This window comes from Terriglobales bacterium, assembly GCA_035651995.1.
Classification (GTDB): domain Bacteria; phylum Acidobacteriota; class Terriglobia; order Terriglobales; family Acidobacteriaceae; genus DASRER01.
Genome location: DASRER010000039.1, coordinates 1 through 115,343, shown reverse-complemented (window position 1 = coordinate 115,343; position 115,343 = coordinate 1). Strand labels below are relative to the sequence as shown.

Here is a 115,343-nt window from a genome sequence, read left to right as displayed (position 1 = left end):
ACAAGACGTTCGACGTGGCCACCTTCGCCGAGCTGAACGAGCCGCCCACGTACTTTAAGAAGGAAGTGAAGCAGTCGTCGGAGATGAGCTACACCGAGCTCGAGCAGTACATCCACGACCTGCAGCAGAGCGGCTTCGACGTGGTGCGACTGCGGGTGCAGCTCCACAAAAAGCTGGCGTTTCCGCTGATCACGCTCGTCATGGCGTTGCTGGCGGTTCCCTTCTCGTTATCCGCCGGGCGGCGCGGCGCCTTGACGGGCGTGGCGACCGCGATCGGCATCGCGGTGGTGTACTGGGTGACGTCAGGGTTGTTCGAGGCGATGGGTAACGTGAACCAGTTGCCGCCGGCGCTGGCGGCCTGGTCGCCCGACATTCTGTTCGCGCTGGGCGGAGGCTACCTGACATTGAAGGTGCCGACATAGGAAGACGTTTCGCGCTTCGAGTTTCACGTAAAGTCGAAGGCGAGAGCAAAACACAAAGGGCACGCAGGCCACGAAGGCGCATCGGCAACCGCAAACAGACTCGAATCCCGCCAATTGCTAAAATCATCCAAAGTTCAGAACCGGCGACTGACAACCGGCAACTGACAACTGATCCGATGTTCAAGAGCCTGAAGCCACTCGCGCCTTACTTCCGCAAATACATCTGGGGATACGTTCTGGGCGGCGTGTCGGTGCTGCTGATGAACGGGATATGGATCCTGTTTCCGCAGGTCATCCGGCGGGCGGTGGACGACCTGACGTCGGGCATCACGCAGCAGAAGATCGTCACCTATTCCCTGCTGCTGATCGCGCTGGCGGCGGCGAAGGGCATCTTCCAGTTCCTGACGCGGTGGGTTGTGATCGGCATCTCGCGCGAGGTGGAGTTCGACCTGCGCAACGACCTGTTCCGGCGCCTGGAGCAATTGTCTTATTCGTTTTATCAGCGCACGCGCACCGGCGACATCATGGCGCGCGCGACCAACGACCTGAACGCCGTCCGCATGCTGCTCGGCCCGGCGATCATGTACACCGCCAACACCATTGTGTTCACCGTGGGCGCGCTCGTGTTCATGGTGGCGATCAGCCCCAAGCTCACGCTCTACGCCTTCCTGCCGCTGCCGATCGCCAGCATCGTGATCCAGTACTTCGGCACGCAGATTCACCAGCGCTTCGAGCGCATCCAGGCGATGTTCAGCGAAATCTCGGCGCATACGCAGGAGAACTTCAGCGGCGTGCGCGTGATTCGCGCCTACGCGCAGGAGGCGCCCGAGATCGCCAGGTTCGAGGCGGCGAACGACGAGTACATTCAGCGCAGCCTGCCGCTGGCCCGGCTGATGGGCATGCTGTGGCCGACGCTCGAACTGCTTCTGGGCACTGCGATGGTGGTGGTGCTGTGGATGGGCGGGCGCGAAGTGCTGCTTGGGCACATCACGCCAGGCAAGTTCGTGGCGTACATGGTGTACATGGTGCAGCTCACCTGGCCGGTGATCGCGCTGGGTTGGGTGATCAATATTTTCCAGCGCGGCACGGCGTCACTGGGACGCATTGACCAGATCATGCGCGAGCAGCCGGAGGTGACCGATGCGCCCGGGGCGCAGGAGCTGCCGATCGAAGGCCGGATCGAGTTCCGCAACCTGAGTTTCGCCTACAGCGGCGCACCGCAGGTGAACGCGGCCGGCAACGGCAACGCGAAAACGTCGGGGCCGGTGGAGGTGTTGCACGACGTCAATTTGGCGATCCCGGCGGGGACAAGCCTGGCCATTGTGGGACCCACGGGCTCTGGAAAATCTACGCTGGTGAATCTGATTCCGCGTGTATACGACGCACCGCCTGGAAGCGTGCTGATCGACGGCAGGCCGATCACGGACTACAAACTGGAGACGTTGCGACGGAACATTGGATTTGTGCCGCAGGAGACGTTCCTGTTCAGCGACACGGTGCGCGACAACATCGCATTCGGCGCGGCGGAGGCCAGCGACGACGAGGTGCGGCGCGCCGCCGAGGGCGCCAGCATTGCGTCTGACATCGAGGGCTTTCCCGAGCAGTACAAGACGATGGTGGGCGAGCGCGGTATCACCCTGAGCGGCGGCCAGAAGCAGCGGACGGCGATTGCGCGCGCTCTCATCCGCAACCCGCGAATTCTCGTCCTCGATGACGCGCTTTCCAGCGTGGATACCTACACGGAAGAGAAAATCCTGAACCACTTGCGCGAGATCATGCGAGGGCGGACGACCATCTTCATCTCGCACCGCGTCTCGACCGTGCGCAACGCCGACCAGATCGCCGTGCTGCACGGCGGCCGCATCGTGGAGTTGGGCACGCACGAGCAGCTCATCGCCCGCAACGGCTACTACACCGACCTGTACAACAAGCAGCTGCTCGAAGAAGAGCTGGCGGAAGTTTAGCAATCAGCGCTCAGCAGTCAGCATTCAGCCCTTGTATGCTCGTGGTGTTGCTTGCGAGCCCTTGAGCACGAATACGCAGGGGCTGAATGCTGAGTGCTGACTGCTGAGTGCTCCCATGCGCCGCTCCGTCACGCCCGAACTGCTCGATAGCGACGCCGGTACGCCCGCCGAAGTGGCCGCGTCGCTGGCCGATCTGCGCTGGATCAACAAATACTTTGGCGGGACGCGAACGATGCGACGGCTGGTGGAGCGCGTGGCGCGGGCGACGGGCGCGCGCTCGCTCAGCATGCTCGACGTGGCTTCCGGGTCGGGCGACGTCCCGCTGGCGGTTGCGGCCGCGATTCGCGGCCGGTTGAAGTTGCGCGTGACCATCAGCGACCGCGCGGAGACCCATCTGCCGGAGCCGGCCAACGCTGTGGTGGCCGACGCGATGGCCCTTCCGTTTTCCGACTTCAGCTTCGACGTGGTGAGCTGTTCCCTGTTCGTCCATCACCTGGAGCCGGGTGAGGTGGTCAGGTTCGTGCGCGAGGCGCTGCGCGTGGCGCGCGTGGCGGTGCTGATCAACGATCTACGGCGAAGCTGGGCGCATCTGGCGCTGGTGTACGCCGGCATGCCGCTGTATCGCAGCCGGCTCACGCGACATGACGGCCCGGCCTCGGTGCGGCGGGCGTACACGATGGATGAAGTGCGCGCGATGCTCGGGAACACACCGGCCGCGCGGGTTGAGATTGCCCGCGCCTGGCCGTTTCGCATGGGTGTGGTCGCATGGAAGAAGTGGCCGGCGATCGCGCCGCCTTCGGAGCGCGAGCAAAGATGAGCGAGCGCTTCGACGTGATCGTGGCCGGCGGAGGGCCGGCGGGATCGAGCGCCGCGATCACTGCCGCCCGCGATGGCGCGCGCGTTCTCCTGCTCGAGCGCGGAGGGCTGCCTCGCCACAAGGTGTGCGGCGAGTTTGTGTCGCCGGAGTCGTTGAACATTCTGCGTGGATTGCTGGGGAGCGAAGACGCGTTGCAGGCGGCTCCGAGGATTGAGCGGGCAAGGGTCGTCTTCGCTCGCGATGTGCTGGAGGCGCCGGTTCGGCCGCCGGCGCTGAGCGTTTCGCGGTATCAGCTGGATGCGCTGCTGTGGGATGCTGCAGCGCGCGCGGGTGCGGATGCGCGGCAGCAGGTGGAGGTGCAACGCGTCGCGCCCGATGGGCGCCGGTTCCGCGTAGCGGCAAGCGCTGGAGAATTCTCTGCCACGGCGGTGATCAACGCCAGCGGGCGCTGGTCGCGGGTTTCGGGCGTGAGCGCGCGGAGCAGCAAGGCGCGGCTCTTGGGTCTGAAAGCGCATTTTCGGGCGCCAAACATCGCCGACTTTGCAGGCACAACCACGCTCTACGTTTTTCGCGGAGGTTACTGCGGCGTGCAGCCGGTGCTGTCGCCCGATGGCATCGGTGTCCTGTTGAACGCGTGCGCCCTGGTGGATGCGAGTGCGGCCGCGTCGCTTGCACAGGCCTTGGCGCTGCATCCGGCATTGGCCGCTGCGGCGCGCGACTGGCAGCCCGTGATGGGGCCGGTGACGACATCGCCGCTCCTTTTCGGCACGCCGCGGCCGGTGGACGAAAACGGCGTCCTGCTCGCCGGCGACGCGGCGGGATTCATTGATCCGTTTGTGGGTGACGGAATTGCAATCGCGCTCGCGTCGGGTGCGCTGGCAGGCGGATGTTGCATTGAAGGAGGCGCGGAGCGCTACGCGCGCGAGTATCGGCGGCGGTTTGCGCCGGCGTTTCGCAACGCGCGGCGGCTGCGGCGGCTGCTGGAAATGCCCCCTCCCCTGCGCGCGCCGGTGGTGAAAGCGCTGCGCTTGCCGGGAGTGGCGGAGGCGATGCTGCGCAGGACGAGGGCGCGGCTGTGAACGATGGAAGTCAAGACCCTTCACCCAAAGGACTCGAAGGGCGCACCAAGGACACTAGATTGTACTGATAGCGGACGATATCAGCGAACCACCAGCACTTCCCTCACGTTGTCGCGGGCGAGGAAGAACTTCAGCGAGCCGAAGTCGCGGAACAGGTTTTCGATGTGCCGGTTGTTGAAGACGCGTTGCAGGCGGAACATAGGCGTGCGGCGCCCGTTGGCGAGGCCGTCCATAGGCTTCCAAACCGGCTGAAGGCTCAGGCCGTCTTTGGGCGCGATATGGTAGCGGTAGAACGGCGCGTCAGGACCGGCGTCGCGCGTGTGGAAGAAGGCGAGCAGCACGCCGCCCGGCTTCATGACGTAATGCAGGCGCTCGACTACGGGCTTGACCAACGACTCGTGCAGATAGTCGGGCATGTCCCAGAGCAGGACGGCGTCGAACAGCTCGCGCTCGTAGGCAAGATTGTCGGCCAGAAATTTCTGCGCGTTCAGCGTCGGCTTGCCCTCGGGCGACGTCATCGCCAGGCTGGAATCGAACGAGGCGAGCAGCACGTCTTCGTTGTAGGAGCGGTGTCCGAGGCCGGTGAGGTGGGTGATGTTGGCCGGCGACGTGGGCCCGAGATCGAGCACGCACAGGCTGTCGCGACCGGCGATGGCGCGGGCAAATTCGGCGAACCCGGAGGAGCGCCGCGGGATGCGTTCGCTGACGGCAGGCTGGGCCGCCAGGGCCGCCGGCGACGGGCTGGCGTCACCACGAAAGAGCCGAAAAATGTTACTGGTAACGGAACTCATTCAACTAAACCTTTAAGGGCCCTGGACGAAGTGGCGCCCGGCAGAGCGCCGCGTTCCTAATACTTTTTCTCCAACAGCGACGGATGAACATTCTGCGCCGTGGGCGATGAGGCGTGCGCCGTCGCCGTGCTCGCGCTTGCGCCCTGGCTGCTGTATGACGCCACGGCCGGCGACGCGCTCGACGACGAAGTGCTCGCCGACGCAGCCTTCGCTTCGGGCTTGGCGCCATCGGCCTTGGCGTCACCCTTCTGCGTCTCGATGCCGCCCTTGAAGTAAGCGCCGTCTTCGATGAGGATGCGCTGCGTGGAAATGTCACCCATCAGGATCGCGCTCTTTTTCAACTCCACGCGATCGGTGCCGCGCACGTTCCCTTCGACCTTGCCGTGCACGACGATGTCGCGCGCGTGAATGTTGGCGCGCACGCGCCCGTGCGGACCGATGATGAGGCTGTGTCCGCGCAGCTCGATGCTGCCTTCGACTTCGCCGTCGAGATACAGATCTTCACTGCCCGACAGTTCGCCTTTCACCAGCACCGATTTTCCGATGTGGGCCATCTCGGGACGGTAGTTATCATTTTTTACCGGATCCATTGGCGCAGCCTCCTTGGCGGGAACTACTTTTGCGGGGACAACGGGAGCGGCGGCAGGTGCGGGCGCCGGAGTTGCCGGCGGCGCGGGCCGCTCATCTTCCTTCCGAGTTCTCCACATGGTCACGCCTCCGCAACATCGCGCGCGCCACACCCGTTCCGCGCCACGTACAAGTCTGCAACCTGTCGGAACGGAATAGCTTAAGCGCACTGTAACCTAAGCCGGGTTACGGCAGCAATGAATTAGTTAAGGAAGTTGTTAAGGGGTTTTGCACAGGGGGACAGGACCTTGTGGGGCCCTCTGGCGGTGCCCCCCGGGGAGCTGTCAACCTTGCCAGTAGATGGGAACAGGATTGGGCGATCATTGCCCGGTACACCGGGGCGGCGAGGAAAAGGCCTTCGCGAGCAGTTTCCCCCACAAAACAAAAGCGACCGCCGCAGGATTCGCGCATGCGGGCCCGCACATCTCCAGGGCGGGCCCCGCCTGCGTTCCAACCGACAGTCGCTCAGCGTGCGCGCCGCGCTACTTGCGGAAGCGCGCGATCAGGCCAGTGGCCACCGAGCCCAGGCCGAGCAGCCCCAACAGCGGAAGCGGGCTGGCCGTCTGAGGCAGGCCATTTGCCTTCTGGCCGGCTGCGCCCTGGGCAGGCGTGGCTTGCGAGGCGGAAGGCTCGGTCTGGCTTGGGGCCGTCTGGCTCGAAGTCTGATCGGGGGCCGTCGTGCTCGGCTGCGCAGTCTGGTCAGGAGCAGTCGTGCTCGGTTGCGTGGTTGACGGTGGAGTCTGCGACTGCGCGCTCATGCTGGTATCGGGCGCGGTGGTGGTCGAGGGCGCCGTGGCCGCGGTGCCGCCCGGCTGCGATGTGGCCGCCTGGCCAGTCGTGTCGGGAGCAGCGGTTGTGCCGGTCGTGCTGCCCGGCGCAGTTGGCGTCTGTCCAGCAGCCGTCTGGTCGGGCGCGGCGCCCGTTGCCGGCTGCGTGGCCTGCTGCGCCGATTGCGACGCTGCGCTCGACGCCTGGTTGGCGGCCTCGCTGCCGCCGGTCATTGCGCCGGTGGCAGCGCCGGCGGCCGCACCAGTTGCCGCGCCTGCCGCAGCGCTCATGTCGCTCTGCGGATTGGAGCCGGCGCCGCTGCAGGTCTCCGAGATCATCTGCACCGACTGCACGGTGATGGTCTTTTCCGGACCGGTGCTGCTGGGCTGGGTCTCGGTGCCGGTTGCGCCGGCGCCGCTCAGGCTGCCGCTGATGGCGACCTGATGGCCGACATGCGCCTTCAGCTGATCGTCGCTGCCGGAGAGTTTGTAGGTCGTGCCGGTTGCTTTATCGGTGATGGTGTAATTGCCGCTGGAGCCGCTGAGGCAGCCCTGGATCGTCTGCGCACCCTGCGCAGGCGTTCCCGCAGCCGACGGCTGCTGACTACCAGGTTGCTGGGACTGTGTCTGGTCCGGCGTCGTGCCCGGACTCGTGGGCTGCTGCGTTAGCGCTACCGCCGACGCCAGCAGCAGTATCGAAGCCAACAATATCGCTCGTTTCATTCGATCTCCTCCGAACGTTTGCTGCCCGTGGGGCCTTGGCCGGCCCCTGGGAACAGGCGCCGCCATTCCGTAGTTAGAGATTGGTAACTAACGGGGGGTTTCCCCGCCGAGAGACCTTGGAAACAGGCCCAGGGTGCCCGTGCAGCCGTTTACGGAGCAGATAATGCATATTCAGAGTTGCTGCCCGTGCGGTGTGCGCGGGCAGCCGGCCGGCGAGGGCCCATCCCTGGCTCATCCCTAAGGTATCCTTCCCGCCGGAAGCAGCGGGAGCGACGGATCGGGACGAATGAGCGACGAACTCTACATGACCGAGGCCCTGGCCGAAGCATCGCGCGCGCAGGCGGCCGGAGAAGTTCCGGTCGGCGCGGTGGTGGTGCTCGGCGGACGCATCGTGGCGCGCGCCGGCAATCGCAACCTGAGCGACAACGATCCCACCGCGCACGCCGAGATGGCGGCGCTGCGCCAGGCGGGCGCGGCGGTGGGCAATCATCGGCTGCTGGAGTGCGAGCTGTACGTCACCATTGAGCCGTGCGCGATGTGCGCCGGCGCAATTACGCACGCGCGCATCCGGCGGCTGATTTATGGCGCCGACGATCCCAAGGCCGGCGCCGTGCAGTCGGTGATGCAGGTGCTGAACCATCCCGCGCTGAACCATCGCGTGGAGGTCACGCGCGGCGTGCTGGCGGCGCGCAGCGCCGAAATGCTGCAAAATTTCTTTCACGCCCGCCGATAAACTGCCCCGCGCAATGGAGCGACGGGCGGCCTCGCCCTTCGATACCGACCACCGAACGCAGGGAGAGCACGGACCGTGTGGGCGACCTCGCCCGCGCCGCCGTCACATCGGCATGTCCAGCCGCGGACAAAAGCAGATTTGCTATCATGAAAACAGCAACCGCAACCGGCGGCACGTCCGCCGATCGTCCCTTCCCTGGCGCGGAGAGGTGCGTGAGCGGTTGAAACGAGCCGCCTCGAAAGCGGCCATACCTGAAAGGGTATCGGGGGTTCGAATCCCTCCCTCTCCGCCATATGGTCTGCAGAAATTGTCGCCGGAGGGGCGGGCTTCGTTTGACCCTCCCCCGCCCCCGCCCATACCATGACGGCGAGCGGCCCGAATGATCGGCACAACCGTTTCCCACTACAAGGTCCTGGAGAAGCTTGGCGGCGGCGGGATGGGTGTCGTGTACTGCGCCGAGGACCTGAACCTGGGCCGCAAGGTGGCGCTCAAGTTTCTGCCCGAAGAACTCGCGACCGATCCTGACTCGCTGGAGCGGTTCAAGCGGGAGGCGCGGGCGGCTTCGGCGCTGAGCCATCCCAACATCTGCACCATCTTCGATATCGGGCAGGTGGATGGGCGGCCGTTCATCGTGATGGAGCTGCTCGAGGGCGAGACGCTCAAGCACCGCATTGACGGCAAGCCGTTGCGCTCCGAGCAACTGCTCGACTGGGCTATTCAGATTGCCGACGCGCTCGACGCGGCGCACGCCGAGCGCATCATTCATCGCGACATCAAGCCGGCGAACATCTTCGTGACGCGGCGCGGGCAGGCCAAGATCCTCGACTTCGGGCTGGCGAAGGTGAGCGGACAGCCGCACGGCTCGCAGGCCGAGATGGCAACGTCGCCGGCGACGCGCGACCTGACCAGTCCGGGCACGGCGATCGGCACGGTGGCGTATATGTCGCCGGAGCAGGCGCGCGGCGAAGAGCTCGACCCGCGCTCCGACATTTTCAGCTTCGGCGCGGTCATCTACGAGATGGCGACGGGCAGCGTGGCGTTTCACGGGGGCACGTCGGCGGTGATCTTCGAAGCGATCCTGAACCGGGCGCCGGCGGCGGTGGCGCGGCTGAATCCCGACCTGCCGCCGGAACTGGATCGCATCATCAACAAGGCGCTGGAGAAGGACCGCGATCTGCGCTATCAGTCGGCGTCGGAGCTGCGCGCCGATCTGAAGCGGCTGAAGCGCGACACCGACTCGGGACGTACGGGGGCTGTGTCCGCTGTGGGGCCGCCGCGGCAGCGCCAGGAGTCGGGAAGGAGCTTCACCTCGGTGCTGGCTGCGGCGCCGCGGCAGGGAATGCTGTGGGGTGGGATCGCGGCGGCGGTCATCGCCATCATCGCGCTGGGCGCGTTTTTGTTGAACTCGCGCAAGGCGCGCGCGCTGAGCGAACGCGACACGCTGGTGCTGGCCGACTTCGTGAACACCACCGGCGACCCCGTCTTCGACGGCACGCTGCGCCAGGCGCTTGCCGTGGACTTACAGCAGTCGCCCTTCCTCAGCGTGCTGAGCGATTCGCGCGTGCGGCAGACGCTGCGGCTGATGGGGCGCTCCCCCGACGAGCGCCTGACCAGCGACGTGGCGCGCGAGCTGGCGCAACGCGCCGGCAGCAAGGCGTACCTGACCGGCTCGATCGCCTCGCTGGGCAGCCAGTACGTGGTCACGCTGAGCGCGCTGAACGCATCCACCGGCGACACCATCACGCAGCGGCAGCAGCCGGCGGCGTCGAAGGAAAAAGTGCTGGCGGCGCTGCACACGGCGGCTTCGGATTTGCGCGAGAACCTGGGCGAGTCGCTGAGCTCGATCAAGGCAACGAGCAAGCCGCTGGATGACACCACGACGTCATCGCTGGAGGCGCTGAAGGCGTATGCCATGGGCGAAGAGAGGCGGCAGCGCGAGGGTGATCTGCCCGCAATTCCCTTCTACAAGCGCGCGGTGGAACTCGATCCCAATTTCGCCTTGGCGTATGCGCGCATGGGCGCCGCCTATGGTAACAGCGGCCTGCGGCAGCTCTCGCGCGAAAACCTGACCCGGGCGTTCGATCTGCGCGACCGCGTGAGCGAGCTGGAAAAGCTGTACATCACGGCGCGTTACTACGACGGCGTCCTGGGCAACATGCCGAAGTCCATCGAGGCCTACCAGCTCTGGACGAAGACCTACCCGCGAGACTGGTCGCCGCACAACAACCTGGCGGTGATGTACAGCAGCATCGGCGACTTTCCGAACATGCTCTTGGAGGCGCAGGAAGCGATGCGCCTGGAGCCCAACCATTCGCTGCCGGTCATCAACGTGGCGGCGGCCTACATGTTTCTCGGCCGCCTGGACGAAGCCAGCGCCGTACTGGACCAGGCGGTGGCACGGCGCCTGGATACCGATACCGTGCACGGCCTGATTGCGTCAGTGGCGTACTTGAAGGGCGATACGGCCGCTCTCCAGCGTGAACAAGAATGGATCAAGGGCAAGCCGGCCGAGTTCAACGCGGTCGCGTTCAGGGCACAGACTGCGGCCATCGCCGGCAGGCTGAGGGAGGCGATTGCGCTAGAGCGGCAGGCGGCACAGATGGCGGAGCAGAACGGAGGTCCTCCGGTGGTGGCCACCCTGCTGGCCGGGACCGGCTTCGGAGCGGCGCTGCTCGGCCAGAACGCAACCGCGCGCCGGTTCGCCGAGGAGGGCCTGAAGAAGGACCCGAAAGGCGACGTGCGCGTGCCCGTCGCCTTGACGCTGGCCTGGCTTGGCGAGAAGCAGCGGCCTGAAGGGCTGTTGAGAGAAGTCCTAGCCGAGCACCCCGAGGACACGCTGATCAACAAGCTGGTTGCGCCGGAGGTGCGCGCCGCGCTGGCTTCCGATCCTCTGCGGGCCGTGCAGGAGCTGGAGACCGCCCGTCCCTACGAGAAAGCGGGCGTCGAGACCAACTACATGCGCGGCATTTATTACCTGCGGCAGAAGAACGCCCAGGCCGCCGCCGCCGAATTCCAAACGGTACTCGACCGCAAGTTCGTTGACTTCGGCAGCGTGGCGCATCCATTGGCCCAGGTAGGGCTGGCGCGCGCCTACGCGCTCCAGGGCGATACCGCCAAGGCGCGCACCGCCTACCAGGACTTCTTTGCCCTGTGGAAGAATGCCGACCCCGATATCCCCATCCTCATCGAGGCCAAGGCGGAGTACGCGAAACTGAAGTAGCTGCAGGCTGCTAAGACCCGGCCAGACGCAGCTGGCCATCTCTACACTGCTCGCTTAAGCCACGAAGTATTTGGCGCTGGGATGATGCACCACGATGGCGCTGGTGCTCTGCTCCGGTTCGAGCTGCAAGCCGGTGGTGAGGCGCACGCCGACCGCCTCCTCGGGCTTGAGCAGGGCGAAGAGTCTGGTCTGGTCCTCGAGATTTGGGCAGGCCGGATATCCGAACGAGTAGCGCGAGCCGCGATACTTCTGGTGGAAGAGGCCGCTGATTTCCCTGGCATCGTCCCCGGCTATACCCAGCTCCTCGCGCATTAGCTTGTGGTGATACTCGGCCAGCGCCTCTGCCGTCTCCACACTGAGACCGTGCAGGTACAGGTACTTCGTGTACTCGCCGGCGTCGAACAGCTTCTTGGTTTCGTGTGAGGCGCGATCGCCGACCGTGACCAGCGAGAAGCCAATCACGTCCATCTGGCCGGACGCCTTCGAGGCGAAGAAGTCGGCGATGCAGAGGCGGCGGCCTTCTTTCTGGCGCGGGAAGGTGAAGCGCTGGATTTCACGCCTCGGGCTCTGGTCAGACGAGGCAGGCTCGTAGATCACGACGTCGTTGCCTTCGGACTGGCAGGGCCAGTATCCCCAGACGGTGCGCGGCTCGAGCCATCCCGAGGCGATCACTTCATCTTCGAGCTGGCGCAGGACGGGCTTGAATTTTTCTTCGACGAGGCGCGCGTAGTCCTCCTGCGACGCCGTCTTGAGCTGCCACTGGTTCTTGAAAAGCGCCGTCAGGTTGATGTAGCGGAAGACCTCGCGCAAATCGTAGTCGCGTTTGACGCGCGCGCCCCAGAAAGGCGGCTGCGGGATATTGGGTGCGGCCGGAATGGCGATCGCGGGCGCTTGCGGCGCGTCGGCGGGGGCAGCTTCGCCCGCGAGTGCGGCTGCCGTCGCCGTGGCGGCGGCCGCGCGCGCCTCCTTCACGGTGCGGCCTTCGGCGAGACGCGCTTCGCGGCGTCCGTTGGGCGAGGTGAGATCGTCCATCAGGTGGAGGCCGGCGAAGGCGTCGTCGGCATAGAAAACGGCCGACGAATACTCGTTGCGCAGGTCGTGTTCCACATATTTTTTCGTCAGCGCAGCGCCCCCGCAAATCACCGGGAAGGACAGCTTCTGCCGCTCCAGGTCCTGGATGACGTACTTCATCTCCAGCGTGGACTTCACCAGGAGGCCGCTGAGGCCGATGGCGTCGGCCTTGTGCTCCTGCGCGGCCGCGATGATGTGGTCGGCAGGCTGCTTGATGCCGAGGTTCACCACGCGATACCCGTTGTTCGACAGGATGATGTCGACCAGGTTCTTGCCGATGTCGTGCACGTCGCCCTTCACGGTGGCGAGCACGATGGTTCCCTTCTGCGATCCTGCGGCCTTTTCCATCTTCGGTTCGAGGAAGGCGACGGCCTGCTTCATCACCGAAGCCGAGTCGAGCACCGAAGGCAGCTGCATCTTGCGCGCGCCGAACAGGTCGCCGACGGTCTTCATGCCGTCGAGCAGGACGGTGTTGATCAGGTCGAGCGGCGAGTACGAAGTGAGCGCGTCTTCCAGCACTTGCTCGAGCGACTGCTTGTGCGAGCCCGAGCCGATGGATTTTTCGCCGTTGATGATGCAGAACTTCAGCTTGTCTTCCACGCTGAGCGACTCGGCGCGCACTTCGCTCTTCTCCACCTTTTTTCCCTGGCCGGCGAAGAACTGCATGTAGGCCTGGAGCGGATCGCCGTTCGAGGTGTCGAAGTAAATGAGGCGGCGCGCCAGCTCGACTTCCGCCTCGGGAATCTTGTAGAGCGGATAAATCTTGCCGTAGTTCACGATGGCCATGTCGAGGCCGTGGTTCACCGCCTCGTGCATGAAGACGCTGTTGAGCACGCGCCGCGGGTACGCGTCGAGGCCGAAGGAAATGTTGCTCACGCCGAGGATGGTGTGCACCTCGGGCAGCTCTTTCTTGATGCGCTCGACCGCCTTGAGCGTCTCGATGCCGGCAGTGCGGTAGTCCTGCTGGCCGGTGGAAATGGGCAGGGTGAGCGCGTCAAAGATCAGGTCCTGCGGGCGGATGCCGTACTTGCCCGTCGCCAGGTCGAAGATGCGATGCGCGATGGCGATCTTCTTCTCCGCGGTGAGCGCCATGCCGGCTTCGTCAATGGTGAGCGCGATGACGGCCGAGCCGTAGCGCTTGGCGGCAGGCAGCACGCGCGACGTGCGCTTCTCACCGTCCTCGAGATTGATCGAGTTGATGATCGCTTTGCCGGGGATGCGCTTGAGCGCCTCTTCGATGACGTCGGCTTCGGTGGAGTCCACCAGCACGGGCGCGGGCACGCGCGTGGCGATCTTCTCCAGGATGCCGTTCATGTAGCCTTTTTCGTCTTCGCCCACGATGGCGCAGCACAGGTCGAGCATGTGCGAGCCTTCGTTCACCAGCTTCTTGGAAAGCGCGAGGATGTCGTCATACTTCTGCGCGCGCACCAGGTCGCGGAAGGCGGCCCGCTGCGTGGTGGTGTTCATCTCCTCGGCAACGATGAGCGGCTTGGGATCGAGATCGAGAGGGACACTGGAGTAGGCCGAAGACGCGGCAGCTTCGGGGTGCACGTCGCGCTGGTGCGGGTGCAGGTTCGCGCAGGCGTCAACGACGGCTTTCAGATGCTCGGGCGTGGTGCCGCAGCATCCGCCCACGATGCGCACGCCGTAGTCGCGGATGAAGCGCGCGTGGTACTCGGACAACTCCTGCGGCGTGAGCTGGTAAACGGCGCGTCCGCCCACGTTCTGCGGCAGCCCGGCGTTGGGCAGGCAGGAAACGTGCTTGGTCGAGTTGTCACAGAGGTAGCGGATCGCGTCGTTCATCTCGCGCGGTCCGGTGGCGCAGTTCAGCCCAACGATGTCGATGTCGTAGGGCTCGAGCGCGGTGAGCGCCGCGCCGATCTCGGTGCCCAGCAGCATGGTTCCTGTGGCTTCAAGTGTTACTTGAACGGTGACCGGCAGGCGCTTGCCCGTCGCCTTCATCGCGTCGAAAACGCCGGCGAGGGCGCACTTGGCCTGGAGCAGGTCCTGCGAGGTCTCGATGAGCAGCACGTCCACGCCGCCCTCGATGAGCGCGCGCGCCTGCTCTTCGAAGGCGGCGGCCATCGCGTCGAAGCCGATGTGGCCAAGCGACGGCAGCTTGGTGGTCGGGCCGATGCTGCCGGCCACGAAGCGCGGCTTGTCGGGCGTGGAGAACTGCTGGGCGGCTTCGCGCGCCACTTTCACCGCGGCGATGTTGATCTCGGCGACCTTGTCTTCGAGCTGATACTCGCCGAGCACGATGCGGGTGGCGCCGAAGGTATCGGTCTCGACCACATCGCAGCCCACCCGCAGGAAGTCGGCGTGGATGTCGCCAATGATGTCGGGCCGCGAGAGCACCAGAAGCTCGTTGCATCCTTCCTTGCCCCAGTAGTCGTCCACCGTGGGGTTGCGGAACTGAATGTTGGTGCCCATGGCGCCGTCGTAAATGACGACGCGCTCAGCGACGGTCTTGAGAAAGTCCGGCATCTTTCACCTTTAGTCTATCGCGTGGAACGTGGCTGAATGCGGAGCGCGCCCGGGGGAGTTCCTGATTTCGCAACGATTGAAAAACAGACGGCAGCGACCGCGTGGGGTGCGCGTTACTGAAGCCGCATTCGGAGGGCGTCGATCACCGCATCATCATACCAGAGCTGGTTGGGACCGGTTTCCGGGAAACGCGCAACGTGAAACCTTACTTGTAGATGGAGTATTGCTCCTTGGGCCGCTCCATCTTAATGTTGAACTCGTGCGACGGCTGGTTGATCTCGTGGTCCTCGCCGTAAGTGCGGAAGCCGGGCGCGATGACCTGTATGCGCAGCTTACCGTACGGGATGCTGTTGATCTCCGCCTTGCCGTCGGCGTTGGTCTTCAGCTCAAGCCCGCCGTGCTCCTGTTTGCCGTCTTTGTTCACCGGATGCAGGATGACCGCCGCATTGCGGATCGGTTTGCCCGAATCGCGCAGCACCGTGAAGCTCAGGTCGGAGTACTGCTTCTGGTCCTTCTTGTCGGCATAGGCAAGTGCCGCGACCAGCAGCAGGACGGCGGGGATGAAGACCCTTCGCACAGCAATATTTTAGCAGGGCCGCGCAAGATTTTCGCGAAGCCGGCTGGCCTAGAAGTCGGGCGCCGGCGAGTTGCTCTTGTGCGGGGCGCCGGGCCTGGAAGCGGCCATATTTACGGCTTTCGGCTTGAGGGCGAGCGCCCGCGCCGCGGCGCGGGCCCGCTGGTCGAGCGTCCCCTTCATCGGGCGGACCGGCAGGCGCGCGATTCGATACCTGGCGAGCGTCGTCCAGAAGGCCGGGTCTTCACTGCCTAACGACCAGGCGGAGACGCCGGCGAATTTGGCGGTCTGCGCCAAGTCGAGTTTGGCGCCAAGGCTGCGCGCGTCTTCGTACCAGAGTTCGGTCTGCCCGCCCTGTTCCACAAACATCAGGTGCGGCGCCTGCTCGGCTTCGTCCCACGCCGGGCCGGTGGAGGCGAGGCGCGCGGTCACGTCGGAGTAGCGCGTGCTCCTGACTTTCCACTTTGTGGCGGTCTCGCCGGCGGCGCTGGGCTGCGCCGTCCACTGAACGCCGTACAGCGGGATGCCGAGCGAAATCTTGCGCGGCGGCATTTGCGCGCCGGCGTAATCGGCGATCTTGCGCACCCAGGTGAGCCCCGCGACCGGCCCGGGGCCGGAAAACTGGGCGTGCTGCGGGTAGGCCATGATGGTCAGAAAATCGGCGTGCTTGCCCAGCACGGCATAGTCGTAGACGCCGCTCCAGTTTTCGAAGCCGCCCGGCGACTCCGACCTGGGATCGTCGGCATAGCGTCCCACCACTGCCGCGCTCAAGATCAAGCCATGCTGATGAAACGCGGCGGCGGCTTCCTGAAAGAACGCGCTGAGGCGGTCGCGGTAGGTGTGGTGGATGTTCTCGTAGTCGAACTGGAAACCCATGTAGCCGTCGCGCAGCGCATAGTACAGGAGATATCGGATGGCGCGGGCGCGCGACTCGGGTGAGTCAAGCACAGTGTGCATGAGCGGCTGATCGAAACGCCGGTTGACAACCAGCGGCAGCACCGCGACTCGATTCGCGGCCGCGATCTGCAGGACTTCTTCCGGCACATCGCCGGAGATAAAGCCCTCGGCGTCCATGACGAACGTCTGCGGCGCGATGATGGAAATCTGCGAGGCGTGCTCGCGGAAGCTGGCGATCGAGTCCGGGCGGTTGGTGAGATACATCAGGGCCGTGAACGGAGGCTTTACGCCGACTTTCCCTTCCCCTCGCGGCGTGGAAATGACCGCCGCCCTGGCCTTCGGCGTTGTGGCGGCTGACGCTGCGCTGGTCAATAGCGCAGCGGCCACGATAACGGCAAGGATTCGACTCAGCACGCGGGATAGTTTACGCGATGAAGGGACACAAACCAGATCGCGCCTGCCACGGTTTACAATCCCGGCCCATGCTTACGCTGCTGGCGCTGTTCCTCCTAATGCAGACGCCCGGTGCCGCTGCCCCGCCGGCCCGGACGGGCGCATATCTCTACAAGACATCGTTGATCCAGGCTGCGCCGGGAAAAATCGTGGAACTGATTGATGTCCTCAAGGCCAAGGCCGCCGCGGACGTCGCTGCCGGTGAAGAGGCGCCGCTGTGGATGCGGCATCGCCAGGGTGACAAATGGGACCTGCTGGTGCTCACGCCGATGGGCAGCTACACGGAGTACTACAAGGCGGAGCGCGTGGCGCGGCGCGCGGCGGCGGCGCGAACGTCGGGCACCGGCGAGAAGATTCCGCCGCTGATCGCCTGGCAGGAAGACGTGTTCGTCAGCGGGCCGCCGCCCGCCGATGTCCGCAAGGCCTGCGAGGGCGCCGGCCTGTTCCATGTGGAGATGTTCCAGGCGCTGTCCGGCAAGCGCGGTGAACTGCTGCGTGAGCGTGAGATGGAGAATGCTTTCCTCGCCAAACTGGAGCAGCCACAGAACCTGATTTTCGTTCGCGACCAGGGAGCGGCGTGGGACGTGTTCACCATCGGCTGCTTCCGCAGCCTGGCGCAGTACGCCTCAGCCGATGATCGTCCGGTCGAGCAGCAGGACGCGGCGGCGCGGGCGGCAGGGTTCAGCGGTTTAGCGGGGATTGGGCCGTATCTGCGGCAGTTCATCGCCATGCACCATGACACGCTGGCATCGGCGATCCGGTAGCTACCAGCCGCGCTGGAGGGCACGCTTGAGCCGCGCGATGCGGCGCTCGTCGCGGCGGTAGAACGTCCAGTTGCGGAGGCGGCGGGTGCGCAGCAGGCCAGCCTGCGACAGCACGCGCAGGTGCTCGCTGGCGGTGGGCTGCGAAACCCGCAGCTTACGCGCAATGAGCACGCCGCAAACACCGTCCTTCACCAGGTCGCCGTAGATCTGCGGCGGAAAATGGGCGCGCGGGCGCTTCAGCCAACGCAGAATCTGCAATCGGCGGTCGCTGGCGAGCGCCTTAGCAGCATTGGCGGTTAGCATATATGCTAATTTGCCAGGTAACGATGGTTGTTGTCAACCACTGTGGAGCGAGATTTGCACGAGCGTAATATTTTTAGAGTCGCGCCGCGTGCCGGGACATCTACAGGTCACCTGAGCGGAGGAGCGAGAAGTGATGGCGATGACCCGTGAAGCGATCAAGGCGACAGAGGCGGCAATCCGGCCCTACGTGCGCACCACACCGGTGCTGGAGGTGAACGGACGCGATTTCGGCCTGGCTGACTTCGCTCTCACGCTCAAGCTGGAGCTTTCCCAGCATGCGGGCGCGTTCAAGACGCGTGGCGCGTTCACAAACCTGCTGACCCGCCCGGTGCCCAAGGCGGGAGTGGTGGCGGCATCGGGCGGCAATCACGGAGCGGCCGTGGCGTACGCGGCGCGGCGCTTGGGTGTTTCGGCCCGCATCTTCGTTCCCACCATTTCTTCACCCGCGAAAGTCCAGCGTATTCGCTCCTACGGCGCCGAGCTGGTGGTGACGGGCGATCTGTACGACGACGCACTCGAGGCCAGCCGCGAGTGGCAGGCCAAGTCGGGCGCCATGGCGATCCACGCATTCGACCAGACGGAGACGCTGCTCGGCCAGGGCACGGTAGGCCTGGAGCTGGAGGCGCAAGCGCCGAACGTGGATACGGTGCTGGTCGCGGTCGGCGGCGGCGGGCTGATTGGCGGCATCGCTTCGTGGTTTGCCGGGAGCAAGCGCGTGATCGGCGTTGAGCCGGAAGGCGCGCCCACGATGACCAATGCGCTCCGCGCCGGGCGTCCGGTGGATGCGCCGGCCGAGAGCATCGCGGCTGACTCGCTCGGTCCGCGCCGCGTGGGCGAGCTGACCTTCGCCATCGCGCGCAAGCATGTGGAGCGCGTGCTGCTGGTCAGCGACGACGCGATTCGCCGCGCCCAGCAGGCGCTGTGGGAAGCTGCGCGCGTGGTGGCCGAGCCTGGCGGCGCGGCGGCAACGGCGGCCTTGCTTGCCGGCGCATATCAGCCGGCGCCGGGCGAGCGCGTGGCCGTCATCGTCAGCGGCGGAAACACCAGCGCGGTGAATTTCGAAGCGGCATTGCCGGCGAAAGCGGCGGAGGCGAAGCGATGAGCAGGCACGTAATCTTCACCAAGGACAGTCCGCAACCGATCGGCCCGTTTTCACAGGCGATCCGCGCTAACGGTCTGGTCTTCCTTTCCGGGCAGGTGGCGCTCGACGTGGCGACCGGCAACCTGGTCGGGGGCGACGTGGCCGCGCAAACCGAAGCGACGCTGCGCAACATTTCCAAGGTGCTCGAAGCGGCAGGCAGCAGCTTGAGCAAAGCCGTGCGCGTGGGCGTATTTCTGAAGAACATGAGCGACTTCGCGGCGATGAACGCCGTCTACGCGCGCCACTTCCCCGCCGATCCGCCGGCGCGAACAACGGTGGAGGTGTCGCGGCTGCCGAAGGACGCGCTGGTGGAGATCGAAGTCATCGCGCTGGCGTAGTGGGAACCCACTCAAGCCAAACGACGGTTTTGGAGAGGGCGCCCCGGGACGGAAATCCGCTGTCTGTTCCGGACCGTAGCCGCCGCGCGAAGCACCGCCTGCGGCCGCGACTTCCCTGATCCGGCGGCGCTCGGTATTCTGACAGTCGAATCATGGCGAGTCTGTTTTCCATCATCGCGCTCGGGTTCTTTCTCGGAATGCGGCACGCCACCGACGCCGATCACGTGATCGCGGTGAGCACCATCGTCACGCGGCAGCGCAGTTTGCGCAGCGCGGCGCTGATCGGCGCGATCTGGGGCGTGGGACACACGCTCACGATCGTGGCGGTGGGCGCGGCCATCATCCTTTTCGGGCTGGTGATTCCGGCGCGCGTCGGGCTGAGCATGGAGTTTTCTGTCGGCCTGATGCTCATCGTGCTCGGCGTGCTGAACCTTACCGGCGTGATGCGCTGGATCAGCGAGACATTTTCGTCGCCCGCAGCGGTGCGCGACGCGGCCGGACACGCGCACCCGGTTCACGTCCACTCGCACGCGCACGCTCACGGCGACTACGTGCACACGCACGCGCACTCGCATGGGCCGGAGCGCCATCCGCATCGTCCGGAGCAGAACCCGTTGGGGCGGCTCGACCGCTGGTTCGGGCGTCTCGGCTTTTACCAGGCGGTGCGTCCGCTCGTGGTCGGCGTGGTGCACGGGATGGCGGGCTCGGCGGCGGTGGCGTTGCTGGTGCTGGCCACCATCCGCGACGCGCGCTGGGCCGTGCTTTACCTGCTGGTGTTCGGCGCAGGAACGATCGCCGGCATGGCGCTGATCACCGTGGCGCTGGCCGGCGCCATCCACTACACGCAGGGACGCTCGGCGTGGATCACGCGCAACCTGGCGACCGCGTCAGGCCTGATCAGCCTCGGCTTCGGACTCTTCATTGCGTGGGAAGTGGGATTCCTCAACGGACTGTTTCGCGCGGTCCCGCACTGGTCGCCGAAGTAGTTCCTTATCCATCGCCAGAGCAGATTCCTCCGGATGGGACGAGTCCCCGCTACAGCGTATAGCCGTGATCGTCGGGAAACGAAGGAAGGGCCGTTTGTTTTTCTTTTGGCGGCTCCTTGGTTGACGCGGCCTTCGCAGCCGGACGCGAGGCAACGCGCTGTCCGCTGGCGGCGGCTTCACCGGCGAGCAGCTTGCGCAGGCGCAGGCGGTCTTCCAGCGCCATGTCGAGGATCTCGAAGGCGATGCGCCGGTCGCCGACTTCCTGGACCAGGATGCGGGCTTTCAGCTTGCGGAAGCCGGCGGTGAATTCCAGGGTGCCCTCGCCGGCCAGTTGCGCGTGTGAATGACGCAGCGCGAGACCGCCGCCGAGGCTGAGCTTCTGCACGGTGACGCCGGCGCTGCCGCGCTGGGTGGTCACGGTTGCGTTGAGCGGCTTGTCGATGCTGATCCGGTGGTAGCGGCGCTTGCGCGCCCAACCCTGCCCTTCGGATTCGGTGAGCGCCCAGCCCGCGACCGGGTCCGTCTTGAACGCGGCCTCGAGTTCGGAATCATTGGCGGCGAGCGGATCGATCAGGCGCAGGGCGTGCATGGCGGTCACGCGCAGCTCTTCCGCATTGCGCCAGCCGAAGGCTTTGCGCGCGAGGATGATGTCGCGCAGCAGTGAGATGGCGCGCGCTTCACGCATGCGTCCGAGCGCCTCGATGGCTTTCACGCGCCCGAACTCGCGGGCGTCGTGCGAGCCGGCAATCTCCAGCAGCGCGGGGATGGCGAGCTCCTCACCGCAGCATCCGATCTCGTCGATGATGGTGGGCCGCAGTGCGGGCTGTACTTCGCTGAGCATGGCGAGCAGCAGCTTGCCGGTGTGCCGCGTGGCAGCGGCGGCAATCTGCCGCACCGCGATCTCCTGCTGCAGCAGCGGCCAGTTCCGGCAGCGCTGCGCCAGTTCTTCCTGCATCATCTCGGGTGCGAGGCGGCTCAGGATGCCGGTCACGCGCGCCGCGTCGTTGGCGGTGCCGGTGCGGAAGGTGGTAACCGCCTGCTCGAGGAGCGGCTCGCCCAGCCGCTCAGCCAGGTCGAGCAGGCGATCGCAGGTATCGCGGCGCGACGAACGCGTGAACTGCTCCACGATGGCCCGCGTCGCCGGCACGGGAAGGCGCTTCAGCAGCGCGGCCACGTCGCCCGGGTCGGCCGAGCCGGCAGCGGTTTCGCGCACCAGCTCGGGCAGGCGGTCCTCGATGCGCAACCGCGCGCGCAGCTCGCGCGCCGTGGTGGCGCGATGTTTTTCCAGGTGGTTCAGCGCCGCGATGGCGTGGTGGACGGCGGCAAAGTGCCGGTCCTTGAGCGATTGCAGCGTGAGCCGCGACAAGCCAACCGTGAGCGCCGTCTCCACCAGCGAATCGGCTTCGACCGAGAGTGCCCGCGCCACCTGGATGACGGCGGCATCCATCGCCTGCGCGCCGAGTTCGGAGAGCACATTGATCAGGACGGCGAGCCCTTCGGCCGCCTTCAGCCGCGCGTCTTTCTCCGCTGATGAGGTGCACGCCACATAGCGCAACACCACTTGCGCGGCGGTCGCGTGATCACCGGCGGCGGCCAACTCGCGGGCGAAACTCTCCACGTTCTGCGCCGGAATGCACCAGGCATCGTCGGAGAGAAGAACGCCAAGCTTTCCCTGCGCCGGCACCGAGGCCCAGAACTCGCGCTGCAGTGCGTCCGGGCCGGACCTGGATTCCGGTTCGGCCGCGCCCACCTGCTTGCGAAGGTGCGCGACCTCGCGCGAGAGTTTGTGCAGCAACTCGGGCACGGCGACGTTCTTCACTTCGCCGCGGTTGTAGCGCTCCAATGCCAACTGCAGGGCGCAGCGCTCGGCAAGCTCTACCAGTTCCTTTCCCTCAATCTGGCGCTTCACGCCGGCGCTATCCAATTTTTCGAGAAGCGCGGCGAGATCAACGTCCTGCTCCGGCGCGCTCGATGTTTCCAGCCGCTGCGCGAAGTGGCGCAGCCACATGCCGGCGAGCTGCTCCATGTCGCCAGCCGGAGCAGCCGCGGAAGCTGCTGTCGCGGCAGGTGCCGCAGAAAGACTCGGGTCGGACGCGATCAGTTCGCTGGCGAGCACCGCCAGGGTGGCGCTGCTGTTCACTGGCGTCGGCGCGGGGCCGGTTGCCGACGAAGGTGAGGCAGGCGCGGCGGCGGCCTCACCGGCGCGGCGCGCGACGTAATGGACCTCGTTCACCCGGAGGTGCGAGCCCGTCTCAGTGTTGAAGCGCAGGATGTCGCGCGGGTCTTTGCCGGCGAGCGCGACCGTAAATGCCAACAGATCGTCAGAGGTCGCGCCGGGCAGGACCTCGATGCTGGAGATGTTGCCCGCATGCAATGCCTGGGCAAAGCTCGCCTCGGCGGGGCCGTCGGGCAATGACTTGCCGTTGACCAGCACGCTGCGGTTGGCGGCGAGTCCGAAAAGCAGCGGCTCGCCGTCGGCAGTGGCGGACTTGGCCAGCTCGACCGCTCGCTTCAGCTGCTCCTGCGTGCGCTGATGGGTGGCGCCGTAAAGACGCACGCTCTTTATCAAGACGTTGAGTGAGCGCAGCAGCGCGCTTCCCAATTCCTGGACGGAAGACAACGGTGACGGGGATGGGGACGAAGCAGCCATACCGCGAAATTCTATGGAAATGGTAGGACGACGGAGGGTCAGGTCCAATATCACGTGAGGTCCTCGGCCAGGGGTAATGAGGCCAAGGTGCCGGATTGGGACGCCGTCCGTAAGTTGCTGAAACAGCGGCTCAACCGCCGCCGAAGGGCCTTTTCAGGGACTGCGGACGTTCTTCATTGGGGTTTCGCCAAGCTTCACTCGAGCGCCGCTCTTCAAGGGTGCGCATCAGCGGACATGGCGATGGTGGCCTGCTTCACCGGAAGCTTCAGATTTTGGATATCCGAGCCGAGCGGCCGAAAATGCGGTCACGACCACAACAGCAATTCTCTTCATGTTCAGCATGTGCCCTACCTTGTGTTCCGGCGCTCCGAGTCAGCTTCAAACAAACCGCCGAAGCGACCGCAACGGCCCAAATGCGCATCATCATGGAATGTTGGCAGCCCGAAGAAGTTCTTACGCCGCACCCCCGAACAATTGCCTACCGTGGGCCTACGACGCCTTGGTCAGTTCGGAATGCGCGCTCAGCCGCGAGGGTTCAGCATGAAACAAAAAAGCGGCTTTGCGGCATGGCCCGGCCGTGGCCGCGCTCGACCTGATTCTGCGGCCGCTGCTATAATTCGCCTGTTCCCGCGCGCGGCCGATCTGGTATCGCCTGCATTGCGCCGCGAACTCCAAGTCAACACCGTGTTGGAAAGCGAGCCTTGCTCGCGCCAACATGCGTGCCAGCGTGGCCAGGTAGCTCAGCTGGTAGAGCGCAGCCCTGAAAAGGCTGGCGTCGGCGGTTCGATTCCGTCCCTGGCCACCACTTCTTATGGCCGCCTTTTTCAGGGCTGGGCTCAGATGACGCCCGGTGCTTGGCCCCTCGCAAGGCCGCTTAGACATCGACACAACGCCAGGGTGGCGCCCACGTCTACTGTCGAGGCGGGTGGTGTCAGGAAAAACGAAAGGCGGCCGGTCACGGCCGCCTTTTCAAAGTCAGATGGAGTCGGTCAGATTACAGGACCTGAACGTTCTCCGCCTGCCAGCCCTTGGGTCCCTTCACGACGTTGAATTGAACGGCCTGGCCTTCCTGCAGAGTGCGGAAGCCCTGGGCCTGAATGGCGCTGAAGTGCACGAACACATCTTCGCCGTTCTGGCGGGTGATGAAGCCGTATCCCTTCGCGTCGTTGAACCACTTAACTGTTCCTTGTTCCATGGTGATGCAGTGTTCCTTTGCGTTGAAATTGCGATGTGGAATTCGGAGATGGTGCTGGCAGGAAATGCTGAGAAGCTTTGCTGCGCAGAATCTTCGACCTACACGCAGCTTCATATTACACGAAAGGCCCTGGTTGCACAAGGCCGGGCACAAACGGAGGGCGCCGTCAACGCGCCCGGCCGGGCCAGCTTCCCTCGTCATATAATTGCGCTCTCCTGGCTGCCATGCCCATCGCCTCCTCCGCCTTCGAGGTCGTTTCGCTCGATCGGTGGAACGCGCGCGTCGGCGATCTCGCCGAAAGATATCGCGCCGGGCGGCCCTTTCCTCACATTCGGTTGCAGGGACTGTTGACGGAAGAAGCTTTGGCGATTGCCGTGGCCGAGTTTCCCAAGCTCGACGATCCTGCGTGGATCTCCTACAAGCACTACAACGAGAACAAGGTCGGACTGACGCGTCTGGACACCTTCCCCGCGGGCATTCGCCATATCGTGGAGGAGCTGAACGCGCCGGCCTTCGTCGGGTGGCTGGAGAAGCTGACCGGGATCGATGGCCTGATCTCCGATCCCATGCTCGACGGCGGCGGGATGCACCAGTCGGGCCGCGGCGGTTTCCTGAACGTGCACGCCGACTTCACGGCGCACCATCATCATCGCGACTGGCGGCGGCGCGTCAACCTGATCGTGTATCTCAATCAAGGCTGGCGCGAGGAGTGGGGCGGCGCCATCGAGCTGTGGGAGCGCGACATGAAGCGCTGCGCGGCCAAGATGCTTCCCGAGGCCAACAACGCGCTCATCTTCAACACCGACGAAACGTCGTACCACGGCTTCGCCGATCCGTTGCGCTGCCCGGAAGGCGTGACGCGCAAGAGCATCGCGCTGTACTACTACACGCCGGAGGCGGCGGGCAGCCACGCGCCGCGGTCCACCGACTACCGCGCGCGGCCTGGCGACGGCGCGGCGCGGCGCTCGCTCATATGGCTCGACAAGAAAGCGGTCGACGCATATTCGCGCGTGAAGTCGGCGCTCGGCCTGTCGGACGACTTTGCCGGCAAGGTCCTGGGTAAGTTGTCTCGGAGGAAGTAACGAAGGCGCAATCGTTGTCTCTCGGCACTGGGCGCCTGGCATCGGCCTTCGCCGGCAGCGCTGAGGGGCCAAATGCTAGCGGCCAAGGGCCAAGTGCCTGCGCTACCGGCCTCGAGGTCTTGTGTTGTTTTTCGATTCGATCGGCCCTTCATGGGCCCGGCCCCTAACAACTGATCGCAAGAGGAGGAGAAATGAGCGGCCTCAAGAAGCTGAGTGCAAGAGTGTTTGTATCAGTCGCAATCATGGCGCTGGCGGCCACGGTGGCGCTGGCGCAAACCAAGGACAGCAAGAGCAAGGCGGCCGGCAGTTCCGCGCCCGCTAAGGCGACCACTGCGCCGGCGAAGAAAACCTCGTCGAAGCATGTGGAGAAGCTCGACATCAACGCCGCCACCCGCGACCAGCTCAAAGAGCTGCCTGGGATCGGTGACGCCACCGCCGACAAGATCATCGCCGGGCGCCCCTATCGGGCGAAAAATGATCTGGTGAAAAGGAAGATCATCTCCGAATCAACGTATGAAGGCATCAAGGAGCAGATCATCGCCCACCAGCCGAAGGCGGCTGCGGCGGGCGGCGACGCCAAGGGCGGCGGCTCCGACAAGAAGACGGCGCCGAAGAAGTAAGGCTTCCTCACCAACAGTTCAAGGCGAGCCCCCGCTCGCCTTTTTTTGTTGTGCCCTCCTCGCACACTCGGGCAGCGCCAATGTCGTTTGGGGCGGTCAAATCTGCCCTACTGGTGCTTCTGCAGGAATTTCAGCCGCTGGTGCGGCGCGACGCTGGCGGGAATGTCGTCGTACTTGAGCATGCTGATGGAGCCGTCTACTTCCAGGACGGCGAGGGAAACGTCCTCGACGCAGGCGATGCCGTGCTCGCGCAGCGCGCGCATCAGCTCGTCGTAGCTGACGTGTTCGCGGGCCATGTGCGCCGGAATGGCCTTGCCGTTGTGGATGAGCAGCGTGGGCTGTCCCTGGATGAAGCGCCGAAAGCGCCGGTTGCCGCCGGCTACCTCGGCAAACAAGTAATTCATCAGCAGCAGGGTGAGCGCCGCCACCAGGCCGCCGGCCAGCGACGTGTCCGGGCCGGTCATGGCGTTCTGCACGGCGTTGGAGAGCAGTAACAGCAGCGTGAGGTCGAACGGCGTCATCTGGCCGACCTCGCGCTTCCCCGTGATGCGCAGGCCAAGCAAAATGAGCAGATAGATCGCCGAAGTACGCAGCGCGATGTTGCCCAGGACTGGCCAAGGGGCCATGCGGAGATGCTAGCGCGGAGCTGACAGCCGCGAGAGTAACTGGTTTGGAACGCTGGACTGAACCGCGGAGGCACGCAGGAAGTCACAAAGCAAAAGGAAAAAGTGGGACCGCCGGCATCGGCTGCACCCTTGCCTGTTTACTTTTTTTGTCTTGCCTTGTTCAGCTTTATGGGTTCAGCACAATCTTCCCGAACTGCTCCGCCTTCTCCAGCCGCTCGTGCGCGGCGCGGGTGTCGCGCAGTGGGTAGGTCTTGTCGACAACCGGCTTCAGCTTTCCGCTGAAGACGTGCTTGAGCACCTCGTGCAGCTCGCCCATCGATCCCATGTAGGAGCCGAGCACCGAGAGCTGGCGCACGAACAGGAAGCGCAGGTCAACGCGCGCGTCGTAGCCGGTGGTGGCGCCGCAGGTGACCAGCGTGCCGCCGGGGCGCAGCGACTTGAGGCTCTCATCCCAGGTGGCCTGGCCGACGTGCTCGAAGACAATGTCCGCGCCGGCGCCGGCGGTAATCTTGCGGACTTCTTCGGAGATCTTCTGCTGGTAGTGGTCGATGGTGTAGTCGGCGCCGATGTCGCGCGCTGCCTCCATCTTGCTCTCGCTGCCGGCGGTGGCGATCACCCGCGCATTGAACAGCTTGCCGATCTGGATGGCGGCCATGCCCACGCCCGATCCGCCGGCGAGCACGAGCACAAAATGTCCGGGACGAATGCCTGCGCGGCCCACCAGCATGTGCCACGCGGTCAGGAAAACGAGCGGAGCGGCGGCTGCTTCGTCGTAGGTCAGTGAGGGCGGAATTTTGATGACGTTCACTTCCGGCACGGCGATGAGTTCGCAGTTGCCGCCGTCCACGCCGTTGCCCAGCACGTTGAACTTGCGGCAGAAGTTCTGCCGCCCCGCGCTGCACTCGGCGCAGTGGTTGCAGAACACCATGGGCGCCAGCAGCACGCGCTCGCCTGGTTTTACGCTGGCAACGTACTCGCCCACAGCGGCGACGTCGCCAGAAATGTCGCTGCCGTTGATGTGCGGCAGCGCCGAGCGCGTTGTCCCCTTCCGCACCCACAGGTCGAGGTGGTTCATGGCGCAGGCCTTCACCCTCACCAGGACGTGGTCTTTGCGGAGCACGGGATCGGGAGCGTCTTCGTATCGCAGAACTTCTGGCCCGCCGTATTGGTGGAAGCGGACAGCTTTCATAGGGATTGCCGAATTGCCGAACCGCGGAATTGCCGAATTGCTAGAATAATGGGCGGCGTGGATATTTTCGAAGAAATCGTGCGGTTGCGGCGCGAAGGGCGGCGGGCGGCGCTGGCCACCATCGTCAACGTGCGCGGCTCGATCCCGTCGTTTTCCACGGCGAAGATGCTGGTGCGCGACGACGGCTCCATCGAGGGCACGATCGGCGGCGGTTGCGTGGAGGCCGAGGTCTGGCAGGCGGCGCGCGAGGTGATCGAGACCGAGAAGGCACGCACCCTCAGGTTCGACCTGAACCAGAACCCGAAGTACGACACCGGCCTGGTCTGCGGCGGCACGCTCGAAGTGTTCGTCGAGCCGGTGCTGCCGGTGAGCCATCTTTATATTTTCGGCGCGGGGCACGTGGCCTTCAGCCTGTACAAGGTGGCGCGGCTGGCGGGCTTCGACGTCACCGTGATTGACGACCGCGAGAGCTACGCCAACCGTGATCGCTTTCCGGAGGCGCGCGATGTCTACGCCGACGACTTCGAGCGCGTGATGGAGCAACTGGCGCCCACCGAGTCCGACTACATGGTGATCGTCACCCGTGGGCATCGCGACGACATGCGCGTGCTGCGCTGGGCCGTGGACCTGCCGCGCCCGGTGCGCTACCTGGGCATGATCGGCTCGAAGCGCAAGGTGATCTCCGTCTACCGCGAGCTGGAAAAGGAAGGCATGGCGCGCGAGAAGTTCGCCCGCGTCCATGCGCCAGTAGGTCTGGAGATCGGCGCCATCACTCCGGAAGAGATTGCGGTCGCGATCGTCGCCGAGATGATCGCGCACCGCCGCGGCGCCGCGCCCGGCGTCCCCAGCAAGCGCTACGCCACAGAGCCGGATGAGAGCTCGGTGGAGAGCTAGCCCGGCGCGTCGACCAGAAGCGAGAGCTTCACATCAAGGACACACACACTGGGGCACGAAGGACAACGCTTCGTCCCCGGCGTCGTGTGATACAAAACGAGGATGGCGCGGGCGGCGAGTTTTTGCGGCGTGATTCTGGCGGCGGGAGCGTCGTCGCGCATGGGGCGCGACAAGGCTCTGCTGCCCTGGCCGCCGGGCGGCGCCGGGACGTTTCTCTCCGCGGCGATGGAGATGCTCGCGCCGCACACCGAGCTGCTGATCGTCGTGGCCGGCGCCAACGCGCCGTCGCTCGAGCCCGTTGTCTACTCGCGCGGCGCTTACCTGGCGCCGAACCCAGAGCCGGAGCGCGGGCAGCTCAGCTCGCTCCAGATCGGATTGCAGGAAGTGCTCAATCGCGGGCGCGACACCGCCCTGGTGACGCTGGTGGACCGTCCTCCGGCCTCGCATGCGACGGTTGCGAAACTGCGCAGCGCGTACATGGACGCGTCGGGCGACGGTTGGGCGGTAGTGCCGGAGTTCGCCGGCAGGCACGGACACCCGGTGGTGATGGGGCGCGATCTGATCGGCGCCATGCTGCGCGCGCCAGTTACCTCCACCGCGCGCGACGTGGAACACGCAAACCAGGCCCACATTCTATATCTGCCGGTGGATGATGCGAACGTGGTTGCCAACGTGAACACGCCGGAAGAGTACGCGCAACTGAAGTCCTGAATGCCAATGCCCGCCGCTCCCGCGCTGAATCCCATTCAACAGGCGTTCCTCGAGGAAGTGCTCGCGCTCAAGCCGCGGGTGGCCGCCTTCGACTGCGACGGCACGCTCTGGGACCTGGACTCGGGCGAAGGTTTCTTTTATTGGGAACTCGACCGCGGTCTGATTCCGGGGCCCACGGCGGCGTGGGCTCGCGACCGCTACGAGCAATACCGGCGCGGCGAGGTTGCCGAGGAGCAGATGTGCGGCGAGATGGTGGCAATTCACGCCGGACTGCGCGAACATGCGGTTCGTGCGGCGGCCATTGCCTTCGTCGAGGAGCGCATCGCAGCCCTTACCTTTCCGGAGATGGCGATCCTCGTCGCCCGGCTGCGTGCCCAGCAGAGCCAGATTTGGGCGGTCTCATCCACCAACCAGTGGGTGGTCGAGGAAGCCGCGCGGCGCCTCGGCATTCCTTGTGAACGCGTGCTGGCTGCGGCGGTCGTGGTGAAGCATGGCATCGTGACAGACGAACTCGTCCGCGTCCCCAGCGGACCGGGCAAAGCGGTGGCGCTGCGCAAGCACCTGGACGCGCCGCCGGATGCGGCCTTCGGCAACTCCATCCACGACCTGGAGATGCTGGAGCTGGCGCGGCGTCCGTTTGCGGTGAATCCCAATCCCGACCTGGAAAAGCTCGCGCTGGAAAAAGGCTGGCGGATCTACAAACCTGTCATTGGTCGTTAGAACCTATCTCATAAATAGAGAAACTGACTTAACACTTTGATCCAGCAACGATTTAGAGCAAACCCGATGCATGCACCTGAGCGATGCGCAGTGGGAAGCGATCCGGCCACTGCTGCGCGAGAAGCGACGAGCCGACGGACGCGGTCGGCCGTGGCGCGAAGCCCGCGCGGTGCTCGACGGCGTGCTCTGGATACTGCGTACCGGGGCGCGCTGGCGGGACCTGCCGCGCGAGTACCCGCCGTACCAAACGTGCCATCGCCGGTTCCAGCAATGGGTCCGGGAAGGCCGTCTGGAGCGCATTCTGCGCGCCTTGGCCGAAGACCTGCTCCTCCGCGGGGCCCTCGATCTGGAGGAGGCGTTCATCGATGCCTCCTTCAGCAGCGCGAAAAAGGGGGCGATTGTGTTGGTCCAACGCGCCGCGGAAAAGGGACCAAGATCATGGCAATTGCGGACCGCCATGGTCTTCCTCTCGCCCTCTGGGTTACGAGTGCTTCGCCACATGAAAGCCGATTGGTTGAAGCCACACTCCGCGCCCGCTTCTGCCGCGCCACGCCGCCGCGGCTGGTCGGTGACACGGCGTACGACAGTGACCCGCTCGACCAACGCTTGCGCCAGCAGTTTGGCGTCGAGTTGATCGCACCGCATACTCTGCAACGCAGCCGGCCCGCAAGCCAGGACGGACGCGCCCTTCGGCGCTATCGCCGTCGCTGGCGCATCGAGCGTTTGTTCGCCTGGTTGCATAACTATCGCCGCGTGGTCACCCGCTGGGAGTACCACGCGGCCAACTTCCTCGGCATGGTTCAGCTCGCGTGCGTTCTGGTCCTGCTGAGACATTTATGAGATGGCTTCTCGTCATTGGGGGCGGGATCGGTGGGTTATGAGGGCTTCAGTTCTTCAAGAGCCATGCGGACTTGATTATGGTGCGCTTTCGTCGTTAACCGACGAGGACGTCATGGCGCACCTCCAGGCTGGCCACACCTCTGCGCTGGCGGTTCTGTTCGACCGCTATCATCGGCTGATTTTTAACATCGCGCTGAAGTTTGTCCGCGATGTCGGCGAAGCCGAAGACGTGATGCAGGCAGTTTTCCTCGAAATCTTCCAGGTGGCGGCACAATTTGATCCCGAGCGTGGCACTACTAGGGTGTGGATGTTGCAGTATGCGTACCACCGCAGCATCACGCGGCGGCAACAGCTTGCGGCGCGCAAGTTTTACGACAGCGTAGAACTGGACGAAGCGAAGGATGCGCTGCTTCAGCCCGGCGATGTGCTTGTTGCCAGCCAGGAAACGCGGGAATTGGTTGCCAAAGGACTGGCGAGCCTGACGGCCGCGCAGCGGCGCGTTCTAGAGCTCGCATATTTTGAAGGGCTCTCAATGAGAGAGATTGCCGATCGAACCGGCGAGAGCTTGCCCAATGTTCGCCACCATTATTATCGTGGACTGGCGAAAATTCGCTCTGTACTGAGGCACGAAGGCAGCGTCACTACTCAGATGGTTCACAAAGGAGCCGCCAATGCCCGCGCATGAGTATTACGAACAACTGTGTGCGTTGGCGACTACAGGCCAACTCTCAGCGGACGAACTTGCGGACTTCAACTCACACCTGAATCTGTGTCCGAACTGTCGCTCCGCAATCAGCGATTTCCAAATAATCCTCAGGCAGTTGCCAGCGGTGGAGAAGGCCGATTTTGCGGAGAATATCGCCGACCTTCAAAGCCGGAGTTATCGCGAGCGATTCCTCAAGCGCGCCGAACGTGAGGGAATTGTCTTCCCGGCCGAGGTTCGCCAGCTGACAGTTGACAAGAGGGTGCGTCGAACCGTAATCCCGGCTTGGTGTTTCGCCCTTGCTGGCGCTGCGTGTCTCCTGCTCGCCGTCACGATATGGTTCCGACAAGGAATGACTAGGCACGGCGCGGTCACTCCTCCGCAAGCCATGTTGCAATCCGCGACTGGGGCTGCCAGTGTTGTTCAGCCGCGACCCGACACACGTCACGATGTCGATGTGCTCGATAAGAAAGTTCACGATCTTCAGCAGCAATCGGCGCTACTGAATTCCATGATTGCAACTTTGGCGAGGGAACGCGACTCGTATCGCGATCAGGCTGAGATCGACAAGGCCGCCATTGCGCAACTCGACTTGCATCTTCAGCAATTGCAGCAGGCCACGAACCGTAATCAAGCCGAGCTCGATCAGCTGAGGAACGAAAAAAGCCAGGCCGTCGCTGCTCTCGTCGAGCAGCAGATGCAGCTCAACGAAGCGAGAGAGCAGATCAAGGTGCGCGACGCGGCGCTGGAGCAAGAGCGCCAGTTAAGTGCGGCTGCGAAAGACGTTCGCGAGCTGATGGGCGCGCGCAACCTGCATATCATCGATGTTGCCGACGTCGATTCACGGGGCAGGTCGCGCAAAGCCATGGGGCGCGTTTTCTTCGTTGAGAACACGTCGCTAATCTTCTATGCCTTCGATCTTGCGGCGGCCGAGCGCGGCAAAAAGGTCCTCTTTCAGGCTTGGGGACATCGTGAAGGGAGCAGCGCGAAGCCTCGCAACCTGGGGGTCTTTCGCCTCGACGATCACGCTCAGCAGCGCTGGGTGTTGCGCGTCAAGGACCCGAAACTCCTGGCCGGGATCGATTCTGTGTTTGTTACCGTCGAGGCGGGGCCTCAGGCTGATCAGCCGTCGGGCCGCAAACTCGTTTACGCGTATCTAGGTACTGAGCCCAATCACCCCTAGGGCAAAAACAATCGCCGCCAAGTGGTACAAACGGCTTTCCCACCAAGCATACCTATTCAAAGATCGGGTGCTCATGGGAGGAGAACATGCGCCTGCGCCTGCGCGTGCACGCCGTGGTGTTGCTAGCGTTGATGGTGGTCTTTGCGTCGGGTGCGTCCGCGCAGACCGACAGCGCGACAGTATCAGGCAAGGTTACCGACAGTACAGGCGCTGCGATCGTTGGCGCTGACGTCACGGCGACGAACGTTGATACGAACGTCAGCATCTCGGCGAAGACAAACGATGTAGGCCTGTATGTGATCAACGGCCTGAAGCCCGGCACTTACCGTCTGATAGTCGCGAGAGATGGCTTTCAATCAATCACGCTCTCGCGCGTTGTATTGAACGTGCAGGACTCGTTCAGCCGCAACTTCGAATTGCACGTCGGGTCCCGGTCGGAGACGATCAACGTTGTCGCCGACGGCGCGCAAGTGAACACACAGGATGCGACCGTCAGCACGGTGGTGGATCGGCAGTTCGTTGAGAACATTCCGCTAAACGGACGAAGCTTTCAATCGCTGATCTTGCTTTCGCCTGGCGTGGTGATGACCAAGGCCACCTTTGGAGAGCAGGGGCAGTTCAGCATCAATGGACAGCGCGCCAACGCCAACTACTACACGGTGGATGGCGTCAGCGCCAATTTCAGCATCAACGCCGGCGGCGGGACCGGCCAGGCAGGCGCCGGGGAGCTGCCAGCAACCAACACCGCCGGTGGTTTTAGCAACCTTGTGTCAGTCGATGCGCTCCAGGAATTCCGGATCCAGACGTCAACTTACGCCCCGGAATTCGGGCGCAGCCCGGGCGGGCAAATCTCGCTGGCGACTCGGTCCGGCACCAACAGTTTTCACGGCACCGCTTTCGACTACCTGCGCAATGATGTCCTCGATGCGAATGACTGGTTCGCGAACCACGCAACTCCGAAACCGCTGCCCAAAGCCAAGCAGCGGCAGAATGATTTCGGTGGCGTGTTCGGCGGGCCCATTGTCAAGAACAAGACATTCTTCTTCTTCTCGTACGAGGGATTGCGTCTTCGCCAGCCGGCGACCGTCACCTCAACGGTACCGTCGAATGCGCTCCGCAATAATCCGCTTTTGCCGTTGGCGATGAGGCCGCTGCTTGCGGCGTTTCCAATTCCAAACTCCACCGATCTCGGCAATGGCCTGGCGCTGTTCACCGCCACGTACTCCGACCCGACGAATTTTAACGCAACCAGCCTGCGGCTTGATCACCAGATGAGCAAGGTGACGCTCTTCGCGCGGTATGACTACGCACCCTCCACCTTTACCGCAAATCTCGGAGGTACACAGCCGAACAATCCCAGGCCTACAAGGTTCGGCACGCGCACACTGACCGCCGGCGCCAACTGGCTGATCACGCCGACGATGACCAACGAGTTCCGCGCTAACTGGAGCCGGCAGAATGGAGGCACGTTCCTCACGATGAATGACCTGGGCGGCGCAGTTCCGCTCACGAATTCGATCCTGCCTTCGAGTGTGCCCCCGGACACATTTTTTAGTCTGTTCATTCTCAACACGGCAACCACATCGCTGAACCTGGGTCGAAACGGCGAAGGTACGCAAGGGCAGCTGAACTTCGTGGACAACTTTTCGCTCGGCAAAAGCAATCATCAGGTTCGGTTCGGTGTAGACCATCGCTATCTTTTCCCCAGCGCCTATTCGCGATCGGGCGACTTACAGCTGCTCTTCACGTCGCAGGCCGATATTCTGGCGAGCCGGGTTAGTCAGGTTTTCACTGCCACGCGCAAGTCGCCCGTGGACTACGCCTACACAAACTTCTCCGCTTACGGTCAGGACACTTGGCGCATTTCGGAGAAGCTGACCGCGACCTACGGCTTGCGATGGGACGTGGATCCCCCACCGCACGGCCGCAACAACACGACGATCTTCGCGGCGAATCAGACCGACGATCCTGCCACGATCGGATTCGCGCCGGCGGGAACGCCGATGTGGGAGACAACGTGGGGCGACGTGGCTCCCCGGCTTGGGCTGGCGTATCGACCGTGGGACAAAAGAAGCACAGTGATCCGCGGCGGTTTCGGCATCTTTTATGACCTGCCGGCCGGGACCATCTCCAACGTCGTCATTCTTTCGCCGAACGTAAACAGCGCGACGGCACTGGGTGTTGCCTATCCGCTCAATCCTGCCGCTATCCCCTTCGCGCCGCTCTCGACCACAGGTCCTTTTAGCAACGTCCTGTTCGCCGACCGTCACACAAAACTGCCCTACACGCGGCAATGGAACCTTGCGCTGGAAACCAGCGCCGGCGCAAACGACAAATTCACCCTGTCATACGTGGGAGCAGCCGGCCGGCGATTGATCCGGCAGGAGCGCTATTTCAACCTGAACGCTAATTTTCCTCTGGTGCAGATTGATCGCAGCGCCGCCGCGTCCGACTACGAAGCGGCGCAGGCCCAATACCAACGTCGTCTCGCGCACGGATTGCAGGCGCTCGCCTCCTACACTTGGTCCCATTCCATTGATAACGGGTCCAACGATTCCACGGCCGTGCCGGCCGCAAGCAAGATCAACTTTGACGCCGAACGCGGACCCTCCGACTTTGACGTGCGCCACAGTTTCTCCAGCGCACTCACATACGACATTCCCGTGAAGGGTCCAGCGGTGGTGCGTGCCATCTTTGGCAACTGGGCCACCGACGCGATCTTCACGGCACGAACGGCGACTCCGGTGGACGTCACCTATACGCGAAATCTTGGCTTTGGCAGCTTCGCATTCCGACCCGACCTGGTCCCCGGGGTCCCGTTCTACATCACCGGAGATGCGTGCACTGCCAGTAATGGCAATCAGAGCTGCCCTGGCGGACAGCGCATCACGAATACACCTGTCTCCCTAACGCAGGTCGGCCCGTTTGCAGTTCCCGCGCAGCTGCGGCAAGGGACGTTGGGGCGAAATGCGCTGCGTGGTTTCGCAAATAACCAGCTGAATTTCTCAATGCGCCGCCAGCTTAAGCTCAGCGAGCGAGTCAACCTTCAGTACCGGGCAGAGTTTTTCAACATCTTCAACCATCCCAATTTCGCTGATCCGGCGGGGAGCCTGGGTTCCGTCAATGCCGCCGGCACGCTGGCATTCTCGAGTGGCACGTTCGGAAAATCACCGACCATGTTGAACCGCAGCCTGGGAACAGGCGGCCAGACGGGCGGCTTTGCTCCCCTCTATGGCATCGGTGGACCGCGTTCGATCCAAATGTCACTGAAGCTCTCCTTCTGAGGATGCGCATGAACCGTGAGAACTGGTTTCTAGTAGGACGCCTGTCTCTGTTGGTTGCGCTTTGGTGTGGAGCTTTGCTTGAGGCACAGACGCAACAACCTGTGCTCACCGTCGGACCCAACGTGCAGGTCAGTAAGGCGCTGGGCAGCGATCCGCACTTTGAAGTGCAGATCGCTGCCGATCCCGCTCATGCCGAACGCCTGCTCGCCTGTTCGATGTTGTGGCCGAGCGACTGGGTCAAGAGCGAAGTTGTCACGTACGCCTCACTCGACGGCGGCCGCACTTGGACGCCGACGCTGCGAACCCGTGGCGACGGATATCACGAGAGCTGGGACCCGGCGTGCACTTACGGGCCGGAAGGAATTGCCTACACGTTTTCCGAGAACCTTGATTCGCAGGACAAGTCTTTCGATCGGCTCGACCGTTCCATCGACGGGGGCAAGACATGGGAGCCGGCCGTACGGACCAAGCACGCCGAGCGCAATTTCATCACCGTCGACACAACAGCCGGCAAGCGTAATGGCTGGATCTACCTTCAGGGTGCTGGTCGCGTGTGTGTGCCTGGCCAACACTGCCTGAACTCGACCGGATACTACTTCCAGTACTCCACCGACAAAGGCAACACCTTCACGTCACAGTTCGTTCCCAGTGCCGAAGCCAACTACAACATTGGATTCGGGCCCGGCGTGGTTCTGTCCGACGGGACATATATCGCGCCGATGGGAGAATGGAAGATTGATACACCCGCATCGGACGATTTGCACATCCGTGTGCCGCGCAGTGTTCTTGACCACGACGGCCGTTGGGCCAATACGCAGCTCAAGGTTTTCCGAGCCACCTTCGACAAGCCGAACTGGCCGATGACTGTTCAGGTGTCTCCCGTCGCCGACTGGTTCCTTGATCGCGGCTGGAACCGCAGCATGATGGCTTCGATGGCCGTGGACAGCAGCAGCGGGCCGTTTCGCGACCGCCTCTATCTCGTCTGGCCCGACGTCGGCTCGGGGCGATCACAGATTCTGTTGTCCTATTCCTCCGATCAAGGCAAAACGTGGTCAAAGCCTCGAGTAATCAATGACGACAGGCCATGGTCGAGCGGTCAGCCAGGGCCGGATGACATTCACGGCCAAGTCGCGGTGAACCCTCAGGGCGTTGTCGGCGTCAGTTGGTACGACCGTCGCGATCATCCAGACAACCTCTCTTGGACGGTGCGGTTCCGCGCGTCGTTCGACGGCGGAGAGACGTTTACACCGAGCGTTCGCGTTTCCGAAACACCGTACATTCCTGACAAGACCGACCCATTGTCGGTTGACGTCATTGACCGGAGATGGAAAGACACAAACGAATACACTCTGGTCGGGATCCATTCGTTTCATTTCAGCGGCGGTCATACCGCAGGATTGGCGGCGTCTGCTGACGGCACATTCCATCCACTGTGGGTCGGTAATTCGACTGGCGTCCCGCAGCTTTGGACCGCAACGGTGACCGTCAACGGGCAGGTTCACAAGAATGGATCGCCACAACTCGCGGAGCTGCGCGACGCGAGCGGCAAAGTGCAGATGTATTTCTTGAACCGACGCTTCAGCCGCTCGTCGAAGACAGTGGAGTTCGACTTCATCCTCGAGAATCGAAGCGAAGACACTCTGCACGCGCCCCTAAAAGTACGCGTACTTGACCTGAGTGCGCAGTTGGGAGTGCCGGAGTTCATCAACGCCGACGAAGGGGGAAAATCCGAGGGTGTCGTCTTCGACGTTTCATCGCTGCTCACGGACGGCGAACTGAAGCCGCATCAATCGTCGAGACCCAAGCGCGTGCGCATTCACATGAGCGAACTCGACTCCCTTCGGCCCTCGGGACCCGTTGCCGTCTTCAGTCTGGCCGACTTTTCGACTCGCGTGCTGGCCGCCAGCATCACTGGCCCGACCGCCAACAAGCCCGGAATCCGTTCAACCGACCGAGGCACGCCCTCTGCCGAACCTGGCGATCGGCCCTAAGATACCTATCGGCACGTTTTGACCCGAGAGGAAATAACGATGAGGAAAGAATCGGCCGGTCTTGCCACAGCCTCCCTGCTGCTTGTCGTCGCAGCATTCGCTCAAGGGCTCTCGGCGACCAGCGCGAAAGAGGTGCTCAGCTGGAAGAGCATTGAGAATGTCGAGCTCTCGCCCGATGGCCAGCAGATCATCTACACAATAAGGGAGCCCGACTGGCAGCAGAACCGGTTTGCAAAGTCGATCTGGGTAACGAATGTTGCGGCAGGCAGCCAGCCAGTTCCCTTGACTGCTTCCGACAAGTCAGAGGATCCGCGGTTTCCCGGCGAGAAAGGCGACGCTCCCCGCTGGTCACCGGACGGATCCCGCATTGCATTCCTTTCCTCGCGCGAGGGCGCGCCCCAGATCTGGACGGTTGACCGCCCGGGCGGCACGCCCGAACGACTAACCAATGCCGCGGGCGGCGTGCTGTCGTTTTCGTGGTCACCAGACAGCAAGAGAATCGGCTATATCGTGCGCAACGCCAAGAAAGGTGACTTTGAATCGGGACGTCAAGCCGACAAAGATGCCGGTATTGTCGTTGATAAATGGAGCTTCGTGGTCTACAAGCTCCTGAACAACACTACGTTTCTTCAGCTCGATCAGCGAAACGAACTCTGGGTCGTCGATGTGGCAGGCAAGAAGGCCGAGCCGGTTATCACCGACCTCCATGTCACGCAGTTCGCATGGTCACCGGACGGGAATCAGATCGCGGCAGTTGTCCAAACGACGCCCGGCCTTGCCAACCAGCGGACGGACATTCTGATTCACTCGCTCGATACCGGGAAATCAGAGGTGATCCTTAGCGGTACCGGCGGCGAGATGTCGGACAACACCAGCAGCTACTCGAATCCGATCTGGTCTCCGGATGGAAAGGCGCTCGCCGTTGTCTACAGAAACCTGGCGAGGCGGTGGCAAACAAAGTCGCAACTCGGAATCTATCACTTTGACCAAAAGCAGTACACGCCGGTTCCCGGCGCAGACCGCTTCGTGCTCTACCAGCCGCGGTTCATGTGGGTCGAGCCCGGCCAAATGCTTCTGGAAAACACTGTGCACGCCAGCCGCCGGTTGTTCTCCGTGTCGCTTCGAGATGGATTGATGACCCCGTTGGGAACTCACGACGGCAGTGAGAGTCTGCACAGTGTTTCGCGTGACGGGAAGACAGTTGCCTTTGTTCGCGAATCCACCAGCCATCGCCCAGAGATCTTTATCAGCCACGCGCCCTTCAGTTCTGCGAAGCAAGTGACACGAATAAACGACTCCGATCAACCAAACCTGCCGGGATTCGAACGTGTGCATTGGACATCGCGCGACGGCACCGTCGTGGAGGGCTGGCTCGCCAAGCCACCCAGTTTCGATCCCGCCAAGAAGTATCCCCTGATCGTCTTTGTTCATGGAGGGCCGGGATTCGCAGTGCCTGAAGCCTACGAAATGTTCGTTGAATGGCCCTATCCTTACCGCCTCGCGGCTTCACGAGGATATGTGGTCCTGTTTCCGAACTACCGCGGCACAGGCTCGTACTCCGACTCGTTCAGTACACCTGACGACTTGGCCAAAGAGCCGGCGGATGATGTTGTGACCGGCGTCGAGTTCATGATCAGCAAAGGTTTTGTCGACGAGGAAAGAATTGGAATCGCAGGACACAGCCATGGAGCTTGGCTGGGTCCGCTGGTCCTGGTACAAAACCCGAAGCTGTTCCGGGCAGCATCATTTGCGGAAGGAGGGCTGGACCTCATCTCCGCCTACGGCCAAATGCCCGGATGGCTGAACATGAACATTCACGACTACTACTACGGCGGGTCGCCCTTCGATTCGCTCCAGCGCTATATCGCGATCTCGCCCATGTTCCACGTAGCTGGCCTGACGACACCCACGCTTCTTGAATTCGGCGATCAAAGTCTTGCCGTGCAAGGATTGGAATTCGAAACCGCACTTTGGCGATGCGGTGTGCCCAGTGAACTCATTCTCTATCCGAAAACTGGTCATAACCTGTCCCGCCCAAACCAGGAAGCGGAAGCTATGGAGCGCAACCTCGATTGGTTCGACTATTGGTTGCTAGGTCGTAAAGACGCGGCGCCCTCGAAGCAGCAGCAGTATGAGCGTTGGCAATCCGCGGCACTGAAAGCGAAATCACAGCGTGAATCGCACTCGTGCTCCCCATCCGGCGTGCAACTCCAGCTCAAGGAGGGCCGGCCCTGAAGGCGGGAGATAAGCACTCTTTGGACGATTGTTGTCGATTCGGACACGTGGCCCGGCTGCATTTCCACGATCTTGATCGCGACCGGAAAAGAGAAGGCGGAAGTCGTACGCGATGTGATCACCGGTGCGCGTGAGCCGGAACGCCTGCCCGCACTGTTCATTCACCCTGTTGCCGGCACACTCACCTGGCTGCTCGACAAGGCTTCCTCGCTCCTCCCGGCGGGCGTTGTGAAGAGCGGATTGCGTTTCTCGATGGCGGCGCCGCTCGAATCCGACGATGAGGTGATGCCGATCCCCGGGCCGGGGCCGATCCGAGCGTGATCCAGGAGCTGGGACGGATTCTGCGAGCCGGAAAATGAGTCGAACCGCTTCAGGCGCTGGCGGTGGTGAGCACTTCGCCGACTGTCGCTTCTGAACCGCCGATGGGAGCGTCGCTGCCCAGGCGCAGGAACCATTGGTCAAGGACGACCGACCGCGAGAACCAGGTGGTTCGGAGCAGCAGGCGTCCGGCGGCGGCGACGATGGAACCGGGCATGAGCCGGCCGAGGGCGCTCGTCTGCGGCTCGCTGCCGAAGCGTTCGCGCAGGCGCTGCTCGTAGGGCGCCAGCTTGGCGCGGGAATAATCGCCGGCGGCTTCGGCGATCACCTGCGCGGCGATCAACCCTGACTCGATCGCCGGCCGGATGCCCTCGCCGCTCTGTGCGTACGCGAGTCCGGCCGAGTCGCCGATGAGCAGCACGCCGTCGTCGAGCACGCGCCGCCCGGTGGCCTCGTAGAGCAGATAGGCGTGGCCGCGCCAGGCAGACGGCAGATCGAGCGGCGCCTTGCCGCAGGCCTTCAGCCATTCGACGAACTCCCCGATGTGCGTGTTCAGCCCGTGCTGCGCCACGCGGCCGAGACCGAGGTTGAGGAAGTCGCCTTTGCGGAAGCACCAGCCGTAGCCCTTCATGTCGCGGCAGAAGAACAGCTCGGGCGCTTCGGGCCGAACCGAGCACTGCTGCGCTTGCACGGGCGACATGGCAAATTCAATTTCTTTTGCAGCGACGACCGGTTCGCCATCCTGACGGGCGCCGAGGTGGCGCGCCACGGGGCAGAAGTGCCCGCCGGCGCCGACGAGCGCGGACGCCCGCAGGCTCTTGTTGATGATCCACTGGCCGTTTTCGCGCTCAAGTGATTGCAGGCCGCCGGCGATCACGCCGGCACCGGACCGCATGACCAGATAGTGATCGAACTCGCACCGCCGGATGCCGTAGCTGACCACGCGGCCATAGTTGCTGGAGATTTCGCCGCCGCCGATCACGCCGGTGCGGAAGGCCGTAATCGGCTGGAAGACGCGGCCACGGGCGTAATCGCGCGGATCAATCCGCAGCTCGTCGATCACGAGCGGCGTGATCCAGCCGGCACAGACTTTGTCGCGCGGAAATTTCTGCCGGTCCAGGACGACCACGCGCAGACCGCGCCGCACCAACTCCCACGCACACGAGGACCCTGCTGGTCCGCCTCCGATGATGGCTACGTCGCAGCGGTCCATTGTTCGATTAGGGCCTCCTGAGGTTGGGTGGCAACCGACGCCGCGTCGTAAACGTGGGCCCGCGTCCACGGGATGGCGTTGCACTCGGGCCCGGCAAAAACGACCTGGAAGAGCTGGAGTGTGCCCACGCGGAATGCAGCCAGCGATCCCGTCAGATACAGGCGCCACGCGCGCGCGAACTTCTCGTCGAACATGCTTTCCACGCGCTCGCGATTGCGCTCAAAGCGCTCCAGCCAGTGCTCGAGGGTCTTGGCGTAGTGAAGGCGCAGGTTTTCCACGTCGAGCACGGCGTAGTTCGCGGGCTCGAGGATGTCCATCATCTCTTTCAAGGTCGGCGGATACGCTCCCGGAAAGATACGCTTGCGGATCCAGACACTGAGGGGCGCGGGGCGGTTGCGTCCGATGAAGTGCAGCAGCCCGCGTCCCACTTCGCCGACAGCGCGGCGGATGACGCGGCCGAATTCATCGTAGTTGGCGAGGCCCACGTGCTCGAGCATGCCGACCGAGACGAATACGTCGTAGCCTGCTTCGATGTTGCGGTAGTCGTCTTCCACGAACTCCACGCGTTCGCTCAAGCCGAGCAGGCGGGCGCGGCGCTGCGCATAGGCAATCTGCTCGTGCGAAACGTTGTAGGCGCGCACTTTCACGCCATAGTTGCGCGCCATGTGCAGTGCCAGGGAGCCCCATCCGCTGCCTGCTTCGACCACTTTTTCGCCGGGACGAAGCTTCAGCTTGCGCGCCACGTGGTCCATCTTCGCTGTCTGCGCGTCTTCCAGGCCGGTCTCCGGAGTGGGGAAGTAGGCGCACGTGTAGAGCAGCTCGCGGTCGAGCCAGAGCTGATAGAAGTCGGTGCGGAGGTCGTAGTGGTGATGAATGTTGCGGCGCGACCCGTCTTCGGTGTTGCGCTGCGTCATGCGCAGAAGCGCGTCTTCCAGGGTGGTGCGCCATCCGCGCCGACGCCGCTGCAACGAGTGATATACGGCTTCGAGGGCGGCTAGCAGGTCGCCTTCGAGGCGGATGCTGCCGTCACTGTAGCCATCGCCGAAAGTGAGCTCCGGAGCTCGCGCGAGGGCCAGCAGCTTCCCTAATCCTGAGATTTCCAGTTTTGCAACCGGTGGGGCGTCGGAAAATTGTTTCTCGACGCCGTTGAGCGAGACGCGAAGCGGTACGCTGCCTAGTCTGCGGTGAAGTTGTTCCAGGCCCCAACGGCTGAGGGCCGAAAAGAGACGAGCAGGCATAAGCTTGCAGATGCCGTGCGCCGGCTGCGCACTTCAGCTTATTTTACTCTTCCCGTGCTCGCGACCGCGCGCCGAACTACAAGTCTTCGATGCGTAGCTGCGTGTCCGCGCCCTTCCACGCCGACTTGAATTCCTGCTCGACGAATGCTGCGTCGTGCGCGCGCTTTTGCGCCTTCAGGCTTTCCATCAGACCGAACAAAGAGCGGGCATTGCGCGGATTCATGGCCAGATCGGCGCGAAATACCTGCTCGGCTTCGGCCGCGCGTCCCGCGCGCAGGAGAGTGCCGCCGAGCGTTTCACGAACCGGATAGAACCAGTCAGGCGGTTCGTTGTAGTCGAGTGTGTCCTGGATCGAGACTGCCTCCCGCAGGTGGGCAACGGCTTCGTCCGTTTTGCCCAGCGACGACGCCAGGCGTGCCTGGATCACATGCGCGGCGATCACCGGAATTTTCTGCGCATTGCCCGGGCCGACGGTGTTGGTAGGAATCTTGGCCATCTCAGGCGCGAGTTTCTGCAACGCGTCGAGCTCGGTGATGGTCTCTTTTTCTTTACCCTGAGCCGCGAAGGCGAGCCCCCGCGCGTAATGCCATGTGCCGGCGGTGTAAGGGCCGCTGCCGGCGGCAGGCGCGGGCGACTTCAGAATGTCGTCCCACTTGCGGAAGCGCACCATGACGAGCGACGGCATGGTGTTGAAGAAGTCGAGCAGGTCCATGTCTTTGATGTGCGGACCCACATGGGCCTGCACTTTGCGCGCGGCCGCCAGCGACTCGGCGTAGCGGCCCATCATGGCGTTTTCCATCACGATGAAGTGCAGGTTATGGGTGTAGTACATCATCGGATAAACACCGTGGGCCTGCGTCGTCTTGATGTAGTTCTCGTCGGCGCGCGCGGCGTTGATGTTGGTGGCCAGCGAGGACTCGTGGTCGCCGGTGCGGATGAAGATGTGTCCCGGCATGTGGACCAGGTGTCCGGAGCTCGGCGCGAGCGCCGCCAGCCGCAGCGCTGACGGCATCGCGGCCTCGGGATGGGCCGACGCCTCGACCGCGTGAATGTAGAAGTGATTGGCGCCGATGTGCTGCGGATTGCGGCGCAGGACCGATTCCAGGGTTTCGACAATCTCGCCGGTGCCGGGCGCGGGTGTGTGGTCCGCGTTCCACAGCTTCCACGGACGCAGGGTCATGCCGCTCTCGGCGAAGAGCGTGGCCGCATCGAGGTCGTCGGGATACTTTTTCGATAGCTCGCGCATGGCGTTGTTGTAGTCCACGTCGAGCTGGTGGAAGTCGGCGTTCGGATTGTCGGTATACCGCTTCGCCAAAGCTTCAATGTAATCGCGCTCGGGCTCCGGTCCGTTGGCTGCGAGCCGGCGCGCTTTTTGAATGGCTTCGAACGCTTTCTTCTCGCGTTCCTGATCAATCGGCAGGTTGTAGTTTGGCCCGACCACCAGCGCGACGCCCCACCATGCCATGGCCATCGTGGGATCGAGTTCAGCCGCCCGCCAGAAGGCTTTTTCCGCCTCGTCGTGGTTGAAGCCGTAATCGAGCGCCAGCCCCTGGTTGAAGAAGCGCTGCGCCTCCGGATTGCTGGTGCGCACAGGATGGTTCACTTCGCCGACGCCCGGCATCAGGCGCGCCGCCGGGGCAGCGGCAGGGCGGGCATGCTGCGCGTGTGCGAGCCCGGCAACACTCGCCAGAGCGACAGCCAGCAACGCAAAACTCATTCTGAGCAGGGAACCACGACAGATTCGATAGTGCATCCGGGGGACCTCCGGTAGGCGGGAAGCGAAGTTAGCATCGCGCCGCGCGGCCGGTCAATGTGGCTGGGTGTTCGGTGGGTGACTGGGCCGGTTGGCCAGGTCCGGCCTGCTCCGTTAATATCGTTGGCTGCCCGCATATCGCTGCAGCGCTCAGAGAGCGCCCGGCCTCGGAGAATACTTCGTGAAGCGAACTCTCGCCGCCCTGATCCTGCTCGCTGTCACAGCCTGTGCTCAGCACACCGGCAACAACGTTCTGGTGGAGCGCATCGGCAACACCGGCTTCATCCAGCTGCAAGCCGAGAGCTTCAGGGCGCTCGATCCCAAGCAGCAGGAGCTGGCGTACTGGCTGTCACAGGCAGCGATCGCGATTGATCCGATCATCTACGACCAGCTCTCGCGGTACGGCATCCGCCAGAAGCGGCTGCTGGAGGGGATTGTGTCGCACTCATCCGGCATTGATCCTGCCGTGATGAGCGAGATTACCGAGTACGCCAAGCTGTTCTGGGGCAACCGCGGCAATCACAACGAGAACACCGCGCAGAAGTTCCTGCCGTCTTTCACATTCGCAGAGCTCCAGAAGGCGGCGACGGCTGCCCAGCGCAATGGCGCGTTCAAGATGAAGTACGGCGATCTGCTGGCGATTGCCACGCCCGCTGCCCTGAACAAAGAGCTGGAGGAGCTGCGGCCATCCATTTTCGACCCGAACTTTGAGCCGATGACGACCGCGAAGACGCCGAAAGACGGGAGAGACATCGTCCAGGCCAGCTCCAACACGTTCTACCTCGGCGTGACGCTCGCCGACCTGCAGGGCTTCAAGGAGACTTATCCGCTCACCTCGCGAGTGGTGAAGGGACCCGATGGCAAGCTGAAAGAGATCGTGTATCGCGCCGGAACGCCGGACGGAAAGATTCCCGCGGGCCTGTACGCGGTCTACCTGAAGAAGGCGATCGGGTTTTTGGAGAAGGCTCGTGCCGCGGCTTCTCCCGACCAAGGGCGCGTGATCGCTGACCTGATCCGCTTCTACCAGACCGGTGAGTTCAGCGATTGGTTGAAGTTTGGCGCGGATTGGGTTCAGAACGATGCGACTGTTGACTTCGCCAACGGCTTCATCGAGGTATACCGCGACGCCCGCGCTGCCAAGGGAAGCTCGCAGAGCTTCGTGAGCATCACCGACAAGAAAGTCACCGATGCCATGATCAAGCTCGCGCAGAACGCCGAGTACTTCGAGGAAAAGGCGCCGTGGGCGCCGCAGTACAAGAAGCACTCGTTCAAGCCGCCGGTGGTGAAGGCGGTCGAGACAATCATCGAGGCGGGCGATTTCCACGTGACCACGGTGGGCGACAATCTGCCCAACGAAAACGAAATTCGCGAAAAATACGGCACCAAGAATTTTCTGTTCACCGGCAGCGCGCGCGCGTTGTCGAACGCGTCAGGTCACGCGTCGCTGGAGCAGTTCGCTGCCTCGCCCGAGGTGGTGGAACGCGGCAAGAAGTACGGCGCCGAGGCCAGCGACCTGCTCACCGCCATGCACGAAGTGATCGGGCACGGCTCCGGCAAACTGAGTGAGCGCATGTCCAGGGGATCGGAGGCCTATCTGAAGGAGTACTACTCCACCATGGAAGAAGGCCGCGCCGACCTGATGGCGCTGTGGAACGTATGGGACCCGAAGTTGAAGGAGCTTGGCCTCATCAGCGACCAGGAAAACGTGGCTAAGGCGATGTACGACAGCCAGGCGCTCACCATGCTGACGCAGCTCCGCCGCATTCCGCGCGGCGACACGATTGAAGAAGACCACCAGCGCGATCGGCAGATGATCGCTCGCTACATCATGGACAAGACTGGCGCCATCCGCGAGTTCGTACGCGACGGCAAGCATTACGTGGAGGTGACCGATTATCAGAAGATGCGCGAGGGAGTCGGCATGCTTCTCGCCGAAGTGATGCGCACCAAAGCGGAGGGCGACTACAACGGTATCAAGGCGCTGGTGGACACGTACGGTGTCCATTTCGACCCCAAGGTGCGCGACGAAGTGGTGGAGCGCTACCGCAAGCTGAATCTGCCGACTTACTGGGTGGGAATCAATCCCGAGTTGACGGCAACGATGGCGGGCCCGAAAGTCGCGGCCGTGACCATCAGCTATCCGCGGGACGCGGCGCGGCAGTACCTGCTCTACGGCAGCATGTACGACCCGAGCGTGGCGCCACGCGGGGCGCCGAAGGCGGCAGGACAACCCGCACCGAAGCCCAAGAAGAAGGCAGCCGCGCCGGCGCAGCCGAAGTGATCTGCCGTTGAGTTGGGCCTCACTGCGCTGAGCGCAGCTTCCCCACGCCCGCCGCTTTGCGGTGCCGCACGAGCGATCGCATTGTCTCGATGCGATTGCGGCCCGACTCTTTCGCGAAGTACAACGCCTGATCAGCCACGTGCACGACCTGGTCGACCGTGAGCCGTCCGCGGGCCGGATCAGCCAGTCCCATGCTTACTGTGACCGCTGCTTCCTTCTCCGTCATGCGAACGGGACCTCGGTCGTTCGGGCCTTTCTTGCGGCGATCGGGACTGCGCACAACGAAGCTGCTGTCGGCAATGGCTTGGCGGATTTCGTCGGCTTCGTCGAGGGCTTGATCGACGGTGCGTCCGGGGAAGACGAGCACGAACTCTTCGCCTCCCCAGCGGAACGCGCGTCCGCCATCGCCGACGCGCGCCAGCCGCGAGGCGACCATGCGCAACACCTGGTCGCCGGTTTCGTGTCCGTAAAGATCGTTGAACTTTTTGAAGTGGTCCACGTCCACTAGCGCAACCGAGTAGATCTCGGGCAGCTCGGCGGCCATTTCGTCGAAGGCGCGGCGACCGGGGAGGCCGGTGAGCGCGTCGTGGTAGGCGAGGCGGTATCCGCGCTCGACCAGGCCGAGCAGCACGACCGCGCCGGCGGTGGCGAAGACCGCGTTGCGCATCGGCGTGCTGTTCGCCGCCTGCGCGACGAGGTACGACGGCACGCACCAGAGAAAGGCGGCGGTCAGCGGATCGGCAACCGCGACGAACCGCAGCAAGACCATGAACCCGGCGAGCGTCGCCGCAGCCCAGGGCAGCAGCGGATGCGCGATCCAGTGCGTCCACGCGATCTCGGGGCGGGAGAGCACGCTGACCAGCACGGCCTGGCAGGCGAGCGTGCCGATGCGCACCGCGGCAGCAGGTGTCAGCACGCCGCGCTCGCGAACGCAGGTGATCGCGGCCAGGTTCATCGGCAACAGCACGGCGACGAAGCCGCGCGTGACCGCGGGAGCTGCGGGCAGCGAATATCGCGCGGCCAAAGCGAGCGCAGCCAATGCGAACAGGCTGCGGCTGGAATGAAAGCGCAGGGCGAGCAGCGCGCCGAGCACGAGGACAATGTAAGGATAGAAATCGAGGAACTCGCGAACGGCCGGCCGCGCCGCCGTCACATGCAGCCCAACCAGCGCGGCGACAAGCAGCGCGCCCGGCGCAAGGAGGGCACTCAGCGACTTAAACGACGGCGGCAGCGAACCGGTCTCCTTCGGCAGGTCGGTCGGTTCGATTATGGCCGCGCGGACCGCGGGCGGAGGATAGCGTTCGTGGTTCGTCTGGTTTGCCGAATCGCCGAAGCGCCGAATTCGAAAACCGCTTGCCGGTTCTTGCCACACGTTGGACAATGCGGGGAAGCGCTTTTGGCCTGGCCCTTGGCTATTAGCGAACCAAGTCAGCCGATGCGCCGACGAACAATCAGGGTCCTTGTCCTTCTCTTCGTGGCGCCCGCCTCCGCAACCTGCGCCCGCGCGCAGGAAAACTACGAAATCCAGGTCTATCCCGGCGACACGGTGGATGCGAAGCGGACCATGGTGGAGCTGCACAGCAACTTCACGATTGACGGCCGCAAGACGGTTTCGTCCGACGGCGAGCTGCCGACCAACCATGCGTTCCACGAGACGCTGGAGATCACGCACGGCTGGAACTCGTGGTTCGAGACCGGCTACTACCTGTTCAGCTCGGCAAGCGTGCGCGACGGATGGCAGTTCGTGGGCACGCACATCCGTCCACGAGTGCGGGCGCCGGAGAAGTGGCGCTGGCCGGTGGGCGTGAGCCTCTCGACCGAGTTCGGCTACGTGCGTCCGAACTTTTCCGCCGACACGTGGACGTGGGAGCTTCGGCCAATCGTCGACAAGAAAGCGGGCAAGTGGTATTGGGCGTTCAATCCCACGGTGGAGAAATCCTTTCGCGGCCCCAGCCAGAAGCTTGGCTGGGAGTTCTCGCCCAATGCCAAAGTCAGCTACGACGTGACCAGGCGCATCGCCTTCGGCCTGGAGTACTACGGAGCGCTGGGGCCCATCGGAAACCTGGACCCGCTGCACGAGCAGGAGCAGCAGATCGTGCCCACTTTCGACGTGGATTTCGGGCCGAACTGGGAATTTAACGTCGGAGTGGGCGTGGGCACAACGGCCAGCACGGAACGCCTGCTGGTGAAGACGATCGTGGGGTACCGCTTCCAGCGGTTCCCGTTTCCGCGGTCCAAAAAGTGAGAAAAAGCTTACCGCGGATCCACGCGGATGAAACGGGGACCAAAGCCACCCCATTCATTTCGCCGGCGGTAAACTGTCGCAATGAACGTCATCCATTGGGACGCTGACCGGGAGGGGCCGCTGAGTGAAGCAGCGATGCGGCGGAAGCTGGAGCAGCTCGGGTACCGGGTGTCGCGGTACGTGTATCCGCAGGGCACATACTTCGGGCCGCACACGCACGACCTGGACAAGATGGACGCCGTGGTGAGCGGGCGGCTGCACATCACCATGGGGCGCGACGAAGCGGTGCTGGGCCCGGGCGACGCGATTGCCGTGCCGCGCGGCGCTTCCCACACGGCCGAGGCGGTGAGCGTGGAGCCGGTGGTCAGCCTGGACGGTGTGAAGATCGCGTAGGTATCCCCCCTCCCCCGGGGTCTTTGCGGACCAGCAGCTTACGCGGAAAATCACGCCAATACAGGCGTTTCATTGGACTTAGAGGTAAATACAGGTTTTCAAAGAACTTAAGCTTTCAGCTATAGCGGTCGTCATGGAAATAGCCAAAGATGCGACCGCTGATTCATCCTGTCACGCGCAGCTGTGGAAGGGCAAGCGACAAGGTGCGTCAGCACGATCGAATCGAGGAAGCGCGGAAAACGAGACCAAGAGCGAACCCAAAGGGCATGAAGGCCGCACGAAGGGCATGAAGGAACCGTGGAATTGAGAGATCGGGGAGAACTGACGGAGCGGGGCGGGCCTTCGCTGTTGGCGATCGCCGGCGCGCGGCTGCGGGAGGGGGCCCGGCGCGAGGGTTGGTGGCGGGCGATCCGCGACCTGGGCCACGACTTGGGATACCTGCTGCGAAATTCGACTCCGGCGCGCAGGAAGGCGCGCTACGGCGACATTGATTTCGACTGGGACCACCGGGTAGACACGACGGCGGCGAACGTGGGCTGGCGGTCCGACCTGGCCGGCGCGATGGCGGGCGCTTTGTATCAGCCGACAAGCCCCGGCGTCTTCCACGAGGTGTTCAGCACTCTCGGCATCGACTACTCCGAGTACACGTTTCTGGACATCGGCTCGGGGAAGGGGCGCGCGCTGCTGATGGCGGCCGATTATCCGTTCGCGCGCGTGGCCGGCATCGAGCTATTGCCGGAGCTGCATCGCGCGGCCGTGGAGAACATCCAGCAATACAAGAGCGAGAGCCAGAGGTGCTTCCAGGTTGAATCGATTTGCGGCGACGCGCGCCAGGTGGAACTGCCGCCGGGCCGGCTGCTGGTGTACCTGTTCAATCCGCTGCCGCGGGCGGCGCTGCAGGACTTTGCCGAGCGGCTTGCGGCGCGCGAGGCGATCGTCGTGTACCACAATCCGGTGCACGAAGACGTCTTGGCCCGGGTGATGGAGAAAGTGGGAGAGACGCAGCAGTTCGCGATCTTCCGCCGCAAGTCGAGTGATCGGGAAATCGGGCAATCGCGTACCGGAAAGGCAAAAGCGGACCACAAAGGAGACGAAGGTGGCACGAAGGACGCGAGGGAAATGCGCGCGGGGCCTGGCAACCGCGCCGAATGAAGGCAATGCGGCGCTTGAACCATCTGATAACATGACTTGTTTACATCCACAGCGGTGATCCCAGGGAAGGGTGGCCTCGTGGCAACACAGCGGCAGGCGCTGGACAAGGCGGCAGTGGAAGAAAAGGCGGCAGAGCAAGAGGCGAAGCAGCAGCGCGCCCAGGCCGAGCAGGAGGCGCTGGAGACGCGGGAATGGCTGGATTCGCTGGAGTACGTCCTGCGCCACCGCGGGCCGCAGCGCGCGGTGGGCCTGATCCAGCAACTGCAGCAGCACCTGCTGGTATCCGGCGTAAAGCTGCCCTTCAGCGCGAGCACGCCTTACGTCAACACGATCCCTGCCGAGCAGGAGCCGCCATTTCCGGGAAGTCATGAGCTGGAGCGGCGCATCAAGAGCATCGTGCGCTGGAACGCGCTGGCGATGGTGGTGCGCGCCAACAAGCACGAAGAGGGAATCGGGGGACACATTTCGACGTTTGCGTCGGCGGCGAACCTTTACGAAGTCGGGTTCAACCACTTCTTCCACGGCAAGGGCGAGGGCGTGGAAGGCGACATCATCTACTTCCAGGGACACGCCTCTCCGGGCATCTACGCGCGCGCGTTCTTGCTGGGCCGCCTGACGCAGCAGCAGATGGAGAACTTCCGGCGCGAGATGGCGCCGGGCGGGGGACTGTCGTCGTATCCGCACCCGTGGCTGATGCCGAACTTCTGGGAGTTCCCCACGGTCTCGATGGGGCTGGGTCCGTTGATGGCGATCTACCAGGCGCGGTTCAACCGCTACCTGGAAGACCGCGGGCTGAAGCGGCCGTCGCAGAGCAAAGTGTGGGCGTTTTTGGGCGACGGCGAGATGGACGAGCCGGAGTCGCTGGGCGCGATCACGCTGGCGTCGCGCGAGCAGCTCGACAACCTGATCTTCGTGGTGAACTGCAACCTGCAGCGGCTCGACGGACCGGTGCGCGGCAACGGGCAGATCATCCAGGAGCTGGAAGCGGCGTTCCGCGGGGCGGGCTGGAACGTGATCAAGGTGATCTGGGGCAGCGATTGGGACCCGCTGCTGGAGCGCGACAAAGAGGGCCTGCTGGTCCGGCGCATGCAGCAGCTGGTGGACGGCGAATGGCAGAAGTACGCGGTGGAGTCGGGCGCGTACATGCGCAAGCACTTCTTCGGCAGCGATCCGCGGCTGCTCGACATGGTGAAGCACTTCTCCGATGACGAGCTGAAGAAGCTGCGGCTGGGCGGGCACGATCCGCACAAGGTGTATGCCGCGTACAAAGCGGCGTCGGAGCACAAGGGATCGCCGACCGTGGTGCTGGCGCGCACCATCAAGGGCTACGGGCTGGGCGAAGCGGGCGAAGGGAAGAACATCACCCACCAGCAGAAGAAGCTGAACGAAGACGAGCTGCGCGCGTTCCGCTCGCGATTCGGCATTCCGATTTCCGACGAACAGATCGCGCAGGCGCCGTTCTATCGCCCGGGCGACGACACGCCCGAGATCAAGTATCTGCGCGAGCGGCGGCAGGCGCTGGGCGGATACGTCCCCAAGCGCGTAGTGCGGAGCAAGCCGCTGGAAGCGCCGCCGGACGCGATGTTCGAGGAGTTCTACAAAGGCTCGGAAGGGCGCAAGTTCTCGACCACGATGGCCTTCGTGCGGCTGCTCTCGAAGCTGCTGCGCGATGAAAAGCTCGGGCACCTGGTGGTGCCGATCATTCCCGATGAGGCGCGCACCTTCGGCATGGAGGCGCTGTTCCGCCAGGTGGGCATCTACTCGCACGTCGGGCAAAACTACGAGCCGGTGGACATGGACACCCTCCTTTATTACAAGGAGGCGAAGAACGGGCAGATCCTGGAAGAGGGGATCACGGAGGCGGGTTCCATCTCTTCCTTCATCGCCGCGGGAACGGCGTATGCCACGCACGGGATCAACACGATCCCGTTTTTCATTTATTACTCCATGTTCGGGCTGCAGCGCGTGGGCGACCTGGTGTGGGCGGCAGCCGACATGCGCTGCCGTGGATTCCTGCTGGGCGGCACCGCCGGACGGACGACGCTGGCCGGCGAAGGCTTGCAGCACCAGGACGGCAACAGCCAACTGCTGGCGTATCCGGTGCCGAACCTGTTGGCGTACGATCCGGCGTTCGCGTACGAGCTGGCGGTCATCATCCAGGACGGCATTCGCCGGATGTACACGAACGAAGAGAGCGTCTTCTACTACATCACGGTGATGAACGAGCCTTACGAGCATCCGGCGATGCCGGAGGGCGCGCGCGAGGGCATCCTGCGGGGCATGTACAAGCTGGCGGCGGCGCCGAGTCCGGCGGGCAAGGCGCGGGCGCAACTGCTGGGCTCGGGAGCGATCCTGCACGAGGTGCTGGAGGCGCAGCGAATTCTGGGCGAGAAGTACGGCGTGGCCGCCGATGTGTGGAGCGTGACCAGCTACAAGGAGCTTTACAACAACGGCATTTCGACCGAGCGCTGGAACATGCTGCATCCGGGCGAGAAGGCGCGGAAGCCGTACGTCACCGAGCAATTGGCGAACACGGAAGGCCCGATCATCGCGGCTTCCGATTACGTGAAAACGCTGCCGAACTCGATCTCCAAGTGGCTGCCGCGTCCGCTGGTGTCGCTGGGGACCGACGGGTTTGGACGCAGCGAGTCGCGCGCGGGGCTGCGCGAGTTCTTCGAGGTGGATGCGCGCTTTGTCACGGTAGCGACGCTGCATGCGCTGGCGCAGGAGGGCAAAATGAAGCCGGAAGTGGTGCAGCAGGCGATCCGCGATTTCAAGATCAATCCCGAGAAGCCCGATCCGCGGATTTCGTAGATGGCTGCCAGCTGCCGGCTGCCAGCTGGCCAATCGGCAACGCGGCGCCCGGTGGCCGGCGCCCGGGGCTTCGTGAGACAGGTGAGCGAAGAGGCATGAGCACGGAAGTGAAACTCCCCGAACTGGGTGAGAACGTAACCGCCGGCGACCTGGTGAAGGTGCTGGTGAAGGTTGGCGACCGCATCGAGAAGGACCAGGCGGTGCTGGAGCTGGAAACCGACAAGGCCACGATCGAGGTGCCGGCGCCGTTGGGCGGCACGGTGGAAGCGATCCACGTGAAAGAAGGAGAGAAGGTCAAGGTCGGGCAGGCGATTCTCTCGCTGCGCGATGGGGCGAACGGCGGCGCTCCGAAGACCGAGGCGAAGGCAGCGCCGGTTGCAGTTGAGTCGCCGAGGCCGGAAGCGGCACGCGCGCCTGAATCGAACGTGACGGGCAAGCCGGCAGAGCCGGCGCAGGAGGCCGAGGAGCGTCCGGCGGCGCAGGTGACGCCGATTCGCCCCGAGCCGAAGCCCGCACCGGAAGATTTGCCGCCGATTGCGCGCTACACACCCACGCCGTCGCGCGCGCCGGTGGGAGGAATTTCGCCGGCGGACGTGCCGGCGTCGCCATCGGTGCGCCAACTGGCGCGCGAGATTGGCGTGGACATCACGCAGGTGCAGGGCACGGGCGCCGGCGGCCGGGTGACGGAAACCGATGTGAAGCGGCACGCGCGCGAGCGGTCGAAGGCCGCCGCGGGTGCGCCCGCACCTGCCGCCGGGGTTGCGCTGCCGGCCGCGCAGCTGCCCGACTTCAGCCGCTGGGGCGCGGTCGAGCGCAAGCCGATGTCGAGCATCCGGCGGGCGACAGCCAGGCACCTGCAGATTGCGTGGACGATTCCGCGGGTCACGCAGAACGAGAAGGCCGACATCACCGACCTGGAAGCGCTGCGCGAGCGCTTTGCCAAGCGCGCCGAGCAGGCAGGCGGCAAGCTCACCATGACCGCGATCGCGCTGAAGCTGGTGGCGGCGGCGCTGAAGAAGTTTCCGCAGTTCGGCGCGTCACTCGACCTGGCGACGGAAGAAATCGTTTACAAGAAATACGTCCACATCGGCGTGGCGGTCGACACGGACCGCGGGCTGCTGGTGCCGGTGGTCCGCGACGTGGACAAGAAGAACATCATCCAACTGGCGGCGGAGCTGGCGCAGGCGGCGGAGAAGGCGCGCACGCACAAGCTCGGGCTGGAAGAGATGGAAGGCGGCGTGTTCAGCATCACCAACCTCGGCGGGATCGGCGGCAGCTTCTTCTCGCCGATCATCCATCATCCCGAGGTGGCGATCCTGGGCATGGCGCGGGCGCAGCGCGAGCCGGTGTGGCGCGGCGACAGGTTCGAGCCGCGGCTGATGCTGCCGCTCTCGCTTTCGTACGATCACCGGCTGATTGACGGCGCCGACGCGGCGCGCTTCCTGCGCTGGCTGGCCGACGCTTTCGAGCAGCCGTTCCTGCTGTCGCTGGAAGGGTGAGACGTTGCAAGCAACATCTCTACGGCTCCGCGAGTTGAATCGTTGACCGGCCCGATCCCATCACTCAAGTAGTTGGTTTCCTCAAGAGGTTTCCCAAAAAACAAGGAGAACGCAGGCGTGGCTGAGCAGAGCAGTGGCGCAAAAAAGAAAGTTGCAGTGGTAGGCGCGGGTCCGGGCGGGTACGCCGCCGCCTTCATGGCCGCCGACCTGGGGCTGGAGGTCACGATGATCGGCAGCGACGTGAATCCGGGCGGCGTGTGTCTGTACGTGGGCTGCATTCCGTCGAAGGCGCTGCTGCACGTGGCGGAACTGATCAACGAAGCCGACCACGCGGCGGCGTGGGGCGTTGCCTTCGCGAAGCCGAAGGTGGACGTGGACAAGCTGCGCGCGTTCAAGACGAGCGTGGTCAGCAAGCTGACCGGCGGGCTGGGACAGCTCGCCAAGCAGCGCAAGGTCACCTACATCCAGGGCAAGGCGTCGCTGGCGGACGCGAACACGGTTTCGATCGCGAAGGCGGCCGGCGGGGAAGAAAAGATCCGCTTCGACAACATCATCCTGGCGACGGGTTCGCGTCCGGCGACGCTGCCGGTGTTCGACATCAAGAGCGCGCGCGTGATGGATTCCACCGGCGCGCTCGACCTGACGGATGTGCCGAAGACGCTGCTGGTCGTTGGCGGCGGGTATATCGGGCTGGAACTCGGCACGGTCTACGCGGCGCTGGGGACGAAGGTATCGGTGGTCGAAGTGCTTTCGGGGCTGCTGCCGGGCGCTGATCGCGACCTGGTGACGCCGCTGGCGAAGCGCATCGAGAAAGTATTCGACAAGGTGATGCTCAACACCAAGGTCACCCAGATCAAAGAGGAGAAGACCGGCATTCGCGTGAAGTTCGAGGGCGAAGCCGCGGGTGAGCAGGTGTACGACAAGATTCTGGTATCGGTGGGGCGCAAGCCGAACACCGAGATTGAGGGCCTCGAGAAGACGAAGGTGACGAAGGACAAGCGTGGGTTCATCGAGGTGGATGAGCAGCGGCGCACCAAAGAGGCGGCGATTTTCGCCATCGGCGACATTGCCGGCGAGCCCATGCTGGCGCACAAAGCGATGCACGAGGGGCGGGTGGCGGCCGAGGTGATCGCGGGCAAGCGGGTGGCGTTCGAGCCCCAGGCGATTCCCGCCGTCGTGTTCACCGATCCGGAAATTGCGTGGGCTGGGCTCACCGAAACGCAGGCGCAGGCGGAAGGACGCGAGGTGAAGGTGGTGCGCTATCCGTGGGCTGCGTCGGGGCGCGCGGTCAGCATGGACCGCACCGACGGCGTGACCAAGCTGATCATCGATCCGAAGACGGACCGCATCCTGGGCATGGGCATTACCGGGACACGGGCAGGCGAGATGATCGCCGAGGGCGTGCACGCCATCGAAATGGCCGCGACCGCGGCGGACCTGGGCCTGACCATTCATCCGCACCCGACGCTCTCAGAGACGCTGATGGAAGCGGCCGATTCCTACTATGGAACGGCGACCGATATTTATCGGCCGAAGAAGTGAGTTCTCAGTTTCCGGTTCTCGGACACTAGCAACAGAAACCGCGTCCCGATGGGGCGCGGTTTTGTCCTGGACGAAAAACGGACGGGGCGATCATTTCGCCGTCCCTGGCACCACCGGTATTGCCGAGAACGGGCCGAGGTCGTCTTCCAGCGCGATGGCGGAGACGGGTTGTGTGCTGGTGACGGCGATGCTGCCAAGGAAGTTTGCGTTCGGCAGCACGGCGGAAAATTCCGGCGTCGTCTCCAGCGGGAAGGAAATCTGACCGAAGGCAGGCACGTTGCGCGTGAGGGTGGCGGCGATGCTGCCGCTGCTGTCGAGCAGCTTGATGGTGACGGTGGCCTGCGCGTTGTTGGGATTGGCGATGGCGATGCCGACCGTGCGTCCGATGCCGAAGTTGGGGGGCGGCGGCTCAAACTCGACGGGAACGGTGAACGCGGTCAGGCCGGGCGAGTCGTTGAAGCCGACCGTGTTGACGATGGCGCCCGTGTTGGCGTCGGCGATGAACTCGAAGAACAGGTTGATGGTGACGTCGGCCTGGCTGTTGACGATGGCCCACTGAATCTGGAGCGCGCCGAAGCGGTCGGATTCGAGCGTGGCGATGCGCGCGGTGCCGGCGGCGGCGAGGTGGAGTGAGGCGGTCTTCAGCGTCTGGCCGGCCTGGCTGGTGAAGTAGACCAGGATGTCATTGGGCGCGTTGGTCAGGTTGGTGACCGTCATCTTGGTCACGTAGCCGGCGCCTGCGACGATGTGGGGCCAGTAGCGGGCTTGCGGAAGCGAGGCCGGCACCGTGTTTCCATTGGTGATGAAGAATGTTACGGCGTCTGATGTGCCGCCACCGGGAGCGGGCGTGGACACAGTCACGGCTGCGGCGCCCGCCGCAGCCACGTCAGAGGGCAGAATCGCGGCGGTGAGCTGCGTCGCGCTGACGAACGTTGTGGAGCGCGCGGCGCCGTTCCATCCAACTACCGACGAGGGGGTGAAGCCGGCGCCGTTGACCGTGAGAGTGAAGCCACCGCTGTTGGCGACCGCAGTTCCAGGGGAGATGGAATTCAGCCCCGGCTTAGGCGGAGGATTGACGGTGAAAACCAACGCGTTCGAGGGTCCACCGCCGGGTGCAGGATTCACGACCGTGACATTCGCGCTTCCGGCTGCGGAGACGTCGGCCGCGGTGATGGCCGCCTTCACCTGGGTGGAATTGACGAACGTGGTGGTCCGCGCTGAGCCGTTCCATTGCACAGCAGCGCCGCTCACGAAATTCGTTCCGTTCACGGTGAGCTGAAACCCGGCGCTGCCCGCAGCCAGATTGCTGGGTTGCAGCGAGGTCAGGGTGGGCGCCGGATTGCCGGTGGCGGCGACCGGACTGATGATGGCCCAGGCGCTTCGGCCATGCGTGGCCGCGATCAAGGTGCGCGTCGCCCGGTGCAGGCGCAGGCCCATGACCGCCGAGCGCGGCAGGCCGTTCACCAAGGCCGTCCAGGAGGCCCCGTTGTTTGTGGTGTAGAACACGCCGACGTCGGTGCCGATGTAGAGCGTGTTGTCCACGTCGGGATCGACGATGACGTCGTTCACCGGGATGTTGGGCAACCCGCCCGTGTTCGGATTGCCACTGATATCGGTGAGCGTCGGCGTGTTGCCGTTGAGCGTAATGGAGAAGACGTGGCCAAGATTGTCGCTGAAGCCAGAAAAGCCTGAGACGCCGACGTAGGCGGCGCCGTTGCGTGGGCTGACGGCCAGGCTCGTGACCCAGCGTCCGGGCAGTCCGCTGACGGAGGTGAACGTGCTCAGGCCGCCGGCGAGCGCGTTGCGCGTGAAGCGGACGACGCCGTCGGAGGTAGCGACAAAGACCGTGTTGTTGTCCACCGGCGAGGGCGCGATGGCGGTGAGCGCGTCGAAGCCTGCGAATGCGTTCGGCCCGAGGAGAGAATTTGAAATGACCGTCCAGTTTGCGCCGCCGTTTTCGCTGCGGTAGAGGCGCGTGGTGCCGAAGTAGAGGCGGTTGGAGTTGTTCGGATCCATCGCCAGCGGCGGCAGCAGCGTAGCGTCGAGAACCGGGTCGCTGCCGATGCCGTTCATGATGTTGACCCAGCTCGGCGCGTCGCCGCCCTGCACCGACTTCTGCACCGAGCCGTCGTCGAAGCAGGTGGCGTAAACGGTGGCCGGCGTATTGGGGTCGATGAGGTTGAAGGCGCCGTCGCCGCAGGTTACTTCCGACCAGGTGTTGGTGTCGCTGGTGCGCAGCGTGGAGTTGTCCTGCGTGCCGCCGAGGAGGAAGTTCACGTTGGCGGGATTCACCGCCACGCCGGGATAGAACTGGAGCGTGGCGAGGTTGTTGTTCAGGCTAGTCCAGGTCACAGTCGCATTCAGCGCGTCGGTGGTGCTCCAAACGCCGCCATCGTTGCCGACGTACATCTTGCTGCCGTCGGCGGAGAAGGCGATGGCGTGCTGGTCCGAGTGCAGGCGGGTGGCGGCGAGCGTGGGCTGATTCCCGGAGATGTCCACGAAGTTTCCGGAATTGAGGGAGCGGAGGAACATGCCGACGCCATTGTTATCGGCGAACTTGGGGCTGGAGCCGCCGATGAAAACGGTGTTGGGGTTCGTGGGATGGATACCGAGCACAAGGTCGTAATCGCATTGCGGGCCGCAGAAATTATTCGCGCCGCTGAAAACCGTGCTCCAGGTATTGCCGCCGTCGATTGACTTGAAAACGCCATCGGAGCCGCCGTCGGCGCTGTCGCCTACCGCGGCGAAAAGAGTATTCGGACTGGAGGGGGCGACGCCGAGCGCCACGCGCCCGATGAATTCCGTGTTCTGCGCGCCGAGACCGAAGTTGTTCACCTTCGACCAGGTCTGGCCGCTGTTGGCCGACTTGTAAAAGCCGCCGGGCTGCTGGCCAATGGAAACGCAATCGAACGGGCTGCCCGGGTCGTCGCAGTATCCCAGGCCGGTATAGGCGTTATTGCCGGTGGCATCGAACACCACCTGGAACGTGAAGCCATTGAGCACGCGCGTCCAGGTGACGCCGCCGTCGGTGGAGCGATAGACGCCGGAGAACTCCTGTGTGTCAGTCTCCTTGAACACGGAGGCGAGCACAAGGTTGGGATTCGTGGGATGCACGGCGATGGAGCCGAAGTAGGCGCCGCCGCCATCGCCGAAGAAGCCGGCGCCGAGAGGGCCGGAGAACGAACCGGGAAGGTAAGTCCAAGTGGCGCCGCCGTCGGTGGACTTGAGCACACCGACGCCGTAGTAGGCGTCGAGCGCCAGGTTGAATTCGCCGGTGCCGACGTAAATGGTGTCGGGCGCCGACGGAGCGATGGCGATTGCGCCTACCGACAATGAAGGTTGCTGGTCGGTGAGCGGCGTCCAGGTCTGTCCGCCGTTGGTGGACTTCCAAACGCCGCCCTGGGCGGCGCCCGCGTAGACAACATTGGCGTTGCGCGGATCAACGGCGAGCGCGGTGATACGACCGGTGGCATTGGGCGCGCCACTCTGATTGTCATTGAACGGGACGACACTCTGCGGGCCGATGAGCGTCCACGTGTTCGCATTGGCAGTGATGCCCAGACCGGAGGCGGCAGCCGCGCGCTGCTGCTCGCGGACCATGGCTTCCATCTGGCGCAGGCCGCGGAGCCGCGCGCCCGCCGGGATGCGCTTGAGGGGAAACGCGCGCTGGCGGTAGAACCAGTCCTGGCGCTTCTGGATTTGTTCGGGGCCGTCGTGCTCGCGTCGCCCGCCGGAGCGGTCCCGGCGATTGGCATCGGCATCAGCCGCGCGGCGCTGGGGAATGCGCCGCTGCGCGAACGGATTGCGCTGTTGCGCAGGCAGAGGATGGGCGGTCAGCAGGAGAAGGAGACAGAGCGGAGCGCAGCACAGCGGGCCCAGACGGCGTGTCATCGGTCGGGAAGTCTCCTGTGTGCTCCGCGGACAAAATTTGGACGAGGATGCGACTCTAGCAACCGGGTACTCTGGTGTCAATCGAGAGAAGAACGGAGTTGACGGCCTGGGATGCGCGAAACTTTAGGGCGGCAGAAGGTATCTAACAGGTGTGCCAGGATGCGTCATTCGGACGCGCCGAGGGGCGAATCCGGACATCGGTCAGTTGCGTACGTAAAGCGTGTGGCGCGGGAGTTGCGCGCCGCCAGCCTGACCCTTCATCAGGTTTATCGTTACACTCATAGACATTCATAAGGAGAGGACCATGGAAAAGGCCACGTTTGGCGCGGGCTGCTTCTGGGGTGTTGAGGCGGCGTTCCGCGAGGTCCCGGGGGTGATTGATGCCGTTTCGGGCTACATGGGCGGGAAGACAGAGAACCCCAGTTACCAGGAAGTTTGTACCGACACGACCGGGCACGCCGAGGTGGTGGAAGTCACGTTCGATCCCAAGAAGGTGAGCTACGAGCAGTTGCTCGACCGATTCTGGCAGATTCACGACCCGACGCAGCTCAACCGGCAGGGTCCGGATTTCGGCAAGCAGTATCGCAGCGTCATCTTCTATTATTCGCCGGAGCAGGAGGCGGCGGCGAAGGCGAGCAAGGAGGCGCTGGATAAGTCAGGGCGTTTCCGCAAGCCGATCGTGACGCAGATCGCGCCGGCTTCGCCGTTCTGGCGGGCGGAGGAGTATCACCAGAAGTATTTCGAGAAGCACGGCAGGGTGTGCCACTTCTAAGAACCGTTTCACGTTTCCCGTTTCACGAAAGAGCAGCGCGACGGGTGCGGCGGGCGCCGCGCCCGTCGTACTTCTACTTCCGTTTTTCCGGCTGCTCGGCAGGTTTTGGCACGCCGGCCGGTTGCTGCTCAGCCACGCTGTCGTACTGCGGGATGCGCTTTCCCTGAAGGTACTTGTCCATCCATCCCACGATGTGTTGCAGGCGCTCCACCCGGTGCCAGGGCTGGCCGCTGCGGGAGAGTTCGTGTGACTCGCCGGGGAAACGGATCATGATGGTGGGGCGTTTCAGGTACTTGAGCGCGCGGAAGAGCTGCTCGCCGCCCGAGGTGGGAGGCGTGCGGTAGTCGGCCTCGCCCAGGATGAACATCATCGGAGTGCGGATGTTCTTGACGAAGGTGATGGCGGAGCGTGCCGCGTAGTCGGCCGGATCTTCGAACGGCGGCGCCTTGAACCAGTTTTCGTGGAAAAGCGTGAAATCGGCGGTGTACCACCACGAGGCCCAGTCGCTGATGTCGCGCTGGGAGACCGCGGCGGCGAAACGATCGCTGTGCGTCACGATCCAGTTGGTGAGCACGCCGCCCCCGGAGCCGCCGGTGACGCCGAGTTTCTTCGCGTCGACATAGCCGCGCCGGATGAGTTCATCCACGCCGAGCAGCAGGTCGCGGGAGTCATCGCCCGGGTAGTGGTACTGAATGATGTTGCCGAACTCCTGTCCGTAGCTGGTTGACCCGCGCGGGTTGGGATAGAGCACGACGTAGCCCTTGGCCGCCATCCACTGGAATTCGTGGTCGAAGACGAAGCCGTAAGCGGCGTGCGGGCCGCCGTGGATGTTGAGGATGAGCGGGTACTTCTTCGCGGGGTCGAAGTCGGGCGGCTTCTGCACCCAGGCCTGAATGCGCTTGCCGTCGAAGCTCGGATACCAGATTTCTTCCGGCTCGGTGAGATTGAGCTGGCTGAACAGGCCGGCGTTGATGCTGGTGAGGCGGCGCATTTCGCCGCCCGGGCCGCTCAACGAATAAAGATCGGCGATGTTGGTGGGGGTGGAGATGCTGAGCAGCAAGCCGGCCGGGCCGCTCGCGGACGAGAGGGCGCGGAAGCTCATCACGGCGTGGTTGCCGCGCGTGTACTCGGTGGGCGCGCCGGTGGACGCGTCGAACTGGACGAGGTTGGCGCGGCCTTCCTTGGAGACCACGTCAATGATGGCGCGGCCGTCCGCGGTCCAGATGGGTCGCGAGTTGCCGGCGGCGCGCGGGGCGGACTGGTCGCCGGTGAGACCGGCGCCGACGTCGTAGTCGTACTTTTCGGTCAAGTTGCGCGGCGGGCCGCCGGAGGCGATGTCGAGCACCCACAAGTCAGGCTGCGTGTAGGACTGCACCGGCACGTGGCGCGCGTCGCCGCGCAGGGCCAGGCGCTTGCCGTCGGGGCTGAGCGAGAGTCCGCCGGCGTCGAAGTCAAGGGCGGCGATTTTGCGCGGCTCGCCGCCCGCAAGCGCGACGGCGTACACGTCGCTCTGCGGCAGCTCGTAGTACTGTTCTTCGATTCGCGTGGTCGTGTAATAGACGAGGGCGCTGTCGTTGGACCAGGTAATGTCGCTTTCGTCGAACTTGCCGGAGGTGAGCTGGCGCGGCGTGGGCTCGGGGCCGCCGGGAGCGGGCGTGTCGAGCATCCAGATGTGCGTGGGATGCGAGGGATCGAGATAGCCGGCGCCGTTCATGCGGTAAACGGCGCGGGTGATGACGCGGACGTCGCTCTCGTGTCCGGGATTGAAGCTGGCCCTGGCGCCTTCGCCGCTGGTTTCGGTTTCTTCCTTCTTCTCGGTGCGGGCCTTCTCGTCCTCCGGTTTCGCTGCCGGCCCGGCCCTGATCTCCGCTTCTTTCATCTTGCGCTCGCGCTCGGACCTGGCGAACTCCTCGGGCAATGTCGTGCTGGTGAAGGCGATGTGCTTGCCGTCGGGTGACCAGTTGGGCGCGCCCGCGCCTTTCGGCATGTGGGTGAGCTGCACGGCCTCGCCGCCGCCAGCAATCGAGAGAAGATAGAGCTGCGGCGGCTGCGGCTTGCCGTCCTTTTCTTCAAAGCGGAGGAATGCCAGCCGCGTTCCGTCAGGCGACCAGCGCGGGGCGGAATCGTGCCGGCCGCCGGTCAGCCGCTCGGGAGCCGCGTTGCCGCGCGTGGAGACGGTGTAGATGGCCGTGTCGTAGCCGTCGCGCTTCTCGTTCACGGTGACCTTGACGAAGGCCACGCGCTGTCCGTCGGGCGAGGGTTGCGGATCGCCAATCCACTGGAAGGCGAAGATGTCTTTTTCGGTGATGGCACGGCGGGCGGGCGTTTGCGCGATGAGCGCGGTCAGGGTGATCAGGGTTAGAACCGCGATCGCGGCGGAACGACGCAGCATGAGGCCTCCCGGAAACAGTGTTCAGTTTCAAGTTTCGAGTGAAACCCACTTGCGACGGCAGAAACCAGGAACCAATTCAGTGCGCGGAGCGGACATTTATAGCGGGACTGTGAGCAAAAGTCGAATTTTGCCGGCGTCAGCGGACCGAATCGCGCGGCAAAAGCAAATTCAAAGTCAAAAGCCTTAAACACAAAGGGCACGAAGGGACACAGGACACGAAGGCTTCAGGGAGTCGACGGCGTGTAGTAGCCCGAGCGTGCGGAGACGGTGTAGTCGTCGCCAGGCTTGCCGATCTGGGGTGAGAGGCGGATTTCGACGCGGTGGAACTGGCCGGGCCTGGCGTCTTTGCGTTTGTCGGGCGTATAGCCCAGCGTGTAGCGCTGGCGCAGACGGGTCAGCGTCTGGCCGAGGGCTTCGATGAGGGTTTGGTCGGAGCCAGTCTTGGTGAGAGCGCCGCCGGTTGCCTTCACGATTTTGCTAACGTTCACGCGCGCGAATGCCGGCTGGGTAAAGCGGAGCGCGTAGCCGAGCGGCATGTTGCACACGCACAGGCTGTGGACTTCGGTTTCGAACTCGAGCGCGGTCTCGATGACTTCCTTCGTGCCATGCTCGGCGCGCTTGGGGGCGATGTTGTCGGAGATGAGGATGACGGCGCGGCGGTCTTTCGGGGCCTGCTGCTTCAGGTAGACGCTGGCGGCCCAGAGCGCGTCGAGGATGTCGGTGCCGCCGCGCGCGCTCACCGATTCCATGGCGTCGGCGAGCTGGTCGTGGTTGCTGGTGAGGCCGGTGAGGCGTTCGGTGTCGCGGCTGAAGGCGAAGAGCACGGCGCGGTCGGTGGGACGCAGGCGGTCGAGGGCGTAAACCATCGAGCGCCGCAGTTGCGCGAAGGTTGGCTTCATGCTGCCGCTCACGTCGAGCACGAGCGCGATGGCCAGCGGCAGCTCGTCGCGCGAGAAGTACTGAATGCGCTGCTCGCGTCCGTCTTCCAGCAGGCGGAAGTCGTCTTTCCCCAGGTCGGTCATGACGCGGCCCTGGCGGTCGCGGACGGTGGCGTCGAGCAGCACGAGGTTGACCTCGGCCTTGAAGGTGGCGAGGTCGTCCTGGGCGAGCAGGGCCGGGCAAACCAGCAGCGCAAGGACGAGGGTGGCGGCGGTCCGCATGACAGATGGTACGCAGGTCCTCGCCGGGGAGATCGGTTTTTGTGGGAAAACTTGCGGGCGCCGAACAGGCGCGGGCGAGGTCGCCCGCGCCACACGGTCCGTGATGCTTCGAGCCAGGGCTGCTCTTTATTGTCTCTGCCTGTTGCGGTAAGCTGGCTAACCGTTTCGGGAGCAGTCTGCCTGCCGAGCAATCCTGGCTGACGTCACCCACCCGCATAGAGGAGAGTTCGCCATGAAGTCCATGCTTCGCCTGTGGAAGTTGTCCGCCCTGTTGCTGCTGGTGCTGTTCTGCGTCGGCGCGATGGCGCAGGAGCAGGAGAGGGAAGAAGCCGCACCCGCGCCCAGCAAGAGCACCGATCCGCTGGAGAACCTGAAGTTCCGCAACCTGGGGCCGACGGTGGGCGGCGGGCGCGTGACCGCGGTTGTGGGCGTGCCGGGAAAGCCCAACATCTATTATGCGGGCGCGGCAGCCGGCGGCGTGTTCAAGAGCGTGGACGGCGGGCTGTCGTGGAAGCCGATCTTCGAAAAGTATCCGCCATCGATCGGCGCGATCGCGCTGGCGCCATCGAATCCCAACCTGATCTGGGTGGGCACGGGCGAGGCCAACATCCGCAACGACGTGGTCACGGGGAAGGGCGTGTACTTCTCGCCCGACGCGGGCGCCTCGTGGCGCTTCATGGGCCTGGGCGATGCGGGACAGATTTCCAGCATCGTGATTCATCCAGCCGATCCCAACATTGTGCTGGTCGGCGTGCAGGGACACGCGTGGGGTCCGAACAAGGACCGCGGCGTGTTCCGCACCACCGACGGCGGCAAGACGTGGACGAAAACGTTGTTCGTGGACGACAGCACCGGCGTGGCTGCGCTGGTGATGGACCCGAACAATCCGCTGGTGCTGTTCGCCTCGACGTGGCAGGCGACGAGGCGTCCGTGGATGTTCGACGACGGCGGCCCGAACAGCGGCGTGTGGCGCTCGACTGACGGCGGCGTGACGTGGACGCGCCTGACCGAGGGCCTGCCGAAAGTGATGTCGCGCATCGGCCTGGCGATTGCGAAGTCGAACTCGTCGCACATCTACGCGCTGGGTGGCGCCAAGAAAGGACGCCTGTGGGAGTCGAAGGACAACGGCGACCACTGGACCGAGGTCAGCGACCGGCACGTGCTGGCCGCGCGGCCGTGGTACTTCAGCCAGGTGTACGTGGCGCCCGATCGCGAAGACCGGCTGTACTTCCTGTCGTTCGACATTCTGCAGTCGGACGACGGCGGCAAGAACGCGCGCAACATCGGGCGCGGCGTGCATCCCGACCATCACTCGCTATGGATCGATCCGACGCAACCGGAGCGGATGATCGAAGGCAACGACGGCGGAGTGTACGTGACCGGCGACGGCGGCAAGACGTGGCGCTTCCTCGACAATTTGCCGATCGAGCAGTTCTACATGGTGGCGCACGACGACGACGAGCCGTACCTGCTGTGCGGCGGCTTGCAGGACAACAACGGCTGGTGCGGCCCGTCGAACAGCCTGAGCCGCGGCGGCATTCCCGGCTCGCTGTGGTGGACGGCGACGGGCGGCGACGGGGAATACGTTGTCCCGGCGCCGGGCAAGAGCAACATCATCTATGCCGACTCGCAGAACGGGTTCATTTCGCGCTTCGACAAGACGAACGGGCGCTCGATCAGCGTGCGTCCGTACCTGCATGGGGTTGGTTCGATGGCGCCGGCAGACTTAAAGTATCGGTTCAACTGGACGTCGCCCATCGGCGTTGACCGCAAGGACGCCAACACCGTTTACCTGGGCGCGAACGTGCTGTTCAAGTCCACCGACGCGGGCGCGCACTGGCAGCCGATCAGTCCCGACCTGACTCGCAACGACAAGACGAAGCAGGCCTCCAGCGGCGGGCAGATCCTGCTCGACCTGAGCGGCGCGGAGACCTATGGCACCATCCTCTCGTTCAGTATCGCGCCGACCGACGCGAACGTGATCTGGGTGGGCACCGACGACGGCCTGGTGCAGATGACCAAAGACGGCGGCGCGCACTGGACGAACGTGACGCCGAAGGGCGCGCCGGAGTGGGCGCGCATTCAGCAGATCGACGTGTCTCCGTTCTCGCCCGAGTCGGCGTACGTGGCCTACGACGCGCACCAGCTCGACAACAACAAGCCATACGTCTACCGCACGCACGATGGCGGCAAGACTTGGACGGCGATCATCAAGGGCCTGCCGGACGACGAGCCGGCGCGGGTTGTGCGCGAGAACCCCAACCGCAAGGGCTTCCTGGTGCTGGGCACCGACACCGGGCTGTACTTTTCCATGAACGATGGTGACGACTGGAAGCCGCTGAAGGGCAACTTCCCGAACGTTCCCGTGTATGACGTGAAGTTCCACAAGGACCGTCACGACCTGATCGTGGCCACGCACGGGCGGGGGTTGTTCGTCCTCGACAACATCGTGCCGCTGGAAGAACAGGACAAGATCGCGGCCAACACGAACCTGCACGTGTTCACCACGCTGCCGGCGCGCCGCTGGCAGAACTGGAACCGCGGCGGGTTCAACTCATCGGCCACGCCGCCGGCGCCGAATCCGCCGCCGGGCGTGGTGGTGCAGTACTGGTTGAAGTCGGCGCTGGAGACCACGCCGGAGATGCGCCGCCGGCGGCAGACGCCGGTGAAAATCACGGTCACCGACGCGGCCGGCCAGAAGGTCCGCACGTTCTACGGCACCGCGAATGCCGGGTTCAATCGCGTGAGCTGGGACATGACCTACGACGGCGCCACGCGTCTGGACTTCCAGCAGCAGCAGGAAAGCGAGTTCGAAGCCGAATTCTTCCCGCGCTCGGGGCCGCCGGTGGTTCCGGGCAGCTTCAAGATCACGGTGAGCGTGGGCAACGATTCGCAAACCACGGTGGCGGAAACGCGTCCTGATCCGCGCTTCAACATCCCGATGGAGGTGTTCGCGGCGCAGACCAAGGCGGCGCTGGAGTTGCGCGACGAGGTGACGGCCCTGAACACGGCGCTGAACCGGCTGGAGAGCATGCACACACAGCTGCTCGCGGTGCAGCGCTTCCTCAGCGCGGGCAACGAGGAGGGCGGCGTGGCGCAGGCGTCGTATCAGCCGGTGATGCAGCAGGCGCGGGCGCTCGACCGCAAGCTGCGCGGGTTCGAGGAGAAGATCTTCAACACCGAGCTGCAACAGGGCGGCAGCGATACGCTGCATTACCTGGACCGCTTCCAGCAACGGCTGCAGGGACTGATGTTCTCCATCAGCGGCCGCTACGGCGTGGCGCCGACTGAACTGGAACAGGAAGAGATGGCCACGCTGCGCAAGCAGCTGGAGTCGCACCTGGCCGAGTTCAACGCGCTGCTCAAGGGCGACGTGAACGACTTCAACAAGCTGGCGCTCGACAAGGGAGCGAGCACGCTGTTCGCCGGCAATCCCATCGAACTGAAGGGCGCCGATGCGCAGGCGGGAGGGTCGAAGTAGAGCAGTGCCGAGAACCGAGTTGCGAGCACCAAGTCATAGGGGCGCGCCTGCCCCGCGGCAGGCGCGCATTTTCGTGCCATTCGATAGACTGTTTTCCCTTATGAAGAGGAGTGTGCCGATCGCAATCCTGCTGCTCGCAACGCAGTGCTTTGCCCAGTGGGCGCCGCAGAACAGCGGAACGACCAGCAGCCTGCGCGGGATTTCGGTTGTGGACGGCAAAATTGCGTGGGCGAGCGGCACGCGGGGCACGTATCTGCGGACGACCGACGGCGGCGAGACGTGGACGCCGGCGCAGGTGGCCGGCGCCGAGACGCTCGACTTTCGCGACGTGCAGGCCTTCGATGCGAGCACGGCGTACCTGCTGGCGGCCGGGCCGGGCGAGGCGTCACGCATCTTCAAGACCACCGATGGCGGCGCGCATTGGACCGCGCAATACGCGAATCACGATCCCAAGGGCTTTCTCGACTGCATGGCGTTCTGGGACGCGCAGCACGGCATCGTTGTCGGCGATCCGGTGGGCGGACGCTTCACGGTGCTGCTCACGTCTGACGGGGGCGCGATGTGGACCGCCGTGCCGGAGCGCGGCATGCCCGCGGCGCTCGACGGCGAAGGCGCCTTTGCGGCGAGCGGAACGTGCGTGGCCGTGGCGGAGAAAAAGTACGCCTGGTTCGTGACCGGCGGCGGGGCGGTGGGGCGCGTGTTTCGCACCAGCGACGCCGGCAAGACGTGGACGGCGGTGAGCACGCCGTTTGCCGCGGGGAAAGAGGGCGCGGGAATTTTCTCGGTTGCATTCGCCGACACCGACCGGGGTGTGATCGTCGGCGGCGACTACAAGAGTCCCACCGTCGCCAACGCAAACGCGGCCTGGACGAGCGACGGAGGCAAGACGTGGAAGCTGGCGTCGGAGCAGCCGGCCGGATACCGGTCGGCGGTGGCGGTGGTCCCGAACACGCAGTGGCCCACGATGATCGCGGTCGGAACGACCGGTTCCGACTATTCCATTGACGGCGGACGCACGTGGAAGCACCTGGCCGAGGGCAACTTCAACGCGGTTGCGTTCGCAGCGCCCGACGCGGGATACGCGGTCGGGCCGCAAGGAACGATCGTTCGCGTGGCAGGCAGCGCGCCGGGAGGGAAGCGGCCGTCGTTGAAGTAGTTGTCAGTTCGCGGTCCTCGGTTCTCACCAAAAACGCGGGGGAGTTCATGAGTTCATTGTCGCGAGCGTTGCTAGTTCTGTTTCTGACCTGTTGCGCGGTTGCGCAGACGGTTGCGTCATTTCCCGCTGGTTTGCAGGCTTCTGACCTGTTGCGCCTGCGCAGCGTGGCCGACGTCGCGTTCTCGCCTGATGGCACGCGGCTGGCCTACGTCGTGGACAACAACGACGGCACGGGGCGTCCGTACGCAACGCTGTGGGTCATGACGGTGGCTGACGGCAAGTCCGTGCGAGTGGGCGGCGCCGACGATCACGGCTCGGAGCCGACCTGGTCGCCCGATTCGCGCTGGCTGGCCTTCGATGGCAGGATTGGCGGCAAGGGCGGATTGTTTGTTGCGGGCGCGGACGGCTCGGCGCCGCGCTTTCTTGCCGAGACCGACGGCACGAACAGCCCAAATCCCAACGCCGGGAAGACGATTACGTGGTCGCCCGACAGCCAGCGCATTGCGTTCGTCTCTGCCGTGCCTGGTCCGGAGACGAAAGACGCGAACGGCGATCCAATGATCATCACGCGGTATCTGTACAAGCCAGACTTCTGGGAAGGGAACTCGCACTTCAACGACAACAAGCGCACGCACGTGTTCGTGATTGACGCCGCCGGCGGGACGCCGCGCCAGCTCACCACCGGCAACTACTACGAGCACTCGATTGACTGGGCGCCAAGCGGGGATGAGATCGTGTTCGTTTCCAACCGCGAGCCCGATCCGGACCGCATTTTCAACAACGACCTGTTCACGGTCAGCGCGGCGACGGGCGCGGTGCGCCGGCTCACGGCAACCGAGGGATGCGAATTCCAACCGCGCTGGTCGCCCGACGGCAAGATGATCGCGTACCGCGCCACCAAGCGCGGCCTCACCGACCTCGAAACCAACATGGAGGATACGCACGTCTGGGTGATGAACGCTGACGGCACCGGTCGTCGTGAGATCGGCGCTGCGATCAACAATCGCCAGGGTGCGCCGGCGTGGACCGGTGACGGTGCGGCGCTGCTGTTCACCGTGCAGGAGCGCGGGAGCAATCACCTGTATCGGCTGCCGGTAGCGGGCGGAAAGCCGGAGATGGTTGTTGGCGACGCCGGATTCGTGGGCACGTTTGCGGCACGCAGGGACAACGCGATCGCCTACACCTTCGCGGGCCGCAGCGACACGACGGAGTTGTTCCTCAAGTCCGGAGCAGCGGAGCCCCGCCGGCTGATGAACCTCAACGCCGGCGTCCTCGGCGGAAAGCAGCTCGCGCCGGTTGAGTCGTTCACGTTCATCAGCAACGACAACAAGTGGAACGTGGAAGCGTTCCTTACGCGTCCGCTGAACTGGAAGCCGGAAGGCAAGTATCCGCTCATCGTCGTGATTCACGGCGGGCCGCACGGACAGCAGGGCCCGGCATTCAATTTCAAGAACCAGGTGTACGCCGCGCACGGATACGCCACGCTGATGGTGAACTTTCGCGGTTCCACCGGCTACGGACAGGAGTTCGCCGACGCCGTCTTCCGGGACCAGGACGGGGACGAAGGCATGGACGTGCTCTACGGCGTGGGCGCGGCGCTGCGGCGCTATCGGTGGCTCGATCCGGACCGGCTCGGCATCGAGGGCGTGAGCTATGGCGGACAGCTCACGGCGTGGCTGATCACGCAGACCAGCATGTTCAAAGCGGCGATTCCTACGGCGGCGATCACCAATTTCATCAGCTACAACTACATGACCTATTACAACCAGTACGAGGAAATGGAGTGGGGCGCGCGTCCGCACCAGGGCAAGTTGATGGACGTGCTCTGGGAGCGCTCGCCGCTCAAGCACGTGGCCAAGGCGAAAACTCCCACGCTGCTGGTCCACGGCGAGAACGATCCCGACGTGCCGATCGCGGAGAGCGAGCAGTTCTACATCGCGCTCAAGGATGTTGGCGTGGAGACGGTGTTCGCGCGTTATCCGCGCGAAGGCCACGGCTTGCGCGAACCGAAGCACTTGGTGGACTGGATTACGCGCTCGCTTGCCTGGTACGACGCGCACTTCGCGGCGGTGAAGTAACTCACGCGGGCGAGGTCGCCCGCGTCGACACCGGCATGGCAGAAAAAGAAAAACCGCCTCGCGGCGGTGGGTGCTACGGAAGGACTAGGAGTCAACGCTAAAAGGTGTGGGCGGGGTTCCAACAACTACATCAGTGTTTTCCCCAAAACGCTAGTGCAGCCGTGGCCCCGCCCGCACTGTTTGTGACTATGTACCTGGACTGCCCCTGCACAAACTGGGGTTAATACCTAAACTGTCTGTCGAATGTACCTGAGCCCTTCCCTGTCACCGGGTTAGGTAGGACCGCGGTGTGCGGCCCGCGAACAGCCTTCCCCAGGACCCAGTTTCGAACAGACCAGCCCAGCACGTCTCGCCACGCTCCTGCGGATTCTTGCGAATCCTGAAAGACCGGGCAGCCCCAGGAGCAGAGCGAGCCGTATTCCACCGCCTACGGACTCGCAGGAACTCAATCCAGCGGGCTTCCATCCGTGGTAGAAGCAACGGTGGTGGCTAAATGTCGGGCCGCCCGGTCGGAGGGCATTGTAGGGGAAGCAAGCAGGGAATTGGGAGTGTCTTTGGCGATACTGTAAAGATTGTTAACAACAAGAGCGGGCGGAGATCAGTCTTCGATCCCGATCTCGCGTCCCGCTTCGTGGTAGGCGCGGAGAATGTCGTCGGCGGAAACTGTTCCGAGCAACTGCGCGACGCTGGCGCGATGGACGACCGGAAGCAGTTGGCCGCTTTTCATCATTCGCAGGGCGTGCTCCAGCGAATGGTCGGGATGCACGACCGGCAGCACGTCGCCTGCGACGGTGTGGAGCTTGTGCATGGCCGCGCCCGAGGCGCCGAGTTGCTCCAGCTCGGGACGGCGAACGATCCGCCACGCGCCGGCCCCGTTCACGAGGAAAAATCCGCCGGAACTGCCCGCGACCTGCTTCAGGGCGTCGTCCACGGTGGCGCCGGCGTCGAGGACCGGCGAAGGCGGAGGCTGCATCGCGTCTTCCACGCGCAGTGTGCGTTCTTCGCGCAGCTCTTCCATCGAAGGCAGGTCAATGCCGTCCTGGCGCGAAAGCTCGTCGAACAGGGGCGTGCGCTGCAGCGAGCGCGAGATGAGATACGCGACGGTGTTGGAGATCATCACCGGCAGAATGATGCCGTAGTTGCCGCCGACCTCGAGGACCATGAAGACGGAAGTCATGGGCGCGCGCAGAATCCCGGCAAAGGCGGTGCCCATGCCGACCAATGCGTAGGCCCCGATGGGCCCGGTGAGGTGGGGCGCCAACTGTTGCGACACGCCGTTGACGGCGGCGCCGAGCATGGCGCCGATGAAGAGGGTGGGCGCAAACAGGCCGCCGGGTGTGCCGCTGACGAAAGAGGCGGCGGTGGCGGCGATCTTCAGCCCCGCCAGTCCACCGAGCAGCTGCCAGCTGTACTGGCCGTGCATGGCCTGGTCCATCGCCTCGTAGCCGGCGCCCATCACCTGCGGCGCAAACAGCCCCAGGGCGCCCACGATCAGCCCGGCAATCGCGGGCTGCAGGTATTGCGTCCAGCGCGGAAGGGCCTTGAGGCGCGGACGCAGGCCGAGCACAAGCTTGAGGAACACGACTGACGCCAGCCCGCCCACCACGCCGAGCGCGGCGTAGGCGAGCAGTTCGGCGGGATTGCGCAGCTCGAAAGCGGGCACGCGAAACATGGGCTCGGAGCCGAGGAACCAGCGCGCGACAACCGTCCCGGAAACGGCGGAGAGCACGACGGCGCCGAGCACGCCGGCGCTCCAGCGTCCGATGACTTCCTCGATCACAAACAGGACGGCGGCGATCGGCGAGTTGAAGGCGGCGGCGAGACCGGCGGCGGCGCCCAGCGGCGCGATGAGCCGCACTCGCTCGCGCGAGAGGTGCAGCCGGCGCCCGATGGCCGAGGCGAGACCGGCGCCCACTTGCAGAGAGGGATCTTCCGGACCGAGGGAGTGTCCGCTGCCGATGGCAAGCGCCGCGGTGATGAACTTCCCGACGACGGTGCGAAAGGGAATGGAGCCGTCGTAGATGTAGACGGCGGACTTGGTCTGATTGACGCCGCTGCCGCGAGCGCGAGGGAAGAGGCGCACCACCAGAAGCGCGACGAGCAATCCGGCCGCGGCCGGGGCCGCCAGGGTGCGCAATGGCGAGGCGGTGAGAGCCGGGCCGAGCATCCACAGGCGCGTCCATTCAATGGCGAGACGGAAGCAGACCACGGCCAGGCCGGAGTACACGCCGATCACAATCGCCAGCAGCAGGAAGTATTGTTCTTCGCGGAGAAGAGGGCGTGGCGCCTGGCGCAGGACGGCGTCGTCCTGGCCGGCGGCAGCGGCGCGCGCGCTCATGGAACGCGCGCCTCGCCGGAGCGACCGATACGCAGCAGGGCCAGGTCGGCGCCGGTAGCCGGGCCGCAGTTCCGTTCCGCGGCGGCCTCGGCAGCAAACACGGTGCTCAATACCGCCGCAATCGCCTCGGGGTTGTCATGCAGCCGAGCGGCCTGTTTTTCAGCGCCCGCCAGCTGCGCGGCGAGCGAAACCAGCGCGGAGGCGCTTTGGGCGTCGCCGGCGCGGGGTGTGGAGCTGATACAGTCGGCGATGCGGGCCGAGGCGGTCTTTACAGCTTGGCGCACACGCCGCACGCGCTCCGCGCTGGTAATCAGCGGCGCCAGCGGATTCACGCGCGCAATCTCGTCGGCGGCGGCCAGCAGTTCGGCCGCGCGCGTGTTGACGGGACCAAGTTCCACGGCGCGCGCCAGGTAAGATCGCGCGGAACGGTAATCACCCTGCTGAAACGCTGCCTCACCGGCCCCGGCCAGCGCCACAATGTTGCGTTTGTCGCTGCGCAGGCTGGCGGTGAATACCTCGTAGGCGCGGCTGTAGTCGCCGGCCTCCAGCAACAGCTCGCCGGCCTGGAGGTCAGCGGGCGAGCCCCTGGGCATGGTCTCCAGAAGGGCGACGAGTTCAGAGTCGGCCTCATTCCGCAGCTTGTGGCGAAGCAGGAGCCGGGCCAGTTCAAAGCGTAACCGGCGGCGTTGCTCGGGGGCGTTTTCCGGCCAGAAGCCGTAGATCGCGTTGTGATAGTAGCGGCGCGCCTGCTCGATGGCGCCTTCGCCGGCAGCGATGCGCGCCAAATCCAGATTCACGCGCCCGCTGGCGGGATCGGCCTCGAGCAGGCCGAGCAGGTAGGAGCGCGACTCGGCGCCTTGTCCCGCCCTTTCCAGGGCCTCGCCGAGCAGGAGATAGTAATCGCTGTTGTCGCGATCGTAAGCGAGCGCGTTGCGGAGATCGGCGATGGCGCGCGCAGAATCGCCGGCGGCCAGCGCCTGCTCTCCCCGGGCATACCACGAACGTGCCAGAAAATCGCGCCGCTCCTTATATTGCCGGGTAAGAAAGCTGACCGCGATAAAGCAGAGCGCAACTCCAAGCACGAGCAGAAGAAGGGCCGCGGGTTCACGACCGCGCCGGAGGATAGGAGGGGCCGCCGCCATAGGCCGAAATAAGTATTGTAGCTACTCCGGCGGCCCGGCGTCAGTTGGGCGTGTTCAGCAGGCGGCAGTCGCTGATGCTGGCGGCGATCGTGGCGGCATCGCCGTCGAAGCCGACGCTGCGCGTCACCATGCCGCGGCACAGCGCCTTGCAGCCGCGCTGGGCGGCGATTTCCTCCGGCATCTCGAAGACCATTTCGATGACGGCGCCGCGATCGAGCGCAGTGTGACATGAGAACAGGACGCCGGAGCGGCTCACGTTTTCCATCGTGCCCTCGAGCCAGGGCGTGGATCCCTGCAGGCGATAGCGCACCGGGACGTGGTGACGCAGCCGGCGCGCACGCGGCTGCCAGGTGCAGTGCGCGCGAGGCCGTCCGCCGCGCGGCGCTGCTTCGTTCTTTCGCCGCGACGACGGTTCGGGGGTCTGGCGCGGCGCGGTGCGTCGCATGGTGTTCCAGTCGTAGCCGTATTCGGTTCCGCACATCAGGCAGACCTGGTAGTACTCGCCGCTGTCCATGCGGCGTGGCCAGGAAAACTTGTGGGCGCAACTCAACAGCGAAAACACGTCCAGGAGTCTGCTTGCCATGCCAGGAATAATGATGCCCCTGGGCGCGAAGCGAAAGAGTACGAAGGGCCTTGGCGGGATACGAGGGTGCATGGACCGAGGTAATCAGCACCGAGCCCTGAGTACCGAGTAGCGAGAGGGAAAGCCCGGCCGAAGGCGGCCGGGCCCCAATCTGATGCCTGCTTGCTACTGGGCGCGGCTGGCCGGCGGAATGATGCCGTTCATCCGCAGATAGACCACCATCTGTCCGTAGTGGTCGAAGGGGTGGCTGATTCCGATCGCCGCCAGGCCGAGCTTGCTGACCTTGTTGGAGCCGAATGGGCTCTGCACCATGTCAGTGGTGCTCTCTTTGGTGATGCCTGCGGCAACCTTGTGCGCGTAAGCGAACGAGTCCTTCAGGTACTTTATGATCTCGGCCTTCGTTTTCACCGAATCCGGACCGCTCTCGCCGCCGGTGTCGGCCGGGGGCTTCTCACCAGCGATGGCGGCGAAGACCACGTAGTTCACCGCCGCAACGTGCTTGATCTGCTGCGCATAGGTGCGAACGCCCTTGAATTCGCCGCTGGTCGGAGCGAAGTTGTATTTGTCCTCCGGCATCGCCTCGGCAGCCGGGACGAACTCCGACTCCACGCCGCCAATCTGGCGATCGAGGATCTGTCCCACGCTCGGAGATGTTGACGCAGCGGGCGCCTGCGCCCAGGCGGCAGCGGCGCAAGCGATGATGAGCAGGGCCCATGGATGTCGCGCGTATTTCATGTGAGTTTCTCCTTCAATTAGTAATGACTTGACCGGCCGGGCCGTTTGCGCCTTCGAGCGCCGCGAAATGAATCTCATGCCCCGGTGGTAACCGGGGGCGGAAGCTCCACCCACGCAGCGCCAAGGCGATAGCGGCGGGCGAAAAGCAATCCCATCGTCAGGCCTGCCGCCGCGACGGCGAGCGCCCGGGTGATACCGATTTCGCCGGCCAGCGCGCCCCAGAGCGCGCCGCCGGCCGCCATGCCGCCCTGCAGCACAAGAAGATACGCCGAGAGAGCGCGGGCGCGCACCCACTGCGGCGACATGGTCTGCGCCGAAAGATTCAGGCTGGCCAGGATGCTGAGCCACGCCATCCCGCCGAGGAACAGGACCAGGCAGAGCACCGGAAACACCCGGACAACGCCGGCAACACATGTCACGACCGCGAACACGGCGGTGGCGAGGGCGACGAGGCGATTGAGCGACATCCGGCGGCGCAGCGCCGGAATCAGCGTGGCGCCCACGACGGCGCCCGCTCCCAGGCATGCCACCAGCGTTCCGAACCCGATCGAGCCGTGCTCTTTCGCGATGAGCGGCAGCATGGCCCAGAGCGCGCTGGCGAAGAGGCTGAACAGTCCGGTGCGCACCAGAACGGCGCGAACCGCCGGGGCGCCGCGAATGTAATCGAGTCCGGCCCCGACGGCATGCCACACGCGCTGCGCGGGATGATTCGAAGCCTGAGGCGCGCGCTTCCAGCGATAGAGAAAAACGATGACGCCGAGGAAGGAAGCTGCGTTGAGCAGGAAGGCGGCGCCTGATCCGGCCATGGCAACCACCACGCCGCCAATTGCCGGGCCGACGGCGCGAGCTACATTGAATCCGGCGGAGTTGAGCGCGACGGCTGCGGCAAAACATCGGGCGGAGACGATTTCCGGCGTGATCGCCTGCCAAGCGGGATCGTTCATCACGTTGCCGAAGCCGAGCAGGAAGGTGAAGGCGAGCAGCGTCCACGGGCCGACCATGCCCAGCAGCGTGAGGACGCCGAGGGCGGCGGCGGCGAGCGTCATCCAGATTTGCGCGGTGAGCAGCAGGCGGCGGCGGTCCACCATGTCGGCGAGGGCGCCGGCGACCAGAACCACGAGGAACACGGGAAGGCTGGTGGCGGCCTGCACCAGGCCGACCATGAGGGGCGCGCGCGGCTGGTCCATGGTGAGCGAGGTCATGAGCCAGCCCGCGCCCACGTTCTGCATCCACGTGCCGGTGTAGGAGATGACGGCGGCGATCCAAAGAGAGCGGAACAGCGGCTCGCGCAGGGGCTCCAGGGCCGGCCCGGCGTGCGCCTGCTCCTGGTACTGGCCCCTGACCTGTTCGCGCACGTCAGCCATGCCGGCTTGTCCCATCGCGCCTCGTCACCTTGAACGGTATAGCTTTTCTATAGATTCCTGAAAAGCAGATTCGTGAGCCGTCAAAACGAAACAACTTCTTTACCGCATGGCCGCAAAGGACGGCGAATGACAGCGATGTCACGCCGGTTCGCCAGAGCCTAAGGATGCAGCCGCAAACGGCCATTCGCGCCGTCGCCACGCTCGCCACATATAAAGGACGAGGCCGACGGCGACGAGAACGGCGGCATAGCGTATCTCTTTGAACGCGTTCGGTCGGGAAACCAGAACATAGATGAATCCAGCCGCTGCCAGCAGCGCGGGGATGGGATAAAGCCACATCCGGAAGGGACGAGGCAGCTCAGGCCGGCGGCGGCGCAGCACGATCACGCCGACGGCCTGCAACAGGAACTGCAGCAGGATTCGGATCACGACCAGCGCCGCGATTACGTCCTGCAACCGCAGGAAGCAGAACGCGGCCGCCACCACGCCCAGCGCCAGCAGCGACACGCTGGGAAAGCGTCCGGCGGGATGAACGCGCGCGAGGGCGGAAAAGTAGTTGCCGTCGAGCGCGGCCGCGTAGGGGACGCGCGAGTATCCCAGCATCAGCGAAAAAACCGAGGCGAAGGCCGTCCACATGATGAGCGCCGTCACCAGAAGTGCGGCCCCAGGTCCGTAAATGCGCTCCATGAAAACGCTGACGATGTAGAAGCGCTCTTCGCTTCCGGCGGCCTCCATCATCTCCTGCCAGGGCACCACGCCGAGGATGCTGATGTTCATCACGATGTAGATTGCGGCGACGGCGGCAATCGAATAGAGCACGGCGCGCGGGATATTGCGCCCGGGGTCGCGAATTTCTTCGCCCAGGAAGCACACGTTGTAGTAACCCCAGTAGTCGTAGGCGGCGATCAGCATGGCCGCGCCCAGCCCGGTGAAGAAATTGTGCGAGAGCGTGAACGCTCCGGGAGGAAAGCGGAACGCCTTGGACGCGTCGAAGTGCGTGAGTCCGGCGAAGATGACCCATGCGACCGTGCCCACGACGCCAACCCAGAGGAATTTGGAGAGCGTCCCGATCACGGTGATGCGGCGATAAAGCAGGACCGTGGCGAGCGCCACCGTGCCCACGGCAACCCACGTCCCCGCGGTGATGAGCACGCGCAATTCCAGCGGGCCGAGGCCGGGAATGCTGGCAACGAAGCTGCGCGAAGCCAAGGTGGCGGTCAGCGGCTTCCAGATGTATCCGGCGTATTGCGCCAAACCGATTCCGCCCGACGCAATGGAAAGGGGCGCGCTGAACGAGAGCTGCCAGATGAAGAGGAAGCTGAGCAGGCGGCCGAGCGACTTCGGGCCGTAGATTTCCTTCAGATACCAGTACGAGCCGCCGGCGGCGGGCATGGCGGCGCCCAGTTCTGCCCAGACCATGCCGTCGCACATGGCGAAGACGGCGCCGAGAATCCATCCCAGCATGGCCTGCGGTCCTCCCATGGCGCTCACGATGAGGGGAATGGTGATGAACGGGCCGACGCCGATCATGTCAATCATGTTCAGCGCGGTGGCTTCCCGGAGGCCGACGCCGCGGATGAGGCGGGAGGCTGGTTGTTGCTGCTCGGCGGCGGTGGGCATGGATGGCGAGTTCACAGTTTACAGTTCACAGTCCACCGTCAAGCGAACCACGTGAAGCGCCGTTACCGTGAACTGCAGACGGTGGACCGTGAACTTTACCTGGCCCCAGGAGATTCACGAACAATCGCGTCGCCCCCGGCACGCCGGCCGGCAGCTGCCGGAAGAAGGCGTAGCCGGTGTAGATCCATGTGCCTTTGCCGTACCGGGCCACGAGCAGCCCGCCCTTGAGCGGAGACTCGCCCGGATCGTGGGAAGCGAGCAGCGGCGTGTAGCGCGCGTCCCAATCGTGCATGAAGTAGAGGCCGCGCTCCTGCACCCAGCCGTCGAAGTCGTGGGCGGTGATGTGGTTCGGCGCGTGGAAGACGGAATCCTGCGCAGCCAGCACTTCCACCGGCGCTTCTTCCACCGTGACGCGGTCGCTGCCCAGCGTCGCCGGATACGGGGTGTAGTGCCCGGCGTTGAACAGCGCTGTCTGGGCGTTGTACTGCACGATCAGACGGCCGCCAGCGGAGACGTAGCCGAGCAGACGGCGGTTGTGCTCGCGCACGTCGGTGCGGACGTCGTAGGCGCGGATGCCGAGCACGATGGCGTCGTAGACGCTCAAGTCGCCGGAAGCCAGCTCTTGCGGCGGGATGAGCGAGACGTTGATCCCGACCTGCCTCAGCACGGGAGGAATATCGTCGCCGGCGCCCATGATGTAGCCCACGCGCAGACGCGGCGGCGTCTTGACTTGCACGGCGCTCACGTTCTGCTCGGCGGGATGGTAGTAGTAGTAAGCGCCCAGGTCGTGGCGGGTCACCACGCGGTATCCGTCGCGAACCTGCTTGCCGTTGTAGTCGAGCACGGCCTTGACCTGATATCGGCGCTCGCTGAGTTGCGGCGGCGTGACGGTGAAGTCGAATGCCTGATATTCACCGTCGGCGCTGAAGCTCACCGGCAGAGAAGCGGGCGTGAATTTCCATCCTGAGGGCGCTTCCAGGCGCAGCGTTGCCTTCGCGCCCCCTATTACGTTGTTGCGCACGCCCACGCGTACGTGCGTCGCGCCCGCGCCTTGGGTGGGCACGACTTGCGTGGGCGGCTCCAGCTCCACCGAGAGTGGCGGCCCGACCGGCATGGGGCGCTGCTGCTGACCGTAGATGGGATCCACGTACTTCACCTGCACGGCGGAATTCATTTCACCACTCCGGTCGTTGGGGCCGGTGGTGTAGCGCACGCGGACGATCAGCGGCGGCGGCGCGAAGGGCTGTGTGAGCCATCGCGGATCGTCAATCGTATACGCGTTTTCCTGCTGCGGGTCGTTGCGATGAAAATAAGGCTTGGTGTATTCGGCGTTTTCCGGAACGGTGACTGAAAACTGGGCGCTCGCCTCGCCGTTGGGAACGATGGCGCCATGCTGCGGCGCAAAGGTCGTCATCTCCCACTTCCAGCCGGCCGGCGCGAGCAGCTCGAACTGCGGCGTGTCGACGTTCTGCTGGCTGCGATTGTAGAAGTGCGCCGTCAGGGTGAACGTCTGGCCGGGATATGCCATGAGGAACGTTTGCTCGAAGCGGAAGAAGCCCTGTTGCGGCGCGTTCTGCGGCGGATCGACGCTGGCCGTGAGCGCCAGGCCGAGCGCATCGGCGGCGGCCTTCTGGAATTGTTCGAGCTTGGTGCGCAAGTGGGTGAGCAGATCGAGCTTGGGCGCAGGGTCGATGGTGGACGCCGCGACTTTGGCGATGGTGTCCTGCAGGTTCGCCACGCCTTCCAGCAGAGGCCCCGCGGCGCGCGATGGATTTGACAGAGTGAAGCCGGCGATCGCCTGCTGAGCGTTGCCGTCGATCGCCTCCAGCGCGCGGCGGAGAAAAGGCACCTTGCTCTGCTCCGGGCCGAGGCGCGACGCCAGTCCGGGCAGGGAAGTATCCACGAAGTCGAAGAGTTGCTTGTCGGCCGAGGGCAGCAGGCCATTGGCTGAGTCCGCCAGCCGGTAGCCGCTGAAGCGATCGCCGGGCGGCACGCGCAGGCCGCCGGTGCCCTGCGAGATCTGGTGCGCCAGCCCCTCCAGCGCGAACTGCACGTAACTGGAACCCAATACCGGCGCGTAGACGCCGGTGTTCATGCGCAGCGTGGCCTCGTCGCCGCGCGCGCGCAGGTAGAGTTTTGAAGCACGCCACGGCAGCAAGCCTTCGCGAAGCTGCTCGGGAAAACGCGCCGGATCGGCAGCGGCGCGGAAAGCTTCCTGCGCCAGGATCGCAGACGCTTCGTGGTTGCCGTGGCCATCGCGTGGTGTGCCGGTGAAGGCGGTGGTGATCACGTCAGGGCGGAAGCTGCGGATGATGCGCACCAGGTCGCCGAGCGCGACATCGTGCCCGCCCCACTTTTGAAACGTCTCGGCGGCGTTCTTGGAGAACCCGAAGTCGGCGACGCGGGTGAAGCGCTGCTCGCAGCCGTAGTACTGGTCGGCGGCGACCAGCTCGAGCGTGCGCAGAATGCCGAGTTCGTCGAACAGTTCGCTGCCGAACTTGTTTTGCCCGCCTTCGCCGCGATTCAGCGTGGCCAGCATCACGCTGGCGCCCAAGCCGCGCGAGGCCAGCGTGAGCAGGCCGCCGTCCTCGTCGTCGGGGTGAGCGGTGACGTGCAGCAGGCGGCCGGTGGTGCGCAGCTTGACCAGGTCCTGATAGACGGCATTGAACCCGGTGTCCTGCGCGAGCGGGCCGGCGGCCCATACATTGGGCAGGACCGGGGGCGCAACCGGCGCCGGCGCCTGGGTGGTGGGTGCGGGGACCGCCTGCGCCGTGCCGGAAGCCTGTTGGGCTGAAAGGGGCAACGTGAGGAGTGAAACGATGAGTACGACGATGAGCAGATTGGTGACGGCCTGGCGCGCCCAGGGCGCGGAGACGAACGGCATGCGAAAGGTCCTCCGGGGGTCCGCTTCCGGTGCTTAGAGTTGTACAGGGAGCCCGGCGATGCAGACAACTTCGGGCCCGGCGGACGGGAAGTCCAAACGCGGAGCCCGACGACGCCAGGGCGGACCGGGACAACTTGACCGGAGGGCCGCACATTTCTATACTGTGAGGATTCGAACGAACGTTCGAATTGTTCCTCGTGGCCTTGCTGACGACCCCAACTCCGGCGCCTGGCGCTTCGCCCAACGGCGATTCCCGCTTCGACCGCCGCATGGCGGAGATCCTGCGCCATGCGACCGAGGTTTTCTGCGAAAAAGGATACGAAGGCGCCAGCATGCGCGACCTTTCGCGCGCCACGGGCATGTCGCTGGCCGGTCTTTATTACTACTTCGAGTCGAAAGAGAAGCTGCTTTACCTGATCCAGAAGCACACCTTCCGCACGGTGGTTGACACGCTGCGGCAGCGGCTCGCGGGCGTGCGCGATCCCGAGCAGCGCATCCGCATCTTCATTCACAACCATCTGGAATACTTCCTGGCCAATTCGGAAGCGATGAGCGTTCTCTCGCACGAGGACGACGTGCTGCGGGGCGCCGCCGGCGCCGAGATCGCCGCCATCAAGCGTGAGTATTACCGCATCTGCGTTGGGCTGGTGGCGGACTGGAAGCGCGGCGGGAGCGTAAAATCGGGCGCGGCGAACGGCGGTCGCCGTCACGCGAACGACGCGGAGATCCGCATCGCCGTCCTCAGCCTTTTCGGCATGATGAACTGGATCTACACCTGGCACCGGCCGCGCACCGACGGCGACGCCGGCGCGCTCGCCCGCCAGATGGGCGACATCTTTCTTTATGGGCTCTCCGCCAGCAACGGCCGCGGCACGACAAAGCGGCGCAAGAGATGGGCAAACAGAACAGCAGCTCACTAGCATTCAGGAGAACGCGCATGGCAACTACAACACAGACCGCCGAGGCGACCAGGGAACTGGTGCAGTACCGCGTGGACGATGGCGTGGCCATCATCACCATGACCGATCCGCCGGCGAACACCTACACCTACGAGATGAACCGGCAGCTCGACGAGGCGATCCTGAAGGCGCGCTTCGACAACAACGTGCACGTCATGCTGCTGACCGGGGCGGGCGACAAGTTTTTTTCCGCCGGCGCCAACATCAAGATGCTGGCCAGCGTGGACCCGGTGTTCAAGTACTACTTCTGCCTGCACGCCAACGAGACGCTGCTGCGGCTGGAGCACACGCCCAAGCTGGTGATCGCGGCGATCAATGGACACTGCGTGGGCGGGGGCCTGGAGATCGCCATGTCGTGCGACCTGCGCATCGCGCGCAAAGACGCCGGCAAGATCGGCCTGCCCGAAGTCAACCTCGGCGTGCTGCCCGGCACCGGCGGGACGCAGCGGCTGTCGCGGCTGGTAGGCAAGTCGAAAGCGATTGAGCTGATGGTCACCGGCAACACCTTCAGCTTCGAAGAAGCGAAGGACATGGGGATCATCAACGACATCTTCGAGCGCGAGGGCTTCATGGAAAACGTGCTCGAATACGCGCGCCAGTTCTGCCCGCCGAACAAGGCGGCGATGGCGGTGGGCCACATCAAGCGCTCGGTGCAGACCGGGTGGGAGATCCCGCTGGAGGCGGCGCTGGCGATTGAGCGCGAGCTCCAATCGCTTTTGTTCAAGAGCCAGGACGCGAAAGAGGGCCTGAGCGCCTACGTGGAGAAGCGGCCGGCGGAGTTCAGGGCGAAATAGCTGTTAGCTATAGCTTTTGGCTTGGAGCGACGGCCCGATGGCCAGCCACCGGCTTGCGTAACTGAGAACGGCGAACCGAGAACTGAGAACTGACAATGATTGCAGCCACCAAAGCCAGAATAGCTCCCGGCAAGCTGCTGATCGGCGGCGAATGGGTTTTTTCGTCCGATGGCAAGACCTTCGACACCATCAATCCCGCGACCGGCGAAGTGCTGACGCAAATCGCCGCGGCAACCGGTGAAGATGTCGATCGCGCCGTGAAGGCGGCGCGCCGCGCATTCGACGATCCCGGCGGCCCGTGGCAGAAAATGCCGGCCGGGGAGCGCGGCAAGCTGCTCTGGAAGATCGCCGACCTCATCGAGAAGAACATTGACGAGGTCGCCGAACTCGAGACGCTCGACAACGGCAAGCCGATCTTCGAGTCGCGTTACGTCGACGTTCCCATGGTGTGCGACGTTTTCCGCTACTACGCGGGTTTCGCCACGAAAATTCACGGCGAAACCATCAACTCGCGGCCCAACGCTTTTACGTACACGCTGCGCGAGCCGCTTGGCGTGGTCGCCGCCATCGTCCCGTGGAATTTTCCGCTGCTGCTGGCGTCGTGGAAGATCGCGCCGGCGCTGGCCTGCGGCAACACCGTCATCTGGAAGCCGGCGTCGCAGACCTCGCTGACGGCGCTGCGCGTGGGCGAGCTGATGATGGAAGCCGGGGTCCCGCCGGGCGTGATCAACGTTCTTCCCGGACCGGGAAGCGTTGTCGGGATGGGCCTGGTGAAGCATCCGGGAGTGGACAAGGTCGCCTTCACCGGTTCGACCGCAGTGGGCAAAGAAGTGATGCGCGCCGCCGCCGACACGGTCAAGCGCGTGACCCTGGAGCTGGGCGGCAAGTCTCCCAACATCGTGCTGGCCGACGCCAACATGGACGAGGCCGTCAAGGGGGCGACCACCGGCATTTTTTATGGCAAGGGCGAAGTTTGCGCCGCCGGTTCGCGGCTGTTCGTCGAGCGCAAAATCCATGACGAGTTCATGTCCAAGCTGGTGGACCGCGCCAGGAAGCTCAAGCCCGGCGATCCGCTCGATCCCAAGACGCGCCTGGGCGCCATCGTCAGCGAGCAGCAGATGAACACCGTGCTCGGCTACATCGAGGCCGGCAAGGGCGAAGGCGCCAGGCTGGTTGCCGGGGGCAAGCGCGCTTCGGTGGACGGCGGCAAGGGATACTTCCTCGAGCCGACCATCTTCGATGATGTCGACAACCGCATGAAGATCGCGCAGGAAGAAATCTTTGGGCCGGTGCTGGCGACCATTCCTTTCGACGACGTCGAGCAGGTGGCCGACATCGCCAACCAGAACGTTTATGGGCTGGCGGCGGCCGTCTGGACCAGCGACGTACGCAAGGCCCACGCCATTGTGCGCCGGCTGAAGGCGGGAACGGTGTGGGTGAACGCTTACAACCTGTACGACGTGGCGCTGCCCTTCGGCGGCTACAAGCAGTCGGGTTTTGGGCGCGAGCTCGGCGCCGTGGCGCTGGACAACTACACCGAAGTAAAGAGCGTGTGGCTGAGCCTGTAGCGGAGCAGCGCGATGGACGTCCTCATTGCGGCGGCCGTGGTACTGGCGGTGGCCTGCTGGGCAGAAAGTTGAATCTCAGCCGACCCAGGGGATTGGGCGTCAGTGAAGGCGATGGGCGCTTCAAATTGATGAGGAATGATTGATTTATGCAGACGGCGACAAAGATCAACACTTTCTCCGACTGGGTTGGCCTGTTCGAGGCATGGAAGAAAGACATCGGCGTGGACGTTTCGGAAACCGGCGGCTTCAAGTTCGAAACGCTCTACGGCGCCATCGAGACGGAAGAGATCCAGTTCGGACACTACAAGGGCCGGCGCAAGTGGGAGACGCTGCGCGGCGTTCCGAACCAGCAGATTCGCGACGCGCTGATGAACCTCATCGTCTATCAGGGCGATACCGAGTTCGCCTCGGTGGAGCAGCAGCGCTTCCTTTTCGAAAGCGCGCCCTCCGATTACGACCGCAACGCGCTCGTGCGCGTGATGGTGGAAGAAATGCGCCACGGCTGGCAGATGTGCGCGCTGCTGGTGGAGCACTTTGGCCACTCCGGCAAGGTTGAGGCGCAGAAGATGCTGGAGCGGCGCGCCTTCGAGAACAAGCGCCTGCTCGGGGCCTTCAATGAAGATGTCGACAACTGGCTCGACTTCTACACCTACACCGACTTCGTGGACCGCGACGGCAAGTTCCAGCTCCAGATGCTGAAGTACTCGGCGTTCGCTCCGCTGGGACGTTCGATGTCGTACATGCTGCGCGAAGAAGCGTTCCACATGGGTACGGGCAACGACGGCTTGCGGCGAATTGTCGAAGCGGGCGTGGTGCCCGCGTGGCTGATGCAGAAATATCTGAACAAGTGGATCTCCACTTCGCACGACCTGTTCGGCACCGACAACTCGTCGTCGGCGCACTGGGCCTACGTGTGGGGCGTGAAGGGCCGCTACGACGAGCCGAAGAACGAAACCGAAGCCGATCTCAGCGACCTCAACGACTATAACCGTAAGCTATACCATGACGAAGTCGCGGGCCTGGTGGAGCGCCTGAACGGCCACTTGCGTCCCGAGGATCCGCGCCTGTACGCGCCGCACATCAAGTTCAACCGCGCGATCGGGCGCTGGGCGGGGCAGATGTTCCATCCGCAGACGGGCGAGCCGATGGAGGAAAAGGAATACAAGCAGCAGCTCGATTCCTTTTTGCCGACAGCGGCAGACAAGAAGCTGCTGCTCGACATCCTGAGCAGCGAGAAGAAGTGGATTATGCCGAAGCAGGGAGCGCGCGACCCGCTGGCCACGATCGCCGAGCCGAGAAAGCAGGCAATCAACCTGTAGACGCTCTCCGTGTCCGGCTCGCTGTCGGCCAGAGCGCGGAGCCTGTCTTTTCTATGACGACCGTGAACACGGTAACGGCGCAGGCAGCCTGGCAACGGTCCACCATGGGCGAGCTGATGGTGGCGGCCGCGGCGCGTGAGATCGGCGACGGCGAAGTTGTGTTTGTGGGCATGCGGCTGCCGCTGATCGCCTTTGTCGTGGCCAAGCAGACGCATGCGCCCAACGCCATCGGGCTGTTCGAGAACGGCGTGATCCGCTCCACACCGGCGCGCGAGCTGATCTACACCATGGCCGATCCGCCCAACATCGTCGGCGCCACGCAGTGCGTCGCGATGATGGAGGTCATGTCGCTGCTGCAGTCGGGCCGTGTGAATCTCGGCTTTCTCGGCGCGGCCGAGGTAGATCGCTTCGGAAACCTGAATTCAACCCAGGTCGGCGGCGGCAGCGAGCAATTCGTGCGCCTGCCCGGTTCCGGCGGCGCGTGCGACATTGCGTCACTCGCGCAGCGTTTTGTCGTCCTGCTGGAGCACTCCAAGCGCCGTCTGCCGGAGCGCGTGGGCTACATCACAAGCCCGGGAAACGGCGAAGGCGGCAACTGGCGCAGGCGCGTCGGCCTGCCGCGCGGCGGGCCGGCGGCGGTGATCACGACCAAGTGTGTTTTGCGATTCGATGAGCGCGGCGAAGCGTATCTCGACTCAGTGCATCCGGGCGTCAGCGTGGACGACGTTCTGGCCAACACCGGCTGGAAGCTGCGCGTCAGCGGGAATGTGAAGACCACGGACCCGCCCGGCGACGACGAGCTTCGCGCCATCCGCGACTACGATCGCGAGGGTTTCTGGACGAAATAGGAAACGCATACCGCGCGGACAAGCGCGGCTGAACGCGGACCACAATGAAGATTGACACCACAACTCAACTCCAGCGGCTCACGCTGGACCTCGAAGGGCCGGTGGCGCGCGTCACGCTCTCCAACCCGCCGCTGAACGTGATCGACCTTCAGATGATGGACGAGCTGATCGCCGTGATGGAGCAGGTGGAGCGGCCCGGCGTGACCGCGGTGGTGATTCGGGGCGCCGGCAAGCAGTTCTCCGCCGGCGTGGACATTGCGGCGCACACGCCCGACAAGGTCCAGGGCATGCTGGTGAAGTTTCACAGCGTCATCCGTGCGATGCTTGCAACGCCGAAGATCACCATCGCGCAGGTGGAAGGCGCCTGCCTGGGCGGCGGCGCGGAACTAGCGCTGGTCTGCGACATGGTCTACACGGCGCGTAACGCGTCGTGGGCATTTCCTGAGATCAAGCTGGCGTGCTTTCCGCCGGTCGCTGCCGCGGCGCTGGCGTCGGTGGTCGGCCCCAAGCGCGCCGCCGAGCTGATCTTCACCGGCCGGCAGATCTCGGGCGACGAGGCCCTCGCCATCGGCCTGGCCACGCGCGCGGCCCGCACCGAGGAACTCGAGTCGCTGGTGGACGACGCGGTGGCGCACCTGGATCCGCTGAGTTCGGTCGCCCTCGGCCTGGCCAAGAAAGCGTTTTATTCCTGGGACTCGATGCACTTCGACAAGGGCCTGGCCCGCGCCGAGCAGATTTACCTGAACGAGCTGGTGAAGACGGCCGACTCGGTGGAAGGCATCCAGGCGTGGATGGAGAAGCGCGCGCCTATGTGGAAAGGGAAATGAGCAAGGGGAAATGAGCAAGCTTACCTCCATGCGCGCTGCGATCGCCGACCTCCTCCCCGACGGGGCGACGGTCGCGCTCGGGCTCCAGCTCGAGCAGATGATCCCGTTCGCCGCTGGACACGAGATCATGCGCCAGCGGCGCCGCGGGCTGACGCTGGTCGGGCCGATCTCCGACATTCTTTTCGACCAGATGATCGGCGCCGGATGCGTGGCGCGCGTGATCGCCGCCTGGGTCGGGAACGTAATGATGGGCTCGGCGTACAACTTTCGGCGTGCCTGTGAAGAAGAAAACCCGGGAACGCCGGGCGAAAAGCTGAACGTCATCAACATGACGAACTTCACCATCGCGCTGGCGCTGCAGGCCGGCGCCATGGGCGTGCCGTTCCTGCCCACGCGCACCGCGCAGGGCAGCGACGTGGCGAAGGGCAACCATTTCTTTCGTCCGATCATGTCGCCGTTCGCGGAGACGGAAGTAGCCATCGGCCCGGTCAGCGGCGACGGCCAGCCATCGTCCCCTGCGGTGATGCAGCCGCTGTTGGCGGTGCGCGCCCTGAATCCTGACGTCACGATCGTTCATGTGCAGCGCGCCGACGCCGAAGGCAACGCGCACTGCTGGGGAAATTTCGGCGTGATGCTGGAGGCGGTGAAGGCGGCGAAGCGGGTGATCGTGGTCGCGGAAGAGATCGCCGCGCCTGAGGTCATTGCCAGCGATCCGAACCGCACAGTGATTCCGGGATTCCTGGTCACGGCCGTCGTGCACGAGCCGTTCGGGGCGCATCCTTCGCCGGTGCAGGGCCATTACAAGCGCGACGACGCCATGTTTCGCCAGTATCACGAGCAGTCGAAGACGCCGGCGGACTTCCAGGCGTGGGCGGCGCGCTGGGTGCACGGCGTCGCCGACCGGCGCGAGTACATCAACCAGCTCGGCGCCTGCCGCGTGGAGGAGCTGGGTGTGAAGCAGCACGCATACGCGGCCGCCGCGGACTATGGCTACTGAGTTTCAACCGCGGAGACGCGGGACCACGGAGACAAACGAAACAGAAGCCTCCTGGTCCGAGCGCCTCCGCGGTTAAGAATTGAACAGGTGAAGAAGACACTCATCACGCTGCGCGTCAACGGACGCGCGCACGAGATCGCCGTCGAGCCGTCGAAGCTGCTGCTCGACGCGCTGCGCCAGGACCTGGGCCTGACCGGGTCGAAGCGCGGCTGCGACGACTCCTCGTGCGGCGCCTGCACGGTGCAGCTCGACGGTGTGCCCGTGCTCTCCTGCGCGCTGCTGGCTGCGAGCTGCCAGAGCGACGAAGACGAGCGCCACGAGATCACCACCGTCGAGGGCCTGGCCGAGCACGGCGCGCTGGCCGCGCTGCAAAAGGCCTACGGTGACTGGGGCGGCGCGCAGTGCGGTTACTGCACACCGGGATTCATGATGACCGTCGACGCGCTGCTGGCGGAAAACCCTGATCCCAGCGAGGACGAAATCCGTCACGCGCTCAGCGGGAACCTGTGCCGCTGCACCGGATACTCGCAGATGTACCAGGCGATCCGCGCGGCGATCGTAGCGGAGCGAAAGGGCCGTGCTGGCGAAATGGCCGCCCGGGAGGTGAAGTGATGCGCTGGAAGTCAGCGGCGGTCGCGATGTTGATGCTATTGGCGACAACAGCCGCGTTTGCCCAAAAAGACGTCCCCTTCGGCTGGCACAAGCTGGCCGGCACCGAGATGGCCGAGCGGAAGCCGGTCGACGTCCTGCTGCGCGCCGACTTTGACGGCGACGGCAAGCCGGACATGGCCATCATCCTCGCCGACGATCCCGGACGCGCTTCAGGGCTGTTCGTCTACACGACAGCCACATCGCGCTGGGCGAAGCTGGAGAGCGCGGCAGTCGGCAAGTTCGGCGACCGGCGGATCGAGCTGGTTAAGCCGGCTACGGTTGAGACGGCATGCGGCAAAGACGCGGCGAACGACGCGTGCAAGAACGGCGTTCCAGCGAAAGTCGTGCTGAAGCGGCCGGCGGTGCGCCTGTTGCAGGGCAACGATGCGCCTGAGTTGTTCTACTGGGACCGCGAGAGCAAGGCGATGAAGAAGGCGCCTTTACCAAAGGCTGAGGACCGAGAACTGAGAACCGAGAACTGATGTCTGACTTTTCCATCATCGGCAAGCCGATCGCGTTCGTGGACGCAGCGGGCAAGACGACGGGCTCGGGGAAGTACGCCGACGACCTGTCGCTTCCCGGCATGCTCGTGGGGAAGATCCTGCACTCGCCGCATCCGCATGCGCGCATCAAGCGCATTGACGCGTCGAAGGCGATGGGGCTGGAGGGCGTCATCGCGGTCGTTACCGGCAAAGACGCGCCTACGCCCTACGGCATCCTTCCCGTCGGCCACGATGAGCATGCGCTGGCGCTCGACAAGGTCCGCTACGTGGGCGACAACGTGGCCTGCGTCGCGGCCGTGGATGAAGCCACGGCCGAGCGCGCGCTCGAGCTGATCGATGTCGAGTACGAGCTGCTGCCGGCGTACTTCGATCCCGAGCAGTCGATGAAGGCGGAGCGCGACCTGATCCACGATCACAAGCCGCACAACATCGAGAAGGACTATCACCACGTCTTCGGCGATCCGGACGCGGGCTTCGCGCAGGCGGATTGGGTGGCCGAGCAGCGCTACCTGGCCAACGAGGTCACGCACGCGGCGATGGAGCCGCACTCCACGCTCGCCAGCTTCGACCTTGACCCGCACACCGGACAGCTCGGGCGGCTGACGGTGTGGTCGTCCACGCAGGTGCCGTACTACCTGCAGCACAAACTGTCGCTGGTGCTTGGCCTGCCGATGTCGCAGATACGCGTGATCAAGCCGCTGGTCGGCGGCGGCTTCGGCGGCAAGAGCGAAGTGATTCCGCTGGAGATCATCGCGGCGGTAGCGGCGCGGGCGGCACGCGCGCCGGTGAAGATCACCTACACGCGCGAGGAAGTGTTCTGGGCGCATCGCGGGCGTCCGCGAACGATTATCGACCTGAAGACCGGTGTGAAGCGTGATGGGCGGATCACGGCGGTCGCGGCGCGCGTGGTGCAGGACGGCGGCGGTTACTGCTCGTACGGCGTGGTCACGATCCTGTATTCAGGCGCGCTGCTCGGCGCGCTGTACGACATTCCCAACATCCGCTACGACGGTTACCGCGTGCTCACCAACAAGCCCGCGTGCGGCGCCATGCGCGGGCACGGCACGGTGAACGTCCGCTTCGCCTTCGAGTCGCAGCTGGACGAGATCGCCACGCAGCTTGGGCTCGACCCGGCCGAGATCCGGCGCGTGAACCTGCTCAAACCGCCGACGATCACGGTGAATGGCCTGCGGGTGCAGAGTTACGGCCTGCCGGAGTGCATCGAGCGCGTGGTAGAGCGGTCGAAGTGGATGGAGCGGCGCGGCAAGCTCAACACCGCGGCGACGAACGGCTCGCGCGTGAAGCGCGGACTCGGCCTGGCCTGCAGCCACTACGTGAGCGGCGCGGCCAACAGCATCATCCGGTCGGACATGCCGCATTCGACGGTGAACATCAAGATTGACCGCGACGGCGGCGTGGTCATCTACACGGGCGCGAGCGACATCGGTCAGGGCTCGGACACGATGGTGGCGCAGATCGCGGCGGAGGTGCTGGGCTGCTCGCTGGCGCGCGTTAAAGTGGTCGCGGCCGACACCGATCTGACGCCGATTGACATCGGCTCGTATTCCAGCCGCGTCACGTTCATGAACGGCAACGCGACGCTGCGCGCCGCCGAGCAGGTGAAACAGCGCATCGTCGCGGCGGCGGCGCGGAAGATGAACTGCGCGCCCGAAGACGTGGTGATGCGCGGCGACATGGTGCTGCGCCGCGGCGAGTCGCCAGACGCGAAGATCGCCGCGTCACCGGCGCATCGCGCCGCGGAGATCCTCGAGAAGAAGGATGCTCCCTACAGTCCGGAAACCGTGCCGGTGGTCCCCTCCGCGGCTGGCTCCGGTCCTACCGTCGCGGGCCGCGTCGAGGGGCAGATCCTGCGCGGGTCGTTGCAGCAGAAGCGGCGCGACGAAGGGCCGAAATCGCAGCTCACTTTCGAAGAAGCTGTGGTTGCCGCGATCGACTTCCAGGGCGCGCTCACCGGTACCGGTTCGTACGCGCCGCCGCAGGAGGCGCGCGGCGGCGGGCACAAGGGCGGCGGCGTGGGGCCATCGCCGGCGTACTCGTACGCAGCGCAGGTGGCCGAAGTCAGCGTGGACGAGGACACCGGCGAGGTTACGGTGCACAAGGTCTGGGCGGCGCACGACTGCGGGCGCGCGCTCAATCCCGTCTCGGTCGAAGGCCAGGTGATCGGCTCGGTCTGGATGGGACTGGGGCAGGCGCTCCAGGAAGAGATGGTCTGGAAAGACGGCCTGCTGATGAATCCCGGAATGCTCGAGTACCGGTCGCCCTCGGCAGTCGAGTCGCCGGAAGTCGAGTGCATCATCGTCGAGAGCGTCGATCCCGAAGGACCGTTCGGCGCCAAGGAGTGCAGCGAAGGCTCTCTCGCCGCGACGATTCCGGCGATCGCCAATGCCATCTACGACGCGGTCGGCGTTCGGCTGCGCGAGTCGCCCTTCACGCCCGAGCGCGTGCTGGCGGCGCTGCGCGCGAAGCGCGCCGAGAAGAAGCTGAACCTGACCGAGGGCGTCGATCCGGTGCAGCCGAAGACATTCCGCGAACATGGCGGATCGCTGTGGTACGCGGGCAAAGGACCGGAGCGGCATGAGCTCGATCCGGCGCGTTCCACGGCGCGAGCCGCGAATGATTAACGCCTACCACCGAGACACGGAGGCGCAGAGGATTGCCGTGGTTTTTCTGTGTCTCTGTGCCGCTGTGGTGGAAGTTCCTGCATGAGCCTGAACGGATTCCAACTTCTGCGCCCGCGCACGGTGAGCGATGCCGTCACGCTGCTGTCGAAGCATGCGCCGGCGCTAACGCTCGCCGAGCCGAACACGAAGCTGGCGCGCGGCGGCGTGCAGATCCTGGCCGGAGGCACCGACCTGGTGCCTTCGATGGGGCAGAAGCTGTTCGAGCCCGACTACGTGCTCGACATCCGCGGCATCGGCGAGCTGCGCGGGATCCGCGAGCTGCCCGACGGCGGCGTTGAGATTGGCGCGCTGACCACGCTGACCGAGGTTGAGCGATCACCGCTTATCACCGACCGCTTTCGAGTTTTGCACGAAGCCGTGAAGACGGTCGCGTCGCCGGTGATCCGGAACCAGGCGACGCTGGGCGGCAACCTGTGCCTGGACACGCGGTGCCTCTGGTACAACCAGTCGCTGGCGTGGCGGAAATCGTGCGGCTTCTGCATCAAGAAGGACGGCGACCTGTGCCACGTCGCGCCCGGCGGCACCAAGTGCTGGGCCGCGTTCAGCGCCGACACGCCTCCTGCGCTGCTCTGCCTGGGCGCGGAAGTCGAGATTGCCGGACCCGGCGGCGCGCGGCGCGCCGCGGTGAGCGAGCTGTACACCAACGTTGGCGACGGTCGCATCCGGCTGGCGAAGAACGAAATCGTTACGCGCGTTTTCCTGCCGTCTGCGTCCGCCGGAATGCGCGGTGCTTACCTCAAGCTGCGGATGCGCGGGTCCATTGATTATCCCCTCGCCGGCGTTGCCGTAGCGTTCCACGCCAACGGCCACATCGAGCATCCGCGCGTGGCGCTCACCGCGGTGAATCCCGCGCCGCTGCTGGTGAAGGGAACCGATCGCCTCCTCGGCGGCAAGTCCACGGCGGCTGTTGCGGAACTGGCCGAGCAGGTGGCCGACGCGGCGGCGCGCACGGCCAAGCCGCTGACCACCTCCGCGTTGACCCCGGAGTACCGCCGCGAGATGATCCGCGTTTTCACGCGCCGGGCGCTGCTGGCGGCGCTAGTGGAGAACTTCCAACGCCGAGGACGCTGAGAGCGCGGAGGACGCAGACAAAGACGATTCATTTCTCTGCGACTCCGCGCTTTTTCTGCGAAGGCGAGAAGAAACCTTACGGCGTTTTCTCCAGGTCCACGCTGGTCACGGGCAGATCCCAGTGGGCCAGGAGGATTTCGAAGCGGCGCTGTTCTTCCTTCCTGAACGTTTCCTGGTCGGGATAGAGCTGCCTGGTCAGCGCGTCGGATTCGCCGGTGTACAGCGCAGCCACGTTCCTGAACACGATGGTCACGCGAAAGTCCCAGCGCGCGTCTTCGGTCATGTGGTTCTCAGGCGCGACCATCTCCACGCGCAGGATGCGGCCGGTTTCGATCTGCTTCTTCAGCAGCGGATAGTGGTTCTTCTTGAACAGGCGCAGGAACTCGTCCTGATGTCCCCACTGGACCTTGTAGTAGTACTCGACCGCGCAGGGCTTATCCGCGGCGGACTTGGGCGCGGCGGATTGCGCAAGGGCAGACACGGCGAGGGCCGCAAGCAGCAGGGCGACAGCGATGCGTTTCATTGTTCTCTCCCCGGAGTCGCAACATCGTAGCCCAGCGAGCAGCCCGGAAGATACAATCGCGTTTCCGGCGCGGGTCGCCGAGCACAACCGCAAAGGACACGAAGGAAGCACGAAGGGCGCAAAGGGACCCATGCCAGGCACGCCAAGTCATGAACCGCAGAACCGCGAACCGAGAACCGAGAGCTGCTCTTGATCACTGATTGCCACGTCCACATTCAGCCCGTAGAGATGTTCAAGCCCGAGGCGCTGGCGCTGATGAAGAAGCGCCCGCAATGGCCGCGGGTGGAGGAGTTCTGCCGCTCGCCGAAGGCGTTTCTCAAGCACCTGGACGAAGCGGGCGTGGATCGCGCGGTGCTCATCAACTACGTTGCGCCGGAGGTGATCGGGTTCACGGCGGGCGTAAACCAGTTTGTGGCCGATTACGTGAAAGCGGCGCCGAAGCGGCTGATCCCGTGCGGCTCGCTGCATCCGCGGCACACGCAGAACGTGATGGCCGACGTGGAGCAGATCGTGCGGCTCGGCATCCGGCTCATCAAGATCCATCCGCCGCACCAGCTGCTGTATCCCAACGACTACCTGCGCGGCGTCAAGGAGCTGGAGATCATCTACCGCGCGGCCGAGGCGAACGGCATTCCCATCATGTTCCATACGGGAACGTCGATCTTTCCCGGCGCGCGGAACAAGTTCGGCGATCCCATCCACGTTGACGACGTTGCTGTAGACTTTCCGGACCTGAAAATTCTCCTGGCGCACGGCGGTCGTCCGCTGTGGATGGACACGGCGTTCTTCCTGGTGCGGCGGCATCCGAACGTGTTTCTCGACATCAGCGGCATTCCGCCCAAGACGCTGCTGAAGTATTTTCCGCGGCTGGAGGAGATCGCGTCCAAGACGCTGTTCGGTACCGACTGGCCCGGCCCCGGCGTGCCCGACATCAAGCGCAATCTCGATGACTTCCGAGCGTTGCCGCTATCACCCGATACGCAGCAAGCGATCCTGGAGACAAACGCGTTGAAGCTGTGGCCGGCGTAGACCCGGCGCCCCCGGCTCGGTCCTTGAGTTTTGAATCGGTTACAAGAGTAGTTCTCCGCAAAATGTTGAGAGCAGCCAGGTTAAGACCGAGGTCTTAAGTGGCTGTGGTTCAAGGCCTTACGTTTCCAGCAACTATTTTGGTGCAACGCCTTTGTGCCGTCCCTCCGGGACTTGCGCAAGGAAACGCTCGACACCCCGCACTCACGTGCGGGGCTAAGACTGTGGCGTCGCTCCGCGACTCCCAAATTGCGTGGGGCGGCACCTCAGCACCCGGGCGTTCGTGGCGCGGTACCGAGGGGCGAGGCGCCCGTCGCTACAACGTGGAGGGCACCGGTCCGCCCACCTACTTCCAGCGTAACAAATCGGGCGGGGCGAATGGGAAGGCGGCGGAAATCTTTTTGGCCCGAGGATGCAAGCACTTGGACGGAATAGCGAGGCTGAGGGTACTTGACACGTTTTTAGGCGACCGCGTTGCCCGGCCGCCCCTCCGCCCAACGAAGGCGGAAGGGCGGGCGCCCACCGTTGTGGTCATGCCGATTGTGTTCGCGGACGAGGGCGTCCGCGGCAGGCAGATCGAGGCATTCCGGACCCTGGCGGCGTACCGACGGGCGGCCGCCGGACCAACGTGCAGGGCACGGGCCAGCGACGCCGGTAACAGCATCTAACTGGCTGGTAAGGCGATAAACGTCAGGTGTATAAATGAAAGTTGCCCTCGGCGTGCCGCAGCGCGCCGTCGCGGAAGGGAATACCATGTCCACCACGATGGCCACGAAGGGATTGGAAGGGGTTGTAGCCGCAGCGTCGAGCATCTGCTACATCGATGGCGAGCGCGGCATTCTTTCCTATCGCGGCGTTGACATTCACGACCTGGCGGAGCACTCGACGTTCGAGGAAGTCTGCTACCTGCTGTGGAACGCCAGGTTTCCGACGCGGGCTGAGCTGGAGGCGTTTCGCAGGGAGCTGGCGAGCGCGCGCAAGCTCGATGCGGCGATCATCACCTTGCTGCGGCAGCTTCCCAAGGGCGCAACGCCGATGGAAGTGCTGCGCACCGCGGTTTCGGCGCTGTCCTCGTATGACCCGGACCACTCCGCGATCGACCATGCGGCGAACGTGCGCAAGTCGTTCCGGCTGACGTCGCAGATCGCGATGATCGTGACGGCGTACGACCGCATCCGCAAGGGCAAGGAAGTGGTGGAGCCGGACACGTCGCTGAGCCACGCCGGCAACTTCGTGTGGATGCTCAGCGGAGAAAAGCCCTCCAAGACGGCGGAGCGCGCGTTCGACGTGGCGCTGATTCTGCACGCCGATCACGAGTTCAACGCTTCGACCTTCGCCGCGCGGGTGATCGCGGCCACGGAAAGCGACATGCACTCGGCCATTACCGGCGCGCTGGGCGCGCTGAAAGGGCCGCTGCACGGCGGCGCCAACGAAGCCGCGATGCGGATGCTGTTCGCCATCGACAAGGCGGGCGCCGACCCGGTGCAGTACGTGAAGACGAACTATCTCGACGTGAAGAAGAAAGTGCCGGCGTTCGGCCACCGCGTGTACCACACCGAAGATCCGCGGGCGACGCACCTGCGAAAAATGTCGGAAGAGCTTGGCAAGTCGGCCGGGCAGCCGAAGTGGTTCGATATGTCGCGCAAGATCGAGGAGTTCATCAAGCGCGAGAAGAAGCTGAACGCGAACGTGGACTTCTACTCGGCATCGACGTACCACGTGCTCGGGCTGGATGTGGACCTGTTCACGCCCATCTTCGCCGTGTCGCGCATCGCGGGCTGGGCGGCGCACGTGATCGAGCAGCTCGACGACAACCGCCTGATCCGTCCGCGCGCCGATTATGCCGGGCCGGCGTATCGGCAGAAATACGTGCCGATCGAGCAGCGTGGGTAGAACGGCACGCAGCAATCAGCACCTGGCATTTGGCCGCGCGGGTCCTTGGCGGCGCGCAGAATCGAGCGTCCAAGGGCGCAATCGCGAAGTGCCAGGCGCGTTCCTCCCTGAAGCCTTTCCTGCCAGCGTAAAATCTAATTAGCAGCCATGATGCGCCGTGTCTATCTCGACAATAACGCCACCACGCCCGTGCTGCCGGAGGTGATGGCGGCGATGCAGCCGTACTTCGGAGAGGAGTTCGGCAACGCGTCGTCGATCCACCATCACGGACAGCACACGCGGGCGGCGGTGGAGCGCGCGCGTGAGCAGGTGGCGCAGCTGATCGGGGCGCGTCCGGCGGAGATTGTCTTTACCAGCGGGGGCACGGAAGGCGACAACCTGGCGCTGTTCGGACTGTTTGGCGGGCTGCTGCGCGCCGGCGACCACGTGATCACGTCGGCGATCGAGCACCACGCGGTGCTCAACGCGGCCAAGCGGCTGGAGCAGCTGGGGTGCGAGGTCACGTATCTGCGGGTGGACGGGCGCTGCCTGGTGAATCCGGATGACGTGCGCGCAGCGCTGCGTGAGAACACGCGCCTGATCACGGTAATGATGGCCAACAACGAGACCGGCGTGGTGCAGCCGGTGGCGGAGATCGGAAAGATTGCGGCCGAGGCCGACATCTGGTTCCACACCGACGCGGTGCAGGCGGCGGGCAAGGTCCCGGTGGACGTGGGCGAGATCGGGTGCGACCTGCTGACGCTTTCCGGACACAAGCTGCATGCGCCGCAGGGCGTGGGGGCGCTGTATGTGCGCAAGGGGACGATCCTGACGCCGCTGTTCTTCGGCGGGCGGCACGAGCGCTCGCGTCGCGCGGGCACGGAGAACGTGCCGGGCATCGTGGCGCTGGGCGCGGCCGCGGAATTGGCGCGGGAGTGGCTTGCGAGGGGCGGCGCGGAGAAAATGGCCGCGCTCCGCGATCGCCTGGAGCAGGGAATTGTGAACGCGGTCGAGGCGGTGAAGGTCAACAGCGCCGGAGCGCCGCGCGTGCCGAACACCAGCAGCATCTGCTTCGAACACATCGAGGGTGAGGCGCTGGTGATCGCGCTCGACCTGAAGGGACTGGCGGTTTCAACGGGCGCGGCGTGTTCCTCGGGCGCCATCGAGCCGTCGCACGTGTTGACCGCGATGGGACTGACGCCGGAGCGAGCGCGGGCGAGCCTGCGCTTTTCGCTGGGCAAGCAGAACACCGCCGAGGACGCAAACTTCGCGTTGGAGCTGGTGCCGGAGACGGTGGGAAGGCTGCGGGATCTCAGTCCTGTGTGGCAGCAACGACATTCGGCAGTTAGCACTTAGCAATTGGCATAGCCCCTACACATTCGATTTGGCGCGTTGGCAAAAACCTGGACGGCTAAATGCTAACTGCTAAATGCCAAGTGCCGAAGCAGCAATCAAGCTCATGACGCAAACAGAAACCATCGCCGTCGCCATGTCCGGAGGAGTGGATTCCTCCGCGGTCGCGGCCATGCTGCGGGCGGAGGGACACAGCGTTGTCGGCTTGACGATGCAACTGTGGAACCAGCGGCGGCTGGCGGGTCAAGAGGGCATGCCGGAGGCGGTGCAGGGGCGCTGCTGCTCGCTCGATGACGTGTACGACGCGCGGCGCGTGGCCGAGCGGCTGGGGATTCCGTACTACGTGGTGAACCAGGAGGAGCGCTTCGAGCGCGACGTGGTGCGTCCGTTCGTGTCGGAGTATCTGAGCGGGCGGACGCCGATTCCGTGCAGCCTGTGCAACAACCACCTGAAGTTTGACCAACTGCTGGTGACGGCGCGGCAGATTGGCGCCGGGCGGCTGGCCACCGGGCATTACGCGCGCGTGGAGTACCGGGGCGAGCGCGGGCGCTGGGTGCTGAAGCGTCCGATGGATGCGGCGCGCGACCAGACGTACTTCCTGTTCGGGCTGACGCAGGAGCAGCTCAGCCGGACGATTTTTCCGCTGGGAGGGATGTTGAAGGACGATGTCCGCCAGATCGCGCGTTCGCACGGACTGGCGCTGGCCGACAAGCCCGACTCGCAGGAAATCTGCTTCGTCCCGGGCGGTGATTACAAGCGCTTCATTGACGCGTATCTGGCTGAGAGCGGGGAGGGCCTGCCGGAGACCGCCGGCGAACTGGTGACGACGTCGGGCGACGTCATCGGCGAGCACGACGGCATTCACAACTACACGGTCGGACAGCGCAAGGGAATCCATCGGAACCGGAACGCGGCGCCGGGATCACCGCTGTACGTGCTGGAGATTCGCGGCGAGCGGCGGCAGGTGGTGGTCGGTTCGAACGATGAGCTGTACCGCACGACGCTGCGCGCGCGCGACCTGAACTGGATCGCGATCGAGCGGCTGACCGAGCCGATCGAGGTCGAGGCGAAGATCCGCAACCGGCACGTGCCCGCGGCGGCAATCGTGTCACCGGCGAGCGGCGGCGAAGCGGTGGTGACATTCCGCGAGCCGCAGCGCGCGATCACGCCGGGGCAGGCGGTGGTGTTCTATCAGGGTGATGTGGTGGTGGGCGGAGGGTGGATCAGTTCATCGGTCAATTGAGAAACCGGGAAAGCGGGACGCGGGCGAGATGATCGCAGGTCCCGGTTTTCATTTTCTCAAATACCCGATTACGAAATTACCCGATCTTAGATAAACATCTCTTCATCGCCGCCCGTTCCCGCGGCCTTCCTACGGCGGCGTTCCTGGCGGACGCCGACCAGGGCCTGGGCGCCGGCGGTGATTCCCTGAATGAGAGCGGCAGCGGTGCGCACCGGCGAGATGACGGTGCGGTGGACCATGTCGGTGGTGTCTTCCACGCGGTTGAGCGTGGTGGTGACGAGCTCGTCGGCGCGGATGACCTGAAGGCGGGTGCGGTCCACGATGTCGGTTACGGTGGCGTCGAGGCGCTCGACCTGGGCGCGAACGACAGTGGCGCTGTGGGCTGCGTCGGTGAGGATGGAGTTGACGCGCGGGCCGTTCTCATCGAGAAATGTCCTGGCGTGCGAGATCACCGGCTGCGCCTGCGCGACCATGCCCTGCACCGCCTGGCCCGTCTTTCGCATGCTCACGTACATGGCGATGAGAATGCCCATCTGCACCACGATGGCGACGGCGGCGACGATGACGAACCATCCCAGAACGTTGTTGTCCATAAGTCAAAAGAGGCAGTAGCGCGAGTAGCGGCTCGTTCCCACGTCAGCGCCGCGAAGGACGCGGCGCGAACGTGGGGCACCGCCCCGCAGCAGGGGAACGCGGCGCCCGGAAACAGAAGACCGGCAGGGGCTGACCCGGCCGCGCCGGTTACGACTTGGCCGGCTTGGCGGCTTCGCCGGCGGAGGCCTCGCGATAGGCCTGCTTGCCGGCCTGCACGGCCTGGTTCCAGCTGTCCTTCTGCTGGTTCAGGTAGTCGCGGCCGCGTTCGGCCCATTGCTCGGCCTGCTCACGCGCCTGGCGCGCGCGCGTTACCACGAAATCGCGTCCTTCCTCGGCGCTGCGGCGCAGGGCTTCGCGCGTTTCCACGCCCGACTTGGGCGCGTACAGAACGCCGAGCGTGGCCCCGATGCCCAGACCTGCCAGGAACCACAGGAACCCGCTGCTGCTCTCGTCACGTGACATGGCACAACCTCCAAGGGTTTCGGAAACGCAGAATAGTAGCACAGCGAATCGGGTAATTGAGGAATTGAGTAATCGGGTAGTTGAAAATCAAAAGCGGACCACAAAGAACGCGAAGGTCGCACGAAGGGCGCAAAGGGAAGGCGTCACAGGGCCCGCGCCGCCCGCCTCTGGCCCGATAGGCCCGATGGTGAATTCATGGTCTCTGCGCCGGGGTGACAAAGACGTCGCGAATGAACGATTGCGGCGAGGCGGTGACCATCATCTGGACGATGCCGGCGATGTCGTCGGGCTGGAGCATTTTGCTCGGGTCTTTGCCGGGGTGCGGGCTGAGTTCGGTGTTGACCGAGCCGGGCGCGACGACGGCGACGCGAATGTTGTATTGGCGCAGTTCTTCGGCGACGGAAAACGTCAAGCCGTTCAGTCCCCATTTCGAGGCGGCATAAGCGGCGCCGTTGGGCAGGGGATTGCGTCCGGCGCCGGAGGAGATGTTGATGATCTGTCCTTTTTTCGCGGCGATCATCATCGGCGCGAAGGCGCGGATGGTGTGGTACACGCCGCGCAGGTTGGTGCCCATCACGCGCTCCCAGTCTTCGGGCGAGAGCAGGTGCAGCGGGGCGCTGAAAACGCCCACGCCGGCGTTGTTCACCAGCACGTCAATGCGACCGTGGGTTTGCCGCACGTGGCGGGCGAGGGCTTCGACGTCGGCGAGCCGGCCCACGTCGCAGACGGCAGCTTCGGCCTGACCGCCCGCTTCGCGGATGGCGCCGGCGGTCTGGTCGAGGCGGGCGCGCGTCCTGCCGCACACCACCACCTTCATGCCAAGGGAGGCGAGACGGCGAGAGATGGCGGCGCCGATGCCGCGGCCGCCGCCGGTCACGACGGCGACCTGATCGCGTAGTTGCGGTGTCCCATCGTTCATCCCAAGGCTCCGGGCGCCGCTGGCGGGGCGCTTTTTGGATGCCAAAACATCCAGCAAGGCTGCAACGCGCATCCAAGATAGCAAAGGGAAGGCGGACCACAGGCGCAGCTTGCCTAAAGAGCAGTGCAATGTATAATCGCAGCTTTTGTGACCGGTCCCGGTCCTGGTCGAGGGATTGGAAGCGAGCGCTGCGAAGAAGTGTGGCGCGTGGTGACGTACGTGTGATGGCGTTCAGGATCATTGTCTCCTCACTTCCCGAGGTTCCAAGGAGCGCAGGAATGAAGAAGTTAGTCGCGGTGATGCTGTTGTTCGCGGTGGGCGCCATTGCCCAGAGCGCCGATCAGCAGGCGGCGCCGGCGCAGGGTGCGCCGGCGCAGCAGAAGAAAGAAATCAAGGACCCGGCGGAGTACAACGCCTACGTCAATGCCCTTAATACGCCGGACGCGACGGCCAAAGCAGCGGCGCTGGAAGGCTTCCTGCAGGCTTATCCGAACAGCGTGATGAAGGAAGACGCGCTCGAGCTGCTGATGGGCGCCTACCAGGCCACCGGCAACCAGGCGAAGACGATGGAGGCAGCGCAGCGCGTGCTGGCGGCCAATCCGAACAACGTCCGGGCCCTCGCGCTGCAGTGCTACCTGAGCCGCGCCAACGCGGAGCAGGGGCAGAACCAGCAGCAGAACGTGGCCAACGCGCAGCAGACCTGCTCGCGCGGCCTGCAGGCGCTGCAATCGATGCCGAATCCGGAGGGCATGCAGCCCGCCGACGTGGACAAGCTGAAGTCGCAGCTGCGCACGATTTTTGAAGGCGGCGCCGGATTTGCGGCGCTCCAGTCGAAGGATTACGCCAGCGCGGCGCAGCACCTGCAGGCGGCCGTGCAGGGCGCGCCACCGGACCTGCGGAACATCTATCCGCTGGCGGTGGCGTATCTCGAACAGAAGCCGCCGAACCCGCTGGGCCTGTACTACGCCGCGGTGGCGGCCAATCTGGCGCCTGCCGGAACGCCCGCCCAGACGCAGCTGACGCAGTACGGACGCTCGAAGTACATCCGCTATCACGGCGGAGAAGATGGCTGGCCCGAGTTGCTGGCGCAGGCGAAGGCGTCGCCCAATCCGCCGGCCGGATTCACCGTCGCACCGGCGCCGACCCCGCCCGAGCAGGCGGCGAAGATGATCCAGAGCAAGCCCGTCAACCAGATGACGTTTGACGAGATCGAGTTCATTCTGACGTCGGGCAATCAGCAGGCGGCGCAGCAGCTGTGGAGCCAGATCGAGAACAAACCGATCCAGCTCGAGGCCAAGCTGCTGAGCGGTTCGCCGGCGAAGCTCACTATTTCCGGCAGCGCGGAGGACATTGAGGCGAACAAGGCCGACATCGAGCTGACCATGGTTGAGCCGATCCCGGCCAAGGCGGTGCCGGCGGACGGCACCATGATCCAGTTCCAGGGCACGCCGACCAGCTACGATCCGAACCCGTTCATGATGCACATGGACAAGGGCGTGTTCGTGGGCAAGACGGCGCAGGCCGTGGCGGCCGCACTGAAGCCGGCGGCGCCGAAGCGCAACACCGGCACGACCCGGCGGACGCCCCCGAAGAAGCGGTAGACCTCTGGCGGAATGCAAAGCCCGTCCCGCTTCGCGGGATGGGCTTTTTGTTTTACGGAGTGGATCGTGGCCAGCGGATAGTTCCGGACCGCAGGTATTGCCCGTTGGCAGCGGAGGAAGGAACGCTGGCGGAGAATACGTCGGCGGCCAATGCCGAATCGGCGGCGGGGCCGACTGGCGCGTCCTGAAGCCGCGCCCTTCCAGGCAGGAGACGCTGCAAGCAACGTTGCTACAGGTTACCCGCGGGCGGCCTTTCGCTCGATGACCTGGGGACGGGCGCCGCGGGGCGGGCGGCGCGCGCCGCCGCGCAGGGCGTGCACGTCGAGCTTGAGTTCGGTGATGGTGCGGCTGAGCGTGTTGCGGTGCATGCCCAGCTCGCGGGCGGCCTTGGACTGGTTGCCGTGGTTCTGGGCCAGAACGGTCAGCAGGAAGCGCTTTTTGAACTCGCGCACCGCCTCCGAGTAGAGGATCCCGCTCTGGTACATCTGCGTAACCAACGCTTCCAACTGGTCCTTCACGGCCGTCTCCTTCAGAAGACCACGCAGTCCAACTGTACTTTCGCGCGGCGCCAGCATCAGCGCTGTGCAGGTACCGTCGCCGGCTGAGGTGCGTCCGGCTTGCGTTGGATGTGACGCAGTGCGTCGAGGCCGCGCTCAAATCCCTGGCGCAAGCTGGAGGGCGCCAACCAGATTGCCGCGCGTCCGATGACCAGGAGATAGGGCGCCAGCGCCGAGCCCTCGAGCATCTGCGCGCCCGGCGAGAGCGCGGCCATTCCCAGCACCAGGACGACGGCGACAATCGCGCCGCGCGCCAGCCCGAAGGCGCCGCCCAGCAGGCGGTCAAACCATCGCAGGCCGGCTTCCTCGAACATCCACCGCGCCATGCGTCCGGCAAAACCGGCCAGCAGCACGACGGCAAAGAAAATCGTCAGAAACCCGGCCACGTCGGCAATCCACGGCGTGGCCACGTAGGGCAAGAACCAGGCTGCCGCCCGGGGGTATGCCCAGGCCGCCAGCAGGTAGCCAATGACGGCGCCGGCCAGCGAAAACAGCTCAAAGAAGAATCCCTGCGCCACCGCCGTGAGGACCGAGAGCAGCAGGATGCCCAGGATGAGCCAGTCCAGCCCGCTCACGTCGTCTCCGGCGGCGCCGCGCTAGGCGTCAAGCTCGCGTCCGGTGAGGCGCCGGAACGCCTCCACGTACTTTTCGCTGGTGCGCGCCGCCACCTCGGCCGGCAGGGCCGGAGCGGGCGGCTGCTTGTTCCAGCGGATGGACTCCAGGTAATCGCGCACGTACTGCTTGTCGAACGACTCCTGCGCCTTGCCGGGCTGGTACTTGTCGGCCGGCCAAAAGCGCGACGAATCGGGAGTCAGCACTTCGTCGGCGAGCACCAGCCCGCCGGCGGTGTTGCCGAATTCGAACTTCGTATCAGCGATGATGATGCCGCGGGTGAGGGCGTAGTCGGCCGCCTGGGTGTAGATGCGCAGGCTGAGGTCGCGCAGCGTTTCGCTCAGCTCAGGGCCGACGCGCTTGACCATCTCGGCGAAGGAGATGTTTTCGTCGTGGCCGCTGGTGGCCTTGATGGCCGGGGTGAAAATGGGTTCGGGGAGCTTGTCGCTGTCGCGCAGGCCCGCGGGCAGCCTGATGCCGCACACGGTGCCGGCCTGCTGGTACTCCTTCCAGGCCGAGCCGGAAATGTATCCACGCACGACGCATTCGATGGCGACCATGTCCGCCGAGACGACCAGCATGGAACGGCCACGGAGCAGGTCTTTGTGTTTTTCGAGCGGCGCCGGGTACTGCCTCACGTCAGCGGTAATGACGTGGTTGCGCACCGTGTTGCGCAGGAAATCGAACCAGAACAGCGAGGTCTGGGTGAGGACCTTGCCCTTGAGCGGGATGCCGGTGGCGAGGACGTAATCGAACGCCGAAATGCGATCGGTGGCGATGAACAGCAGGCGTTCGTTGTCGACGCGGTAAATGTCGCGGACCTTGCCGCTGGCCCAGAGTTCAAGGTCGGGGAAGTCGGTCTGGAGCAGTGCGGATTCGATAATAGAAGCAGTCACGATGAGAAATATTCTTCGAACAGGACAGTGGCGTATTCTAGCCAGCCAACCTGTTTTGTCAACGCGGGCGGCGATTTTGCGAGTTGCGCGCCGGAGCTCCTCCGGTGAAAAACAATTGACAGAATTCAGATGCCGCGAACGGGCCGACTGTAGCCGGTTTCAGGGCGCCGGCGCTGTGAATTTTTTGTGCATGGCTGAGGAAGCAGAGAAGCGGAAGGGCCCCGCGCAGAGACGCGGCGTGATCAGCGTCTCTGCGCGGGCTTGCCGCGAGGCAACCTGGGTGGCGATGGCGCTTGCAACGTCTCCGCCTTCGCGGGGAAGAAACGCAGCGAGCCATGCCTCTACGAAGCGGCGGCGGCGTTGTTGAGCCCGAAGCGGACCGACACCAGCTTGGAGACGCCCGGCTCCTGCATGGTGACGCCATACATGACCGGCGCGATGCTCATGGTTTTCTTGCTGTGGGTGATGAGCACGAACTGGGTCTGCACGCTCATCTCGCGCACCAGCTCGGTGAAGCGGCCGATGTTGGCTTCGTCGAGCGGCGCGTCCACCTCGTCGAGGATGCAGAACGGGCTCGGCTGATACTGGAAGATGCCGACCAGCAAGGAGAGGGCGGTCAGGGCCTTTTCGCCGCCGGAGAGCAGCAGCACGTTCTGCAGTTTCTTGCCGGGAGGCGAGGCGACGACGTCGATGCCGCTCTCGGCGTCGTTCTCTTCGTCGGTGAGGCGCATGAAGGCATTGCCGCCGCCGAAGAGTTTGCGGAAGGTGAGCTGGAAGTTTTCGTTGATGCGCTGGAAGGCCTCCTGAAACTTCTGGCGCGAGATGGTGTCGATTTCCTTGATGGTGGAGAGCGTGTTCTCGATGGATTCGAGCAGGTCCTTACGCTGCGTTTCAAGGAATTTGTAGCGCTCGGCGGTCTCGTTGTATTCCTCCAGGGCCATCATGTTCACCGGGCCCATGTTGTCGAGGCGCTGGCGGAGCTCGCGGTAGGCGGCGTCTTCGGCGGCGAGCGCCTCGCCCGCCAGCGGCGCAACGTCGCCTTGACCGAGCAGTTGCTCGGGAGCGGCGCCGAGTTCGGCGACGCAGGACTGCACCAGGTATTCGAGGTCGCTGGCGAGCTTGGCCGCGTGCGCGGAGATTTCGCCGCGGCGGTCGCGGGCGGCGTCGAGCGCGTGACGCGCCGCGCGCAGCTCGTCTTCGATCTCGGTAAGGCGCTGGCGCAGCTTCGCTGATTGCTGGTCCAGCTCGGCGGCGCGGGCTTGCGCAGCTTGGCGCTCGGCGGCGAGCGCGACCAGGTGCTCGGCGATGGTGACGTTCTCGTCTTCGCGCTGGGAGCGCTCGGCAGCGGCAGCGTCGATCTGGCCGCGCAACGCGCTCACGCGCGAGGCGACCTCGGTTGCGAGCGTTTCGATGCGCTGCAGCGCCGAGGCGGCAGCGATGCGGCGCTCTTCGAGAGCGGCGACGCGGGCGCGAGTCTCGGCGACATTCTGCGAAGCGGCGTCGCGCGCGGCGCGCATGGCGGCGAGCTGCTCGAGCCCGGCGGCCGTGGCCCGCTCCAACTCGAGCGAGCGGCGCTCGTATTCGCCGAGTTCCTCGCGGCGGTGCGAGGCGATATCGGCATGGGTGTTGCGCTCGGCGGTGATGCGCTCGAGTTCGCGAAGATAAGTGGCCACTCGCTCTTCGGCGCGGCCGAGTTCGGTTTCGAGCTGCCTGAGCGTGTGGCCGGCGGTGAGCGCGTGCTTCTCGCCTTCGAGCTTTTCCTGCTCGAGGTGTTCGAGCAGCCCGACCAGTTCGCTGATCTCGCGGGCGAGCAGGGCGACACGCGCCTCCTGGGAGCGAAGCGCGCCTTCGATGTCGCCGATCTGGCGCACCAGGTCGCGCAATTCGCGCTTCATGCTGAGCGGGCCTTCGCTGCGCTGCTTTCCGCCGGTGACGGTGACGTTGTGGAAGCACTCGCCGGACCTGGAGAGGAAGAACGCGTCGGGCGATTGCAGGGCCAGGTCGCGGGCCACGCTGCTGTCGGGCGTGATAAAGCCGTCACGCAGCTTGGGAAGGATCACTTCGAGCGATTTGCCGAAGCCGTTGAGCACGCGGAGGCAGCGCGAGACCGGGACGAGGCCCTGCTCGCCGGGCGGCGTGTAGCGCTGCTGCTCGTCAACCACGAAGCTGAAGCGCGCCTGCGAGTCCTGCGGGTGGACGAGGAAGGTGGCGCGGCCGTCGACGTCGCTGCGCAGCAGTTGCAGGCCCTGGTCGGCGGCGTCCCACGACTTGACGACGATGTAGTTCAGCTCGTCGCGGAGGAAGTCTTCGACGACGTGCTCGTACTGCTGGTCCACTTCGAGGAAGTCGGCGAGCACGCCGACGGGCGCGGCGCCGCCCTGGAGCGCGCCGGATTGGAAGAGGCGGCGGACGGACTCGGTGGAGTAGCCGTGCTCGGCGATGACGGCTTCAAGCGAGCCGCGGCGGCCGAGGGCGGAGGCGTATTCGCCGCGAAGCGTGTCGAGGCGCGCCTTGGATCCGGTTTCGTCGCGGCGTTTCTCGTCGAGGCGGCGGCGCGCGCCGGCAATTTGCGCGGCAAGGGAGGTGACCTGCTGGGACGCGGATTCGAATTCGAGGGCGAGCTGGCCGCGGCGACCGCCGAAGCCGGCGATTTCCTGGTTGGCGGCTGCCATCTCGGCGCGGATGCGCTGCGCTTCGCGGTCGAGCGCGGCAACGTGCTCTTCCGCCTGGGTCACGTGGTTGCGGACCTCGCTTGCGGCCGCGACCGATTGCATGGCCGCGACGCGGCGGGCCTCCTGTTGCTGCTCCAGCGTGGAAAGGCGGTCCGCGGCTTCGGCGGCCTCCTGCTGGCGCGCGGCGAGGTCGCGCTGCGCCGCGTCAACGTCGGCGGCGGCGGAGTCGAGCACTCGGCGGTTGGCGGCGCGCTCGGATTCGAGCGCCGTGAGCTGCGCGCTGGTCTGGGCCAGTTCGGCGGCGGCGGCGGCGCTGCGGGCGGCGAGCTCGGAGCAGCGCTCCTCGTTGTGGGAGCGGCGGGCGGTGGCGCGGTCCACTTCAAGCGCGATGGCGCTCAGGCGCTCGCCGTTGGCGCGGGAGACGGCGTCGAGCTGATAACCGCGCTGCGTGGCCTGGGAGTGCTCGGCTTCGAGCTGCTCGGCGGCGTGCGTCGTGACGCGGATGTTATCGCCAAGTTCGTTGAGCTCGCAGTTGAGCGCGGCCGCTTGGCCGGTCATGTCAACGAACTTGCTGGCGAGCACGATGCGCAGGCGGGCGCGCATTTCTTCGCGCAGGCGCGAATAGCGCTCAGCCTTGGCGGCCTGGCGCTTGAGCGAGTTCATCTGGCGCGTGACTTCGTCGAAAATGTCGTTCACGCGGGCCAGGTTCTGGCGGGCCTGCTCGAGGCGTCCTTCGGCGAGGCGCTTGCGCGTCTTGAACTTGGTGATGCCGGCGGCCTCTTCGATGATGGCACGGCGATCGTGCGGGCGGCTGCTCAGGATTTGCCCGATACGGCCCTGCTCGATGATGGCGTACGACTCGGGGCCGAGGCCGGTGCCCATGAAGATGTCCTGGATGTCGCGCAGACGGCACAGCTTGCCGTTGAGCAGGTACTCGCTCTCGCCGGTGCGGAACAGGCGGCGCGTGACCACGATTTCGCCGGCCTTGAATTCGCGGGTCTTGAAGTTGCGACGGCGAATCTTGAGGACGACCTGGGGTGTTCCGACTTGTGGGGGGGCCTCGGCGGAAGCCGCTTCCGTCGCTGCCGCAGCGGGTTGTTCGGGGCCAGTCTCAAGAATTGCGTCAGGGTCGGTTGCGGTCGCGCCTTCCTTAATGAACTCTTCCGGGCCGGGCTGAACCTCGGCGGCGTAGCGCTCGGTTTCCTGCTGCGCATCGGCGCGGACGGCGGCCTCGTCCCAGTCGGAGGCGTGGTCGGGTATCTCGTCCTGGACATCGATCTCGGTGGCGGAGTTGAGGTCGGCGCCGCTGTAGACGTCGGGATCGATGAGCGTGAGCGAGACCTCGGCCATGCCGGTGGGCTTGCGGTCGCGCGTGCCGGCGAAGATCACGTCTTCCATGCGGGAGCCGCGCAGCGTCTTGGCCGACTGCTCACCCAGGACCCAGGAGATGGCGTCAGAGATGTTCGACTTGCCGCAGCCGTTCGGACCGACGATGGCGGCGACGCCTTCGCCGTGAAAGTGCAGTTCGGTGCGGTCGCAGAAGGACTTGAACCCCAGGATTTGCAGCTTCTTCAGTTTGAGCAACGCGTACTCCTGGCTCGGGCTGGACAGCCGCTATGCGGCTTCTGGATGCAGGTTGACGTTTGTGCTCGGCCAGGGAGGGGAAGGCGGAGGAATGCACAGGTATCCGCCCGGACCTCAATCCTGCCGGCGCCGGTCACTCAAACCTCACTGACGCGGGGTGGGCTGGACCCCCAGATGAGGTAAATGTACCGGCGAAGAGGGCGCTGGTCAAGCGCCAAACGCAACATATAGGGGGCCCCTGGCGATTGCCCCACGATGTTCTACACCCAATGCAGCTTGTGAGCGCTCTTTTCCCGGCGAGCGAACTAAGGAGGTCGGACGGAGGACCGCAAGAGAGCTTGATTGACTCTAGCGCAAATGGCGCACCGATACAAGCCACTCAGCAGTCAGCACCCTGGTCCCTCACCGTTGCGGACGCTTCGGTGAAGCAGCGGTTGGATGATGCGCGCTGGTTCCCCAGCGAGGCAAAGGGAAGGCGGACCGGAGGCACGATCGGCGTAAAGGTCGGAACGATTCAGCGGAGAGCAACTGCTCGCGAAAAAAATCTTTTCCACAGCAGGAACGACAACCCGTTACGGAAGAGCCGGTCATCGAACAGTCCATCACGAAGCAATGAAATTGGGGCGTTCCGCTCGGGAGCGCTGCTCAATTGCAACCCAGCACGCGTCACCAGACCTCTGCAGCAAATCACAGCGAGGAGAAACATGGTTCCCTACGAATTGATGACATCAAGCTCGCAAACCCGCGGAAACGGAAGCGCGTACGAAATGTTTGGCTGGACGCCGGCATTCACCGCCGGTTTTCAAACGGGGGCAACCGGAGGGGCCGGTCAGCCGCTTCAGCAGGGCCCGTTCGCGAGTAATCCCTTCCTGCAACAGCCGACACCACAGTTTTTCCAGCAACCGCCACAGCAGTTTTTTCAGCAACCGCCGCAGCAACCAGGCCTCAGCCCGCTGTTTCAACCGCCGGGGCAGCAGCCGGGGTTCGCGCAAGCGGGCCAGCCCGGCTTCGCCCATCCCTTAATGTTCAACCCTGTAATGTTCAATCCTGCCACGGCAGGCTTCGCGCAGATGCCGCACCTTCAGGCAATGTGGCCGCAGGTTGCGCCACATCTGCAGCAGCAATGGGCGGGCGCGCAGCAGCAGATGCAGGCACAAGCGTTTCCCGGGGCGGGCATACCCAACGCCAACGTGGTAACGACCCGCGCGGTGGACATTGACCTCACCATCCCAGCGCAGGTGCTCGCCAGCCGCAACCCGATCGAGATACAGGCGTATGTGCTTCACGTCATCGTGCCCACCCTGCTCGACGCACTCACCAAGCGCGCCCTGGCGCAAGACCCAGGTCGCAGCGTGAGCTTCGACGCGCGCAACGGATGCGTCGCGGGCGTCAGCGTTTAGGCAACTCACCTTCGAACCATTTTGGGATCCAGGAGGAGTTCATGAATCCGTACGGCGCTTCAGCATATTCATTCGGAAATCCGACGGCCTTCGGATACGGAACCCCGTATTCGCAGCCGTTCAGCTTCGTTCCGCCGGCACCGTTCCAGTCACGGTTCGCGCAGGCGCCCATACAGCCGCTGGGCGAGCAGCAGGTGCTCGGCGGCATCAACCCCAGTGAGACCGGCAACATCGGCATTGGCGCGCAGTTCGGACAGCCGCCGCACATTTCGCCGGAGCAGTTCGCCGGCGCGCTGCGTCAGCCAATCGGCGCCACCTTCGGCCTGCCGCCGACGGACGCCACATTCATCACTGAACTCTCGCGTTCCGCCCGCGGCCTGGTGGAGGTGGCGGAGCAGCTGGAAACGCGCGAGCCGGACCAGCAGCGCCGCGCGTACTTTGCCGCCACCGCTCATCTCTTTTATGCGTTCGGCCTGCTGGCCAGCAAAGGCATCTTCATTCCGGCCGACCTGCCCAGCGGACGCGTGCGCACCGAAGCCGGAGGTCCGGCCAACGCCACGCGCGAATTCGGCAAGCAGCTCGAGCGGCTGGTGGACCGCTACGCCAGCGGACGCGGCGTGATCGAAGAGCTGACCAGCGTCATCGAGCGCGGGAAGATCTGCTACCTGGAGATCACCCGGGGCATCGAAGGCGCCGAAATGGCCGGCGGCGAGCAGCAAGCCCGCAAAAAAGTCGCCTAGTCGTTCGGCGCGCTGACCGTTCTCGCCCCTGCCCGATATCGAGCAGGGGCGATTTTTTTCGCGCCGGAGGAGCGAGGCGCAGACTTCCGGTTCCGCCAGAGCAAGGACCGGTGACGACATGCGCAGGTCTCAGGCCGCCCTGCGGCGGTTCCGCAGCATACGCACGTGGTCGTGGGCTGCATAGACGCTCTGGGCCTGGGTGCGCAGCCGGCCGAGCAGATCGGGCGGCAAGAGCTGACTAAGGGCTTTCTGATAGGCGTCGCGCGCGGCGTCTTCGCCGGCTTCGACTGATTCGAGGATGGCGAGGTCGCCACCGCCGAGGGCGCTCTTCACGTCGATCCAGGCGCGGCGCAGCATGCCTCCCACGCTGCCTTCGCGCGTGGACTCCCACTTTCCGAGCAGGCGCTCGAGCTCACCCCGCAACTCGACGGCGAAGCGGCCGCGCTCCCGCGCCTGTTCGGCGAAGAAGCCGCGCAACTCGGGATCTTCGACCCGGTCGGCGGCGTCAAGGTATCCCTGCTCTCCGTCGCGGCAGGTATCGATCAAGTGCTCCAGGAGCAGACGTATCTGGTCTGGGTCGAACTTTCCCGCGGCAGGTTGGGGACGGCCAGGATGGCGCTGTGCCATGGTTTTCCCTCCCAGCAGTCAGATGGCAAGAACCAGGAGGAGTTTGTCGCGGGTAGCCGCGGCCCGAACCCTGCGGTGCGAAGTTGCGCGAGATCAACAGTTTTGCGCAGCGGCCGGCGAGGCGGCGGACCTCAGAGGTGAGCTGCGGGAAGCGGTCCGCTGAACCGGGCTGCCCAGGAGGGCGGGGCAGCATCTCACCTTCCGGCACCCTTTTTCGTGCTCTGCTCAGTCAAAGGGGCCACGAGAGATGTGTTCCTTTGGTCGGGGGCGCATCTCTCTGCTGCTTCGGGGCCGGAAGGCGAGATAAAGCCGAACAGCCACCGGAGCAGAGTGAGCCCAAATCCACCGCCTGCGGAACGCTAGGACTTGAGATTCGACCCGGCGCATCCATCCGTAAGGCAGGCGAGTGTCGGCTAAACCGATGTGGCTGTTCGGCAGGGCAGATTCTACTGAGGCCCAATCCGCGTGGGAAGTGACTTAGTGTCAAAATCGCAGTCGGGAGCGCTACTAGTAACAAGGTTATGTACGTGTTCGTTATCAATTTCTGGTGTTTTAGATAAACGAGTGGTAATCTCCGCCCCGATCATCGAGGCGGTACGGGGGTCCCGGAGGCTCGGCCACGCCTATGGCCCGCATCCTGTGCATTGACGACGAGCGCGACATACTCGAGCTGCATTCGATCGTGCTCCGCCGCGCCGGTCACGAAGTGATCGCGGTCGGGACCGGTGAAGAGGCGCTGGGGGTGGTGGCCAGCCAAGCAGTTGACCTGGTGGTGTCTGATCTGCTGCGCGGCGTCGAGGGCGCCGATTACCTGGCCCGAATCCGCCAGGCGCGGCCGGCTGCGCCGATCCTGGTGCTCTCCGGGTATCCGGAGCGACCCCAGGGGTTGGAGTTCGTGGACGAATTCCTCAGCAAGGGCAGCCGCGCCGGCGAGCTGGTGGAAGTGGTGGAACGGCTGCTGCGCGAGGCGCCAGGATGGGCGCAAGGGAATACGGCTTGACGGGAGAGTAGAATTTCTCCGGATCGAGACATGTCCAGTCCCGGGCTGCTGCACTGCGACTTCGACTCCGACCGCACCAGGCTGCGCGCCAGCCTGTCATTTCCTGCCGACGCGGGCGGGCTCAACAAGGTTGTCGATGCAGTGATGAAAGTCGTGGCGGCGGTGAACTGCGCCTGCGGACAGGAGCAGGACGTGGAGCTGGCGCTGCGGGAAGCCCTGGCAAACGCCGTGGTGCACGGCGCGCGGGGCGACGCCAGCAAGCAGGTGCAATGCTGCGTGGCGTGCGACGATGAGCATGGCCTGCTGGTGATTGTGCGCGATCCGGGCGAGGGCTTCGATCCCGCGCGGCTGCCGAGCCCGCTTTACGGCCGGCAGCTCTACGAGCGCAATGGACGCGGGGTGTTCCTCATCAACCAGCTGATGGACCACGTGGAGTACCGCAACGGCGGCACCGAGATCCGCATGCGCAAGTTTACCCAGCCGAAGAACTGCGGCCTGGGCGGCTGACAAACGCCTATTCCCCGTAGATGTTTTCGCAGATGCGCGACAGTTCGCGGCAGTCGTCGCGGGAGACGCGCTCGGAAAATTCGCGCTGCACTTCGCGCTCCAGCACCGGCTCGATTGTTTCCAGCAGGCGCAGGCCCCTGGGAGTGATGCGGGTGAGGGAGAGTCGCCGGTCGCGCTCGGAGCGGTCGCGCGCCACCAGCCTCTGCTTTTCCAGCCGGTCGACCAGGCGCGTGACGTCGGGGGCGCGCTCCAGCATGCGGCGGATGATTTCGCAGCGAGGATGGCCTTCAGGATGCACGCCGCGCAGGATGCGGAGCACGTTGTACTGCCCCATGGTGATGCCGTAGCGGGAACAAACGCGGTCGACGCGCTCACGCACGTGCGCCGCCGCCACGATCAGGTTGAGCATAGCTTCCTGCGTCGGGCTGCGAAAACGCGATTGCTGAATCCGCCGGCGGAGCGCTTCTCCCACGGTCGTTCTCGATCGCTGCAACGATCAATGTGAGGTTATCAGAACGGTCAAGAGAGCTTTTCTTGTGGACGGCACGGTGGTGCGCGTAGCCTAACCAGGTCGCCTCGATGTGCCAAAGTCGCGATGACGCCACGCGACAAAAATTCGATCATCTCCAGCAGCGACGGATCGCGCCGGGCGGGCTGCGCCGTTGATGAACGCCTCACCGAAAGCCGCGAGCGCACCCGGCACTGGAAGCGCTGGGGCCCGTACCTGAGTGAGCGCGCCTGGGGGACGGTACGCGAGGACTACAGCCCTTACGGCACCGCCTGGGAGTATTT

90 protein-coding genes and 2 tRNA genes (1 of these 92 running past the window's edge) are annotated in these 115,343 nt (G+C 64.7%); 56 read left to right on the top strand and 36 right to left on the bottom strand.

What is annotated here, in order from left to right:
- From lptG to VFA60_13695, 4 genes are all read left to right on the top strand, one after another.
- Nucleotides 1-422, top strand: partial view of an LPS export ABC transporter permease LptG gene (gene lptG, locus VFA60_13710; GenBank protein ID HZQ92845.1) — the final stretch only. 1,939 nt of this gene lie to the left of the window's left edge; only the last 422 of its 2,361 coding nucleotides appear in the window; its start codon lies beyond the left edge, outside the window; its stop codon occupies nucleotides 420-422.
- A 176-nt stretch (nucleotides 423-598) separates the two neighbouring features.
- Nucleotides 599-2,386, top strand: coding sequence for an ABC transporter ATP-binding protein (locus tag VFA60_13705; protein ID HZQ92844.1), 1,788 nt, complete (start codon nucleotides 599-601; stop codon nucleotides 2,384-2,386).
- Between the two features lie 115 nt (nucleotides 2,387-2,501).
- The gene (locus tag VFA60_13700) at nucleotides 2,502-3,203 is read left to right on the top strand and encodes a methyltransferase domain-containing protein (GenBank protein HZQ92843.1); all 702 of its coding nucleotides are present in this window, start codon (nucleotides 2,502-2,504) and stop codon (nucleotides 3,201-3,203) included.
- The gene (locus tag VFA60_13695) at nucleotides 3,152-4,282 is read left to right on the top strand and encodes an NAD(P)/FAD-dependent oxidoreductase (protein ID HZQ92842.1); all 1,131 of its coding nucleotides are present in this window, start codon (nucleotides 3,152-3,154) and stop codon (nucleotides 4,280-4,282) included. The genes VFA60_13700 and VFA60_13695 overlap by 52 nt, the downstream gene beginning before the upstream one ends.
- Nucleotides 4,283-4,362: 80 nt before the next feature.
- Here VFA60_13695 and VFA60_13690 read toward each other — a convergent pair whose 3' ends face one another.
- From VFA60_13690 to VFA60_13680, 3 genes are all read right to left on the bottom strand, one after another.
- Complete coding sequence (locus VFA60_13690; protein HZQ92841.1) at nucleotides 4,363-5,073, bottom strand: SAM-dependent methyltransferase; 711 nt, start codon at nucleotides 5,071-5,073, stop codon at nucleotides 4,363-4,365.
- 56 nt (nucleotides 5,074-5,129) lie between these two features.
- Nucleotides 5,130-5,663, bottom strand: coding sequence for a polymer-forming cytoskeletal protein (locus tag VFA60_13685; GenBank protein HZQ92840.1), 534 nt, complete (start codon nucleotides 5,661-5,663; stop codon nucleotides 5,130-5,132).
- Nucleotides 5,664-6,182: 519 nt separating this feature from the next.
- Entirely contained in the window at nucleotides 6,183-7,190 is a 1,008-nt protein-coding gene (locus tag VFA60_13680; GenBank protein ID HZQ92839.1) for a hypothetical protein, read from the bottom strand.
- Between the two features lie 286 nt (nucleotides 7,191-7,476).
- Here VFA60_13680 and tadA point away from each other — a divergent pair, with 286 nt between their 5' ends.
- The 3 genes from tadA (at nucleotide 7,477) to VFA60_13665 (ending at nucleotide 11,143) form a co-directional block, all read left to right on the top strand.
- A complete protein-coding gene (gene tadA, locus VFA60_13675; protein HZQ92838.1) occupies nucleotides 7,477-7,923 on the top strand; it encodes a tRNA adenosine(34) deaminase TadA in 447 nt (148 codons plus the stop codon).
- A gap of 202 nt (nucleotides 7,924-8,125) precedes the next feature.
- A tRNA-Ser gene (locus VFA60_13670) sits at nucleotides 8,126-8,215 on the top strand.
- A gap of 87 nt (nucleotides 8,216-8,302) precedes the next feature.
- Nucleotides 8,303-11,143, top strand: coding sequence for a protein kinase (locus tag VFA60_13665; GenBank protein ID HZQ92837.1), 2,841 nt, complete (start codon nucleotides 8,303-8,305; stop codon nucleotides 11,141-11,143).
- 54 nt (nucleotides 11,144-11,197) lie between these two features.
- Here the strand turns inward: VFA60_13665 and metH are convergent, their stop codons facing one another.
- The 3 genes from metH to VFA60_13650 all read right to left on the bottom strand — a co-directional run bounded on the left by metH (nucleotide 11,198) and on the right by VFA60_13650 (nucleotide 16,586).
- On the bottom strand, nucleotides 11,198-14,701 hold the full coding sequence (metH, locus tag VFA60_13660; protein ID HZQ92836.1) for a methionine synthase: 3,504 nt from the start codon (nucleotides 14,699-14,701) through the stop codon (nucleotides 11,198-11,200).
- Between the two features lie 205 nt (nucleotides 14,702-14,906).
- Entirely contained in the window at nucleotides 14,907-15,278 is a 372-nt protein-coding gene (locus tag VFA60_13655; protein ID HZQ92835.1) for a carboxypeptidase-like regulatory domain-containing protein, read from the bottom strand.
- A 48-nt stretch (nucleotides 15,279-15,326) separates the two neighbouring features.
- Complete coding sequence (locus VFA60_13650; GenBank protein ID HZQ92834.1) at nucleotides 15,327-16,586, bottom strand: glycosyl hydrolase family 18 protein; 1,260 nt, start codon at nucleotides 16,584-16,586, stop codon at nucleotides 15,327-15,329.
- A 68-nt stretch (nucleotides 16,587-16,654) separates the two neighbouring features.
- Here VFA60_13650 and VFA60_13645 point away from each other — a divergent pair, with 68 nt between their 5' ends.
- Complete coding sequence (locus VFA60_13645) at nucleotides 16,655-17,389, top strand: hypothetical protein (GenBank protein HZQ92833.1); 735 nt, start codon at nucleotides 16,655-16,657, stop codon at nucleotides 17,387-17,389.
- On the opposite strand, the gene VFA60_13640 is transcribed toward VFA60_13645, so the two are convergent.
- Complete coding sequence (locus VFA60_13640) at nucleotides 17,390-17,692, bottom strand: helix-turn-helix domain-containing protein (protein ID HZQ92832.1); 303 nt, start codon at nucleotides 17,690-17,692, stop codon at nucleotides 17,390-17,392.
- A 133-nt stretch (nucleotides 17,693-17,825) separates the two neighbouring features.
- On the opposite strand from VFA60_13640, the gene VFA60_13635 reads away from it, so the two are divergent.
- The 3 genes from VFA60_13635 (at nucleotide 17,826) to VFA60_13625 (ending at nucleotide 20,157) form a co-directional block, all read left to right on the top strand.
- Nucleotides 17,826-18,794, top strand: a complete 969-nt coding sequence (locus tag VFA60_13635) for a threonine/serine dehydratase (protein ID HZQ92831.1) — start codon at nucleotides 17,826-17,828, stop codon at nucleotides 18,792-18,794.
- On the top strand, nucleotides 18,791-19,171 hold the full coding sequence (locus VFA60_13630) for a Rid family detoxifying hydrolase (GenBank protein ID HZQ92830.1): 381 nt from the start codon (nucleotides 18,791-18,793) through the stop codon (nucleotides 19,169-19,171). Before VFA60_13635 ends, VFA60_13630 begins: the two co-directional genes overlap by 4 nt.
- 152 nt (nucleotides 19,172-19,323) lie before the next feature.
- On the top strand, nucleotides 19,324-20,157 hold the full coding sequence (locus VFA60_13625; GenBank protein HZQ92829.1) for a high-affinity nickel-transport family protein: 834 nt from the start codon (nucleotides 19,324-19,326) through the stop codon (nucleotides 20,155-20,157).
- Between the two features lie 49 nt (nucleotides 20,158-20,206).
- Here the strand turns inward: VFA60_13625 and VFA60_13620 are convergent, their stop codons facing one another.
- Nucleotides 20,207-22,777 (bottom strand): HEAT repeat domain-containing protein, encoded by a 2,571-nt coding sequence (locus VFA60_13620; GenBank protein HZQ92828.1) that lies wholly within the window; start codon nucleotides 22,775-22,777, stop codon nucleotides 20,207-20,209.
- A gap of 759 nt (nucleotides 22,778-23,536) precedes the next feature.
- On the opposite strand from VFA60_13620, the gene VFA60_13615 reads away from it, so the two are divergent.
- Nucleotides 23,537-23,612 (top strand) — tRNA-Phe (locus tag VFA60_13615).
- A gap of 189 nt (nucleotides 23,613-23,801) precedes the next feature.
- Here the strand turns inward: VFA60_13615 and VFA60_13610 are convergent.
- Nucleotides 23,802-24,002: a cold-shock protein gene (locus VFA60_13610; GenBank protein HZQ92827.1), complete on the bottom strand. Its 201-nt coding sequence runs from the start codon at nucleotides 24,000-24,002 to the stop codon at nucleotides 23,802-23,804.
- Between the two features lie 224 nt (nucleotides 24,003-24,226).
- Here VFA60_13610 and VFA60_13605 point away from each other — a divergent pair, with 224 nt between their 5' ends.
- Both VFA60_13605 and VFA60_13600 read left to right on the top strand, forming a co-directional pair.
- Nucleotides 24,227-25,084, top strand: coding sequence for a 2OG-Fe(II) oxygenase (locus VFA60_13605; GenBank protein ID HZQ92826.1), 858 nt, complete (start codon nucleotides 24,227-24,229; stop codon nucleotides 25,082-25,084).
- 191 nt (nucleotides 25,085-25,275) lie between these two features.
- Nucleotides 25,276-25,704, top strand: coding sequence for a helix-hairpin-helix domain-containing protein (locus tag VFA60_13600; protein HZQ92825.1), 429 nt, complete (start codon nucleotides 25,276-25,278; stop codon nucleotides 25,702-25,704).
- A gap of 107 nt (nucleotides 25,705-25,811) precedes the next feature.
- On the opposite strand, the gene VFA60_13595 is transcribed toward VFA60_13600, so the two are convergent.
- Nucleotides 25,812-26,330, bottom strand: a complete 519-nt coding sequence (locus tag VFA60_13595; GenBank protein ID HZQ92824.1) for a YetF domain-containing protein — start codon at nucleotides 26,328-26,330, stop codon at nucleotides 25,812-25,814.
- A gap of 166 nt (nucleotides 26,331-26,496) precedes the next feature.
- Nucleotides 26,497-27,519, bottom strand: coding sequence for a zinc-binding dehydrogenase (locus tag VFA60_13590; GenBank protein ID HZQ92823.1), 1,023 nt, complete (start codon nucleotides 27,517-27,519; stop codon nucleotides 26,497-26,499).
- Between the two features lie 57 nt (nucleotides 27,520-27,576).
- Here VFA60_13590 and VFA60_13585 point away from each other — a divergent pair, with 57 nt between their 5' ends.
- The 10 genes from VFA60_13585 (at nucleotide 27,577) to VFA60_13540 (ending at nucleotide 40,401) form a co-directional block, all read left to right on the top strand.
- Nucleotides 27,577-28,413 (top strand): XdhC/CoxI family protein, encoded by an 837-nt coding sequence (locus VFA60_13585; GenBank protein ID HZQ92822.1) that lies wholly within the window; start codon nucleotides 27,577-27,579, stop codon nucleotides 28,411-28,413.
- 102 nt (nucleotides 28,414-28,515) lie between these two features.
- Nucleotides 28,516-29,124 carry a nucleotidyltransferase family protein gene (locus tag VFA60_13580; protein HZQ92821.1) on the top strand — a complete coding sequence of 203 codons (609 nt, stop codon included), beginning with the start codon at nucleotides 28,516-28,518 and terminating at the stop codon, nucleotides 29,122-29,124.
- Nucleotides 29,125-29,844 (top strand): haloacid dehalogenase-like hydrolase, encoded by a 720-nt coding sequence (locus VFA60_13575; protein HZQ92820.1) that lies wholly within the window; start codon nucleotides 29,125-29,127, stop codon nucleotides 29,842-29,844.
- Between the two features lie 70 nt (nucleotides 29,845-29,914).
- Nucleotides 29,915-30,684, top strand: a protein-coding gene (locus tag VFA60_13570; GenBank protein HZQ92819.1) for an IS5 family transposase whose coding sequence is annotated in 2 segments (ribosomal slippage) — nucleotides 29,915-30,242 and nucleotides 30,242-30,684 — 771 coding nt in all. Because the reading frame shifts where the segments join, the coding sequence is not laid out codon by codon here.
- 112 nt (nucleotides 30,685-30,796) lie between these two features.
- Nucleotides 30,797-31,369: a sigma-70 family RNA polymerase sigma factor gene (locus VFA60_13565; protein ID HZQ92818.1), complete on the top strand. Its 573-nt coding sequence runs from the start codon at nucleotides 30,797-30,799 to the stop codon at nucleotides 31,367-31,369.
- Nucleotides 31,356-32,570, top strand: coding sequence for a hypothetical protein (locus VFA60_13560; protein ID HZQ92817.1), 1,215 nt, complete (start codon nucleotides 31,356-31,358; stop codon nucleotides 32,568-32,570). Before VFA60_13565 ends, VFA60_13560 begins: the two co-directional genes overlap by 14 nt.
- A gap of 86 nt (nucleotides 32,571-32,656) precedes the next feature.
- Entirely contained in the window at nucleotides 32,657-35,854 is a 3,198-nt protein-coding gene (locus VFA60_13555; GenBank protein ID HZQ92816.1) for a TonB-dependent receptor, read from the top strand.
- An 8-nt stretch (nucleotides 35,855-35,862) separates the two neighbouring features.
- Nucleotides 35,863-37,845 carry a sialidase family protein gene (locus VFA60_13550; protein ID HZQ92815.1) on the top strand — a complete coding sequence of 661 codons (1,983 nt, stop codon included), beginning with the start codon at nucleotides 35,863-35,865 and terminating at the stop codon, nucleotides 37,843-37,845.
- 39 nt (nucleotides 37,846-37,884) lie between these two features.
- Entirely contained in the window at nucleotides 37,885-40,080 is a 2,196-nt protein-coding gene (locus VFA60_13545) for a S9 family peptidase (GenBank protein ID HZQ92814.1), read from the top strand.
- A 72-nt stretch (nucleotides 40,081-40,152) separates the two neighbouring features.
- On the top strand, nucleotides 40,153-40,401 hold the full coding sequence (locus VFA60_13540; protein HZQ92813.1) for a hypothetical protein: 249 nt from the start codon (nucleotides 40,153-40,155) through the stop codon (nucleotides 40,399-40,401).
- Nucleotides 40,402-40,450: 49 nt separating this feature from the next.
- Here VFA60_13540 and VFA60_13535 read toward each other — a convergent pair whose 3' ends face one another.
- The 3 genes from VFA60_13535 to VFA60_13525 form a co-directional block, all read right to left on the bottom strand.
- Complete coding sequence (locus VFA60_13535; GenBank protein ID HZQ92812.1) at nucleotides 40,451-41,611, bottom strand: NAD(P)/FAD-dependent oxidoreductase; 1,161 nt, start codon at nucleotides 41,609-41,611, stop codon at nucleotides 40,451-40,453.
- Nucleotides 41,593-42,849 carry a cyclopropane-fatty-acyl-phospholipid synthase family protein gene (locus VFA60_13530; GenBank protein HZQ92811.1) on the bottom strand — a complete coding sequence of 419 codons (1,257 nt, stop codon included), beginning with the start codon at nucleotides 42,847-42,849 and terminating at the stop codon, nucleotides 41,593-41,595. The genes VFA60_13535 and VFA60_13530 overlap by 19 nt, the downstream gene beginning before the upstream one ends.
- Before the next feature lie 76 nt (nucleotides 42,850-42,925).
- The gene (locus VFA60_13525; protein HZQ92810.1) at nucleotides 42,926-44,554 is read right to left on the bottom strand and encodes a hypothetical protein; all 1,629 of its coding nucleotides are present in this window, start codon (nucleotides 44,552-44,554) and stop codon (nucleotides 42,926-42,928) included.
- Nucleotides 44,555-44,783: 229 nt separating this feature from the next.
- Here VFA60_13525 and VFA60_13520 point away from each other — a divergent pair, with 229 nt between their 5' ends.
- Nucleotides 44,784-46,883 (top strand): hypothetical protein, encoded by a 2,100-nt coding sequence (locus VFA60_13520; GenBank protein ID HZQ92809.1) that lies wholly within the window; start codon nucleotides 44,784-44,786, stop codon nucleotides 46,881-46,883.
- Between the two features lie 19 nt (nucleotides 46,884-46,902).
- Here the strand turns inward: VFA60_13520 and VFA60_13515 are convergent, their stop codons facing one another.
- Nucleotides 46,903-48,255, bottom strand: a complete 1,353-nt coding sequence (locus tag VFA60_13515) for a GGDEF domain-containing protein (protein HZQ92808.1) — start codon at nucleotides 48,253-48,255, stop codon at nucleotides 46,903-46,905.
- A 63-nt stretch (nucleotides 48,256-48,318) separates the two neighbouring features.
- Between VFA60_13515 and VFA60_13510 the strand changes: the two genes are divergently transcribed.
- The 6 genes from VFA60_13510 (at nucleotide 48,319) to lpdA (ending at nucleotide 56,528) form a co-directional block, all read left to right on the top strand.
- The gene (locus VFA60_13510) at nucleotides 48,319-49,128 is read left to right on the top strand and encodes a hypothetical protein (GenBank protein ID HZQ92807.1); all 810 of its coding nucleotides are present in this window, start codon (nucleotides 48,319-48,321) and stop codon (nucleotides 49,126-49,128) included.
- A gap of 81 nt (nucleotides 49,129-49,209) precedes the next feature.
- On the top strand, nucleotides 49,210-49,521 hold the full coding sequence (locus VFA60_13505; protein HZQ92806.1) for a cupin domain-containing protein: 312 nt from the start codon (nucleotides 49,210-49,212) through the stop codon (nucleotides 49,519-49,521).
- Nucleotides 49,522-49,824: 303 nt separating this feature from the next.
- A complete protein-coding gene (locus VFA60_13500; protein ID HZQ92805.1) occupies nucleotides 49,825-50,673 on the top strand; it encodes a class I SAM-dependent methyltransferase in 849 nt (282 codons plus the stop codon).
- 114 nt (nucleotides 50,674-50,787) lie between these two features.
- A complete protein-coding gene (aceE, locus tag VFA60_13495) occupies nucleotides 50,788-53,487 on the top strand; it encodes a pyruvate dehydrogenase (acetyl-transferring), homodimeric type (GenBank protein ID HZQ92804.1) in 2,700 nt (899 codons plus the stop codon).
- Nucleotides 53,488-53,582: 95 nt separating this feature from the next.
- Nucleotides 53,583-54,986 carry a 2-oxo acid dehydrogenase subunit E2 gene (locus VFA60_13490; GenBank protein HZQ92803.1) on the top strand — a complete coding sequence of 468 codons (1,404 nt, stop codon included), beginning with the start codon at nucleotides 53,583-53,585 and terminating at the stop codon, nucleotides 54,984-54,986.
- 117 nt (nucleotides 54,987-55,103) lie between these two features.
- Nucleotides 55,104-56,528 (top strand): dihydrolipoyl dehydrogenase, encoded by a 1,425-nt coding sequence (gene lpdA, locus VFA60_13485; protein ID HZQ92802.1) that lies wholly within the window; start codon nucleotides 55,104-55,106, stop codon nucleotides 56,526-56,528.
- A gap of 90 nt (nucleotides 56,529-56,618) precedes the next feature.
- Here the strand turns inward: lpdA and VFA60_13480 are convergent, their stop codons facing one another.
- Nucleotides 56,619-60,419, bottom strand: coding sequence for a hypothetical protein (locus VFA60_13480; protein ID HZQ92801.1), 3,801 nt, complete (start codon nucleotides 60,417-60,419; stop codon nucleotides 56,619-56,621).
- A 304-nt stretch (nucleotides 60,420-60,723) separates the two neighbouring features.
- Here VFA60_13480 and msrA point away from each other — a divergent pair, with 304 nt between their 5' ends.
- A complete protein-coding gene (msrA, locus tag VFA60_13475; GenBank protein ID HZQ92800.1) occupies nucleotides 60,724-61,191 on the top strand; it encodes a peptide-methionine (S)-S-oxide reductase MsrA in 468 nt (155 codons plus the stop codon).
- Nucleotides 61,192-61,264: 73 nt separating this feature from the next.
- Here the strand turns inward: msrA and VFA60_13470 are convergent, their stop codons facing one another.
- Together VFA60_13470 and VFA60_13465 are read right to left on the bottom strand one after the other, a co-directional pair.
- A complete protein-coding gene (locus VFA60_13470; protein HZQ92799.1) occupies nucleotides 61,265-63,583 on the bottom strand; it encodes a S9 family peptidase in 2,319 nt (772 codons plus the stop codon).
- A 224-nt stretch (nucleotides 63,584-63,807) separates the two neighbouring features.
- Nucleotides 63,808-64,743, bottom strand: a complete 936-nt coding sequence (locus VFA60_13465) for a VWA domain-containing protein (GenBank protein ID HZQ92798.1) — start codon at nucleotides 64,741-64,743, stop codon at nucleotides 63,808-63,810.
- Nucleotides 64,744-64,975: 232 nt separating this feature from the next.
- Here VFA60_13465 and VFA60_13460 point away from each other — a divergent pair, with 232 nt between their 5' ends.
- The 3 genes from VFA60_13460 to VFA60_13450 all read left to right on the top strand — a co-directional run bounded on the left by VFA60_13460 (nucleotide 64,976) and on the right by VFA60_13450 (nucleotide 71,458).
- Nucleotides 64,976-68,224, top strand: a complete 3,249-nt coding sequence (locus VFA60_13460; GenBank protein ID HZQ92797.1) for a hypothetical protein — start codon at nucleotides 64,976-64,978, stop codon at nucleotides 68,222-68,224.
- Nucleotides 68,225-68,336: 112 nt separating this feature from the next.
- Complete coding sequence (locus VFA60_13455) at nucleotides 68,337-69,380, top strand: YCF48-related protein (protein HZQ92796.1); 1,044 nt, start codon at nucleotides 68,337-68,339, stop codon at nucleotides 69,378-69,380.
- Between the two features lie 131 nt (nucleotides 69,381-69,511).
- Nucleotides 69,512-71,458: a S9 family peptidase gene (locus VFA60_13450; GenBank protein HZQ92795.1), complete on the top strand. Its 1,947-nt coding sequence runs from the start codon at nucleotides 69,512-69,514 to the stop codon at nucleotides 71,456-71,458.
- A 598-nt stretch (nucleotides 71,459-72,056) separates the two neighbouring features.
- On the opposite strand, the gene VFA60_13445 is transcribed toward VFA60_13450, so the two are convergent.
- The 7 genes from VFA60_13445 to VFA60_13415 form a co-directional block, all read right to left on the bottom strand.
- Complete coding sequence (locus tag VFA60_13445) at nucleotides 72,057-73,796, bottom strand: chloride channel protein (protein HZQ92794.1); 1,740 nt, start codon at nucleotides 73,794-73,796, stop codon at nucleotides 72,057-72,059.
- Entirely contained in the window at nucleotides 73,793-74,878 is a 1,086-nt protein-coding gene (locus VFA60_13440) for a tetratricopeptide repeat protein (GenBank protein HZQ92793.1), read from the bottom strand. The genes VFA60_13445 and VFA60_13440 overlap by 4 nt, the downstream gene beginning before the upstream one ends.
- Before the next feature lie 100 nt (nucleotides 74,879-74,978).
- Entirely contained in the window at nucleotides 74,979-75,521 is a 543-nt protein-coding gene (locus tag VFA60_13435) for a hypothetical protein (protein ID HZQ92792.1), read from the bottom strand.
- A 165-nt stretch (nucleotides 75,522-75,686) separates the two neighbouring features.
- Nucleotides 75,687-76,256: a DinB family protein gene (locus VFA60_13430; protein ID HZQ92791.1), complete on the bottom strand. Its 570-nt coding sequence runs from the start codon at nucleotides 76,254-76,256 to the stop codon at nucleotides 75,687-75,689.
- Between the two features lie 74 nt (nucleotides 76,257-76,330).
- Nucleotides 76,331-77,635 carry an MFS transporter gene (locus VFA60_13425; GenBank protein ID HZQ92790.1) on the bottom strand — a complete coding sequence of 435 codons (1,305 nt, stop codon included), beginning with the start codon at nucleotides 77,633-77,635 and terminating at the stop codon, nucleotides 76,331-76,333.
- Between the two features lie 123 nt (nucleotides 77,636-77,758).
- Nucleotides 77,759-79,240 (bottom strand): APC family permease, encoded by a 1,482-nt coding sequence (locus tag VFA60_13420; protein ID HZQ92789.1) that lies wholly within the window; start codon nucleotides 79,238-79,240, stop codon nucleotides 77,759-77,761.
- A 25-nt stretch (nucleotides 79,241-79,265) separates the two neighbouring features.
- A complete protein-coding gene (locus VFA60_13415; protein ID HZQ92788.1) occupies nucleotides 79,266-82,124 on the bottom strand; it encodes a PIG-L family deacetylase in 2,859 nt (952 codons plus the stop codon).
- Between the two features lie 197 nt (nucleotides 82,125-82,321).
- Between VFA60_13415 and VFA60_13410 the strand changes: the two genes are divergently transcribed.
- The 11 genes from VFA60_13410 (at nucleotide 82,322) to VFA60_13360 (ending at nucleotide 94,363) form a co-directional block, all read left to right on the top strand.
- Entirely contained in the window at nucleotides 82,322-83,044 is a 723-nt protein-coding gene (locus VFA60_13410) for a TetR/AcrR family transcriptional regulator (GenBank protein HZQ92787.1), read from the top strand.
- Nucleotides 83,045-83,061: 17 nt separating this feature from the next.
- Nucleotides 83,062-83,877, top strand: a complete 816-nt coding sequence (locus tag VFA60_13405) for an enoyl-CoA hydratase/isomerase family protein (GenBank protein HZQ92786.1) — start codon at nucleotides 83,062-83,064, stop codon at nucleotides 83,875-83,877.
- A gap of 95 nt (nucleotides 83,878-83,972) precedes the next feature.
- Nucleotides 83,973-85,445: an aldehyde dehydrogenase family protein gene (locus tag VFA60_13400; protein ID HZQ92785.1), complete on the top strand. Its 1,473-nt coding sequence runs from the start codon at nucleotides 83,973-83,975 to the stop codon at nucleotides 85,443-85,445.
- A 146-nt stretch (nucleotides 85,446-85,591) separates the two neighbouring features.
- Nucleotides 85,592-86,764 (top strand): Phenylacetic acid catabolic protein, encoded by a 1,173-nt coding sequence (locus VFA60_13395; GenBank protein HZQ92784.1) that lies wholly within the window; start codon nucleotides 85,592-85,594, stop codon nucleotides 86,762-86,764.
- Between the two features lie 53 nt (nucleotides 86,765-86,817).
- Nucleotides 86,818-87,612 (top strand): CoA-transferase, encoded by a 795-nt coding sequence (locus VFA60_13390; protein ID HZQ92783.1) that lies wholly within the window; start codon nucleotides 86,818-86,820, stop codon nucleotides 87,610-87,612.
- A gap of 44 nt (nucleotides 87,613-87,656) precedes the next feature.
- A complete protein-coding gene (locus VFA60_13385; protein ID HZQ92782.1) occupies nucleotides 87,657-88,439 on the top strand; it encodes an enoyl-CoA hydratase/isomerase family protein in 783 nt (260 codons plus the stop codon).
- Nucleotides 88,440-88,449: 10 nt separating this feature from the next.
- The gene (locus tag VFA60_13380; protein HZQ92781.1) at nucleotides 88,450-89,436 is read left to right on the top strand and encodes a CoA-transferase; all 987 of its coding nucleotides are present in this window, start codon (nucleotides 88,450-88,452) and stop codon (nucleotides 89,434-89,436) included.
- A gap of 87 nt (nucleotides 89,437-89,523) precedes the next feature.
- Nucleotides 89,524-90,048, top strand: a complete 525-nt coding sequence (locus VFA60_13375; protein ID HZQ92780.1) for a (2Fe-2S)-binding protein — start codon at nucleotides 89,524-89,526, stop codon at nucleotides 90,046-90,048.
- The gene (locus VFA60_13370; GenBank protein HZQ92779.1) at nucleotides 90,048-90,569 is read left to right on the top strand and encodes a hypothetical protein; all 522 of its coding nucleotides are present in this window, start codon (nucleotides 90,048-90,050) and stop codon (nucleotides 90,567-90,569) included. The genes VFA60_13375 and VFA60_13370 overlap by 1 nt, the downstream gene beginning before the upstream one ends.
- Nucleotides 90,569-93,232 carry a molybdopterin cofactor-binding domain-containing protein gene (locus VFA60_13365; protein ID HZQ92778.1) on the top strand — a complete coding sequence of 888 codons (2,664 nt, stop codon included), beginning with the start codon at nucleotides 90,569-90,571 and terminating at the stop codon, nucleotides 93,230-93,232. The genes VFA60_13370 and VFA60_13365 overlap by 1 nt, the downstream gene beginning before the upstream one ends.
- Nucleotides 93,233-93,313: 81 nt before the next feature.
- Nucleotides 93,314-94,363, top strand: coding sequence for an FAD binding domain-containing protein (locus VFA60_13360; protein ID HZQ92777.1), 1,050 nt, complete (start codon nucleotides 93,314-93,316; stop codon nucleotides 94,361-94,363).
- Between the two features lie 76 nt (nucleotides 94,364-94,439).
- Here the strand turns inward: VFA60_13360 and VFA60_13355 are convergent, their stop codons facing one another.
- Nucleotides 94,440-94,886 carry a hypothetical protein gene (locus VFA60_13355; GenBank protein ID HZQ92776.1) on the bottom strand — a complete coding sequence of 149 codons (447 nt, stop codon included), beginning with the start codon at nucleotides 94,884-94,886 and terminating at the stop codon, nucleotides 94,440-94,442.
- 189 nt (nucleotides 94,887-95,075) lie between these two features.
- On the opposite strand from VFA60_13355, the gene VFA60_13350 reads away from it, so the two are divergent.
- The 4 genes from VFA60_13350 (at nucleotide 95,076) to mnmA (ending at nucleotide 100,380) form a co-directional block, all read left to right on the top strand.
- Nucleotides 95,076-95,915: an amidohydrolase family protein gene (locus VFA60_13350; GenBank protein ID HZQ92775.1), complete on the top strand. Its 840-nt coding sequence runs from the start codon at nucleotides 95,076-95,078 to the stop codon at nucleotides 95,913-95,915.
- Between the two features lie 750 nt (nucleotides 95,916-96,665).
- Complete coding sequence (locus VFA60_13345; GenBank protein HZQ92774.1) at nucleotides 96,666-97,805, top strand: citrate synthase; 1,140 nt, start codon at nucleotides 96,666-96,668, stop codon at nucleotides 97,803-97,805.
- A 147-nt stretch (nucleotides 97,806-97,952) separates the two neighbouring features.
- The gene (locus VFA60_13340) at nucleotides 97,953-99,140 is read left to right on the top strand and encodes a cysteine desulfurase family protein (GenBank protein HZQ92773.1); all 1,188 of its coding nucleotides are present in this window, start codon (nucleotides 97,953-97,955) and stop codon (nucleotides 99,138-99,140) included.
- Nucleotides 99,141-99,243: 103 nt separating this feature from the next.
- The gene (mnmA, locus tag VFA60_13335; GenBank protein ID HZQ92772.1) at nucleotides 99,244-100,380 is read left to right on the top strand and encodes a tRNA 2-thiouridine(34) synthase MnmA; all 1,137 of its coding nucleotides are present in this window, start codon (nucleotides 99,244-99,246) and stop codon (nucleotides 100,378-100,380) included.
- An 86-nt stretch (nucleotides 100,381-100,466) separates the two neighbouring features.
- Here the strand turns inward: mnmA and VFA60_13330 are convergent, their stop codons facing one another.
- From VFA60_13330 to VFA60_13320, 3 genes are all read right to left on the bottom strand, one after another.
- On the bottom strand, nucleotides 100,467-100,973 hold the full coding sequence (locus VFA60_13330) for a hypothetical protein (GenBank protein ID HZQ92771.1): 507 nt from the start codon (nucleotides 100,971-100,973) through the stop codon (nucleotides 100,467-100,469).
- 148 nt (nucleotides 100,974-101,121) lie between these two features.
- Entirely contained in the window at nucleotides 101,122-101,436 is a 315-nt protein-coding gene (locus VFA60_13325) for a YtxH domain-containing protein (GenBank protein ID HZQ92770.1), read from the bottom strand.
- A gap of 193 nt (nucleotides 101,437-101,629) precedes the next feature.
- A complete protein-coding gene (locus tag VFA60_13320) occupies nucleotides 101,630-102,355 on the bottom strand; it encodes an SDR family oxidoreductase (protein ID HZQ92769.1) in 726 nt (241 codons plus the stop codon).
- Nucleotides 102,356-102,633: 278 nt separating this feature from the next.
- Between VFA60_13320 and VFA60_13315 the strand changes: the two genes are divergently transcribed.
- Nucleotides 102,634-103,956: a hypothetical protein gene (locus VFA60_13315; protein HZQ92768.1), complete on the top strand. Its 1,323-nt coding sequence runs from the start codon at nucleotides 102,634-102,636 to the stop codon at nucleotides 103,954-103,956.
- A gap of 236 nt (nucleotides 103,957-104,192) precedes the next feature.
- Here the strand turns inward: VFA60_13315 and VFA60_13310 are convergent, their stop codons facing one another.
- From VFA60_13310 to VFA60_13290, 5 genes are all read right to left on the bottom strand, one after another.
- Entirely contained in the window at nucleotides 104,193-104,474 is a 282-nt protein-coding gene (locus VFA60_13310) for a helix-turn-helix domain-containing protein (protein ID HZQ92767.1), read from the bottom strand.
- A gap of 56 nt (nucleotides 104,475-104,530) precedes the next feature.
- Nucleotides 104,531-105,088, bottom strand: a complete 558-nt coding sequence (locus tag VFA60_13305; protein ID HZQ92766.1) for a CvpA family protein — start codon at nucleotides 105,086-105,088, stop codon at nucleotides 104,531-104,533.
- A gap of 21 nt (nucleotides 105,089-105,109) precedes the next feature.
- Nucleotides 105,110-106,021 (bottom strand): phosphoribosylaminoimidazolesuccinocarboxamide synthase, encoded by a 912-nt coding sequence (locus tag VFA60_13300; GenBank protein ID HZQ92765.1) that lies wholly within the window; start codon nucleotides 106,019-106,021, stop codon nucleotides 105,110-105,112.
- 341 nt (nucleotides 106,022-106,362) lie between these two features.
- Nucleotides 106,363-110,277, bottom strand: coding sequence for a chromosome segregation protein SMC (gene smc / locus VFA60_13295; protein ID HZQ92764.1), 3,915 nt, complete (start codon nucleotides 110,275-110,277; stop codon nucleotides 106,363-106,365).
- A gap of 728 nt (nucleotides 110,278-111,005) precedes the next feature.
- Nucleotides 111,006-111,293: a hypothetical protein gene (locus VFA60_13290; protein ID HZQ92763.1), complete on the bottom strand. Its 288-nt coding sequence runs from the start codon at nucleotides 111,291-111,293 to the stop codon at nucleotides 111,006-111,008.
- Between the two features lie 6 nt (nucleotides 111,294-111,299).
- On the opposite strand from VFA60_13290, the gene VFA60_13285 reads away from it, so the two are divergent.
- Both VFA60_13285 and VFA60_13280 read left to right on the top strand, forming a co-directional pair.
- Entirely contained in the window at nucleotides 111,300-111,677 is a 378-nt protein-coding gene (locus VFA60_13285) for a hypothetical protein (GenBank protein ID HZQ92762.1), read from the top strand.
- Between the two features lie 41 nt (nucleotides 111,678-111,718).
- Nucleotides 111,719-112,417, top strand: a complete 699-nt coding sequence (locus VFA60_13280; protein ID HZQ92761.1) for a hypothetical protein — start codon at nucleotides 111,719-111,721, stop codon at nucleotides 112,415-112,417.
- Between the two features lie 129 nt (nucleotides 112,418-112,546).
- On the opposite strand, the gene VFA60_13275 is transcribed toward VFA60_13280, so the two are convergent.
- On the bottom strand, nucleotides 112,547-113,044 hold the full coding sequence (locus tag VFA60_13275) for a PA2169 family four-helix-bundle protein (protein ID HZQ92760.1): 498 nt from the start codon (nucleotides 113,042-113,044) through the stop codon (nucleotides 112,547-112,549).
- Between the two features lie 625 nt (nucleotides 113,045-113,669).
- Here VFA60_13275 and VFA60_13270 point away from each other — a divergent pair.
- Entirely contained in the window at nucleotides 113,670-114,044 is a 375-nt protein-coding gene (locus tag VFA60_13270; protein ID HZQ92759.1) for a response regulator, read from the top strand.
- 30 nt (nucleotides 114,045-114,074) lie between these two features.
- The gene (locus VFA60_13265) at nucleotides 114,075-114,551 is read left to right on the top strand and encodes an ATP-binding protein (GenBank protein ID HZQ92758.1); all 477 of its coding nucleotides are present in this window, start codon (nucleotides 114,075-114,077) and stop codon (nucleotides 114,549-114,551) included.
- 7 nt (nucleotides 114,552-114,558) lie between these two features.
- Here the strand turns inward: VFA60_13265 and VFA60_13260 are convergent, their stop codons facing one another.
- Nucleotides 114,559-115,023, bottom strand: a complete 465-nt coding sequence (locus tag VFA60_13260) for a MarR family transcriptional regulator (protein ID HZQ92757.1) — start codon at nucleotides 115,021-115,023, stop codon at nucleotides 114,559-114,561.
- Between the two features lie 123 nt (nucleotides 115,024-115,146).
- Between VFA60_13260 and VFA60_13255 the strand changes: the two genes are divergently transcribed.
- Nucleotides 115,147-115,343: hypothetical protein (locus VFA60_13255; protein ID HZQ92756.1), on the top strand; the 197-nt coding region annotated here is incomplete at its 3' end.

Excerpts from the sequence above, each read along its gene's own strand:
- VFA60_13705 (HZQ92844.1), top strand. The coding sequence starts at position 599 with ATGTTCAAGAGCCTGAAGCCACTCGCGCCTTACTTCCGCAAATACATC.
- VFA60_13700 (HZQ92843.1), top strand. The coding sequence starts at position 2,502 with ATGCGCCGCTCCGTCACGCCCGAACTGCTCGATAGCGACGCCGGTACG.
- VFA60_13695 (HZQ92842.1), top strand. The coding sequence starts at position 3,152 with ATGGAAGAAGTGGCCGGCGATCGCGCCGCCTTCGGAGCGCGAGCAAAG.
- VFA60_13690 (HZQ92841.1), bottom strand. The coding sequence starts at position 5,073 with ATGAGTTCCGTTACCAGTAACATTTTTCGGCTCTTTCGTGGTGACGCC.
- VFA60_13685 (HZQ92840.1), bottom strand. The coding sequence starts at position 5,663 with ATGGATCCGGTAAAAAATGATAACTACCGTCCCGAGATGGCCCACATC.
- VFA60_13680 (HZQ92839.1), bottom strand. The coding sequence starts at position 7,190 with ATGAAACGAGCGATATTGTTGGCTTCGATACTGCTGCTGGCGTCGGCG.
- tadA (HZQ92838.1), top strand. The coding sequence starts at position 7,477 with ATGAGCGACGAACTCTACATGACCGAGGCCCTGGCCGAAGCATCGCGC.
- VFA60_13665 (HZQ92837.1), top strand. The coding sequence starts at position 8,303 with ATGATCGGCACAACCGTTTCCCACTACAAGGTCCTGGAGAAGCTTGGC.
- metH (HZQ92836.1), bottom strand. The coding sequence starts at position 14,701 with ATGCCGGACTTTCTCAAGACCGTCGCTGAGCGCGTCGTCATTTACGAC.
- VFA60_13645 (HZQ92833.1), top strand. The coding sequence starts at position 16,655 with ATGCTTACGCTGCTGGCGCTGTTCCTCCTAATGCAGACGCCCGGTGCC.
- VFA60_13640 (HZQ92832.1), bottom strand. The coding sequence starts at position 17,692 with ATGCTAACCGCCAATGCTGCTAAGGCGCTCGCCAGCGACCGCCGATTG.
- VFA60_13635 (HZQ92831.1), top strand. The coding sequence starts at position 17,826 with ATGGCGATGACCCGTGAAGCGATCAAGGCGACAGAGGCGGCAATCCGG.
- VFA60_13630 (HZQ92830.1), top strand. The coding sequence starts at position 18,791 with ATGAGCAGGCACGTAATCTTCACCAAGGACAGTCCGCAACCGATCGGC.
- VFA60_13625 (HZQ92829.1), top strand. The coding sequence starts at position 19,324 with ATGGCGAGTCTGTTTTCCATCATCGCGCTCGGGTTCTTTCTCGGAATG.
- VFA60_13610 (HZQ92827.1), bottom strand. The coding sequence starts at position 24,002 with ATGGAACAAGGAACAGTTAAGTGGTTCAACGACGCGAAGGGATACGGC.
- VFA60_13605 (HZQ92826.1), top strand. The coding sequence starts at position 24,227 with ATGCCCATCGCCTCCTCCGCCTTCGAGGTCGTTTCGCTCGATCGGTGG.
- VFA60_13600 (HZQ92825.1), top strand. The coding sequence starts at position 25,276 with ATGAGCGGCCTCAAGAAGCTGAGTGCAAGAGTGTTTGTATCAGTCGCA.
- VFA60_13595 (HZQ92824.1), bottom strand. The coding sequence starts at position 26,330 with ATGGCCCCTTGGCCAGTCCTGGGCAACATCGCGCTGCGTACTTCGGCG.
- VFA60_13590 (HZQ92823.1), bottom strand. The coding sequence starts at position 27,519 with ATGAAAGCTGTCCGCTTCCACCAATACGGCGGGCCAGAAGTTCTGCGA.
- VFA60_13580 (HZQ92821.1), top strand. The coding sequence starts at position 28,516 with ATGGCGCGGGCGGCGAGTTTTTGCGGCGTGATTCTGGCGGCGGGAGCG.
- VFA60_13575 (HZQ92820.1), top strand. The coding sequence starts at position 29,125 with ATGCCAATGCCCGCCGCTCCCGCGCTGAATCCCATTCAACAGGCGTTC.
- VFA60_13565 (HZQ92818.1), top strand. The coding sequence starts at position 30,797 with ATGGCGCACCTCCAGGCTGGCCACACCTCTGCGCTGGCGGTTCTGTTC.
- VFA60_13560 (HZQ92817.1), top strand. The coding sequence starts at position 31,356 with ATGCCCGCGCATGAGTATTACGAACAACTGTGTGCGTTGGCGACTACA.
- VFA60_13555 (HZQ92816.1), top strand. The coding sequence starts at position 32,657 with ATGCGCCTGCGCCTGCGCGTGCACGCCGTGGTGTTGCTAGCGTTGATG.
- VFA60_13550 (HZQ92815.1), top strand. The coding sequence starts at position 35,863 with ATGAACCGTGAGAACTGGTTTCTAGTAGGACGCCTGTCTCTGTTGGTT.
- VFA60_13545 (HZQ92814.1), top strand. The coding sequence starts at position 37,885 with ATGAGGAAAGAATCGGCCGGTCTTGCCACAGCCTCCCTGCTGCTTGTC.
- VFA60_13535 (HZQ92812.1), bottom strand. The coding sequence starts at position 41,611 with ATGGACCGCTGCGACGTAGCCATCATCGGAGGCGGACCAGCAGGGTCC.
- VFA60_13530 (HZQ92811.1), bottom strand. The coding sequence starts at position 42,849 with ATGCCTGCTCGTCTCTTTTCGGCCCTCAGCCGTTGGGGCCTGGAACAA.
- VFA60_13510 (HZQ92807.1), top strand. The coding sequence starts at position 48,319 with ATGCGCCGACGAACAATCAGGGTCCTTGTCCTTCTCTTCGTGGCGCCC.
- VFA60_13505 (HZQ92806.1), top strand. The coding sequence starts at position 49,210 with ATGAACGTCATCCATTGGGACGCTGACCGGGAGGGGCCGCTGAGTGAA.
- VFA60_13490 (HZQ92803.1), top strand. The coding sequence starts at position 53,583 with ATGAGCACGGAAGTGAAACTCCCCGAACTGGGTGAGAACGTAACCGCC.
- VFA60_13480 (HZQ92801.1), bottom strand. The coding sequence starts at position 60,419 with ATGACACGCCGTCTGGGCCCGCTGTGCTGCGCTCCGCTCTGTCTCCTT.
- msrA (HZQ92800.1), top strand. The coding sequence starts at position 60,724 with ATGGAAAAGGCCACGTTTGGCGCGGGCTGCTTCTGGGGTGTTGAGGCG.
- VFA60_13470 (HZQ92799.1), bottom strand. The coding sequence starts at position 63,583 with ATGCTGCGTCGTTCCGCCGCGATCGCGGTTCTAACCCTGATCACCCTG.
- VFA60_13465 (HZQ92798.1), bottom strand. The coding sequence starts at position 64,743 with ATGCGGACCGCCGCCACCCTCGTCCTTGCGCTGCTGGTTTGCCCGGCC.
- VFA60_13460 (HZQ92797.1), top strand. The coding sequence starts at position 64,976 with ATGAAGTCCATGCTTCGCCTGTGGAAGTTGTCCGCCCTGTTGCTGCTG.
- VFA60_13445 (HZQ92794.1), bottom strand. The coding sequence starts at position 73,796 with ATGAGCGCGCGCGCCGCTGCCGCCGGCCAGGACGACGCCGTCCTGCGC.
- VFA60_13435 (HZQ92792.1), bottom strand. The coding sequence starts at position 75,521 with ATGGCAAGCAGACTCCTGGACGTGTTTTCGCTGTTGAGTTGCGCCCAC.
- VFA60_13430 (HZQ92791.1), bottom strand. The coding sequence starts at position 76,256 with ATGAAATACGCGCGACATCCATGGGCCCTGCTCATCATCGCTTGCGCC.
- VFA60_13425 (HZQ92790.1), bottom strand. The coding sequence starts at position 77,635 with ATGGGACAAGCCGGCATGGCTGACGTGCGCGAACAGGTCAGGGGCCAG.
- VFA60_13420 (HZQ92789.1), bottom strand. The coding sequence starts at position 79,240 with ATGCCCACCGCCGCCGAGCAGCAACAACCAGCCTCCCGCCTCATCCGC.
- VFA60_13415 (HZQ92788.1), bottom strand. The coding sequence starts at position 82,124 with ATGCCGTTCGTCTCCGCGCCCTGGGCGCGCCAGGCCGTCACCAATCTG.
- VFA60_13405 (HZQ92786.1), top strand. The coding sequence starts at position 83,062 with ATGGCAACTACAACACAGACCGCCGAGGCGACCAGGGAACTGGTGCAG.
- VFA60_13400 (HZQ92785.1), top strand. The coding sequence starts at position 83,973 with ATGATTGCAGCCACCAAAGCCAGAATAGCTCCCGGCAAGCTGCTGATC.
- VFA60_13395 (HZQ92784.1), top strand. The coding sequence starts at position 85,592 with ATGCAGACGGCGACAAAGATCAACACTTTCTCCGACTGGGTTGGCCTG.
- VFA60_13390 (HZQ92783.1), top strand. The coding sequence starts at position 86,818 with ATGACGACCGTGAACACGGTAACGGCGCAGGCAGCCTGGCAACGGTCC.
- VFA60_13385 (HZQ92782.1), top strand. The coding sequence starts at position 87,657 with ATGAAGATTGACACCACAACTCAACTCCAGCGGCTCACGCTGGACCTC.
- VFA60_13380 (HZQ92781.1), top strand. The coding sequence starts at position 88,450 with ATGAGCAAGCTTACCTCCATGCGCGCTGCGATCGCCGACCTCCTCCCC.
- VFA60_13370 (HZQ92779.1), top strand. The coding sequence starts at position 90,048 with ATGCGCTGGAAGTCAGCGGCGGTCGCGATGTTGATGCTATTGGCGACA.
- VFA60_13365 (HZQ92778.1), top strand. The coding sequence starts at position 90,569 with ATGTCTGACTTTTCCATCATCGGCAAGCCGATCGCGTTCGTGGACGCA.
- VFA60_13360 (HZQ92777.1), top strand. The coding sequence starts at position 93,314 with ATGAGCCTGAACGGATTCCAACTTCTGCGCCCGCGCACGGTGAGCGAT.
- VFA60_13355 (HZQ92776.1), bottom strand. The coding sequence starts at position 94,886 with ATGAAACGCATCGCTGTCGCCCTGCTGCTTGCGGCCCTCGCCGTGTCT.
- VFA60_13345 (HZQ92774.1), top strand. The coding sequence starts at position 96,666 with ATGTCCACCACGATGGCCACGAAGGGATTGGAAGGGGTTGTAGCCGCA.
- VFA60_13340 (HZQ92773.1), top strand. The coding sequence starts at position 97,953 with ATGATGCGCCGTGTCTATCTCGACAATAACGCCACCACGCCCGTGCTG.
- mnmA (HZQ92772.1), top strand. The coding sequence starts at position 99,244 with ATGACGCAAACAGAAACCATCGCCGTCGCCATGTCCGGAGGAGTGGAT.
- VFA60_13330 (HZQ92771.1), bottom strand. The coding sequence starts at position 100,973 with ATGGACAACAACGTTCTGGGATGGTTCGTCATCGTCGCCGCCGTCGCC.
- VFA60_13325 (HZQ92770.1), bottom strand. The coding sequence starts at position 101,436 with ATGTCACGTGACGAGAGCAGCAGCGGGTTCCTGTGGTTCCTGGCAGGT.
- VFA60_13320 (HZQ92769.1), bottom strand. The coding sequence starts at position 102,355 with ATGAACGATGGGACACCGCAACTACGCGATCAGGTCGCCGTCGTGACC.
- VFA60_13315 (HZQ92768.1), top strand. The coding sequence starts at position 102,634 with ATGAAGAAGTTAGTCGCGGTGATGCTGTTGTTCGCGGTGGGCGCCATT.
- VFA60_13290 (HZQ92763.1), bottom strand. The coding sequence starts at position 111,293 with ATGGGCGAAGCCGGGCTGGCCCGCTTGCGCGAACCCCGGCTGCTGCCC.
- VFA60_13285 (HZQ92762.1), top strand. The coding sequence starts at position 111,300 with ATGTTCAACCCTGTAATGTTCAATCCTGCCACGGCAGGCTTCGCGCAG.
- VFA60_13280 (HZQ92761.1), top strand. The coding sequence starts at position 111,719 with ATGAATCCGTACGGCGCTTCAGCATATTCATTCGGAAATCCGACGGCC.
- VFA60_13275 (HZQ92760.1), bottom strand. The coding sequence starts at position 113,044 with ATGGCACAGCGCCATCCTGGCCGTCCCCAACCTGCCGCGGGAAAGTTC.
- VFA60_13270 (HZQ92759.1), top strand. The coding sequence starts at position 113,670 with ATGGCCCGCATCCTGTGCATTGACGACGAGCGCGACATACTCGAGCTG.
- VFA60_13265 (HZQ92758.1), top strand. The coding sequence starts at position 114,075 with ATGTCCAGTCCCGGGCTGCTGCACTGCGACTTCGACTCCGACCGCACC.